This window comes from Microbacterium oleivorans, from assembly GCF_013389665.1.
Classification (GTDB): domain Bacteria; phylum Actinomycetota; class Actinomycetes; order Actinomycetales; family Microbacteriaceae; genus Microbacterium; species Microbacterium oleivorans_C.
Genome location: NZ_CP058316.1, coordinates 285012 through 397089, shown reverse-complemented (window position 1 = coordinate 397089; position 112078 = coordinate 285012). Strand labels below are relative to the sequence as shown.

Genomic DNA, 112078 nt, shown 5'->3' with positions numbered 1-112078 from the left:
CGGGAACGATGCGGTGCTGAGCGAGCAGGTCGACGACGGCGGCCACGGCAATCTCCTCGGGGTGTCCTTTTCCAGCCGAATGATCATATCATTGGGGTGGCGAGGCGGCTGCCCGCCGGACACCCGACGATGGGCCCGACATGAAGATCCTTGCGCTCGAAGCCAGCACGACCTCGGCGAAGACGATGCTCTTCGATTCCGACACCGGCGCGATGGCGGTCCGCAGCCGCCGTTTCGAGATCGACGGTCCGGATGCCGCGGTCCGCGACGCCGACGCGGTGTACGTGCAGCTGATGGCGCTCGGGCGCGAGGCGGCGGCCGGAGAGCACGTCGATCTGATCGTGCTCAGCGGCACCTGGCACGGACTCACGCTGCGTCGTCCCGATCTGTCCGCCGTGACGCCGGTCATGGAGTGGCCCTATACGGGAGCACAGGATCTCAGCGCCGCGCTCCGGGCCGACGACGACCTCACGTGGTGGTTCTACGAGCGAACCGGCTGCATGGTCAACGCCATCTACCCGGTGTTCAAGCTGCAGCATCTGCGCGCCCAGGGGCTCGCCATCGACGGCCTGGTCGCGCTCGACCAGGCGAGCCTCATCTTCGCGCGCATGACCGGTGAGATCTGGACCAACCCGTCGCTCGCCTCGGGCAGCGGTCTCCTGTCCGCCTCGACCGCGGCGTGGGACGATGACGTCATCAGCCGGTTCGACCTCGACGGGGTCGTGCTTCCGGAGCTGCACGAAACGACCGCCACCGCACCGCTCTCGGCCGAGGCGGCCGTTCTGCTGGGGCTGCGGTCCGGCATCCCGGTACTCACGCCCGGCCCCGACGGGGGCCTGAACCAGGTCGGCGACCTGGCGACCGAGCCGGGTGAGATGACCTTCTCCATGGGCACCAGCGGTGCTCTGCGGGTCGCCTCGCGTCATCCGGCGTTCTCGCCGACCTTGAGCACGTGGTCGTACCGGTCGCCGTTGGGCGCCCTCAGCGGCGCTGCGACCTCGGGATGCGGGAACTGCGTCGACTGGGCGCGAGAGCGTCTCTTCGGTGCGGCGACCGACTACCTCGACATCGAGCCGTCGCTGTCGACGGCGCGCTCGGATCTGCCGGTGTTCATGCCCTTCCTCTTCGGCGAGCGCAGCCCTGGTTGGCAGGATCAGCGCCGGGGCGGATTCCTCGACCTCGCTCCCGCGCATTCCCGGGTGGACATGTACCAGTCGGTGCTGGAGGGCATCGTCTACTCGCTGTTCCACTGCTACAAGGAGCTGACCGCGCTGGGGGGAACCCCGCGCCGCATCGTGCTGTCGGGGGGAGTGCTGTCGTCGCCGTTCTGGACGCAGCTGACCGCCGACGTCTTCGGTGCGGAGATGGAGGTGTCGCCGCAGCAGCACACCTCGATCGTCGGCGCCGTTCGCATGGGCATGCTCGCCAGCGGCGGGGCGCTCCGCCACCCGGCCTTCGATGACGTCGAGATCAGGACGATCACGCCGCGCACCGAGCTTCGCGCGCACTACGACGAGGGTTTCGCCCGCTACCTGGACCACTATTCGCGGACCGTTCCCGGTTCGGGAGGAGCCGCCCGATGAAGATCCTCGTCACGCCCACCTCGTTGTGCAGCGACCCCGACGGCGCCGGCATCCGTCGCCTTCGCGAGGTCGCCGACGAGGTCGTCCTCAACCCCCACGGCCGCCCGCTGACGTCGGCGGAGCTCATCCCGCTCGTCGCCGATGTCGACGGCATCGTCGCGGGGCTCGATGACTACGACGAGGCGGTGTTCGACGCCGCACCGCGCCTCCGCGCCCTCGCCCGCTACGGCGTCGGAGTCGATCGGGTCGATCTGGCGGCGGCAGCCGCCCACGACGTGACGGTGACACGGACGCCCGGCGCGAACTCGCTGGCGGTGGCCGAGCTCACCATCGGGCTCGTCTTCGCCGCCGCGCGGGGCATCGCCCAGCTCGACTCCGCCGTGCGCTCGGGACAGTGGCCGCGGCGCCACGGCAAGGAGCTCACCGGCAGCACCGCAGGCGTCGTCGGTTTCGGCGCGATCGGCCGGCTCGTCACCGAGCGCCTCCGCGGTCTGGGCATGCATCCGATCGCCTACGACCCGATGCTCCCCGATGCGGCGTTCTCGGATGCGGGCGTCGAACGCGTCGACATCGACGAGCTGTGCCGGCGGAGCGACCTCGTCACGCTGCACGTGCCACTGCTTCCCGAGACGCGCCACATCATCGACACCCGACGACTGGCGCTGCTCCCGCCTGGAGCGATCGTGGTCAACACCGCCCGCGGGGGCCTCCTCGACGAAGCGGCCGCGCGCCGTGCCCTCGACGACGGCGCACTCCACGGCGTCGCTATCGACGTGTACGAGACGGAGCCGCCCTCGCGGTCTCCGCTGGTCGGCCATCCCCGGGTCGTCGCGACGCCACATGCGGGCGGCCACACGACGGCGGCCGTGGAGCGGATGACCGATCAGTCCATCGACGCGCTGCTGGCCGTCCTCGGGGGCGACAGCGTCGCGGAACAGGTCACACCAGCGCCCGCACCTCGCTGAGGACGGCGTCCACGTAGCGGCGCGTGTGGTGCTCGGCCGCATCGGCGTCGCCGCGGGCGATCGCGGCCGCGGTCTGCACGTGATTGTGCAGCGCCTCCTCGTAGGGGACCGCGGGGGTGAGGCCGACGTCGGACCTGCCGGCGATCACCGCGGCGATCGCCGATTTGTTCGCGGCGAGCATGAGGTTGCCGCTCATGTCGAGGATGAGGTCGTGGAACAGGATGTCGACCGCGAGGTAGTCGGGGGAGGCCCCCCGGCCACTGTGACCGAGCTCCTCCAGTCGTGCAGCGAGCCGGAGAAGCTCCGCTCGCTGCACATCGCTCCCGCGTTGCGCGGCCAGTCGGGCGGCGATCGGCTCGACGGCGGAACGCAGTTCGTTGACGACGATGATCTGGTGGTCGCGGCGCGGTGAGGCCAGCTGCCACCCGATCAGTCGGGTGTCCAGCGCGCTCCACTCCTGCACCGGGGTGACCGTGAGTCCCACACGTCGGCGCGACGAGAGCATCCCCATCGCCTCGAGGACGCGCACGGCCTCGCGGACCACGGTGCGCGACACGCCGTACTCGGCCTCGAGGTCCGCCAGCGTGCAGACGGCGCCCGGGGCAAGCTCACCGGAGGCGATCCGCAGGCCGAGCGCATCCAGCACGGAGCCGTGGGATGCCTGGGCCATGGCGCCTCCGATTAATACGATCAGTGGTTGAGAATAATACGATCATTGTGCGAGGATCGCTCTGCTCCGGCGCCGTGGCGACGGGCAGCTCGAATCCTAACGCGTGACGATCACGCGGGCCTCGCCCCCCGATCGAACGCTTCCCGACATCAACGGAGATACCGATGGAAGACTGGACCCAGACGCTGGGCGCCGGACCGCTCCTGCTCATCGCAGCCGGAGCGATCGCCCTCATCCTGTTCCTGATCATCGTGTGCAAGGTGCATGCCTTCCTCACGCTGATCATCGTTTCGCTGCTCACCGCGTTCGTCGCGCAGGTGCCGGTGTCGGCGATCGCGGCGACGCTGACCGATGGTTTCGGAGGAACCCTCGCCGGAGTCGCCCTGCTGGTGGCCCTCGGTGCCATGCTCGGCAGGCTCATCGAGCACTCCGGCGGCGCGAAGGCGCTGGCCGACAAGTTCGTCGAGGTCTTCGGCGAGAAGCGGGCGCCCTTCGCCCTGGGCATCGCCTCGCTCATTCTCGGCTTCCCGATGTTCTTCGATGCCGGGCTGGTGATGATGCTCCCGATCATCTTCGCCATCGCGCGCCGCGTCTCGAAGGCGAACGTGTTGCTGTTCGGCATCCCCGCGGCCGCGGCGTTCTCGGTCATGCACGTCTTCCTCCCCCCGCACCCGGGTCCGGTCACCGCGACCGAGGCGTACGGCGCCAACTTGGGGCTCGTGCTCCTGGTCGGACTCGTCGTCGTGTTCCCGGTCTGGTACGTATCGGGCTACCTGTGGGGAAAGTTCATCGCCGCGCGCATCCCGCTGCCCGTGCCGACGCTCTTCGGTGAGGTCGACCACGACCAGCCCTCGAACCCGCCGCGTCCCCGCACCATCGTGCTGCTGCTCCTCCTGCCGATGCTGCTCATCTTCATGAACACCGGGCTGACGACGCTCGCCTCCGCCGGCGCGGTATCGACGGACGACCTCTGGGTCCAGGTGCTCGTCCTGCTGGGCAACTCGTTCGTCGCGCTGCTCATCACCGTGCTCGTCGCGATCTTCGTGCTCGGCACGCGCCGCGGCGAGAAGGGCACCGCGCTGGAGAAGATCGTCGACTCGGCCCTCGGGCCGGTCGCCTCGGTCATCCTCATCACCGGAGCCGGCGGCATGTTCGGCGGCGTGCTGCGGGCCTCCGGCATCGGCGACGCCCTCGCCGACACGCTGTCGGATCTCGGCCTGCCCATCATCGTGGCGGCGTACGTCATCGCCGTGATCATCCGCCTCGCGCAGGGTTCCGCCACGGTCGCCCTCGTGACGGCCGCGGGCCTTGCCGCCCCCGCGGTGGTCGCGGGCGACTTCAACCCGCTGCAGGTCGCGGCGATCGTGCTGGCCACCGCGGCCGGCTCTGTCTTCGCCGGCCACGTCAACGACTCCGGCTTCTGGCTGGTGGGTCGCCTGATGGGCATGGATGTGAAGACAACGCTGAAGACCTGGACGGTCCAGCAGGCGATCGAGTCCGTCGTGGCCTTCGTTCTCGTCCTCGGCGTCTTCGGGCTCGCCTCGCTGCTGTGATCCGGTGGGGAGGGCGGCCCGGTCGCCCTCCGCACCCGGAATGGTCCGCTCGCTCCCTCACCCCCTCAGGAGGATGGATGTCCGCTCTGTTCGATGTCTCCGACCGCATCGCCCTCGTCACCGGATCGTCGCGAGGTCTGGGGCGCTCCCTCGCCCTCGCGCTCGCCCGCGCCGGTGCTCGCGTCGTCGTGCACGGGCGGGACGAGGCCGCTGTCGAGGAGACACGGGTCGAGGCCGAACGGGTGAGCGGACGCCCCGCTCACGCGGCGGTCTTCGACGTCACCGACGCCGACGCCGTCGAGGCCGGCGTCGCGCGCATCACCGACGAGGTCGGCGTGCCGGACATCCTCGTCAACAATGCCGGCATCCAGCGGCGCGCACCGTTCACGCAGTTCTCGGTCACCGACTGGAACGACCTGGTCGCCGCCAACCTGAGCGGCGTCTTCTACGTCGCTCGATTCGTCGCACCCGGCATGGCCTCGCGCGGCTCCGGCAAGATCGTGAACATCGCCTCCGTGCAGTCGGCACTCGCGCGCCAGACCATCGCGCCGTACTCGGCGACCAAGGGCGCGGTGGCGCAACTGACCAAGGGAATGGCCGCAGATCTGGCGCGCCACAACGTCCAGGTCAACGCGCTGTCGCCGGGGTACTTCGCCACAGAGATGAACAAGGCCCTCGTCGAGGACGCCGAGTTCACGGCGTGGCTCACCCAACGGACCCCGGCGCAGCGCTGGGGAGACTTCGCCGAGCTCGACGGCGCCCTGCTGTTCCTCTGCTCCGACGCGTCGAGCTTCGTGTCCGGACAGAACATCTTCGTCGACGGCGGAATGACCGCGGTCGTCTGAACGACCCGAGGAGACCCGATGCGCGCTGCATACATCGAATCAGCCCAGACCATCTCGGTGCGCGAGACGAGCGCTCCCGAACCCGGTGCCGACCAGGTGCGGGTCCGGGTCGACTACGTCGGCATCTGCGGATCGGACCTGCACTACTACCACGAGGGAGCCAACGGTGCGTTCGTCGTGCGCGAGCCGCTCATTCCCGGGCACGAGGTGTCGGGGCGTGTGGACCGGGACCCGTCGGGCACCCTGTCGGCGGGAACCCCGGTCACGGTGCACCCGGCGACGTTCGGGACGCCCGACCCCCGCATTCCCGACGACCCGCACCTGTGGGGCGGGGGCTCGTATCTCGGCAGCGCCTCGACCTGGCCGCACACGCAGGGGGGGCTCGCCGAGTACATCATCGTGGATCGCCGGATGATCCGTCCCCTGCCCGCCGAGCTGCCGATCCGTCGGGCCGCACTCGCCGAGCCGCTGGCGGTGGCGCTTCACGGGCTGGGCAAGGCCGGCGACGTCTCGGGGCGGAGTGTGCTCGTGACCGGTTCGGGACCGATCGGCCTCCTGTCGATCGCGGCAGCCGTCGCTGCCGGCGCGGCCCACGTGCATGCCACGGACGTCCTGCCCGGACCCCTGCGTCGCGCGCGCCTTCTGGGCGCGGACGACGTGTTCGACGTCACATCCGACGAGGTCCCCGACGGCGGCTACGACGTCGTGCTCGAATGTTCCGGCGTAGCGGCATCCGTCTCGACGGCGCTTCGCGCCGCTCGGGTCGGCGGGACGGTCGTGCAGGTCGGGATGGTCCCCAACGAGCCGCGACCGATCAACATCGCACCCTTCATCGCGAAGGAGATCCGCTGGTACGGCACGTTCCGCTTCAGGGACGAGATCGACCGAGCCGTTGAGCTGCTCGCGGCCGCGCCGCACATCGAGGATGTCGTGACACACGTCTTCGACGCCGACGATCTGGACGACGCCTTCGCGACCGCACGCGACTCCGAGGTCTCCGGCAAGGTTCTCGTAGCCGTCTGGCCCGATGCCTCGCGCTGAGCCGAGCCGACGGCGGTCGGTCAGCTCTTGCGGTAGCCCTGGCGGCCCATCGAGAACAGGGCCAGCGAGACCGAGACGATGGAGCCGAGGGTCATGAGTCCGATGACCCAGACGAGCACGTGCGAGAACCAGCCGTATTCCATGTTTCCTCCGGGCGTGAGACGACGTCTCGTCCACCCTACCCAGCGCTGGTAGAGTGGACGCGTACTTCGGCGAGGGATGCCGCGTGCCTCCGCTTCGGCGAGGACCGGAATCCGTGATCGACGAGGGTGTGTGCAGGTCGTTTCCTCTCCACGCGCTCACGATCGCGTCGAACCCGCATACCGCTACGGGGCCCGAGGCCCACAAGGAGAGACGCATGTCCACCGAGACCGACACCCAGGTCGTTGCAGAGACGCGCACCAACTTCGGCAAGGGCTTCGCCCGCCGTCTGCGCGCCGCCGGCAAGATCCCCGCCGTCATCTACGGCCACGGCACCGAGCCCGTGCACGTCGCACTACCCGGCCACCAGATGCTGCTGCTCGTCCGCCGCGCGAACGCCGTCATCGAGCTCTCCGTCGACGGCAAGGGCCAGCTCGTCCTCGTCAAGGACGTCCAGCGCGACCCGGTGCGCCAGATCATCGAGCACATCGACCTCCTCGTGGTCAAGAAGGGTGAGAAGGTCCAGGTCGACGTCCCGATCGTCGTCGTCGGCGAGCCCTTCGCGGGCACGATGGCCACGCAGGGCGCCTCCTCGGTGTCGCTCGAGGTCGAGGCGACCCACATCCCCGAGACCGTCGAGGTCGACGTGGAGGGCCTCGAGGACGGCGCGCAGATCACCGCCGCCGACCTGACCCTCCCGCGTGGCGCCTCGCTCGTCACCGAGCCCGAGACGCTGATCGTCGGCGTGTCGGTCCCCGCCGCGACGATCGCGGCCGCCGACGAGATCGAGGCGGCCGACGAGGCCACCGCCGCCGAGCAGTCGGACGAGGTCGAGGCCGAGGGCGACGAGAAGTCCGAGTAAGGCAACGATCCCCGGAGCCCGTTCTCACCGCGGTGAGGACGGGCTCCGTCGTTCGAGAGGCAACGATGGCAGACACCTGGTTGATCATCGGGCTGGGCAACCCCGGACCCCGTTACGAGGCGACCCGCCACAACATCGGGCAGATGGTCGTCGACGAGCTCGCCCGCCGGCGCAGCGAGACGCTGCGCTCGCACAAGGCCAACGCCTGGGCGGCCGAGTCCTGGCTGCGCCCGGGGGGCCCGAAGATGGTCCTGGCCAAGCCCAAGACCTTCATGAACGTCTCGGGAGGGCCCGCCGCCGCACTCGCCGGGTTCTACGGGGTCGATCCGGGGCGGGTCGTCGTGGTGCACGACGAGCTCGACATCCCCTTCGACACGATCAAGCTCAAGACCGGCGGTGGCCACGGCGGTCACAACGGCGTCCGTGACGTCGCCAAGGCGCTGGGCACTCCCGACTTCGCCCGCGTGCGGGTCGGGATCGGACGCCCCACCGGCACGCAGGATCCAGCGGACTGGGTCCTCGATCCCTTCTCTGCGGCCGAGCGCAAGACACTCGGCATCCTGATCTCGGATGCCGCCGAGGCGGTCGAGACGGTGGTCGGCGACGGCCTGCTGGTCGCACAGCAGCGTTTCCACGCGCCTCGCTGACGCAGGGCCGAGCGGGGACGGCGCTGCGACCGTCCGTGCTGCGAGCGGTGCTCAGGCGGTGACGAACAGTGTCGCCGCGCCGATGCCGAACGCCGCGAGCGGCGCGACGATCGCTGTCGTGACGGCCGCGATGGCGAGCGCTCGAGCGGAACGGCGGGCGATCGCGGCCGCGCCCACCGCGATCGACGCGATGCCGAGTGCGGTGCAGGCCCAGAAGGAGACCTCGCCGACCAGAATCCAGGCGCGCACCGGAGCGAGCGCGCGGGGATCACCGTCGGTGTCGAGCCACGCCACGGCGGCGCCGCTGCCGCCGAGCCGGGCGGCGACGACGACGGCGACGGCGATGGCGGCTCCCGCCGCGACGGCGGCGAGCACGAGCGCGAGCACGCCCAGAGCTCGACGGCGTGGCGCCGACGGCGGGGTGGGAAGCCGGCCGGGAGCGGCGACGACGTAGGGCGCGGCGAAGCGGGGCTCGCCGCGAGGCGGAGGCGTACTCACGCGCTCATCCTACGAAGGCGGCGATCCCGGGCGCACCGATGGCGGTCACGGTGTCGGCGGGCGGCGCTAGGCTTCTGTGGTGACAGTTCCCGGGATCGTTCGCGCCCTTTCGCAGGCTGACTCCTTCCGGGAGGCGGTGACATCCGGCGCCGTCGGCAGCATCGACTACGCCCTCGCCGACGGTCTCGATGCGCCGCTTCTGGCGGCGCTGCTCGAGCAGCGCCGGAGCGCCGGTCGGACCGCGGTGCTGCTCGCGATCGCGCCGACGGGACGCCGTGCCGAGACGCTGGGCGGCGCCATCCAGTGCCTCGTGCCCGACGCCGAAGTGCTCCACTTCCCGGCGTGGGAGACGCTGCCTCACGAGCGACTGAGTCCGAGCCCCGAGACGGTAGGGCGGAGGCTCGACGTCCTGCGCCGTGCATCGTCGCACGAGGGCACCCGGCCGCTGGTGGTCACCGCCTCCGTGCGCGCCGCCCTGCAGCCGCTCGCCGCCGGGCTCACCGACGCCGATCCGGTGGAGATCGCCGTCGGCAGCCGCGGCCTCGACCTCGAGCGGGTCGTGCGCCGTCTCGTCGAGCTCGCCTACCACCGCGTCGACATGGTCTCGCGTCGCGGCGAGTTCGCCGTGCGCGGCGGCATCCTCGATGTCTTCCCCGCCGCGGCGGACCACCCGCTCCGCGTGGACTTCTTCGGCGACGAGGTCGACCAGATCCGCGCATTCTCGATCGCCGACCAGCGGTCGCTGCCGGGTGAGTTCCGCGAGGCGGTGCTGCTGCCGGCGCGCGAGCTGCTGCTGACCGCCGACGTGCGCGAGCGCGCAGCGGGCATGGCGACGAAGTTCCCGAGCCTCACCGGCATGCTCGAGAAGATGTCGCAGGGCATCCCCGTGGAGGGCATGGAGTCGCTGCTGCCGGCGCTGGCCGACGGGGTCGTGCCTCTGGTGCACTACCTCCCTCGCGGCGCAGGAGTGGCACTGGTCGACCCGGAGCGTTCCCGCACCCGGGCACAGACGCTCGGCGAGACCAACCGCGAGTTCCTGGAAGCGGCATGGAGTGCGGCCACGGCCGGAGCCGACAGCCCCGTGGACCTCGGTGCCGGTGACTTCCTGACGCTTCCCGCCCTGCGCGACGCGGCGCGCGAGCGCGACGGTGTCTGGTGGGCCCTGAGCGCTTTCGACTCCGGCGCCGCCGATGCCGACGCCGAGGGGCTCACGACACCCGACGGCTCGGAGTTGCGAGTACGGGGCACTGCCGTCCCCTCGTTCCAGGGCAACGTCGACGGCGCGACGGCTCACATCGGCCGGCGTCTGGCGGAGGGGTGGCGCGTGATCGTGTGCGCATCCGGCGCGGGCCTGGTCGACCGCGCTCGCGACGTGCTGGCCGAGCGCGGCATAGCGGCCCGTACGGCGCAGGACGTGGCCGAGATCGACGAGGACCCCGTCGCGGTGTGCGTCGTGGCATCGCTCGAGCGGGGATTCGAGTCGGACGAGGCACGGCTGGCAGTGCTCACGGAGAGCGAGTTCTACGGTCGCACGATCGGCGGCGACGGGCGGGTGGTGAAGAAGCTGGCGTCCCGGCGACGCAACGTCGTCGACCCGCTCCAGCTGAAGCCGGGCGACGTCGTCGTGCACGCGACGCACGGCATCGGCAAGTTCGTCGAGCTCGTGCAGCGCGAGGTGTCCAGCGGCGGCCGCAACGCGGTGAAGACGCAGCGCGAGTACCTCGTCCTCGAGTACGCCCCCGCCAAGCGCGGATACCCCGGCGACAAGCTCTTCGTGCCGACCGATCAGCTCGACCAGCTGTCGCGCTACGTCGGCGGCGAGGCTCCCGTGCTCTCCAAGATGGGCGGCAGCGATTGGGCCGCGGCGAAGGGCAAGGCGCGCAAGGCCGTTCGCGACATCGCCGTGGAGCTCGTGAAGCTCTACTCGGCCCGGATGGCCTCCAAAGGCCATGCGTTCGGCCCCGACACGCCGTGGCAGCGCGAGCTCGAGGAGGCGTTCCCGTTCGCGGAGACCCCCGATCAGCTGCAGACGATCGACGAGATCAAGGCCGACATGGAGAAGCCCATCCCGATGGACCGGCTCCTCTCGGGCGATGTCGGCTTCGGGAAGACCGAGGTCGCCGTGCGTGCCGCCTTCAAGGCGATTCAGGAGGGCAAGCAGGTCGCGATGCTCGTGCCGACCACGCTGCTGGCGAAGCAGCATCTCGAGACCTTCACCGAACGTTTCGCGGGCTTCCCGGTGCAGGTGCGACCGCTGTCGCGTTTCCAGACGCAGAAGCAGGCGCGCGAGACCGTGGCCGGGCTCGCCGACGGCACCGTCGACATGGTGATCGGCACGCACCGCATCCTCACCGAGAAGGTCGCCTTCAAAGACCTCGGACTGCTGATCGTCGACGAGGAGCAGCGGTTCGGCGTCGAGCACAAGGACTCGTTGAAGAAGCTCAAGACGGGCGTCGACATCCTCGCGATGAGCGCCACGCCCATCCCGCGCACGCTCGAGATGGCCGTCACCGGCATCCGCGAGATGTCGACGCTTGCCACTCCGCCCGAGGAACGGCATCCGATCCTCACCTACGTGGGTCCGCGCAGCGACAAGCAGATCGCCGCGGCCATCCGTCGTGAGCTGCTCCGCGAGGGACAGGTCTTCTTCGTGCACAACCGCGTGCAGTCCATCCAGCGGGTCGCGGCCCAGCTCGGCGAGCTCGTGCCCGAGGCGCGCATCGCGGTCGCCCATGGACAGATGGGGGAGCAGCAACTCGAACAGGTCGTCGACGACTTCTGGGAGCGCCGCGCCGACGTGCTGGTTTCGACCACGATCGTCGAGACCGGGCTCGACATCTCGAACGCGAACACCATCATCATCGACCGCGCCGACAAGTACGGTCTCAGCCAGCTCCACCAGCTGCGCGGACGCGTGGGCCGTGCGCGCGAGCGCGCCTATGCGTACTTCCTGTACGACGAGAACAAGCCGCTCAGCGAGACCGCCGCCGATCGGCTGGAGACGATCGCTGTGAACAACGATCTCGGGTCCGGCATGCAGGTGGCGCTGAAGGACCTCGAGCTGCGCGGGGCGGGCAACCTCCTCGGAGCCGAGCAGGCCGGACACATCGCCGGGGTCGGGTTCGACCTGTACCTGCGGATGATCGGCGAGGCCGTCTCGACTTTCCGAGGCGAGGAGGTCGACGGCCCCGCGGAGCTGCGGCTCGAGCTGCCCGTGGCCGCGCGGATTCCCGACGACTACATCGACAGCGAGCGACTCCGGCTCGAGGCGTACCAGAAGCTCTCTGCGGCGGCCACCGTGAGCGCCAAGGACGACGCGCTCGATCTCGTGGTCGAGGAGCTCACCGATCGGTACGGCCGGCCGCCGGCCGAGGTCGAGGGACTCCTCGCGGTGGCGCGGCTGCGGCGTCGTGCGGCGCAGGCGGGACTGACCGACGTCGTGGCCATGGGCCCGAACCTGCGCATCGCGCCGGCGCGACTCCCGGAGTCGATGCGCATCCGGCTGCAGCGACTGTTCCCCAAGGCCAAACTCCTCGCCGGCGGCGAGGCGCTCGTCGTCCCGCTGCCCACGGCGGGTGGCGGTCCGCTCGGCGATGCCGATCTCATCGCCTGGACGGGACAGCTGCTCGATCAGCTGTTCCCCGTCGCGGCACCGGTCACGACGCCGGCGTCCTGATCAGAGGACGATGCCCCCGGTGAGCAGCAGGAGCACGGCGGCGATTGCGCCGAGCACGGCCAGAGCGAACACCGCCCGCTCGGCCCCGGTGAACACCCGGGCGCCGGCCCGGCGTCGTGCGGCGGCGAAGAGGGCGGTGCCCGGCACGATGATCAGCAGCGACAGCAGCAGGTAGTCCGTGCCCGCCGCGACCAGCAGGAACGCGGTGTAGCCGGTGGCGAGGGCGGCGACGACCAGGTCGCGCACACGGTGCGGATCACCCGGGGCGTAGGTCTCGCGCGTGACGGCGAGCTTGAGCGCGTACCCGGCCGAGAGGACGAAGGGGATGAGGACGAGGACGCTCGTGAGGTCGAGCGCGACGGAGAAGGCGTTCTCGGCGAACAGCACCACCACCAGCAGCACCTGGACGAGGACGGTCGACAGGGTGAGGGCCCCGACCGGGGTGTCGTCGGCGTTCGTCCGCGCGAGGAACCGCGGGAGATCGCCCGACCGGGCGGCCTCGAGGAGCACCTCGGCAGCCATGAGGGTCCACGTGAGATAGGCCCCGAGCACCGCGACGATCAGGGAGACGCCGATGAGCACGGCGCCCGCAGGCCCGACGATCGCCTCGAGCACGCCGCCGAGCGACGGCTCGGGCAGGGTCGCGATCTGCTCGCGCGGCATCACCCCGTAGGACACGATCGTGACCGATGCGAAGACGGCGAGGACGCTCAGGAACCCGAGCAGGGTGGCCCGGCCCACGTCGCGCCGGGAACGCGCATGGCGGGAGTTCACGCTCGCGCCCTCGAGTCCGATGAACACGAAGACGGTGACGAGCATCGTGGCGCGGACTTGATCCCACAGGGCCGTTCCGCTGGGTCCCGACCAGTTCGCCGCGAACACCTGGGGGTCGAAGACCGTTGCGCACAGAACGACGAAGACGACGATGGGCACGGTCTTGGCGATGCTCACGACGCGGTTGACCGCGGCGGCGGCGCGCACTCCCCGACGGATGAGGAGGAAGAACAGCCAGAGCCCCACGGACGAGACCGCGACCGCGGCGATCGTGTCACCGGCTCCGAGTGCGGGGAACACCGCGCCGAGCGTCGAGGTGATGAAGACCCAGTAGAAGACGTTGCCGGCGCACGCGCTCGCCCAGTAGCCGAAGGCCGAGAAGTATCCGAGGTACCGGCCGAATCCGGCGCGCGCATAGCTGTAGACCCCGGCGTCGAGCTCGGGGCGGCGGTTCGCCAGCATCTGGAACGCGAAGGCGAGGGTGAGCATCCCGCCACCCGCGATCGCCCACGCGATCAGGGTGCCCGCCACGCCGGTCTCGGCGGCGAACCCGGCCGGCAGGGAGAACACGCCGGCGCCCACCATCGAGCCGACCACGAAGGTGGAGAGGGTGAGCATCGACACGGTCGACGGACGCGCACCCGCGCGGCCGTCGAGCGGGCCGGAGGTGGGCGGAGCATCGGAAGGCACGGGGAGAAAGCCTAGTCGCGGTGCGCCCCGTGCTCTCGTCCCCGGCCGGATGCCCGTGTCACCCGGTGTTCTGCAGACCCGCAGCGACCCCGTTGACCGTGAGCAGGAGCAGGCGCTGCCACTCCGGCGGCGTCTGCGCCTCGGGCTCGGTCGAGCGCAGCACGCGGAGGGCGCGCAGCTGCAGCAACGACAGTGCGTCGACGTAGGGGCTGCGCATCTTCACCGCGCGCTGCAGGACCGGCTTGTTCGCCAGGAGTCCGTCGCCGCCGGCGATCCGCACGACCCAGTCGCGGGTCAGCAGCATCTCGTCGAGCACGAGGTCGGCGAGGTCCGAGCGATCGGCGAGGGCGAGGTGGCGGCGGGCCATGCGCGGGTCGGCCTTGGCGAGACTCATCGCGACGTTGTCGACCACGGTACGCAGCAGCGGCCACTGTTCGTAGGCCTCGCGCAGCAGGGCCTCGTCGCCGACGGCCTCCAGGGCGGTGCCCAGACCGAACCACCCCGCGAGGTTGATGCGCGCCTGCGTCCACGCGAACACCCAGGGGATCGCCCGCAGGTCCTCGAGGGATTCGACCGAGAGCCCGCGCCGTGCCGGCCGCGAGCCGAGGGCGAGCAGACCGATCTCCTCCATGGGCGTCACAGCCGCGAACCACGGTGCGAATCCTGGGGCTTTCACGAGAGAGAAGAACCGCTCGCGCGAGGCGGTGTCCATCGTCGCCGCGACCGAGGCATAGCGCTCGGCCGCGCGGCTGTTGCGCTCCTCGATCGAGGGTGCCGAGGCGAGGAGGACCGCCGCGGCGACCTGATCGATGTGGCGCAGCGCGATGTCGGGGTCGCCGTAGCGAGCGAAGATGACCTCGCCCTGCTCGGTCAGCTTGAACCGCCCATCGACGGAGTGCGGCGGCTGCGCGAGGATGGCGGAGTTCGCCGGGCCGCCGCCACGTCCGAGGGCGCCGCCGCGGCCGTGGAACAGTGTGAGCTCGATGCGCTCGTCCTGCGCCCAGGCCGAGATCCGCGCCTGCGCTTCGTAGAGGGCGAGGTTGGCCGCGACCGGGCCGACGTCCTTCGACGAGTCGGAGTATCCGAGCATCACCTCGAGCCGCCGCCCGGTGGCGTCGAGCCGGTCGGCGAACGCCGGGTGACCGATGATCTCGGCGAGGATGCCCGGCGCTGCCTGCAGGTCGGCGAACGTCTCGAACAGGGGGATGACGTCGAGGACGGGGGGTATGCCGTCCGGGCCGACGGCGTGGCGCGCGAGCGCGTGCACGGCGGCGAGGTCGTCCGCCGACTGTGTGAACGAGACGATGTAGCGGCCGGCGGCACGGGGACCGAACCGCTTCTGCACCTGCGAGATGGTGCGGAAGACCTCGAGCACCTCGGTGGCCAGCTCGCTGGGCTCATCGCCGGCCTCGCACTCGGCGAGCACCTTGGCGTGGACGGCGGAGTGCTGGCGCACCTCGAGCTCGGCGAGGTGGAAGCCGAAGGTCTCGACGGCCCAGATCAGCTGCTGCAGCGCTCCGAAGGCCTGTCGCGCGGCACCCGCCTGATCGAGCGAGTCCTGCACGACCCGCAGATCGGCCAGGAACTCCTCGGGGTCGTCGTAGGCGAGGTCGGCGTCGCGCAGCCGGGTGGCGCGGATGCGACGGGCCAGCAGCATCATCACGCGCTTGTGGTGCTCGCCGGGGGCGCGTTTGACGGCGTTGGCGGCGCCGTCCTCATCGGAGGCCGCCAAGCGGTCCCAGAGCGAGCGCAGGGGGGCGCTCGGCGGCGTGGTGTCGCCCGACATGGTCAGCCCGCGGCCGACGCGTTCGGTGCTGCGCTCGAGCCCGAGGAGGACGTGCTCTGCGGCGATGCCGGCCGCCTTCTTCGTCACCGACGCGGTGACGAACGGGTTGCCGTCGCGGTCTCCGCCGACCCAGGTGCCCAGGCGCACGAACGGCGCCACGACGGGGGCGCGGGTGCCGGCGGCGTCGCCCAGCAGCGCGTCGTCGAGGCGGCGGTAGACGAGCGGGATGGTCGTGTACAGCGTGTCGTCGAAGACGGCCATGACGGCCCGGACCTCGTCGGTGGGCGTCGGCTTCTCAGCCCGCAGCGGCGACGTGCGCCAGAGAGTGTCGATCTCCTCGAGCATCCGCCGCCGGGCGCGCCGGTGCTCCGCCCCGCCGGCGGCGGAGTTCTCCAGGGTCTCCAACAGCGTCACCAGGCGGCGGATGCTCTCCGAGACGGCGCGACGTCGCGCCTCGGTGGGGTGAGCGGTGAACACCGGGTGGAAGCGCAGATCCCGCAGTCGTCGTTCGGCCTCGTCGGCCCCCACCTCGGACGCCAGCTGCGCGAAGGCGGCCGGGATCGAGTCTCCGGCGCTGTCCTGGTCCGAGATGCCGGCTCGTTCGCGCAGCAGTCGCACGCGCTGGTGCTCCTCGGCGAGGTTGACGAGATGGAAGTACACGGTGAAAGCGCGGGCTACTTCGTCCGCGCGCGAGACCGTGAAGGATTCCGCGATGGCCGCGGCGCGCTCGAAGGCCTCGGGGGAGTCGTCGGTGTACGCCTGGATCGTCGCGCCGCGCAGGCGCTCGACATCCTCGAAGAGGCCGGACGAGCCGCTCTCGCGCAGGACTTGTCCCAGCATGGAGCCGAGCATCCGCACGTCGGCGCGCATCGCCTCGGGGATCTCCTGCTCCGCCTCGTAACGGCCGACGAGGTCGATGGCTTCTGTTCGGGTCAGCTCGCGCATGCCTCCAAAGTAATGGCACCGGCGGTGCGGTTCCGACACAAGCGTCACAGACCGACCGCGACCCGTCGACGCGGGCGCCCCGTTAGCCTGAGAGCGCCCGATCGAAGGAGCCCGCATGTCAGACCCGCTCCGGGATGCCGCCGACACGATGCGCGCCGTACGCGACCGCTGCGTCTGGACGGCCGCGATGACCCACCGCGAGCTCGTGCCGTACCTCGTCGAGGAATCGGCCGAGGTGGTCGACGCCGTCGAAGCCGGCACACCGGCCGATCTGCGCGAGGAGCTCGGCGACCTGCTCTGGCAGGTGCTGTTCCACGCCGAGATCGCGTCCCGAGCCGAGGTCGACGCGTTCGACATCGACGACGTGGCCCGCGGTCTGACCGAGAAGATGGTGCGTCGGCATCCGCACGTCTTCGCCGGGGAGTCGGCGCGCACGTCCGAAGAGGTGTTGGTGCTGTGGAACGCCGCGAAGGCGGCCGAGAAGCGCGAGCGGCGTAGCGTCCTCGACGGCGTCTCCCCGCACATGCCGGCCCTCGCACACGCCCAGAAGATGCTCGGTCGCGCCGGACGGGTCGGCGTCTCCGGACCACCGGCCGAGCCGATCGGCGTGGCGTCGGAGGCCGAGCTCGGCGACGCGCTGCTCGCTCTCGTGGCGCACGGCCGCGAGCACGGCTGGGACGCCGAACGGGCGCTCCGCGAGCGGTTGCGTGCGCTGGCGGCCGAGGTCACCCGTGCCGAGACCGGTCCCGTCGACCTGGAAGGATAGGACGGTGCCCACCGTGAACCCGCCGCGCGGCATGCGCGACTTCCTCCCCGCCGACAAGAGCCGTCGCGAGCGCGTGCTCGCCGTCGTCCGTGAGCGTTACCGCGCGCACGGCTTCGACGAGATCGAGACGCCCGTCATGGAGGAGTACGGGCGGCTGCATGCGGGCATCGGCGGCGACAACGAGAAGCTCGCGTACAACGTGCTGTCCCGCGGGCTGGACGCCGAGGCGATCCGCGCCGCCGCCGATGATCCGGCCGCCCTGACCGATCTGGGGCTGCGCTACGACCTCACCGTCCCGCTCGCTCGCTTCTACGCGTCTCACCGCGCCGAGCTGCCCACGGTCTTCCGCGCCATCCAGATCGCACCGGTGTGGCGGGCCGAGCGCCCGCAGAAGGGGCGTTATCGGCAGTTCGTGCAGTGCGACATCGACATCATCGGAGACCCCACCGCGCGGGCGGAGGCCGAACTGATCGCTGCGAGCCTCGACGCCCTCGACGCCCTGGGTCTCCGAGGCGGCTCCGTGCGGATCAACGATCGCCGGGTGCTCGACGCGATGCTCTCGGCGTTCGGCTTCGCCGAGGCCGAACGCCCCGGCATCCTGATCACGATCGACAAGCTCGACAAGCTCGGCCCCGCCGGTGTGGTGGCCGAGCTGCGCGAGCGCGGTGCCTCCGCCGAGGCGGTCGACGCGTTCGCGACGTTCCTGGAGCGGCCGCAGGTCGGCGACCTGCCGTTCGGGGAGCGCCAGATCCGCGAGGGTCTGCCCGCCGGGGTGCCCGAGGACGTGGTGGCTCACCTCGTCGGCATCGGCGCCGCCGTCCGGGCCGCCCGCGGTGACGCGGACCTCCCGCTGGTGTTCGATCCCTTCCTCGTGCGCGGCATGGGGTACTACACCGGAACGATCTTCGAGCTCGCGCACCCCTCGGTGAGCTACTCGCTGGGCGGGGGAGGACGGTACGACGGGATGATCGGACGGTTCCTCGGCACCGACGTGCCGGCCGTCGGCTTCTCGTTGGGCTTCGAGCGACTGGTCGATCTGCTCGGGGATGCGGACGCGCGCGAGCAACCGGCGATCGTCCTGGTCCACGAGCGCGACGTCCCGCTCGCGGAACTGCTCGCCGCGAAGGCGCAGCTGGTCGCGGGCGGATCGCGCGTGCGGGTCGAGGCGCGCCCGAAGAATCTCAAGGCGGTACTGGATCGGGCGGCCCTCGACGGCTACGCATCGTTCGTGTCGCTGCGCGCCGGCGATGACGCCGCATCGCTCGAGGTGCGCCCTCTGGGCTGAACCCGTCAAGGCATCGTTGACACACGACGCGTGTCAACAGATGATTGACGTATGTCCTCGTCATCGCGTGTCACCCGTTCGTTCTCACGAGTTCGTCTCGGCGCCGTCGTGTCCGGCTTCGTAGGAGCGGTGCTGCTGCTCACGGCGGTCGTGCTCGATTGGTCGGGCTTCTGGGGCGGGTTCGCCCAGGGAGCCGGCGTCGTCTTGCTCCTCACCGCCGCCTACCTCCTCGGCCTCCTGACGGGCATGCGACGCAGCGCCGTGTCGCCGACGTGGCTTCCGGCCGGCGGGGGCGAGGCCGCGTGAGGCTCGAGCCGTTCGCCGAGGACGGCGATCTCGGCGAGGTCATCGGGCGTGCGGTGCTCGACGCCGCAGACGTCGGCTCCGCCGAATCCCTGGGGGTGGAGGGTCACCTCCGCGTCGTCGAGGCGAGCGCGCGGGCGGAGAGCGACGTCCGGGCGCTTCTCCAACGCTCGGTCGAGGCGGCGCGCGCGGGCGGGGCCAGCTGGGCCCGCATCGGCGCCGCCCTCGGGATGTCGCGCCAGGCTGCGCAGCAACGCTTCGGCGGGCCCGCCCGCGACGACGACGTCTCGGCCGAAGAACGCTGGCTCGGCCCGGTCACCGCCTTCGACGAGCTCCCGGAGCTCGAGGAGGCGGGACGTCAGGGGTGGCGCACGGTCGAGGCGGGCATGCTCGCCCATCGGATGGTGCGGACCGACACACAGTGGGAGCACCGCCGCATCCTCTGGCGCGGCTCCCTCGAGCGCGAGCGTCGGGACGGCTGGGTCGTCGGATGTCGGGCGTTCCCCTGGATCTATCTCGTGCGCGACCTCGGCGTACCCCCGGTCGCGCGCTGATCGGTCGGGGCCGTTCGCCCACAGGTCGGTCGCCGGTCCGCTGCCGTTCACCGGCGGGTGCTCTGCTGGGCTCATGACCACGCCCCCGGCCCGCATCGCGGCGGCCCTCGGGGGAGCTGCGCTGTCGCTCGGAGCCGTCGCGGTCGCCTCGCGGGCGGTCCTCGCGCACCAGGCCGGGCTCGCCCGCGAGCGGATCGGGAAGCCCCTCGGCGAGCTGGCCGTCGACGCCGACCGGCTGTGGCGGCGCTCGTACGCCGGCGAACCGGTGCGCCTGGTGATGCTGGGTGACTCGCTGGCGGCGGGGCTGGGCGCGGACCGACGCAAGGACACGCTGGGTGGGCGCCTCGCCCGCGGACTCGCACACCGCGCGCACCGCCCGGTCCGGCTGAGGACGGGCGCCGTCGTCGGAGCCGAGTCGGCGACGCTCGACGGACAGATCGACGCGCTCGGCCCCGACGCGCGCGCCGACGTCGCCGTCATCGTGGTCGGCGGCAACGACGTCACCCATCGCGTGCCCGTCGACCAGGCGGCTCGGAGCCTCGCCGAGGCGGTCGAGCGCCTGCGGGCGATGGGGTGCGCGGTGGTGGTGGGGACGTGCCCGGACCTCGGCGCGCTGCGGCCGGTGCCGCAGCCGCTGCGCAGCCTCGCCTCCCGTGCCTCGCGCTCGCTCGCCGCCGCGCAGGACGCTTCGGCCCGCGCCGCGGGAGCACGAGTCGTCTCGCTGCGGCGCACCGTGGGCCCGGTGTTCGTGGAGCGGCCCGACGAGATGTTCAGCCTCGACCGGTTCCACCCCAGCGCCCTCGGCTATCGGCGGACGGCGGACGCGCTTCTCCCTGCCCTCGCCGCCGCGCTCGACGAGTCCCTGGCGTCGCGGATGCTGGCGCGCGTGGACGCCGTGCGGTTGGCTGAGGGCATGACCGACCCCACGCCCGACGCTTGGCGTCGCACGGACGCCTACCTCGCCGGCATCCTCGTCGAGCGGGACGACGCTCTCGAGGACGCGGTCGAGGCCCAGAACGCCTCCGGTCTGCCGCCGATCGAGGTCTCGCCGCTCAGCGCCAAGCTCCTGCAGCTGCTGGTGAGGATCAGCGGCGCCCGGCGCGTGCTCGAGGTGGGCACGCTCGGCGGCTACTCGGCGATCGCGATGGCCCGCGCGCTTCCGCCGGACGGCTACCTGCTGTCGATCGAGGCGGAGCCGCACAACGCCGAGGTCGCACGCGCGAGCATCGCGCGCGCCGGAGTCGACGACCGCGTCGAGGTGAAGGTCGGGCGTGCCGCCGAGGTGCTGCCGGACGTCGACGGACCGTTCGATCTCGTCTTCATCGACGCCGACAAGGAATCCAACACGCTCTACCTCGACCACGCCGCCCGAGTGGGGCGCCCCGGAGCCGTCGTGGTCGTCGACAACGTCGTGCGAGCGGGGCGCATCGCCGACCCGGGCACCGAGGACGAGCAGGTCGCGGGCGCTCAGCGCGGGCTCGAGATGCTGGCCCGTGACAGCCGGTTCGACGCCACCGCACTGCAGACCCTCGACGCCAAGGGATGGGATGGCCTCGCCATCGCGGTGCTGGTCGATCCGGGCGATAGTCCCGGTGGGGCCGCTGGCGGCTCGCGCGGGCATCACTAGACTCAGAGTGGACCGACGACGCTCCACGACTCACCCTCCACAAGCAAGGAGTACCCCTGTGGCACTGATCGAGGCTGTAGGCGCACGCGAGATTCTGGATTCGCGTGGCAACCCGACCGTCGAAGTGGAGGTGCTCCTCGACGACGGAATCGTCCAGCGCGCAGCCGTCCCCTCCGGCGCATCCACCGGCGCCTTCGAGGCGTACGAGCTTCGCGACGGCGACAAGAGCCGCTACAGCGGCAAGGGCGTCCTGAAGGCCGTGAACGCCGTCATCGACGAGCTGGGCCCGGCGATCGAGGGCATCGACGCGAGCGAGCAGCGCATCATCGACGAGATCCTCATCGCGACCGACGGCACCGAGAACAAGTCGCGCACCGGCGCCAACGCGATCCTGGGCGTCTCGCTCGCCGTCGCCAAGGCCGCCGCCGATTCGGCCGACCTGCCCCTGTTCCGCTACCTCGGCGGGCCGAACGCCCACCTGCTGCCCGTCCCGCTGTTCAACGTCATCAACGGCGGCGAGCACGCCGACAACGGCATCGACATGCAGGAGTTCTTCCTCGCGCCGATCGGCGCCGAGAGCTTCTCGGAGTCGCTGCGCTGGGGCACCGAGGTCTACCACGTCCTCAAGGGCGAGCTCAAGGCCGCCGGTTACGCGACCGGCCTCGGCGACGAAGGCGGCTTCGCGCCGGACCTCCCGAGCAACCGCGAGGGCCTCGAGTTCCTCGTCAAGGCGATCGAGAAGGCCGGCTTCACGCCCGGCTCCGAGATCGCCCTCGGCCTGGACGTCGCGGCGACGGAGTTCTTCAACGACGGCGTGTACCGCCTCGACAACAAGGACTGGAACGCCGAGCAGCTGACCGACTACTACGTCCAGCTGGTGAACGACTTCCCGATCGTCACGATCGAGGATGCCCTCGCCGAGGACGACTGGGACAACTGGACCGCGCTGACCGAGAAGCTCGGCGACAAGGTGCAGCTCGTCGGCGACGACCTGTTCGTCACCAACCCGGCGCGCCTGGCGGACGGCATCCGTCGCAAGGCTGCGAACTCGCTGCTGGTGAAGGTCAACCAGATCGGCACGCTGTCGGAGACGCTCGACGCCATCTCGGTGGCGCACCGCGCCGGCTACACGACGATGCTCTCGCACCGTTCGGGCGAGACCGAAGACACCACGATCGCCGACCTGGCCGTCGCGGTCAACGCCGGTCAGATCAAGAGCGGCGCGCCCGCTCGCTCCGAGCGAGTGGCGAAGTACAATCAGCTTCTGCGCATCGAGGAGGAGCTGGGCGACGCGGCGGAGTTCATCGGCCGCGCGGCGTTCCCGCGATTCCAGGGCTGATCTGCGCCGAAACGTGACGAGAGGGGGAGCCGTGGTCAAGACGACGGCTCCCTCTCCTCGTGTTCGGCCTCGTGTCCGGCGGGTGGACGTCCGCGCCTGGCTCGGCGGCATCCGCCTCTCGGGATTCGCGTTCATCATGCTCGGGCTGGTCGTCCTCGCCGCCTGTGTGCTCGTGCCGTCCGTGGGCACCTATCTCGATCAGCGAGCTCAGATCGCCGCGCTCGAGGAGTCGGTCCGGGTGGAACAGGACGAGGTGGTGGCGCTCGAGGCGGAGCGCGAGCAATGGCGGGACCCGGCGTTCATCACGACGCAGGCGCGCGAGCGCCTCTACTACGTCCGCCCCGGCGAGGTCGTCTATCTCATCGACGACGACCTGCCCGCCTCATCCCTGCCCGACGACCCGGCGGCGGTCTCGGGAGACGTCGAGCGCACCCGCACCGACTGGATGTCGCAGTTCGTGCGCTCCATCGTCACGAGCGGCAATGCGCGAACGGCGACGCCGGGGCCGTAACCAGGTGCTCGTCAGTCATGGACGCTAGCCTGGGGGAGTGACTGCTGCCGCCCTGACGCCTGCGACCGACGCCGATCTCGCGGCCATGCGCGAGCAGCTCGGGCGCCCGATGCGCGGCGTCATCGGGATCGCGGCGCGGTGTGTGTGCGGCAACCCGACGGTCGTGGCCACCGAACCCCGGCTCCCGGACGGAACGCCCTTCCCGACCTTCTACTACCTCACCCACCCGGGCGCCACGGCGGCGATGTCCGCGCTCGAGGCCACGCAGGTCATGCGCGAGCTCAGCGATCTGCTCGTCGCCGACGAGGACGTCGCGGCCGCGTACCGCTCGGCGCACGCGAGCTACCTCGCCGACCGTGCGGCCTACGGCGACGTCGAGGAGATCGCGGGGATCTCCGCCGGTGGGATGCCGACGCGGGTGAAGTGCCTGCATGCGGTTGCGGCGCATTCGCTCGCCGCCGGACCCGGCGTCAACCCCATCGGGGACATCGCGCTCGAGCAGTCGTCCTGGTCGCCGCTCCGTTGCTCGTGCGCGCACCCGCGGGTGGCCGAGTGACGCGGTGGGGACGGCGGTCGCTCCGCGTCGTCGCCCTCGGCGTCCTGGTGGTCGTCACCGCGACGGCCGGCGCCGTCGTGCCGCCGACGGATCCCGCGCGACAGGCGGAGTACTGGCTCGACGACTACGGCATCCGGACCGCCTGGGAGACCACGCGGGGCGCGGGCACCACGATCGCCGTCATCGACACGGGTATCGGCCGCGGGCCCGCGGAGTTCGACGGCGCCGTCGCGGCGGGTGCCGACTTCTCCGGCGCGGGCAGCGCGGACGGACGCGCCCCGGTGGGTGGCGAGACGGACCGCGACCACGGCAGCTGGGTGGGGTCGCTCGCGGCCAGCCGCGGCACCGGGCCCGACACCGGGATGATCGGGGTGGCGCCGGAGGCCGAGCTGCTGTCGCTCTCGATCGGTTTCGGCGGCAACTCCGAGATCCCGTTCGCCGATCAGGTCGCCGATGCCATGGTGTGGGCCGTCGACCAGGGCGCCGACGTCATCAACCTCTCGTTCACGACGAACCTGCTCGAGTGGGACCCCTCGTGGGACGACGCCTTCTTGTACGCCTACGACCACGACGTCGTCGTCGTCGTGGCCGCGGGCAACCGCGGGACCGGCACCGACCGGGTCGGAGCGCCCGCGACGATCCCGGGCGTCCTCACCGTCGGCGGGGTCGACCGGCAGGGCGTCGCGAGCCAGGAGGCGTCGACGCAGGGCATCACGATCGGCATCTCCGCCCCCAGCGAAGAGCTGCTGGGTGTCTCGGCGGACGGACGGGTGGTGGTGTGGAACGGCACCAGCGGTGCGGCGCCGATCGTGGCCGGTGTCGCGGCCCTGGTGCGTTCGGCGCATCCGGGCCTCGACGCCAACAACGTCATCAACCGCATCGTGAAGACGGCCCGCGCCGTGCCCGGCGTCGCGGCTCAGCCGGACCCGCTGTACGGCTACGGCCTGCTGGACGCAGCCGCGGCGGTCAGCGCTGCGGTGCCGGCGGTGTCGACGAACCCGATGGGCGACCTGTCGGAATGGATCCGCATCTATCGTCGCGCCGAGCAGGAGCCGGTCCCCGTCCCCACCACCACCGCCGTCGCGCTCCCGGAGCTGCCCGCTGCAGACGCGCCTACGGAACCGTCGCCGCCCTTCCTCCCGAGCATCGACACGCTCGTCTACGGCACGGTGCCGCTCCTGGGGGCGTCCGTGGCGGCTATACTGATGGCGCTCGGCGTCACCGCAGCTGTCCGGCGCATCCGATCGGCCCGCGCGTCGCGCTAGCCGAGCCCCCGATCAAGGAGTTCTTCCGAACGTGTCCACTTCCGTGCCCCAAATCCTCGTCGTCGGCGGCGGCTACGCCGGCTTCTACACCGCGTGGAAGCTCGAGAAGCACCTCCGCAAGGGCGAGGCCGAAGTGACGATCGTCGACCCGCTGCCCTACATGACGTACCAGCCGTTCCTGCCCGAGGTCGCGGCAGGCGAGATCGAGGGGCGCCACGTCGTCGTCGGTCTGCGCCGCCACCTCAAGCGCACGAAGGTCGTCAGCGCGAAGGTCACCAAGATCGATCACGCCAACAAGGTCGCGACCCTCACGCCCGCCGAGGGCGAGCCGTGGGAGCACCGCTACGACCAGATCGTCGTGACGGCCGGTGCGGTCTCGCGCACCTTCCCGATCCCGGGCATCGCCGACAACGCGATCGGCCTGAAGACGGTCGAAGAGGCGATGGCGATCCGTGACCGCATCCTCACCAATTTCGACCGCGCGGCGAACCTGCCGGCCGGCCCAGCGCGCGATCGCCTGCTGACCGTCGTCGTCGTCGGCGGCGGCTTCGCCGGCATCGAGGTGTTCGCCGAGCTGCGCGCCATGGCGTCGTCGCTGCTCAAGAGCTACCCGCAGCTCCGCTTCGAGGACACCCACTTCCACCTCATCGAGGCCATGGGTCGCATCATGCCGGAGGTCTCGCTCGAGACCAGCCAGTGGGTGCTCAAGGACCTCGCCAAGCGCGGCGCGAACGTGCACCTCGACACGCAGGTGACGGGCGCCGAGGGCGGCAACGTCGCCCTGTCGACCGGCGAGGTCATCCCGACCGATGTGATCATCTGGACCGCGGGTGTCATGGCGAACCCGACGGTCGTCCGCGGCAGCGATCTGCCCGTCGAAGAGCGCGGCCGGATCCGCACCCGCGCCGACCTGCGCGTCGGCACCCCCGAGGAGATCGTCGAGGGCGCCTGGGCGGCCGGCGACATCTCCGCCGTTCCCGACCTCACCGGCGGTGGCGTGGGCGGGTACTGCGTCCCCAACGCGCAGCACGCGGTGCGCCAGGCCAAGCTCCTCGCGAAGAACCTCGTGGCAGTGCTGCGCGGCGAGACGCCCCGTGAGTACATCCACAAGAACCTCGGAGCGGTCGCCGGGCTCGGGCTCGGCAACGGCGTGTTCCAGTCGGGCAAGATCGCGATCAAGGGCTTCTTCGCCTGGGTCGCCCACCGTGGCTACCACGGGCTGGCGATGCCGTCGTGGGAGCGCAAGTGGCGCGTCGTCGGCGACTGGTGGATGAACTTCTGGCTCGGTCGCGACAATGTCGCGCTGCAGGCGACGCTGACTCCCCGTGCCACGTTCGAGGAGTTCGCCTCGCGCCCGCGCCCGGCTCAGCCCGAGGCCGAGAAGCAGGCGCCCCCGATCGACCCGAAGAGCGTTGCGCAGGATTCCGGTGCCGCCGCCGTCGCGCCCGCCGAGAAGGACAACAAGGTCTCGGCGAGCTGACGCTCCCTCATCCTCGCGAAGCCCCCGCACCTATCGGTGTCGGGGGCTTCGTCGTCCCCACCGTGGTGTCGGACAGCGCCGGGCGCGTCGGCGGGAACACGGCTTCGGGGGCGCGCGCGGCGCCGGTAACGTGGGAGCGGGCCCCCGTAGCCCAATGGCAGAGGCAGGCGACTTAAAATCGCTTCAGTCTGGGTTCGAGTCCCAGCGGGGGCACCGTCGTCGTCGCCGCGTCGAGCCTGCGGCCACGGCGAGCACCGAGCCGATCACGAGGACGATGCCCGCGGTCTGCGGGGGAGTCAGGCTCTCGCCCACGGCGAGGATGCCGATCAGGACCGCGACGACCGGGCTGAGGAGTCCGAGGAACGCCGGGACCCGCGCGGGCAGCGCCGCGAGCCCGCGGAACCAGACCACGTAGGCGAAGGCCGTGCCCACGATCGAGAGGTAGGCGTAGCCGGCGAGTGTCGGCGCTGTCGGTGCTGTCGACGGCAGCGGCTCGATCACGGCGGTCAGGACGGCGAGCAGGATGCCGCCGGCGATGAGCTGCCAGGCGGTCGTGGCCAGCGGCGGTAGGCCCGGACTCCACCGCTTGGCGAGGACCGTGCCGACGGCCATCGCGGACGCGCCGCCGATCGCTGCTGCGATGCCGACTCCGTCCAGTCCCGCGCTGCTCTGCAGGACGATGAGCCCCACGCCGACGACGCCCGCGAGACCCGCTCCGAGGATGACCGCGTTCATCCGCTCGCTCAGCACGACCCAGCCGAGCACCGCGACCAGCAGGGGCTGAATGCCGCCCACGACGGCCGCGACTCCACCCGGCAACCGTTCGGCGGCGATGAACAGACAGGCGAAGAACGTCGTGATGTTGAGCGCTCCCAGCACCCATGCGCGCCACCACCACGCTCCGACCGGCAGCCGGCGCGCGATGGCGAGCAGGATGAGTCCAGCCGGGAGCGCGCGGACGGTCCCGGTGAGCAGCGGGTGCCCGCCGGCGACGAACGTCGTGGCGGTCACGTAGGTGGTGCCCCAGATCGCGGGGGCGAGGGCGGTCGTGACGACCGCCGAACGATAGCTAAGCACTTAGCGAGTATAGCTAAGCGCTAAGCGACTACGGTGGATGCATGGACCAGGTCGACCGCATCCTCGAGCAATGGCGGGCGGCGCGTCCCGATCTGGACGCACGCCCCATGGCCGTCATCGGACGGCTCAGCCGCGCCGCCGCCGCCGTCGATGCCCGGCTCGCCGAGACCTTCGCGCGGCACGGCATCGATGCCGCCACCTTCGACGTCCTCGCGACCCTCGTCCGCCAGGGTGCACCCCATGAGCTCGCGCCCGCCGATCTCGCCGCCGACGCGATGATCAGCTCGAGCGCGGTCGCGCAGCGTCTCAATCGGCTGGAGTCGCTCGGTCTCATCACGCGGCATCCGGATCCCCGCGACGGGAGGGGGAAGCTCGTGCGCCTGAGCGCGGCCGGCCGCGAGGTGATCGACCGCGCGCTGCCCGACCACCTCGCCACCGAGGAGGCGGTTCTGGAGGTGTTCACCGACGAGGAGCGGACCGTCCTCGCGGGCCTGCTTCGCCGGTTCGTCGGTACCGGCACATCACCGGGACGGCCCATCGGCGCGCGCCCGCCGCGTGGGTAACCCCTGCGAGTTCGCCCGCGCGTCCTCAGTCGTTCCTGAGGCGCCGACTAGGATGGTCATGGAGAAGGGGGACTTTGCTATGGAGTGGCTCATCCCGGTCGTCATCATCGTGGGCGTGGTCGCCGTCATCGGCATCTACCTGTGGGCGACGTACAACTCGCTCGTCGCGCTGAACGTGCGCGTCGACGAGGCATGGAGCGACATCACGGTGCAGCTCAAGCGACGAGCCGATCTTCTCCCGAACCTCATCGACACCGTTCGCGGCTATGCGGCACACGAGAAGGCGGTCTTCGAGAACGTCACGCGTGCGCGTGCCGAGACGCTCTCCGCGACCGGCCCCGCCGAAGCTGGGGTAGCGGAAGGGCACCTGCAGCAGGCGCTCAAGTCGCTGTTCGCCGTCGCCGAGGCGTATCCGCAGCTCCAGGCGAGCCAGAACTTCCTCCAGCTGCAGCAGTCCATCGTCGACACCGAGGACAAGATCCAGGCGTCCCGCCGCTTCTACAACGGCGGCGTCCGCGAGCTCAACACGAAGATCAAGGTCTTCCCCAACAACCTGTTCTCGCGCAGTCTCGGATTCACCGAGCGCGAGTTCTTCGAGGTCGAGGGCGGGGCCGCGATCGCCGAGCCGCCCCGCGTGCAGTTCTGACCGCGTCCGCGAGAACGAGACGCGAAGCTCGGAGTTCTAGACTGGCGGGATGAGCGACGACAAGCCGGGGCGATCCTTCTTCGACGCGCTCCGTACCCGAACCGTTGCAACCGAGACCTCATCGGGCATTCCCCGGGGGCTGCGACTGGCGACGGCCTACGCCTGGCGGTTGCTCGTCGTGGCCGCCGCGCTCGGCGTCGCGATCTGGATCGTCATCCAGCTCAAGCTCCTGGTCATCCCGCTCCTGGTCGCGATCCTGCTGGCCGCCCTGCTCTGGCCGGGCTTCCTGTGGCTGATCGAGCACCGCGTGCCGCGGTGGGCCGCTATCGTGCTCAGCGTGCTCGCGACCCTCGCCGTCATCTCGGGCCTGCTCTCACTCGCCATCTGGCAGATCAGCCAGCAGTGGGGATCGGTGCAGTCACGCACGGTCGAAGCCGTGCAGCAGCTGCGGGCGTACCTCATCGACGGACCGTTGCACCTCACCTCCGATCAGATCGACGATCTTCTGGTGCAGGGCTGGTCGTTCCTCGAGCAGCAGGCCTCGCTGCTGCTGTCGGGAGCGCTCGCGATCGGCTCCACGGTCGGTCACGTCGCAGCCGGCGCGCTGCTCGTGCTCTTCATCCTGCTGTGCCTCCTCGCCGACGGCGGACGCATCTGGAGCTGGGTCGTGCGGCTGTTCCCGCGGCAGGCGCGCCCCGCCGTCGACGGTGCGGGCCGGACCGGCTGGCGCACCGTGGTGACCTATGCGCGTACGCAGCTGCTGGTCGCGACGATCGACGCCACGGGCATCGGTCTCGGCGCCCTGCTGCTCGGGGTGCCCCTGGCCGCGCCGATCGCCGTCCTGGTGTTCCTCGGCGCGTTCATCCCGTTCGTCGGCGCGGTCGTGACGGGAGCCCTGGCGGTCTTCCTCGCCCTGGTCTACAACGGTCCGTGGATCGCGCTGTGGATGCTGGTCGTGGTCCTGGGCGTGCAGCAGCTGGAGGGGCACGTCCTGCAGCCGCTCCTCATGGGGTCGGCGGTCAAGGTCCATCCCCTGGCCGTCGTGATCGTGGTCGCCGGTGGTGCGATGATCGCCGGCATCCCCGGCGCGCTGTTCGCCGTGCCGCTGGCCGCCTTCGTGAACGTCGTCGTGCTCTACATCTCGAGACGCTCGTGGGAGACCGGGCTGGCGCCGCGGCCCGACGAGATGATCTGGAGCACGGTGCCCCGAGACCGAAAGAGGAACGCATGATCGGACCGAGTCCGGCCGACCTCGAGGATGCCGCCGAGGTGCTGAACGGCGTCGTCACCTGTACGCCGATGGAGTACTCCGAGCACCTCTCGGACGTGCTGGGCGTCCCCGTGCACCTCAAGCTCGAGAACCTGCAGCGCACCGGCTCGTTCAAGATCCGCGGCGCCACGTACAGACTCTCGCGGCTGACCGCCGAGGAACGGGCGCGCGGCGTCGTGGCGGCATCGGCCGGCAACCACGCGCAGGGGGTGGCCCTGGCCGCTCAGAAGCTCGGGATCGCCGCGACGATCTTCATGCCGCTCGGTGTGCCGGTGCCCAAGCTGCTCGCGACCCGCGGCTACGGCGCCGACGTGGTGCTCGAGGGTGCCACGGTCGAGACGCCGCTGCGCCTGGCGGCGGAGTTCGCCGAGCGCACGGGAGCGGTGCTCATCCATCCGTTCGACCATCCCGATGTCATCACCGGTCAGGGGACGTTGGGCCTCGAGGTGTACGACCAGGTCCCCGACATCGAGACGCTCATCATCCCCATCGGGGGCGGCGGGCTGATCGCCGGTGTGGCTGCGGCGGTGAAGGGTCGCGCCGAGGCCGAGGGTCGCGTCGTCCGGGTGGTCGGCGTTCAGGCCGAGAACGCCGCTGCCTACCCGTCGTCACTGCGAGCCGGCGAGCCGCTCGCCATCGAGACCTCACCGACGATCGCGGACGGCATCGCGGTGGGCCGTCCCGGAGACGAGCCGTTCAAGGTCATCCGCGCCCTTGTCGACGAGGTGGTCACGGTGTCGGACGACGACATCGCCCGAGCACTCCTGGTACTGCTCGAGCGCGCGAAACAGGTCGTCGAACCCGCCGGCGCCGCCGGGGTGGCCGCGATCCTCGCCGGCAAGGTGCGGGCGACGGGACCCACCGTCGCCGTGCTGTCGGGAGGCAACATCGACCCGCTGCTGCTGCAGCGGGTGGTGGCGCACGGACTGGCGGCGTCGGGCCGCTACATGACCCTGCAGATCCCGCTGCCCGATCGCCCGGGTCAGCTGGCACGCGTCTCGGACCTGCTGTCCGTCGCCGGCGCGAACGTCATCGAAGTGCTGCACACACGGCACGGTCAGGGTCTGCAGATCAGCGAGGTGATCCTGCAGCTGAGCGTCGAGACGCGGGGCGCGGAGCACCGCGCACAGGTCATCACGATCCTCGAGGATGCGGGGTTCGCGCCGACGGTCGTCTCCGATTGACGACCGTCGGCGCGAACCGCGAGGTCACTGGCCGGAGTAGGTCTCGACTTTGACGATCTCGACGGGGATCTCGCGTCCGTTGGGCGCGGTGTAGGAGGTCTTCTCGCCCTCCTTCAGGCCGAGGATGGCGGCGCCCAGCGGCGATGCCTCGCTGTAGACATCGAGTTCGGAGCCTGCTGCGATCTCGCGGCTGCCGAGGAGGAAGACCTCCTCGCCGCCGGCGACGATCGCGGTGACGACGGTACCCGAGAGCACCGTTCCGTCCGATTCGGGCGCCTCGCCGACGGTCGCGTCCTTGAGGAGCTGCTGCAGTGTGCGGATGCGCGCCTCCTGCTTGCCCTGCTCGTCCTTCGCAGCGTGGTAGCCGCCGTTCTCCTTGAGGTCGCCCTCCTCGCGGGCGATCTCGATGCGCTTCGCGATCTCCTCGCGGCCGGTCGTCGACAGGTGCTCGAGCTCCGCGACCAGACGATCGTAGGCGTCCTGGGTGAGGAAGGTGACGGGAGCGTCGTTCGACATATGATCTCCTTGCACTGGCGCGGCCACCGGCCGCCTATGGCGAACGCCCCGGCATCCGACCGGGGCGCACAAGAAACAGCTAGCCTACGGGATCCAGCAGGAGGTGACCAAACCGTTGGTCGCGAGCGCGACGGTCGGGATGGTCTCGGTGAAAGCCCGGCTCACCCCGTCTGCTGCGGGATACTCCACGACCTGCCATCCCACGACGCCGTGCTCGGTGTCCTGGGCTTCGAGGGTGCAGGCCAGCGGCTTGCCCGCGGCGCCGCTGACCTGGAACGACACCACGACCGCGTGGTCGTCGACGACCTCGAAGCCGGTCGCGTCGGTGTCGACCGAGTCGATGGCGCCGGCGACGGTCGTCCAGGCGACCATTCCCAGGACGCCGGCGCCGAGCACACCTGCCACGGTGATCACGAGACGCCGTGAGCGCTTCTCGCGCGTTCGACCGTAGCGGTGGTCGAGCTTGAGCTGCGTGGTCATGGCGAGGTCTCCGGGTCGGTTGCGGCGGGATTAGGCTGGTGGTTCCAGGCTAAGCGCTCCGCGCGCAGATCGAGGAACCGATGCACTCCCTACTGTGGCTCACGACGGCGGCGACCCCGATCCCCGAGATCACGGTGGATCCGACGTCGGTCACTCCCGGGCCGTGGGGATTCGGCGCGATCGTGGTGCTCACCATCGCCGTCGTGCTGCTGCTGCTCGACATGCTGCGACGCGTGCGGCGCGGCCGGTACCGAGCCGAGGTGCGCGAGCAGCTCGACGAAGAGGAGCTCGCCGCACGCGGCGACGACTCCGAGACCCGCTGAGTCGGAGCCTGCGGTCCCGCGTCGGAGAGCCGGTCAGCCCGCGTGGTACGCCGGGGCCAGCGCGATCAGCAGGCTCGCCGTCCAGTGGCAGAGGAACGCGAGCACCGTGCACACGTGGAAGATCTCGTGGAAGCCGAAGTGACCGGGCCACGGATTGGGCTTCTTCAGCGCGTAGACGACGGCGCCGCCGCTGTAGAGCAGGCCGCCGATGACGACGAGGATCATCATCGCGGCGTTGGCCTGGAACAACGGGACGATGTACATCACCGCACCCCACCCGAGCACGAGGTACAGGGCGACGTAGAGCCAGCGGGGCGCGTGGATCCAGAACACGCGGAAGATGATGCCGGCGATCGTCCCGCCCCAGACGAGGGAGAGCAGCAGCACCGACTGGTCGGTGGGCAGCGCGAGGACGGCCAGTGGAGTGTAGGTGCCGGCGATCAGCAGCAGGATGTTCGCATGATCGATGCGCTTGAGGATGGCTTTGGTGCGCGGCTTCCAGTCGAAGCGGTGGTACAGCGCCGAGTTGCCGAACAACAGCAGCGACGTCACCATGAACACCGCGCTCGCCCACTTCGCCGGGGCGCCCTGCGCGAGGGAGATGAGTACGATGCCGGCGGCGATGGCGACCGGGAACGTCGCGGCATGGATCCAGCCTCGCCACGTCGGGCGGAGCTCGACCTGTGCGCTCGCGGCGGCGGCGTCGAGGAGTGGCAGCTGGGGCATCTCGGCGCCCTCGTCGGGTGCGGGTCGGGTCACCTTTGAAGAGTACGCCGAGCCGTATGCCACCGCTCACATGGGGGAGCGATAGCGTAGGACCGTGGCTGAGAATCCGGGGAGAGGCCCCCTCTACCGACTGTATGCGTCCCGGCTCCGCCGGCACCTGACGCCCGAGGTCGTTCCCCACCACGTCGCGATGATGATCGACGGCAATCGTCGCTGGGCCCGGCAGGCGGGCTATCCGACCCCCGCCGACGGGCACCGGGCGGGCGCCGCGAAGATGCACGAGTTCCTGCGCTGGTGCGATGAACTGGGCATTCGAGTGGTGTCGCTGTACCTGCTCTCGCACGACAACCTCGCCAAGCGGGATTCCCGCGAACTGGCCGACCTGCTCGAGATCATCGCCGAGCTCGCCGAGAAGCTGGCGCGCGAGCCGGGGTGGCGGGTCCAGCACGTCGGACGCGCGGCTCAACTGCCCCAGGATCTCGCGCGCGTGCTTTCCAAAGCACAGGAAAGCACGCGCGAGAACACCGGCCTGCACGTCAACCTCGCGGTGGGATACGGGGGCCGTGGCGAGATCGTCGACGCGGTGCGCAGCATCATCGCGGCCCACAACGAGCGGGGCGGGTCGCTCGAGGAGCTGGCCGCGAGCCTGACACCGGAGCAGATCGGCGAACACCTCTACACGGGTGGACAGGCCGACCCCGACCTCGTGATCCGCACCTCGGGCGAGCAGCGGCTCAGCGACTTCCTGCTGTGGCAGTCGGCGCACAGCGAGTTCTACTTCGTCGAGGCGCTCGGCCCCGATCTGCGCGAGGTGGACTTCCTGCGCGCGATCCGCGACTTCGCCACGCGCGATCGTCGCTACGGCGGTTAGTGCCGCGAAGAGTTCATCCGCCCGAAACGTTGCGGGGTGTGTCGCGGCGCTGCGGCGTCATCCGCCGGTCGTACTGTCATCGCAACGGGCACGGTGCCCGTTCGAGTCGGCCGATCACGACTCGTGACCCACGGTCGACTCGGGAAATCGGGTGAGACACCCGAAGCGGGGAGTGGGTTGTGGCCGCACGAGCAACTGACCAGCAGCGTCGCGTCATCCTCAGCGGAGGTGACATCTCCGATCAGGAGCTGCGCACCTACGTCCTGGACACATCGGTGCTGCTGAGCGATCCGCGGGCTCTGTTCCGCTTCGCCGAGCATTCGGTCGTCGTGCCCGTCGTCGTCGTCACCGAGCTCGAGGGCAAACGTCACGACCCCGAGATCGGGTACTTCGCCCGTCAGGCGCTGCGTCACCTCGACGACCTCCGCGTGGAACACGGTCGTCTGGACTTCCCGGTGCCGGTGGGCGAGGGCGGAACCCTCCGCGTAGAACTCACGAACACCGACCCCTCGGTGCTGCCGGCGGGGATGCGGTTGGGCGACAACGACACGCGCATCCTCGCCGTCGCGATGCACCTGGCCCAGGAGGGGCAGCCGGTGACCGTCGTGTCGAAGGACCTGCCGATGCGGGTCAAGGCGGCCTCTCTCGGCATCACGGCCGAGGAGTACCTGGCCGAGCAGGCGATCGACTCGGGGTGGACCGGCATCGCCGGCGTCGATCTCTCGGGCGACGAGATGAGCGACCTCTACGAGAGCGAGGTCGCCACGAGCGAGCAGGTGCGCGGGGTGCCGGTGAACACCGGCCTCGTCATCCACTCCGAGCGCGGCTCGGCGCTCGGACGGGTCACCGGCGACGGGTCGTTCCGACTCGTGCGGGGCGACCGCGACGTGTTCGGGCTGCACGGGCGGTCCGCCGAGCAGCGCATCGCGATCGACCTGCTGCTCGACCCCGACGTGGGCATCGTCTCGCTCGGCGGCCGCGCCGGCACGGGCAAGTCGGCGCTCGCGCTCTGCGCCGCCCTGGAGGCCGTGCTCGAGCGTCAGCAGCAGAAGAAGATCATCGTGTTCCGACCGCTCTTCGCCGTCGGCGGGCAGGATCTCGGATACCTCCCCGGAGACGCGCAGGAGAAGATGAACCCCTGGGGGCAGGCGATCTTCGACACGCTCGGGTCGGTCGTCTCGGGCAACGTCGTCGAGGAGATCATCGCCCGCGGTCTGCTGGAGGTGCTTCCGCTCACCCACATCCGCGGCCGGTCGCTGCACGATGCGTTCGTGATCGTCGATGAGGCGCAGTCGCTCGAGCGCAACGTGCTGCTGACGGTGCTGAGCCGGGTCGGGCAGAACTCGCGTGTCGTCCTCACCCATGACGTCGGTCAGCGCGACAACCTCCGGGTCGGACGCCACGACGGCATCGCCTCGGTCATCGAGACGCTGAAAGGCCACGATCTGTTCGCGCACGTGACCCTCACGCGCTCCGAGCGCTCCGCGATCGCCGCCCTCGTGACCGATCTGCTCGAGGCCGGTGAGCTGAGCTGATCGTCACCCGGCCGGGCGCCGTGTCCGCGGCGTCCGGCCGTCAGGCCTCCCAGCGATATCCCTCGCCCCGGACCGTGGCGATGCGGCTCGCGCCGACCTTGCCGCGGAGGTATCGCACGTACACGTCGACGACGTTCGAGCCCGGATCGAAATCGAGCTCCCAGACCTGCTTGAGCAGCGTCTCGCGCGTGAGCACCTCACCCGGGTGGCGGAGGAACTGCTCGGCCAGGGCGAACTCGCGGGCGGACAGATCGATGTCGTGCCCCTCGACGGTGGCCCGTCGCGCCAGCATGTCGAGGGTGACCCCGTCGTAGGTGAGCACCGTCGAGGCCCCGGCGCTCTCGCGCAGCCGCGATCGGATGCGGGCCAGCAGCTCGGCGACGACGAACGGCTTCGGGACGTAGTCGCTCGCACCGGCGTCGAGCGCCTCGACGGTGTCGGCGGTGCCGCTGCGCGCCGTCAGCATGATGACGGGCACGGTCGACCCGCCGGCGCGGATACGGCGCAGGACGTCGAAGCCGTCGATACCCGGGAGGCCGACATCGAGCACTACGAGAGCGATGTCGCGCTCGTCGAGCAGCTGCAGCGCACTCTCGCCGTCCTCGGCGGAGACCGGCTCGAGACCGTCCGCGCGCAGCGCGCGCTCGAGGAGCCCGATGATGTGCGGCTCGTCGTCGACGAGGAGGATGTGCGTCATCCGATCTCCTTGCGCTGGAGGACGACCTCGTCGGCACGGACCGGCGCCGGAAGGCGGCGGACTGCGCGGAGAGGGATCTCGATGGTGAACGTGGCGCCGCCGCCCGGGGTGTCGGCGACCGTGCACGATCCGCCGTGGCCCTTGGCGATCGCGTCGACGATGGCGAGACCGAGGCCGGACCCGCCCGCCGAGCGCCGTCGGCCGCCGCGGTCGAAGCGGCGGAAGATGCGGTGGCGGGCCGCCGGCGCGATGCCCGGCCCGTGATCGCGCACCCACAGATGCGCCGACCCCGCGTACACCCCGCTGCCGAGCTCGATCGCCGTGCCCGGGGCCGTGTGCTTGGCCGCGTTGTCGGCGAGCTGCAACCAGGCCTGCAGGAGCCGGTCGGGATCGCCGTGGAGCACGGCGCGTTGCGTGGCCTCGACGGTCCAGCGATGTCCGGGGATCACCGTCACGAGGTCGACGACGCGCTGTGTCAGGCCCTCCAGGTCGACGTCGTCCATCGCGAAGCGGTCTCCTTCGACGGAGGCGAGCAGGTCGATGTCGCCGATCAGGCGCGTCATACGGTCGAGCTCGGCGGTGGCGATCTCGCGTACGGCCTCGACGTCGGCGGCATCCGCGGAGTCCATGAGCTCGAGGTGACCCCGCACGATGGCGATCGGCGTCTTGAGCTCGTGTCGGACGTCGTCGAGGAGGCGGCGTTGCGCCTCCACCGCTGCATCGGAGGCATCCTGTGCGGCCGCGTCACGAGGTGCCGGAACCAGCAGCGGCCAGCCCACCGTCCCGACGGTGACGAGCGTACCGATCCCGATGATCGAGAACACGGCCGCTGCCGCCCACGGGAGCGCCCTCCCCGCGGCGAGGAGGACCAGGAGAACGCCGATGGCGGCGACGACGAAGCCGGCGCACACGATCGCCAGGAGGATCCCCAGGATGCGTGCGCGCCGAACCTTCGACCGCGATGGGCTCACCCTCTGATTATCAACCAGGGTGGGTCATCGACAGCAGATCGAGCTTCTCGTCGAGCTGGGCCTCGGTCAGGTCGCCCCGTTCGACGTATCCGAGCGCGATGACGGCCTCGCGGACAGTGATGCCCTCGGCCACGGCGTGCTTGGCGATCTTCGCCGCCGCCTCGTAGCCGATGAGCTTGTTCAGCGGCGTGACGATCGAGGGTGACATGCCGGCGAAGGCGGCGGCACGCTCGACGTTGGCTTCGAGGCCGGCGACGGTCTTGTCGGCCAGGACGCGCACGGCGTTCGAGAGGAGTCGGATGGACTCCAGCAGCGCCGTTCCCATGACCGGGATCGCGACGTTGAGCTCGAAGGAACCGGACGCGCCGGCCCACGCGACGGTCGCATCGTTGCCGATGACCCGCGCCGAGACCATCAGGACGGCCTCGGGGACGACCGGGTTGACCTTGCCCGGCATGATGGACGAGCCGGGCTGGAGGTCGGGGATGTGAAGCTCGCCCAGGCCGGTGTTGGGGCCGGACCCCATCCAGCGGATGTCGTTGTTGATCTTGGTGAGCGAGACCGCGATCGTGCGCAGCGCGCCCGAGGTCTCGACGAGCCCATCGCGGTTGGCCTGTGCCTCGAAGTGATCCTTCGCCTCGGTGATGGGCAGCTCGGTCTCGGCCGCGAGCAGCTCGATGACCTTCTGGGGGAATCCGAGCGGCGTGTTGATGCCGGTACCGACCGCGGTGCCGCCCAACGGCACCTCGCCGACGCGGGGGAGCACGGCCTGGACCCGGTCGATGCCCAGCCGCATCTGGCGTGCGTAGCCGCCGAACTCCTGGCCGAGGGTCACGGGTGTGGCATCCATGAGGTGCGTGCGGCCGGACTTCACGACGTCCTTCCACCGTTGCGCCTTGTCCTCGAAGGCCACGGCGAGGTGGTCGAGCGCGGGGATGAGGTCGTCGATGAGCGCCTGGGTCACGGCGATGTGCACCGAGGTGGGGAAGACGTCGTTGGACGACTGCGACGCGTTGACGTGATCGTTGGGGTGCACCGTCGCGCCGAGCGAGCGCGTGGCGAGGGTGGCCAGCACCTCGTTCATGTTCATGTTCGACGAGGTGCCCGAACCGGTCTGATACGTGTCGACCGGGAACTGCGCATCGTGGCGACCGGTGACGACCTCGTCCGCTGCCGCGGCGATCGCGTCGGCGATGGCCGGGTCGAGGGTGCCGAGCTCCTTGTTCGCCAGCGCCGCGGCCTTCTTGATGCGGGCGAGGGCGGCGATCTGGGTCGCCTCGAGGCCCGAGCCCGAGATCGGGAAGTTCTCGACCGCCCGCTGGGTCTGTGCCGCGTAGAGAGCGTCCTTGGGGACGCGGACCTCTCCCATGGTGTCGTGCTCGATGCGGTACTCGATGTCGGTCACGTCGTCGTTCCTTCTCTCGGTGTTCGTCGTCAGGAGGTGGCGTCGTCGTGGACGTCGCCGAGGATGATGTCGGGTACGGCCGTGCCCTCGCCCAAGCGGTAGTTCGCGCCGATGATGGCGAGCCGGCCCTCGGCCACGGCCGTGCTGATGAGCTCGGAGGCGTGCAGCAGCTGCCCGACGGTGTCGCGCAGGTGCTCGCGACCGACCGTCTCGGCGTCGACGCTCTCGGCCGTCACGCCCTCGGCGGCGCCCGCGCGGAGCACACGGCGCACGGCCGGAACGATCGGCGCGATCTGGCGCCAGATGAGCGGGGGGAGCGGCGGAGCGTCGACGCCGGTGCTGTCGATCGCCGCGCGGACGGCGCCGCAGGCGTCGTGGCCGAGCACCACGATGAGCGGGACGTTCAGAACCTCGACGGCGTACTCGAGACTTCCCACGACGGAGTCCGAGATCACCTGGCCCGCGTTGCGGATGACGAACAGGTCGCCGAGACCCTCGTCGAAGATGATCTCCGCGGCGAGTCGCGAGTCGGAGCAGCCGAACAGTGCCGCACGCGGTGTCTGAAGCCCGGCGATCTCGTGCCGTCGCTCCACGTCCTGTCGCGGGTGGCGAGGGGTGCCCTCGACGAAGCGCAGATTGCCCGCGCGCATGTCGTCCCACGCGTCCTGCGGGGTGAGGGGACCCGGTGCCGATCCGGTGGCGCTCATGGCGTCTCCTTCTGCTGCTCGACGATCTGCGATGAAAGCCCCCGGGCGGCGATGCGGACGGTCTCGGCGTCGACGGCGCCGCCGCCGTACACCAGGATCGTGTCGGGCCCGAGAGCCGTGGTGAGGGCGTAGGAGATGTTGCCGGCGCGAGCCGGGTCGGGGATCTCGAAGACCTGCCAGTCGACGGCGTCGATGCGTTCGACCCTCGTGCCCCGCGCTCCGCCGACCTGCCGGGAGGCCCAGCCCGGGTCGGCGTCGAAGGCCTGCTGGACGTTGACGTAGCCGTCAGCGGGCGCGTAGACGATCTCCCACGTGCGGACGTCGTCGCCGGCCAGCTCGGCCTTGTTCACCCGCCACGATCCCGGTACCTCGGGAACGACGAGCTCGCGGTCGATCGCGGGGCCGACATCGGCGGCGACGGCGGCCGGGTCGATGGCGTCCCGTTCGGGCACGGAGCCGCGCGGGACCCCGAACACGATCACCGCCACCACGGCGACGGTGACGATCAGCGCGGCGATCAGATTGCGGGCGGTCTGGCTGGACCGGTAGACACGCGAGGACGCCGCCTTGCGGGCGGCGGTCTCGTCGGGGGTCTCGGGCCGGCCGAGCTCGGCGACGACCCGGGGGCCTTTCGCCATCACTCGTCGCCCGCGCGTGCGGCGCGTGCCTCGTCGAGGCGGCGCTTGGCGCCGAGCAGCCACTCTTCGCAGCGCGCGGCGAGCTGTTCGCCGCGCGTCCACAGCGCGAGGGACTGCTCGAGGGTCGGCGCCCCCTGCTCGAGCTCGGCGACGACGCGCACGAGCTCGTCTCGAGCCTGTTCGAAGCTCAGGGTCGCGACGTCGGCGGGAAGCTCATCGGCCGGCGAGGTCATGGCATCCATCCTAGGACGGCTGCCCGGTCGATCCGTCGTCGCCGTCGCCGCGTGCCGGAGCGTCGGAGGTCTCGGCGAGTTCGCCCTGCGACCGCGCGCCGAACGACCCTCTGCTCACCATGACGACGAGGTCGGCACCGGCGGGTGCCTGTCCGGCATCTCGCACGATCACGCCTTCGGCGAGGTGGGCGATCGCGTAGCCGCGGTCGAGGGTCGCCCCGGGCGAGAGTGCGCGCAGCGACGCCTGCAGACGAGCGGTGTCATGGCCGGCGGCGTCGAGGCGCCGGGTGGCGATGTCGCGTCCGCGCGCCGAGAGCAGGTGCACCTCGTGCGCGCGGGTGGTCATCAGCGACTCCGGGTCTCGCAGCACAGGCCGCGAGCGCAGCTGCTCGAGTTGGGCGAGGTCGTGCGCGACACGCTGAGTGACGCGCGTGCGAGACCTGCTGCGTAGCTGCTCGACGAGCGCACGCTGTTCGACGACGTCGGGCACCACGCGTTTGGCCGCGTCGGTGGGCGTCGACGCGCGCAGATCGGCGACGTCGTCGAGGAGCGGGTGGTCGTTCTCGTGGCCGATGGCCGAGACGACCGGGGTCGTCGCGTCGGCGACGGCGCGGAGCAGCCGCTCGTCGCTGAACCCGAGCAGCGTCTGCGGGTCGCCGCCGCCGCGCGCGATGACGATGACGTCCACGTCGGGATCGGCGTCGAGCGTGCGCAGCGCCGCGATCGTCTCGGGAACGCATCGGTCGCCCTGCACGGCGGCGTGAACGGTCCGGAACTCCACATGCGGCCACCGCAGTTCCGCGTTGCGGTGCACGTCGCGTTCGGCGTCGCTGCGCTCACCGGTGATCAGGCCGATGGTGTGGGGGAGGAACGGGATCGGCTTCTTGCGCGCGGGGTCGAACAGACCCTCAGAGCGCAGCTGCGCGCGCAGTCTCTCGAGCTGCACGAGCTGATCGCCCAGTCCCGTCGGCCGCATCGCCGAGACGGTGAAGGAGAAGTCGCCGGTCTTGACGAAGTAGTCGCTCTTCACGCAGGCGACGACGCGGTCGCCCACCTGCGGGCTCGACCCCAGCCGCTGCAGTGTGCTCGACCACAGGCGGAACGACAGGGCGGCATCCGCTTCGGAATCCTTGAGGCGGCCGAAGACGTGCCCGCCGCGCACGTTCCAGGACGTGATCTCGCCCTCGACCCAGACGGCGTTCCAGCGCTGGACGAAGTCCCGGATCGTCTCGTTGAGCCGCGAGATCGAGGTCGGGGTCTGCGGCGAGGAGTCGCGGGGGTGCACCGCGTCGGGTGGGGGCGCCTGGTCGGGTGCGGACTCGAACGACGGCATGGGGCTCCTCACGGCCGGTTCCGAGCAGCGGGCGGGATGCGCCTCGTAGAATCGACGGGTGAGCACTCCCGCCGTCCGGCTGCCCGTTCCCCGCGTGCCGGGGCGTCACGGCCGTCTCCAGGATATCCCCGTCGGCGCCGCCAAGCGGGTCCTGCTGGCGGCGCCGCGGGGGTACTGCGCCGGCGTCGACCGGGCCGTCGTGGCGGTCGAGAAGGCGCTCGAGCGCTTCGGCTCGCCGGTGTACGTGCGCAAGCAGATCGTTCACAACATCCACGTCGTCCGCGAGCTCGAGGAGCGCGGAGCGGTCTTCGTCGACGAGGTCGACGCCGTCCCCGAGGGCGCCCACGTCGTCTTCAGCGCGCACGGCGTGTCGCCGGCTGTCGTCTCGGCGGCGTCCGACCGCGGCCTCCAGGCCATCGACGCGACGTGCCCGCTGGTGACGAAGGTGCACCGCGAGGCGGTGCGCTTCGCGCGCGACGACCGGGAGATCCTCCTGATCGGCCATGAGGGACACGAGGAGGTCGAGGGGACGGCAGGCGAGGCACCCGAGCACGTCACGGTGGTGACCTCGCCCGAGCACGCCGACACCGTCGAGGTGCGCGACCCCTCGCGCGTGGTCTGGCTCTCGCAGACGACGCTCTCGGTCGACGAGACGATGGAGACGGTGCGCCGGCTCCGGGTGCGATTCCCGCAGCTGCAGGATCCGCCCTCGGACGACATCTGCTATGCCACGCAGAACCGCCAGGTCGCGATCAAGAAGATCGCGGGAGAGACCGACCTGGTGATCGTCGTGGGCTCGGCGAACTCGTCGAACAGCGTGCGTCTCGTCGAGGTCGCGCTCGAGTACGGCGCTCGCGCCGCCTATCGCGTCGACTACGCCGACGAGATCCGGCAGGAATGGCTCGAGGGCGTCCGTACCGTCGGCGTGACGAGCGGCGCCTCCGTTCCCGAGGTCCTGGTCCAGCAGGTGCTCGCCTCGCTGGCGGACGCCGGTTACGGCGACGTCGACGAGGTCCGCACCGCTGAGGAGGACCTGCTGTTCTCGCTGCCGAAGGAGCTGCGGACGGATGCCGCGGGCAAGCAGGATGCTCGCGCACGCGGCGGACGGGGCCGCGCATGAGCGAGTCCGAGCGCCCCCGGCCGCAGTACGGCGAGTACGCCACACCGGAGGAGCAGCGCGCTCGCATCGCCGCACTCGGCGGGGATGCGCCGCATCCGGACGTCGCCGACACCGCTGTCGTGGCCGGCGGGTCGCAGCATCCCCGCCCGGATGCCGCGGGGTCGCGCACGCCGTCTCATCCCGCGTCGCACCTGCCCTCGCCGCGGCCGACCACCAGCGCGGCCCGTCCGACGCGGACGGCCGACCGGGTGATCACCATCGCCCTCCTGGCCTACGGGCTCGTGACCGTTCTCGGCGCGATCCCGCAGTTGGTGGACTTCGTCGGCTTCGCCGAGACCTGGATGGAGATGGCCGGCATCGACGGGTCGTTGGCCGACCCTGCTGCCGGGCGCGCGTGGGGCATCGCCGCAGCCATCGTCTACAGCGCGGGGTGGCTCGCGACGGCGATGCTGTCGTGGTGGTCGCTGTCGCGTCGCCGGATCTCGTGGTGGATCCCGCTCGTCGGAGCGATCGTGACGTTCGTGATGGTCAGCTTGCTGCTGGCCGCGCCGCTGCTGTCGGACCCCGGGGTGATGCAGGGCTTCTCCTCCGCGTCCTGACGGCGGCAAAGGGCGCCCGCCCGGAGTATCTGCTCCGGACGGGCGCCCTTCTCACACGGTTCGGGTCGGCTGCGCGAGATGCCGTCGGTCAGCTCTGCGACTGGCCGAAGGAGCCGAGCTGCCTCGTCGCCTCGACGACGCGAGCGGCCATGGCCGTCTCGGCCTTCTTGCCCCAGGCGCGCGGGTCGTAGGCCTTCTTGTTGCCCACCTCACCGTCGACCTTCAGGACGCCGGCGTAGTTCTCGAACATGAAACCGGCGACCGAGCGGGTGAACGCGTACTGCGTGTCGGTGTCGATGTTCATCTTCACGACGCCGTTGGCCACCGCGAGGGCGATCTCCTCGTCGGTGGAGCCGCTGCCGCCGTGGAAGACGAGGTCGAGCGGCTTCTCGCCGGTGCCGAACTTCTCGGCGATGCCGGCCTGGATCTCGCCGAGCAGCTCGGGGCGGAGCTTGACGTTGCCGGGCTTGTAGACACCGTGCACGTTGCCGAAGGTGAGCGCCGCGATCCAGCGTCCCTGGTCGCCCAGGCCGAGCGCCTCGACGACCTGCGCCACATCACCGGTGGTGGTGTAGAGGGCATCGTTCGAGCCCTCGTGCTGGACGCCGTCCTCTTCGCCGCCGACGACGCCGATCTCGACCTCGAGGATCGAGCGGATCGCCTTGATGCGGGGCAGCAGCTGCTGCGCGATCTCGATGTTCTCGGCCAGGGGCACGGCCGAACCGTCCCACATGTGCGACTGGAAGATCGGCTGGCCGCCGTCGGCGACCGCCTCCTCGGACGCGGAGATGAGCGGCAGCAGGAAGTCGTCGAGCGCCGGCTTCGGGCAGTGGTCCGTGTGCAGGGCCACCGTGACGGGGTAGTTCTTGGCGACCTCGTGGGCGAACTTGGCGAAGGCGAGCGCGCCGGTGGCGCGGCCCTTGACCGTGTGGCCGGCGAAGTAGTCCGCGCCTCCGGTCGTGACCTGGATGATGCCGTCGGAGCCGGCCTCGGTCAGGCCCTGGAGGACGGCGTTGATCGACTGCGAGCTGGCGGCGTTGATCGCGGGGTAGGCGAACCCACCGGCCTTCGCACGATCCAGCATCTCTGCGTACTGTTCGGGGGTGGCGATGGGCATGGAAGCTCCTCAGATCGGCGGTAATACCGAGCCCACTTTATCGAAGGGTGCGCTCGACGTCCGCGGGACGAGGCCGGAGAAAGCGCGAGCCGGTCGAGCTGCCGTGTCGGCGGAGCCGCCGTGCGGTTTCGATAAGAATCACGATTCCTTCACTCCGACAGGCCGGAAATCGGGCAGTCCGTGACGCCCGCGCACCTATGCTGTGGCCCATGGTGAGTTTGACCGCCGACATGAGTCCGCTGCATCCCGATCGAAACCTCGCACTCGAGCTGGTGCGCGCCACCGAGGCCGCGGCGATCCGCTCGGTGCCGTTCATCGGCCGGGGGAAGAAGGAGCTCGCCGACGGCGCGGCCGTCGACGCGATGCGCGCCTTCCTCACCACGGTGAACTTCGACGGGGTCATCGTCATCGGCGAGGGCGAGAAGGATGCCGCCCCGATGCTTTTCAACGGTGAGAAGGTCGGGACCGGACGCGGCCCCCAGGCGGACATCGCCGTCGACCCGATCGACGGCACGACTCTGACGGCCGAGGGGCGGAACAACGCGCTCTCGGTGATCGCGGTCGCCGATCGCGGGGCCATGCTCGACGCGTCCTCGGTGTTCTACATGGACAAGCTGGTGACCGGTCCGGCAGGTGTCGGCGTCGTCGACATCCGACTCCCGATCGCCGAGAACATCCGGCTGCTCGCGAAGGCGCTGGGCAAGCCGATCGACGAGCTCGTGGTGTCGGTGCTGAACCGACCGCGTCACGCCCGGCTCATCGAGGAGATCCGCGAGGCCGGTGCCGGCACGCGCCTGATGAGCGATGGCGACGTCGCCGGCGGGATCAACGCCGCCCGGCACAATGCCCGGACGGACATGTGCGTGGGGATCGGCGGGAGCCCGGAGGGGATCGTCACCGCGTGCGCCATCAAGGCGCTCGGTGGACACATCCAGGGCCGACTGTGGGCCCGTGACGACGACGAGAAGCAGCGCGGCATCGACGCGGGGTTGAACCTCGACGGACACGTCTACGAGGCCGATGACCTGGTGCGCGGCAAGAACACGATCTTCGTGGCCACGGGTGTGACCAACGGCGAACTCGTCGGTGGCGTGCGGCGCGAGGGTGACTTCGTCTACACCGAGAGCGTCGTGCTGCGAGGGGCGTCGGGAACGCTCCGGCGCATCACGTCGGAGCACCTCACCTCGAAGTGGCTGTGACGTCGGTTGTAACTATCGCGACACGGTGGCGTGTCAACCACTGATCCTCACAGGCAGGCTCTGTCAGAATGGCCTCGGTATCAACGGCGATGACCACCCTCACGTCAGCACCCGGGAGAACCATGTCGACGACAGCGAACAGCCCGCAGACCGGACAGGTCGCGGTGGCGATGGACCCCGCACGCCGCCCGGACGTCCTGCTGCGCCGTCGGCATCCCGAGGGCTACCAGGTGAGTGCGTGGTGGATGATCGGCGCCTTCGTCGCGGTCTCGGTCTCCGTCGTCGCGCTCGTCAACATGTTCCCCGGCTGATCGCTGTTCCCGCGCAGCTGATCACACGGCACCCTCGCTCGACCCGGCGTCGGACCCCAGGCGCTGCCGCAGGTCGCCGACGTCTGCGCTGAGCAGCTCGGGCGCTGTGGTTATGCGCGTCGCGGACTCGATCGGCGCGGGTGACGCGGTCGCGTCGAGGCGCGTCTCGTCGATTCCTGGGAACTTTCGTGCCGTGACCAGCACGCGGGTCTCGAGAGTCCCCACGAACTTGTTGTACGACTCGACGGTGCGTTCGATCGCGCGACGCAGGTCGCTCGCGTGGGAGGCGAGTCCGCCGAGACGCTGATAGAGCTCGTTGCCCAGGTCGAACAGGCGGCGCGCCTCGTCGGACACGTCCTGCTGCGTCCAGGTGTAGGCGACCGTCTTGAGCACGGCCCACAGGTTGACCGGGGATGCGAGGGCGACGCGGCGGCTGAACGCGTAGTCGAGCAGCGCTGGATCTTCGTCCAGCGCGGCCGCGAGGAGCGACTCGCTCGGGATGAAGCAGACGACGAACTCGGGACTGGAGCTCAGACCCTGCCAGTACGCCTTCTTGGCGAGAGCGTCGATGTGGGAGCGGACGGCTTTGACGTGAGCGGTCAGGAGGGCCTTGCGGCGTCGGGCGTCGTCGCCCTGGGCGGTGACGGGGATGGAGCTGGCCTCGAGGTAGGAGTCGAGGGGCACCTTCGCGTCGACTGCGAGAGCCTTGTCACCCGGCAGTCGGACGATCAGGTCGGGCCGCCCCGCGCCGCTGTCAGACGAGATGCTCGATTGCAGTTCGAAGTCGACGTATCGCGTGAGCCCCGCGGACTCGACGATGCGTCGGAGCTGCGTCTCGCCCCACACTCCGCGCGCGGCGCTCGATCGCAGCGCGCCGGCAAGCGACTCGGTCGTCGACCGGAGAGCCTCGTCGGTCTCGCGCCCGAGTCGGAGCTGTTCCGCGACGGAGCCGAACTGCTCGCTGCGCTCTCGTTCGAGAAGTTCGACCTTCGCCTGCATCGCCTGCAGCGACTCCTGCACGGGAGCGAGGGCGCGCAGCACCGCTTGCTCTCGGCGGTCGCGTTCGTCGCGCGCCGCCTGGTCGAGTCGTGCCTGGGCTCCCATCTCGCGCTGCACCTCGCGCTGTCGTTCGAGATGCTCGGCATGGGCGTCGCGCTCGGCCTCCGCGACCGCCGCGCGAGCCTCGAGCCGGGCGCGGTCGGCGCCTCCGGTGCGCGAAGCGCGAGCGGAGCCCGCGAACCACCCGCCCGCGGCTGCGATCGCGGCGACGATGATGAGAAGGAAGACGAAAGAGGCGTCCATGTGTCCAGGATGCCGGGTGCCTCCGACATCGCTCGGAGGCGGGGCGTGCGGCGCGGCACGCTCCGTGCCGGAAGCGGCCCGGTGCCTGCCGCGCCGACCTCGTGCCCGGCGTCTCCCGGTTGCTGGAGATGTGTGGTCGGCTCAGAATGGCGGCTGCTCGCTCGGTGGGGCGCCCGGATCGGGTGGGTCTGCTGTGGCGAAGGCGACGAGGGGTGGTGGTGCGTCCTCGCGGTAGATGCGTCCGGTGGGTGACGTCCACACCAGCGTTCCGCCCGCGAGTTGCCTGACCCGCCATCGGGTGTGGTGTTTGACGTCGTGGTGTCTCTTGCAGAGGTGGGCGAGGTTGCGCACGCGGGTTGGCCCGCCGTGGGCGGCGGCGATGGTGTGGTCGAGTTCGCAGCGGATGGCGGGTTGTCGACATCCGGGGAAGCGGCAGTGCCGGTCTCGCGCCCGAAGCAGTCGGACCATCGCGCTCGTGGGCCGGTAGGAGTCGCACTCGAGCACGGTGCCGGTGACGGGGTGGGTGAGGAGCCGGTCCCAGGAGGTGGAGTTGCCGGCGAGTTCGCGTGCGGTGGCGGCGTCGATGGGGGAGCGGCCCGCGAGGTCGGCCGGGCCTTCGTCCCGACCCATGAGAGTCAGCGCCGAAACGGCGACCTGCACGTGCGCCCGAATCGCCCCGAGGCTTCCGTTCCCGTCGCCGGTTGCCGTCGGATCGAGCGCGGGCGTTCCGGCGAGGAGGAGGTCGGAGAACACGTCGGCGCGAACCTGATCGATCGTGCGGGCATCGTCGACGAAGGCTGACCCGTCGGCGTCGGGTGAACCGGCCCGCCCGTCCAGGGTCGCCGCGCCGCCGGTGGCATCGTTGCCGAGCAGCGTGCCGACGCCGCCAGCGGCCGGCGTGCCCGTGCCCGCAGCCTCGGTGCCCCCGCTCTCTGCCCCCGCAGCATCGGCCTGCGCCCGCGCGTTGATGATCTCGCGCGCTTGCCGGGTCAGCCGGTCGACGATCCCGTCCGCGATGACGGTCGGCAGGGTCGCAATCAGCTCCGACATCCCGTCCGCCCCGGGCCGTACCCACACGCACCGCCCCGCCGCGGCCTCCTCGTGTCGTTCGGTGAAGGATCGCGGGTGCATCCGCTCCGCGATCATCCGCAACGCCTCCAGCACGCGATTGGGCCTCTCGCCCTCGCACCGTTCGACCGCAATCCGTTCGAACTCCGCCCGCTCCGTCACGGGCACGATGCATCCGACCTCCTGAATCACCCGCACATGCCCTCGGACGATGCGTCCGCCCTCCCAAGCGGCCATCGTCACCGGGTAGTTCTCGACCAGATCCCGGGCTTCATCGATCCGCCGCTGTAACGTCCGGTCGGTTGCGACGAACACTCCGGCGAGTTCCGCCGCGATGCCGCGCAAAGCCATCTCTCGCGCCTTGACCTTCTCTGACGCGCCCGCCGACTGCGACTCGGCCAACCGACCGGCGGCAGCGAGGAGATGAACCTCGCGGACCTGCGCCGCCCGTGCGGCATCCGCTACGCCCTCGGCATCCGCGACCAGCTGAGCGAGGACGTCGACGTCGTCGTCGCTGCCGATCCCGCTATTCGAATGCATGTTCGAATCATGCCACGGGCCTCCGACATCGCTCCGGAACCGTCCCCAGGCCGGAGATGGGCGGGAGGTTCGGTCAGGCCGGGCTGAGGAGCGAAGCGCCGATCGGCTCGTACTCGGGAACGCGCACGCCGAGCAGCATCGCGAGCTCGACGATGTCGTGCGCTCCGGCACGGGAAGCGGCGTCGATCGCGATGTGCGCGCAGGCGAGCGCATCCGCCAACGCGTCGTGATGCGCGAAGTCGAGGAAGCCGACCGCGGCGGCCACGAGCGGCAGACGGTAGGAATCGAGCTGGTAGGTCTTGCGGGCGAGCTGCACGCTGCACACCGAGCGGAACGCGGGAAGCACGGCATCCGTGGCCTCGCACGCTCGACGGAGCACAGCCATGTCGAAGCCGGCGTTGTGCGCCACGAGCACGTCGTCGCCGACGAAGTCGAGCAGGCGGGGCAGCTGCGTCGTCCAGCCCGGCGCCGCGGACACGGCCTCCGGAGTGATGCCGTGGATGGACACGTTGATGTCGAAGAATCGGTCGTGGCCCGCCGGGGGACGGATCAGCCAGCCGTCGGATGCAACGACCTGGCCGTCGCGGACGCGCACCAGGCCGACGGAGCATGCCGACGCGCTCGAAGAGTTCGCCGTCTCGAAGTCGATGGCGGTGAAGTCCAGGGGCACGCTCTCAGCGTCGCCCGGCGTGCACCCCCGTCGGCGGAGGCGCGCCGCAGTTGCCGGAGCCGGGGCCGGAGCGGAACGCTGTCCGTCGGAGCGCTCCGTCGCCGCCACGTAGACTCGATGCCCGTGGCTCTCACCATCGGAATCGTAGGACTGCCCAATGTCGGCAAGTCGACCCTCTTCAACGCCCTGACCAAGAACCAGGTTCTCGCAGCGAACTACCCGTTCGCGACGATCGAGCCGAACGTCGGCGTGGTGAACCTCCCCGATCCTCGGCTGAAGGTGCTGGCCGACATCTTCCACTCGGAGCGGATCCTGCCTGCAGCGGTGTCGTTCGTCGACATCGCGGGCATCGTCCGCGGTGCGTCGGAGGGTGAAGGGCTCGGCAACCAGTTCCTCGCCAACATCCGCGAGGCCGATGCGATCGCGCAGGTCGTCCGCGGCTTCGCCGACGACGACGTCGTGCACGTCGAGGGCGCCGTCAACCCGCAGAACGACATGGAGACGATCAACGCCGAGCTCCAGCTCGCCGACCTCCAGACGCTCGAGAAGGCGATCGTGCGCTACGAGAAGGAAGTGCGCGGCAAGAAGCTCGACCCGTCGGTGCTCGAGGCGGCGCAGGCCGCTCAGGACGCGCTGCAGCGAGGCGAACTGCTGTCGGGTTCGTCGTTCGACATCGCGCCCATCAGGGAGCTCGGGCTGCTGACGGCCAAGCCGTTCATCTTCGTCTTCAACGTCGACGAGGCCGTACTGACCGATGCATCGCGCAAGGCGGAGCTCGCGGCTCTGGTCGCGCCGGCGCAGGCCGTCTTCCTCGACGCGAAGATCGAGTCGGAGCTCATCGACCTCGACCCCGAGGAAGCCGCGGAGCTTCTCGCCTCGACCGGTCAGGACGAGTCGGGCCTCGACCAGCTCGCTCGCATCGGTTTCGACACGCTCGGCCTGCAGACCTACCTCACCGCGGGTCCGAAGGAAGCGCGTGCCTGGACCATCGGCAAGGGGTGGAAGGCCCCGCAGGCCGCCGGTGTGATCCACACCGACTTCGAGAAGGGCTTCATCAAAGCCGAGGTCATCTCCTTCGACGACCTCGTCGCCACCGGCTCGGTCGCCGAGGCCCGCTCGAAGGGCAAGGCTCGCCTCGAGGGCAAGGACTACGTCATGCAGGACGGCGACGTGGTGGAGTTCCGCTTCAACAACTGAGTCGCAGCCTCACCCGATACCAGCCATCGCCGCATCCGACAAGCGGGCGGCATCGGCGGCGACCGCTGTCTACCGTGGAGTCATCTCGATTCGAGGAGGCACCATCATGGCCACGAACACCACCACCACGCGCAACAAGCGCCGCGCCGCCGGCGCCGGCCTGACCGACGAGCAGAACGCCGAGAGCGGCTTCCGGGCGTCGAAGAAGCTGAGCGAGAACACGCAGAAGGTCCTGGTCGATCTGATCGAGCTGTCGCTGCAGGGCAAGCAGGCCCACTGGAACGTCGTCGGACGCAACTTCCGCGACACGCACCTTCAGCTCGACGAGATCATCGAGGCTGCCCGCGAGTTCGCCGACACCGTCGCCGAGCGCATGCGTGCTCTACACGCGCTGCCCGACGGGCGCAGCGACACGGTCGCCGAGACCACCACGCTGCCCGAGTTCCCGCAGGGCGAGATCGACACGGCCGAGGTCATCGACCTCATCACGGCCCGACTCGAGGCCACGATCGGCACCTGCCGCGAGGTTCACGACGAGGTCGACGATGAAGACCCGACGACCGCCGACATCCTGCACTCCATCCTCGAGCGCCTCGAGCAGCTCGCCTGGATGGTCAGCGCCGAGAACCGCAAGCCCCAGGGCTGACCACACGCGCCCGACAGCCCCGGGTGGCAGCCGCTCGGCCGCCGCTCGGGGCTTCGTCGTGCGTCCGGCGGGTCCGATCCGGCCCGCGATGGTGCTCCCGCGCGACCGGGGCACCATCGTCCGCGGGTCGCGACGCCTCGGCGCACCGCCCCGAACGAGGATCAGGTTCGCCGCGGGTCGATCATGGTCATCCCGGCGGCCGATGCCTCGTTCAGCCTGGGGAGGAGCCCAGCCGCTTCGTCCAGCCCGACCACGCGGTGGATCAGCTCCTGCGGGCGCAGCGCTCCGGCCGCGATGAGGGCCAGCATCCGGGGATAGTCCGCGGCGGGCATGCCGTGACTGCCGAGCAGATCGAGCTCCCACGCGATCACCCGCGCGAGCGGCGCGGACGAGCGACCGGATGCCGTCGGCAGCAGGCCGATCTGCACGTGCCGGCCGCGCCGTCGGAGGCTGAGGATCGCATCGGACGCCGTCTGCTCGCTGCCCACGGCATCCACTGAGACGTGACTGCCGCCATCGGTGAGGTCGGCTATGGCTGCGGGGATGTCGCGCCCGTCGGCGATTACGACATGGTCGGCGCCGAGCTCGGCGGCCGTCGTCAGAGCCGCGGCCGAGCGGTCGACCGCAACCACTCGGGCGCCGATCGCCCGGGCGATCATGACGACGCTGAGACCCACGCCGCCGGCCCCGACGACGGTGATCCACTCGTCGGGCAACAACCGTGCCCGCGCCGTGATCGCGCGGTAGGCGGTGGCGAAGCGGCATCCGAGGGCTGCGGCAGCCTCGAACGAGACCGCGTCGGGGACGCGCACGAGGTTCGTCTCGGCGGCGGGGACGACGACGCGCTCGGCGAATGATCCAGCGTAGGTGAATCCCGGCTGCCGCTGATGGGGACAGACCTGCGCGTCGCCGGAGCGACACCATGCACAGCGCCCGCATCCCACGACGAACGGCGTCGTGACACGGTCTCCCACCCGCCACCCCGAGACCTCGGCGCCCACGGAGGCGAGGACGCCGGAGAACTCATGCCCGGGAACATGGGGGAGCTCGATGTCGTCGTGGCCGGCCCACGCATGCCAGTCGCTCCGGCACAGGCCGGTCGCACGCACGGAGACGACGACGCCGTCAGCCGGCGCAGAGGGATCAGGGATCTCCCGCACCGAGAGGGGGCCGCCGATACGGTCCAGAACCATCGCTCGCACGATGCCCCACGCTACGGCATCCCCGGATCAGCGCTGCGGCCGTGATGCGATCGCGGCCGGCGTCAGGCGTCAGGCGTCGCGGAAGCCTTCGAGGTCGGGATCCCATTGCGTGGCCTGGTCCTCGACCGCATACAGGTGCGGGGACTCGGCCGAGCGCTGCGGGTAGCTGGCGTGCTCGCGAAGCTCCTGCGCTCCCGAGGTGAAGTCGGGTTCGTCAGCGCTCCAGTCGACGGGCGCCGACAGGACGTCGTTCCCGACGCCGATAACGAGCTCCGCCTCATCGATGCGGCCGTCGTTCTCGAGGACGATCGGAATCCGCACGGCCTCGGCGCGGCCGTAGTTGGCCACCGCCGCCGTGAGCTCCACCAGCGCCGCCGCAACGTCGTCCGTCGTGATCACCGTGTCGCCCGCGTACGTGATTCGCCTCATCGCACCACTGTGTCGCGCGACCTCCCCCCGCGTCTCGTGCTTGCGTCGTCGGGAGACATGGGTTACGGGCTCGACCGGCGCGATCATCGCACGAGGCATGCGCGTGGTCAATCTGCCTTACTCCCCGTCGAGCCCGATCTAGCGTCGACCTCGGGTGGCGCGGTCCGCGCACACCCGGAAGCGAGGAGAGATCATGACGCATCAGGATCCCGCAGTCGAGCCGGAGCCGCTGAGCGAGCCCGAGGCCGTCCGCAAGGACACCCGCTACACCCCCGGCAGCGAGACGGAGACGCGCGAGAAGCAGGACGAGGCAGCCACGAGCCCGGACGCCGATGTCGACGACGACCTCGTTCGCGCACGTCCCGGTACGGGCGGGCCCGACGATGTGGGGGATGTGACCGTGGCCGATGAGGACCTGAACCTCCCATGGCGGGATGACGACGCGAAGGCGTGAACAGCAGATAGACGCGCCCGGAACGCCGCGGGCCGAACGTGGCCGTCGCGGCGTCAGTTCCAGCCGATGCTGTTGAACCACGCGGCGCGGTGTGCGGCGTCCGCGGCGTCGTCCGGGTCGCGGAAGGCGTCGTGGTTCACCAAGACGCCTCGCTCGACCCGAACGAACCCGGTGCACTCGGGGCACAGCGCACAGCCGTCCGGGAATCCGTCGGCGAGCCGTGGCGCGGGCTCCGCCGAAGTGCCCGACCCCGGGCACCTCGGCGGATCGGCCTGTGCGTCGGACCACATCTGCGAGGTGCCCAGACGGTTGTGGAGACCGGCGTGACCGCGCGGCCGAGTGCACAGCGCCGACCCGCGCCGCGACCGGCACCAGCTCGCCGTGGGGTAGCTCATCGCGTCAGACGCGGGTACCGCAGATCCCGCATTCGCCGGCTGCCGAGACCTCGATGAAGCACTGGGGGCACATGGCGCGCACCACGTCCGACGGCGCGGGCGCCTTCGGTGCGCGGGTGGCTGCGGCGCCGCGCGGAGCCCGTCGCGTCGGCGTCGCGCGCGCAGCGGCGGCCACGACCGGCTCCTCGCGCGCCGGCAGGTGCAGGTCGCAGTAGAACCGCACGAAGCCGCCGTGGTTCGTGGGGTGCCGATGCTTCACGACCCAGAGGATCGCACGGTCGTGCGCCGGCGTCGCCGGGGGACACGCCGCGCAACGCGCCGGGTCACCGGGGATGACGTCCGCGACGCGGTAGGGCGTCTCGTAGGTGAGGCGATCGCGCCAGTCGGCGGAGTCGACGATTCTCATGGGTGTCCTCTCCGACGCTGACGCGCCGGATTCCAGCGTACCCGCGGCCCCCGGGCGACGGCGCGCGCTCCGTTCGGTGAACATCTCCGGAACGGCGCGCGCCACCGGCTCCGACGTGCTCCGCCTTTGCCACAGTGGACCCGTCACCACCGGCGAGAGGGTGCGAATGGCAATGGCGACCCGGGCACCGCTGGACGTGCTGCTGAGACCCGCCGCGCTCGCGCGAGCCTGGATGGGAGCCGGGCGCGTCCAAGAGACGATCGCCGTCCCGGGCGTGGTCCTCGCCCCTGGTGAGGCGCTCGTGCGCGTCGAGCTGGCGACGATCGCCGACGAGGACCTCGCCGTCGCCGACGGGCATGACGACTGCCCGGTGCCGACGGTGCTCGGCCGCGAGTTCGTCGGACGCATCGCGGCGCTCGGCGGCGCGGTGCCCGCGACCGACGGGAGCAGCCTCGACCTCGGCGAGCGGATCGTGTGCGCTGCGGGGGCGCGGGAGCGGATCGCACCGCACCGGGAGCTGGTCGGCGGGTTCGCGACCCACGTCCATCTGCGCGCGGCGACTCCGATCGTGCGGGTGGGGGAGACCCTCCCGGCATGCATCCTCGCACCGCTCCCCGGTGCGTTCGCGCGCGCAGCGGCGGTGCTGCGCTCCATCGCCCAGGCGATCGACCTCGAAGAGGCGGTGGTCCGCGTCACCGGTTCCGGTGCGGACCCGCTCGTGATCGCGGCGATGGCGACCGAGGCCGGAGCGGCGGTGGAGATCGCGTCGGCGGATCCGCGCGTGCGCGCGCGAGCTCATCGGTTCGGTGCGTCGCTGGCCGGCGGCCGACCGCCCGCGCACGGACCCCGCCTCGGCGTGACGTCCTCCGACGGCGAATCGATCGAGGTCGCGGCCGGCGCGCCCGAGCCCGTGGCGGCCGACCTCGAGGCGGCGGTCGCCTTCATACGGAACCCCGGCACGCGCCGCTATCCGTTCGCAGACCTGGTATCGGTGCCGATGCCGCTCGACCGGCTCGACGAGGCCATCGAGCTGGCCCGCGCCGGCGGACACCTCCGAATGGCGATCGCCCCCGGAGGCTGAGCTGCCGGGGGCGATCGGTGGGTCGGGATGTCAGGCCGTCTGGCCCGCGTGCTTGCCTTCTTCGATCTCCTCGATGACCTTCGCGTTGAACGCGGGCAGATCATCGGGGGTGCGGCTCGACACCAGACCCTGGTCGACGACGACCTCCTCGTCGACCCAGGTGGCCCCGGCGTTGACGAGGTCGGTGCGCAGGCTCGGGTAGCTCGTCAGGGTGCGGCCCGAGAGCACGTCGGCCTCCGTGAGGATCCAGGCCGCGTGGCAGATGGCGGCCACGGGCTTGTGCTGCGCGAAGAATGCGCGCGTGAAGTCCACCGCGGCGGTGTCGACGCGCAGATCGTCCGCGTTCACGACACCTCCGGGCAGGACCAGCGCGTCGTAGTCGTCGGCCGACGCGTCGGCGGTGACGAGATCGACGCCCTGGGTGTGCCCGTTCTTGCCGGTGATCTCGCCGGACTGCGGAGCGACCAGCACGACCGTCGCACCGGCGTCGGCGACGGCCTGCCACGGCGAGGTCAACTCGCTGTCTTCGAACCCGTCTGTTGCGAGGAATGCGATCTTCTTGCCATCGAGAGTGCTCATGCGGCCGACGCTACGCGCCGGCGCCGCCGGACTCGACCTGCTTGACAGTCCGATCGGCTGATGGTCTCGGAGGCCCGGACGGGGTTACGATTGCCGAATGTCCACCGCATCCACGCCCCAGCCCCAGACCTTGCAGCCGGTTCCCGACGAGAAGAACCTGCTGTCGAACACCAACGACGAGGCCGCCTCGTGCTGCGGTGGGGGATGCTGCTCGACGTCGTGACGCGGGCCCGAGTGGGCCGATGACGAAGCCGCCGGTGCGAGAGCACACGGCGGCTTCGTCGTTCGCAGAGACGGACGCGGATGTCAGTGCGGTGCAGGAGCCCCGTCCGGTGCGTCCGCGGGCTTGCGAATCAGCACGGCTCCGATGATCAGCGGCGACGCGATGATCGCCGCGACGAGGAAGGCCGCGCGAGCACCCGCCGCGCCGGCCGCCGTCGAGCCGGGATCGAGGGCCCCGGACTCGGCCGCGGCCATGACCGTGATGAGCAGAGCGATCCCCGCGGCACCGGCCACCTGCTGCATCGTCGAGACGATGGCGCTGCCGTACGAGTAGAAGCGCGGCTGGAGCGAGCCGAGCGACGCCGTGAACAGCGGCGTGAACGACATGGCGAGCCCGAGCGACAGTGCCGTCTGCAGCGCCAGGAGCAGCCACACCGACGTGTCCTCGGTGAGCGTCGTGAAGGTCCACAGGATGCCCGTGACGACGACCGCGCCGGGGACGAGCAGCACGCGCGTTCCCCATCGGTCGTAGATCCGGCCGATGAAGGGGCCGGCGATACCCATGGCGAGGGAACCGGGGAGGACGACGAGACCCGACTCGAGGGCCGACAGCCCCAGGACGTTCTGCATGTACAACGGCAGCAGCGTGATCGTGCCGAAGAATGCCATGGACATCACGGTCAACTGGGCGACGGAGAGGGAGAAGTTCGCCGAGCGGAACACGCGCAGGTCCAGCAGAGCCTCATCGTCGCGCTGCAGGCGCAGCTGGCGCCAGACGAATCCCGCCAGCGCGAGCACGCCGACCGTCAGGGCGACGATGAGGGGCAGGTTGGATGACGGGGCCGCCGCCGCGGCGTCACCGCCCCCGTGCCCGCCGGCGCCGATCTGACTGAGCCCGTAGACCAGCCCGCCGAAACCGAATGCCGAGAGCACGACCGACAGCACGTCCAGCGGCGCACGGCGCGTGTCGCCGAGATTGTGGATCCACTTCACCCCGATGGCGAGCGAGACGAGGGCGATCGGGAGGACGACACCGAAGATCCAGCGCCAGCTCAGCGTGTCGAGCAGGAATCCCGACAGCGTCGGTCCGATCGCCGGGGCGAGCGACATGACGATGCTGACGCGTCCCATCATGCGGCCGCGCGCGTGGGGCGGGACCACGGTCATCAACGTGGTCATGAGGAGCGGCATCATGATCGCGGTGCCCGACGCCTGCACCACGCGCGCCACGAGGAGCACCTCGAATCCGGGCGCCAGAAGCGCGATGAGCGTGCCGGTGGAGAACAAGCTCATCGCGGTGGCGAAGACGGCCCGGGTCGTGAAGCGCTGCAGCAGGAAGCCGGTGATCGGGATGACGATCGCCATGGTGAGCATGAACGCCGTGGTGAGCCACTGGGCTGCCACCGCGGTGATGCCGAAGTCGACGATCAGGTGCGGGATGGCCACGCCCATCGTGGTCTCGTTCAAGATGGCGACGAACGCCGCGACCAGCAGCAGCCAGATGACGCGGTTCGCCTCGGGAGAGACGACGACGGGAACCGATCCGGACGCTGCGGGAACGGTCTCGGACGTTGATGACGGCGCGACGGCCATGGAGAAGCTCCTCGGTACGGAAAGGTCGGTCGTCACCCGAGGGCGGACACCGCAGGAGGAACGCCCCCGCGTTCCGATTATTCCCCGCCGCGGGCCCGCCCACCAGCGAGCGCGGCACCGGGACCCGCCGTCTCGGCGAAGCGAGTCACCACAGACGGGCGGCGCGCCACAGCTCGGCGATGCCGGGGTCGACGGCAGGGAGGACCGTGGCGCGGTCGAGGAAGTCGCGGACGAGACCGCCGACGCGGCGTCGGTACTCGGGATCCGGATGCGTCTGCGCGATGCGCACGAGCGGCGGCACATCCATCTCGAGCACCAGGCGCACGCGCGCGTGCGCGGCATCCCTCGCGTCGGCGGCGTCGAGCACGGCGAGACCGCCGCGGAGCGCCTCGATGTAGTCCACGAGCACGCTCAACTGCGCGCGGTGCTGGGTGATGGACGACCCGTCGGCTCGTTCCCGCCACTGCACGACGACGTCGGGGATGACGTCGAACGCGCGCGCCCGGGTGTACATCTGCTGCGCGACGAGCTGATCCTCGTACAGCCGGCCCTCCGGGAAGCGAAGCCGGTGGCGGCGCCAGAACTCGATGCGGCTCGCCTTCGACCAGGCGACGATGTTCCCGGATGCGGCGGGGTGATCGGCCAGGGTCGTCCCGAGGCGGGCGGGGTCGGTGGCCGCGGACACCCAGGGCTGCACCGCGCCGGGGACGTACCCCTCGTCCGTGGGCCGCAGACGCACGTACGCGCCCACGACGAAGTCCGAACCCGTGGCGTCGAGGGTGCTCACCAGACGCTCCAGCGCCGACGGGGTGAGGACGTCGTCGCCGTCGAGGAACGCCACGAAGGGCGTGTCGACGAGATCGAGCGCCGCGTTGCGGGCGGCGCCGAGACCCCGGGGCCGGTCGTGTGTCACGACCTGGAAGCGGCCGTCACCGGCAGCCGCACGCGCGAAGATCGAACCGGTGTCGTCGCGCGAGCCGTCGTCGACGAGCAGTGCCCGCCACCGCGGCAGGGTCTGGGCCTGCAACGACGCGAGCGCGTCCGCAGCGTAGGGGGCGATGTCGCGACCGGGGACGATGACGGTGACGACGGGCGTGCTCACGACCCCGATCGTACCGCCGCCACTGCGTCGGTCACCGCGTCGGCGAGCGCGACAGGGTGGGGCGGGACGGCACGGTCGAAGCTGAAGCGCACGGCGGTTCGGCCGGCGTCGGCGTCGAGGCCGAGGGCGGTGAGGACGTGCGAGGGCTCGTCGCTGCCGGCGGCGCACGCCGACCCGCTGCTCGTGACGATCCCGCGCCGTTCGAGCTCGAGCAGGACCGCTTCGCCCGATGTGCCGGCGAACACGAACGAGGCGAGACCGGGCAGCCGGTCGACGGGGTCGCCCGTCAGCTCGGCGCCCGGGATCTCCGCCAGCACGAGCGCCGTGAACGTGTCGCGTGCCCGGACGGCGCGTGCGGCGGCATCCGTCCGCTCCCGCTCGGCGAGCTCGAGGGCCAGCGCGAAGCCGACGGCGGCGGCGACGTTCTGGGTTCCCGACCGGCGGCCCCGCTCCTGGCCGCCGCCGTGGATGACCGGCTCGAGGGGGAGGCGCCCGCGCACTGCGAGGACGCCGATGCCCTGCGGTGCGCCGATCTTGTGTCCGGCGATCGACAGAGCCGCGGCGCCCGTTCCCGCCAGCGGCAGCCATCCGGCAGCCTGCACCGCGTCGACGTGGACGGGCACCGATCCGGCCGCACGGACGACACCGGCGACGTCCTGCACGGTGCCGATCTCGTTGTTGGCGTAGCCGACGCTGACCACCGCGGTGTGCTCGCGCAGGGCGTCGGCGATGCGTCCCGGGTCGACCCGGCCGGCCGCATCGACGGGGACGACGTCGAGCTCGTAGTCGTGCATGCGCACGAGATACCGGCAGACCGCGAGGACGGAGTCGTGCTCGATCGCCGTGGTCACGATATGCCCGGGCCGGCGCCCGCGTGCGCCGAGGGCGATGCCGGCGATCGCGAGGTTGTTGGCCTCGGTGCCGCCGGAGGTGAACACCACGTCCCCGGCGCGCACGCCCAGCACGGCGCCCACCCGTCGGCGCGCGTCCTCGAGCGCCGACGCGATGTCCTCGCCGACGGTGTGGACGCTCGAGGGATTGCCGAACCGCCCGGTGAGGAAGGGGGCCATGGCCTCGAGCACCTCGCGCCGGACCGGGCCGCCCGCGGCATGGTCGAGGTAGAGCATCAGGTCGCGCCGATCACGAGATCCAGCCCCAGGTCGAGGGCGGGAGCGGAGTGGGTCAGCGCTCCGACCGAGATGACGTCGACCCCCGTCTCGGCGATCGCCCGGACGGTGTCGAGGCTGACGCCGCCGGATGCCTCGACCGTCGCACGCCCGGCGACGAGCGCGACGCCTCGGCGGAGATCGTCGAGGGCGAAGTTGTCGAGCATGATCGTGTCGATCCCCGCCGCGAGCACCGGCTCGATCTGATCGATGCGATCGACCTCGACCTCGACGTGCATGGTGTGCGGGAGCGTCGACATCGCGCGCCGCAGCCCCTCGGTGATCGAGACCCCATCCGCCGTGATGACGCCGAGGTGGTTGTCTTTGAGCATCACGGCATCCGACAGGGAGAACCGGTGGTTCGCTCCACCGCCGTCGCGCACCGCCGCGCGCTCCACCGCGCGGAGTCCGGGCGTGGTCTTGCGCGTGTCGACGATACGTACGCCCGTGCCCGAGACCGCGTCGACGTAGCGCCGGGTCAGCGTCGCGATGCCGGACATGCGCTGGGCGAAGTTGAGTCCGACCCGTTCGGCGGTCAGAACGGCTCGCGCCGGTCCTCGGACGGTCGCCAGCACGTCGCCGGGCCGGATCGCCGCGCCGGACGGCGCGAGATCGTCGACCGTGCAGCCCGGGTCGGTCAACGCGAAGGCGGCCTCGAAAAGCGCGCCACCGCTGAAGACACCCGCGGCCCGGGTGACGAGTCGGGCCTCGGCGATGGCCTCGGCGGGCACGAACGCCCCGCTCGTGGCATCGCCCCACGGAGCGTCCTCGTCGAGAGCCGACTGCACCAGGCGCGCGAGTGCGGGGGGAACGAACATCAGGCGACCCTCTCGCTCGGCATGGCGGCCGCGATGCCGGCGTCGGCGGCGCCGGCATCGTCGACGCGGTGATGCGACCCCAGCGACCCGCGCCGATCGAACGCCGCCGCGGTCATCGCGCGTGCGACGAGCAGCAGCGATGCGTCCTCGCTCCCACGCACGGTCCGCGTCTCGCGCGGCGTCTGCGACCACTCCTCGAGCACGGCCCGAGCGTGGGCGAGCCCGGTCCCGTCGCGACGGAGGCCGACGTGCTCCCACATGAGCTGCTGCAGCGCGAGGCGGGAGAAGGGCGGCGCGGGACGTGCGGACGGTGCGTCGGCCGGACGTCGCACCGCGGGCGGGGCCGGCGGTGCGACGTCCGGCCAGGTGCCGCGGGCGTCGGCCGCGACGGCCTCGCCCGCCCGTGCTCCGAAGACGGCCGCCTCCAGGAGCGAGTTCGAGGCGAGGCGATTCGCCCCGTGGACCCCGGTGCGCGCGACCTCGCCGGCCGCGTAGAGTCCGGCGACGCTGGTGCGCCCGTGGAGGTCGGTGACCACCCCGCCCATCAGATAGTGCGCCGCCGGGGTGACCGGGATCGGCTCCCGTGCCCAGTCCCAGCCTCGCTCGCGCACGGCCCGGTCGATCGTGGGGAAGCGGCCGGCGAGGAACGCCGCCGTCGCCGCGGGCGTCGCGCGCAGGCGCGTCGCATCCAGGCGCACCGGACGTCCGCCCTGACGTGACATCGCCGCCGCCATGGCCCGCGCCACGACGTCCCGGGGAGCGAGCTCTCCCGCCGGGTGCTCGTCGAGGCAGAACCTCCGGCCGACGTCATCGACGAGGACGGCCCCTTCGCCGCGCACGGCCTCCGAGACGAGCGTGCCGTCCGCGAGGGCGGTGGGGTGGAACTGCGTGAACTCCAGATCGGTCACCGCGGCGCCCGCCCGGAGCGCGAGCGCGATGCCGTCCCCGGTGGCCACCGCGGGGTTGGTGGTGTGGGCGAACAGCTGCCCGGCCCCTCCGGCGGCGAGGATCACCGCGTCGGCGGGCACGAGCGACGTCTCGCCGTCTCGCGCGACGGCGAGGCCGCGGACGCGGCCCCGCTCGATGATCAGCTCGATCGCGAGGGTGTGCGTGCGCACCTCGACGCCTCGGTCGCGGAGCGCTCGGTCGAGCGCGTGCTGGATGACCGCGCCTGTCGCGTCGCCGCCCGCGTGGAGGATGCGGGGGCGGCTGTGTGCGCCCTCGAGCCCGAGCGACAGTCCGCCGTCACCGTCGACGTCGAAGACGACCCCCAGCCGGGCGAGCTCGGCGACCGCCGCCGGTCCGGCAGACACGAGCGTCCGGACCGCCTCCGGGTCGACGGTGTCCGCCCCGGCCCGCACGGTGTCGGCGAGGTGCCGATCGAGGGAGTCGTCGGCCCCGACGGCGGCGGCGATCCCACCCTGTGCGTAGGCGGTGTTGCCCTCGCCGAGTCCGGCCTTGGTCATGACCACGACGCGGCAACCGGAGCGCGCGGGCACGCAGAGCGCTCAGCGCGCCGGCGAGTCCGGACCCGACGACCACGACGCGAGCGGTCACGGTCGCGCCGCCAGCATCCGCTCCAGCGCGACGCGCGCCGGATCGGCGACGTCGGCGGGAACCCGGATGCGGTTGGGCGTCCGCCCCGCGACGAGCTCCTCGAGCACCCAGGCGAGGTAGCCGGGATGGATGCGGTACATCGTGGAGCACGGGCACACGACGGGGTCGAGACAGAAGATCTCGTGCTGCGGGTACTGGGCCGCGAGTCGCTGCACGAGGTTGATCTCGGTGCCGATGGCGAAGGTCGTCGGCTCGGTGGCGGCGTCGATCGCCTTGCGGATGTAGTCGGTCGATCCCGCTTCGTCTGCCGCGTCCACCACGGCCATGGGGCACTCGGGGTGCACGATGACCCGGACGTCCGGGTGGTCGGCGCGCGCCTTCGCGATCTGCTCGACGGTGAAGCGCCGGTGCACCGAGCAGAACCCGTGCCACAGGATGACCCGCGCGTCCGGCAGAGCGTCCGCGGCCCCTCCGAAGGGTCGGCGGGGGTTCCACAGCGGCATCTGCTCCAGCGGCACACCCATGGCCTTGGCCGTGTTGCGTCCGAGGTGCTGGTCGGGGAAGAACAGCACCCGACGGCCGCGCGCGAACGCCCACTCCAGCACGGTGCGGGCGTTGGAGGAGGTGCACACGATGCCGCCGTGCCGCCCGACGAAGCCTTTGATCGCGGCGGACGAGTTCATGTACGTGACCGGGATGACCGGCAGCAGCCCGTCGTCGTCGGGGGTGTCGAGATCGCCGTAGACCTCGGCGAGCTGCTCCCAGCACTCCTCGACCTCGTCGATCGAGGCCATATCGGCCATCGAGCAGCCCGCCGCGAGATTCGGCAGGATGACGGCCTGCTCGGGCCGAGAGAGCAGATCCGCGGTCTCGGCCATGAAGTGGACGCCGCAGAAGACGATCGCCTCGGCCTCGGGGTGCGCCTTCGCAGCCCCGGCCAACTGGAAGGAGTCCCCGACGTAGTCGGCGTGGACGACCACCTCCTCGCGCTGGTAGAAGTGTCCGAGCACGACGACCCGGTCGCCGAGCGTCGCCTTGGCGGCACGGATGCGCTCGTGGAGGTCAGCCTCGGATGCGGCGCGGTAGCTCTCGGGGAGTGCGCCCTGGCGGGGCGCGCCGGTGGGGATGACGTCGCCCATGGACGATCCCGGTCCGTAGCCGGGCCGGGCATCGAAGTCCCACGGCCCGGCGGCCAGGTCGGTGTTGCAGGTCTCGGCGGTCGACGCGCCGGAGACGATCGCGCGGATGCCGTGGTCGACACTCGGATCGACCGGGCGGGGTTCGAGGGTGAGCGGCGAGGAAGTCATGGCTGTTCCTTCATCGGGGGAGCGGGCCGCGGTCGGCGAGCTCGACATCGTGGTTGTAGCGGTACAGGCGGGCCGGGCGGTGGCTGCCGGTGCGGAAGCCGTCCGTCGGGATGAGCGTTCCCGATCCCTCCACCTGACGGCGGAAGTTCGCGGGATCCAGACGTCGTCCGCCGATGGCCTCGTAGACCTCCCGGAGGTCGGCGAGGGTGAACAGGTCGGGGAGGAGCCCGTGGGCGATCCGGCTGTAGCCGACCTTGTTCCGCAGCCGCCACAGGGCGTACTCGACGATCTGCGCGTGATCGAACGCGAGCGGGGGAAGTTCGGCGGCGTCGAACCACGCCACGTTCTCGTCGGCGGGCAGCGGCGTGGAGGCGATGTCCTCGCGCACGAGCGCCCAGTAGACGATCGACACCACGCGCGACGGCGAGCGCCCGACATCGCCGAACGCGTAGAGCTGCTCGAGATAGCTCGGCGCCAGGGCGGTGGTCTCGGCGAGCGTGCGGGAGGCGGCGGCCTCCAGGTTCTCGGTGGCATCCAGCCAGCCGCCGGGGAGGGCCCAGTGACCCGCGTGCGGGTCGCGGGTGCGCCGGACGAGCGGGAGCACCACCGAGGGTAGCTCCGCACCACCCGGGCGGAGGTCATGACGCAGGCTGAAGATCACGGTGGACACCGCGACGCGGATGTCGTCGGACCCCGAGGCCCGTGCTGTTCGTGTCATAGTGACCATAACTCCCGGAGTCGATCTTAGGGTCAGTATGACCAGAACGCCAAACCGGGTGTCTCCCAGCGGAGCGCCGTACGCTGGAGGAGTCCCGAGGAGGTTCCGTGCTGCTGGTCGACGTCATCGTCGTGATCCTCCTCGTGGCCGCCTTCGCGATCGGCGTGACCCGCGGTCTGGTGGCGATCGCGGGATCGCTTGCGGGCCTCGTGGTCGGAGCGCTCCTGGCGGTCTGGGCAGTGCCGCTGATCGCCCCGGGGGTGGCCGACTGGGAGTACCGCTCGCTCGTGCTCACCGTCTGCGCCATCGCGATCGTCGGCCTCTGCACCGCCCTGGGCACCGCCGTCGGTGCTGCGCTGCGCCGCGGTGTCGACCGCGCGAAGCTCCGCGTCCTGGACCGCATCCTCGGCGCCGGCGGGGCTGCGGTCGCGGGCGGGCTGGTCCTGCTGCTCGGGGCCGGCGCCGTCACGGCGAGCGGGATGCCGGTGGTGTCGACGGCGGTGGCGTCATCGCGGGTGCTCACCTTCCTCGACGGGCTGACCCCCGACCCCGTCGACAGCGCCCTCGCCGAGGTGCGGGGCTTCGTCGTCGACGAGGGCATCCCGCGCATCGGCGAGCTGCTTCAGCCCGAGGTCTCGCCCACCGCACCGGCGATCTCGCTCGAGGATCCCGAGCTGCAGCGCGCCGCGGCATCCGTCGCCCGCATCAGCGGCACGGCGTACGCCTGCGGCGTCTCGATGACCGGTTCGGGGTTCGTCGCCGCCGCCGACCTCATCGTGACCAATGCGCACGTCGTCGCGGGCGTGGACACCCCCGTCGTCGAGCTGCCGGGGCTCGACGCCCGGGAGGGCCGGGTGGTCTATTTCGACGAGGTCGACGACCTCGCCGTCATCGCGGTCGACGGACTCGAGGCTCCGCCGCTCCCGGTCGTGCCCCCGGTGACCGCGGGCACACCGGTCGCCGTGCAGGGCTATCCGCTGGGCGGCCCCTTCACCAGCGGGGCGGCGTTCGTGCTGTCGGTGGGGACCGCTCCCGTTCCCGACATCTATGACGAGAACAGCGCACCGCGCGAGATCTACGCCCTCGAGGCCGACGTGCGCCCCGGCAATTCGGGAGGCCCGCTGCTGACCGACGCGGGCGAGGTGACCGGCGTCGTCTTCGCGCGGGGCGCCGACGACGAGCGCCGCGGGTATGCGATGACGACGACCGAGCTGCTGCCGGCACTGGCCGGTGCGAGCGCGGACGCACCGGCGGTGGCATCCGGAGCCTGCACGCGTTGACGCGGCGGACCGCCGAGGGGCGGGCGCGGCGCGCGTCCCCGCGGGTGCGCGGGGATCGCGCGGCGTGCCGCTATGCTGATCGCGCAACTGAAGACAGGCCGCATGACGCACGCGGGAGAGCCCGGATCGCTCCGGGCACCGAAGGAGCAAGCCTCCCCGCCAATCTCTCAGGTCCTCGTACCGCGCACGTCCGGCCGCTCTGGAAAGCGATCTCGCTCGAGATCCGCCGACGGTGAAAGCCGGGTCCGCCCGGTGAAACTCTCAGGCCCAAGACAGAGGGGGAGTTCCCGGATGCCGCAGCCGTGGCCTCCGCCCGCCCGCAACGGGAGAACTCATGTCAGATCCCCGCTCCACAGCTCTGCACCACCGGCACGCCGCGCTCGGCGCGTCGTTCACCGACTTCGGCGGTTGGCTGATGCCGGTTCGGTACACCTCGGACCTCGCTGAGCATCACGCCGTCCGCACGGCCGCCGGTCTGTTCGACATCTCGCACATGGCCGAGTTCGACGTCTCCGGGACCGTCGCGGGCGAGTTCCTCGATGCCGCTCTCGCGGGTGCGATCTCGGCGATGGCGGTCGGCAAGGCCAAGTACTCCCTCGTGCTCGCGGCCGACGGCGGGATCATCGACGATGTCATCGTCTACCGGCTGAGCCAGGAGAAGTTCCTCGTCATCGCCAACGCGGGCAACCGTGCTGCGGTCGCGGTGGCCCTGCAGGAGCGGGCCGAGGGATGGGACGCGGCGGTGCGCGACGTCACGGACGACTACGCCCTGCTGGCCGTCCAGGGCCCGGCCGCGCTGGCGATCCTCGAGGCGACACGCGGTCTCGCCGAATCCGGTACCGCGCTTCGCGACACCCGCTACTACGCCTGGGCGGACGCCTTCTTCGACGGCGTCCCCGTGCTCGTGGCCCGCACCGGATACACGGGTGAGGACGGCTTCGAGCTGCTCATCCCCGTGGCCGCCGCCGAGGCGCTGTGGGACGCGCTGCTGGCGGCGGGGCAGGGCCACGGCCTCGTGCCCGCCGGCCTCGCCTCGCGCGACACGCTGCGGCTCGAGGCCGGCATGCCCCTCTACGGCCACGAGCTGACGCTCGAGGTCACGCCGGCTCAGGCAGGTCTCGGCCGCGTCGTCGCCGCCGAGAAGCGGGACTTCGTCGGCAGGGAGGGCCTCGCCGCTCGGGAGACCACCGCGCTCCCGGTCCTCGTCGGCCTGACCGCCGAGGGTCGCCGTGCCGGCCGCGCGGGCTACGCGGTCGTCGACGCCGCCGGCCGCACGGTGGGCGAGATCACCAGCGGCGCCCTGAGTCCCACCCTCGGCCATCCGATCGCGATGGCCTACGTCACCCCCGATCTCGCCGTTCCCGGCACCGAGCTCGCGCTCGATGTCCGCGGCACGCGCGTTCCTGCAACCGTCACCACGCTGCCGTTCTACCGGAGGAAGAAATGACCGATCTCGCCGCCCTCAAGTACACCGCCGAGCACGAGTGGGTCGCCGTCTCGGGCACCACGGCCACCGTCGGCATCACCGATTACGCCGCGGAGAAGCTCGGTGACGTCGTCTACGTCGACCTCCCCGCCGTCGGCACCGCCGTCGTGGCCGACGAGGTCTGCGGTGAGATCGAGTCGACGAAGTCGGTCGGCGAGCTGTACGCGCCGCTCAGCGGCGAGGTGGTCGAGGTCAACGACGCCGTCGTGGATGATCCCTCGCTGGTGAACGCCGGCCCGTTCGGGGACGGCTGGCTGATCCGGATCGAGATCGACCCGGCCACCGCCGACGCGCTGCTGGATCGTGACGCGTACCTCGCCCTCACCGGCGGTGACCAGTGAGCTCCGCCTTCGCCGCGCGCCACATCGGCACCGACGCCGCAGCGCAGCGCCGCATGCTCGACGCGCTCGGATACGACGACATCGACGCGTTGGTGGGCAGGGCCGTCCCGGCATCCATCCAGGTCGGCCCCCTCGCCGACAGCGTCATCCCGAGCGCGGCGAGCGAGGCCGAAGCCCTCGCCGAGCTGCGAGAGATCGCCGCGCGCAATCGGGTCGCCCGCTCGATGATCGGGCTCGGCTACTACGACACGCTCACCCCCGCGGTCATCCAGCGCAACGTGCTCGAGAACCCGTCGTGGTACACCGCCTACACCCCTTATCAGCCCGAGATCTCGCAGGGCCGACTCGAAGCCCTGATCAACTTCCAGACGATGGTGACCGACCTGTCCGGGCTCGCGACGGCCAACGCGTCGATGCTCGACGAGTCGACGGCCGTCGTGGAGGGGATGCTCGTGGCCCGACGGGCCTCGAAGAGCCGCTCGAACGTGTTCCTCGTCGACGCCGATGCGATGCCGCAGACCAAGGCCGTTCTCGGTCACCGCGCCGAGGCGCTCGGCATCGAGCTGCGCGAGGTCGACCTGGCCGCGGGCGCCGTCTCCTCGGACGAGGAGGTCTTCGGGGCGTTCGTGCAGTACCCGGGCGCGTCGGGACGGGTCTGGGACCCGGCAGCGGTCATCGCCGACGTGCAGAGCCGCGGCGGCCTCGTCGTCGTCGCGGCGGACCTGCTCGCGCTGACCCTGTTGCGCTCGCCCGGATCGCTCGGCGCCGACGTCGCGGTCGGCACCACGCAGCGCTTCGGTGTGCCGATGGGCTTCGGCGGGCCTCACGCCGGCTACATGGCGGTGCGGTCCGGTCTCGAGCGCCAGCTCCCCGGTCGCCTCGTCGGCGTCTCGGTCGACGCCGCGGGCAACCCCGCCTACCGGCTGTCGCTGCAGACCCGCGAGCAGCACATCCGTCGCGAGAAGGCGACCTCCAACATCTGCACCGCACAGGTGCTCCTGGCCGTCATGGCCTCGATGTACGCGGTCTACCACGGCCCTGAGGGGCTGCGCGCGATCGCGTCCGGTGTCACGGGCCACGCCGCGCTCCTGGCGCAGTGGCTGCACGAGGCCGGGGTCGAGCTCCGGCATGAGACCTTCTTCGACACCGTGAGCGCGCGGGTGCCCGGCCGCGCGGCGGAGGTCGTCGCTCGGGCGCGCGAGCTGGGCGTCCAGCTGTGGCGGCACGACGACGATACCGTGGGGATCTCGGTCGACGAGACGACGACGACGACCGATCTCCACCGCGTGGTCCAGGCGTTCGGCGGCCCCCAGCAGCGGGCGTTCGCGTTCGTCGCCGGCTCGGCATGGGACGAGCGCCACGCCGTGCCCTCGCTCCGGCGCGAGGACGAGTACCTCACGCATCCGGTGTTCAACACCCATCGGTCCGAGACCGCGATGATGCGTTACCTCAAGCAGCTCGCCGATCGCGACTACGCGCTCGATCGCGGCATGATCCCGCTCGGGTCGTGCACGATGAAGCTGAACGCGGCGACCGAGATGGCCGCCGTCACGTGGCCCGAGTTCGCCCGTGTGCACCCGTTCGCTCCCGCCGACGACGTCGCGGGCTACCTCGCGCTCGTCGACCAGCTGGAATCCTGGCTGGCCGAGGTGACCGGCTACGACGCGGTGTCGCTGCAGCCGAACGCCGGCTCGCAGGGCGAGCTCGCCGGGCTGCTGGCGATCCGCGGCTACCACCATGCGCGCGGCGACCGGCACCGCGACGTGTGCCTGATCCCGTCGTCGGCGCACGGCACCAACGCGGCCTCCGCGGTCCTGGCGGGCATGCGGGTCGTGGTCGTCGCCTGCGACGAGGCGGGCAACGTCGATCTGGACGACCTGCGCGCGAAGGTCGCGACTCACGCCGACGCCCTGTCGGCGCTGATGATCACCTACCCCTCCACCCACGGGGTGTACGAGCACGAGGTGCTCGCGATCACCGGCGCCGTCCACGACGCGGGCGGCCAGGTCTACGTCGACGGGGCCAACCTCAACGCGCTGCTGGGGTTCGCCCGCTTCGGCGACCTGGGCGGAGACGTGTCGCACCTGAACCTCCACAAGACCTTCGCCATCCCGCACGGCGGTGGCGGCCCGGGGGTCGGGCCGGTGGCCGCGAAGGCGCATCTGGCGCCCTTCTTGCCGTCCCACCCCCTCGCTCAGCGCGCGGAACACGCGGGCGGCTTCACCTTCGACGGCGGTGCGGTGTCGGCCGCGCCCTACGGGTCGGCCTCGATCCTGCCGATCTCGTGGGCCTACGTCCGGATGATGGGCGCCCGGGGCCTCCGGGATGCAACGGGGGCGGCGGTGCTCGCGGCCAACTACGTGGCCGTGCGCCTGCGCGAGCACTACCCCGTGCTCTACGCGGGGGAAGGCGGATTGGTCGCCCACGAGTGCATCCTCGACCTGCGCCCGCTGCGCGAGCGTACCGGGGTCACTGTCGACGACGTCGCCAAGCGCCTCATCGACTACGGCTTCCACGCGCCGACGATGTCGTTCCCGGTGGCCGGAACCCTCATGGTCGAGCCGACGGAGTCGGAGGACCTCGACGAGATCGACCGCTTCGTCGAGGCGATGATCGCCATCCGCGCCGAGGCCGACAAGGTGGCCTCGGGGGAGTGGCCCGGTGCGGACAACCCGCTCGTCGCGGCACCCCACACGGCCGAATTTGTCATCGGCGCCGAGTGGTCGCATCCCTACTCGCGTGAGGACGCCGTCTATCCCGTCCGGTCGCTGGTTCGCACGAAGTACTGGCCCCCGGTGCGCCGTATCGACCAGGCCTACGGCGACCGCAATCTCGTATGCGCCTGCCCGCCGATCGAGGCCTTCGCCTGACCCGCTCGCCGCGACGGCTGTGAGAACGCACCGTCCCGCCGAGCACGCACCCTGGAGGGTGCCACCTCGGCGGGACGGTGCGTTCTCGGCTCAGAATCAGAACAGGGCAGGCCACCAGGCGGCGGCGAGCGGGTAGCCGATGAACGCGACGAGGTCGATCACGACGTGCGCGACGACGAGCGGCATGACCCGACCCCAGCGGTGGTACACCCATCCGAAGACCACGCCCATCGCGAGGTTGCCTAAGATCGGACCGATGCCCTGGTAGGCGTGGTACAGCCCGCGCAGGCCCGCCGTCGACAGGATGATCGTCCAGGTGCTCCAGCCGAGTCGACGCAGGCGGTCGAAGAGGTACCCGATGAAGATGACCTCCTCGGTGAGACCGGCCCGCAGCGCGGCGAGGGTGAGCAGCATCACCGCGGTCCACCCGCCGTCGAGCGGCGCCGCACCGACCTGCACGGTGATGCCGAGGGCGCGGCCCAGCGCGTAGAGCCCCAGCCCCGGCACCCCGATCACCAGGACGAGCAGGATGCCGCTGCCGGCATCCCTTCCGAACATCCGGAAGTCCAGCCCGATCCGGCGCAGGGCCGAGCGACCCGGCTCCCAGAGGAAGTAGATCGCCAGCGCGACCGGCGCGAGGTTGAACACGTGAGACGCGGCCTGCGAGACGACGGACCACGGATCCACGGTCGCCGCGCCCGGATTCAGCGAGGTCGACTGGTCGCCGAGCGCGACCTCCCTGGTGACGGCCTGGACGAAGGAGAGCACCGAGAAGAAGGCGGAACGACCGACCGACAGGGCCAGTACGAGGACGATCTCCCACGTCAGCCGGGTTCGCGATATCGACGTCACGGTTCGATGGTAGATCGCGCCGCGACCGCTCAGCTGCGGCGTCGTTTGCGTGCCGGCAGCTCGGTCGCGAGAACGTGCTGGAGCGGCTCGGGATCGGCGAGGCGCCCGATCGAGAGCATCGTCTCGACGCGGTCGATCCCGGCGATCGGCCAGATCTGCTCGACGAGGAGGCGTTGCAGGTCCGCGTGATCGCGCACGCGGAACCGCGCCATGAGGTCGTAGTCCGCCGCGAGCACGATCACCTCGGTCATCGCGTCGATCGCCTTCAGCGCTGTCAGGACCGCTGCCACGTCGGCGTCGCCGGTCAGACGCATCGGCATGACCACGAGCATCGGGTATCCCAGCGCGGCCCAGTCCAGTTCGATCGTGTGACGGCGGATGACGTGCGCGCGTTCCATCCGCGCGACGCGCTCCGCGACGGCGGGCGCCGACATTCCGACGCCGACGGCGATGCTGCGCATGGACGCGCGCGCGTCCTCGTGCAGGCGGTGCAGGATCTGACGGTCGACGTCGTCGAGCTCGAGGACGTCGCGCTCGGGCTCGAGGAGGGAACGCAGCGCGGCGGGGTCGGTCTTCACGCCCGCCCCCGGCCGGAGTCCGCGAAGCCGCTGCGCTCGAGCTCGCGGAACACGTCGAGAGTGAACTGCACGTGGTCGAGGAAGTCCTCCACATAGCCGTGCTCGTCGTACCCGTGCATGTTCCCGGCGGGTCGCAGCGTGCCGGTGGGCGAGATGATCGGCGCTCCGAGGTGCTCGAGGAAGAGCGCTCCGGGACCGGCGCCGGTCATGATGTCGTAGGCGACGGGCTCGGCGCCGTACGCGTGCCCGGCCGCCCGCAGCACGGCCTCGCCGAACGGCGACTCCACGGGGGAGTAGGCCGGCGCGATCGCGCGGAGGACCGACACCGAGATGTCGGGATGCCGGAGGGCGAGGTGAGCCCGCACGGCGTCGACCACCCGATCGGGCTGCATGCCCGGGACGAGCCCGAACCGCACGCGCGCCGAGGCCGAGGCCGGGATGCTCTGACGCACGCCGTCGTCGAGATCGAAGCCGGACAGGCTCATCGACGGCTCGAAGACGAAACGGGTCGTCAGGTCCGAGGTCGTCCCTGTGAGGTACGGAGTCACGCCCTCGCGAGCGATCGACGGCCCCGGCAGGGTGATGTCCGCGGTCCGCCGTCGTGCGCGCTCGTCCGGCACGATCGCGTCGTCGCGCACCCCGGCGACGGCGATGCGGCCGTCCTCCGTCCGCATCGACGAGATCGCGGCCATGAGTTCGAGCGGCGCGGATCGCAGGATGGACGAGTACGAGGGATGCTGCGCGGCCGCGAGGATGTCGAGCCCGAGCTCGATCTCCACCGACCCGCGGCATCCGAACCCGACCGCCGGCCGGCCGTCCTCCTCGCGGAGGTAGCTCTCCCACAGGCAAGCGTCGGCGCGGAGCTCGTCCGCGTGCGCCGCGATGACCTCGTCGAGGCCGGGGCTCCCGATCTCCTCGCACGGGTCTGCGAGGTAGATGAGGCTGTAGGGCACACGGCCGTCGTTCTCGTCGATCCACAGGCGTAGCGACGCCAGGCGCCCCGCCACGTCGGCCTTGTCGTCGCAGGCGCCGCGCGCGTACATGGCACCGTCGCGGATCTCGGCGGCGTACGGGGCGGAGGTCCAGCGTTCCGGGTCGCCCTCCGGCTGGACGTCGTAGTGGTTGTACAGCAGCAGCGAGGTCTCGCTGTCGCCGGCGCGGAACCCGACGACGACGGGTCCGTAGCCGGGGATGTCATAGCGTTCGACGCGGTCCATCAGCGGCGCGAGGCGCGACTCGATCCACGTCGCCGCCTGCTCGATCGCGTCGAGACGGCCGGCCACGGTCGGGAACCGGCACAGCTCCTGCCAGCTCGCGACGATCTCGTCCGAGGCGGCGTCGATGCGGGGATCGCGGGTCATCGTCACTTGCCTCGGGGGAGCGAGACGGGGACGAGCTCGTAGGGGTAGTCCGAGATGAGCTCGTAGCCGTCCTCCGTCACCAGCACGATGTCCTCGAGCCGGACCCCGCCGAATCCCTGTCGGTAGCAGCCGGGCTCGATCGCGATGACGTCTCCGGCCACCAGCACGGCATCGTTCTGGTTCAGGCTCGGGGGCTCGTGCACCTCGAGGCCGACGCCGTGGCCGAGGGAGTGGAAGTAGCCCTCGTCGAGCACCTCGCCGGGCTTCTTCGTCAGCTGCGTCGGCTGTCCCGCGGCCTCGATCGGCTCGCAGGAGATCCGGTGCAGCTCGGCGACGGGCAGCCCGGGGCGGATGGCCGCGAGCGTCGCATCGAAGGACTTCTTGACGATGTCGTAGTAGAACGCCAGCTCGTCGTCGATGTCGCCCTTGACGAAGGTGCGCGTCATGTCGGAGTTGCCGCCGGATGCGATGTCGCGGGGACAGATGTCGACCGTGACCGGCTCGCCCTCGAAGATCTGGCCCGAGCCGGCATGGTGCCCGATGCAGGTCTGCGCGCCGTGCGCGACGATCATCCCGGCGTCCTCGCAGCCGTTGCGCAGGAACACCGACCGGATGCGGTCCTTGAGGTCCTCGCACGTGAGCGGGACGCCCTCGAGGAGCAGCCCGCCGTCGGGGCCGACGGTGGCGCGGTCGATGGCGTCGGCGACCAGGGACACGCCCGCTTCGGCGGCGACCTGCGCGCGACGGATGCCGGCGAGCTCGTGGGGCGTCTTCACCCGGCGACGCTGGACGAAGAGCTCGCGGTCGACGCGGACGTCGACGTCGTGGGCCCGGAGATGGTCGGCGACTTCGAGAGGGAAGGTCGGCGGCACGGCCGCGGCGGTCACGCCCAGCCGCCGGCAGGCGGCGACGAGCGTCGACAGCTCCGCGAGATCGGGGTCCTGTCCGGCCGCACGGAAGTCGTCGAAGCCGAGCTCGTCCAGCGGGAACACCGTCATCCCGGGGACGTCGCGCATACGGGCGGCCTCGAGCGACTTGATGGCCACATGGGGCGCGCCGTCCAGTTCGAGGTAGAGGAACGGGTCGTGCACGTCGTGGGGGATCACATGGCGCATGTCCGCGGCAAGCGTGCTCGCGTAGATGAGGATGGCTTCGTTCGCCACGGCGGCTCTCTTCCGGTCTGACCGTCCGCGATCTGCGGGTCGGGTCGACCTTACCTCAAGCGGTTGTCCGGGCTTGGAACCTTCGTATCGAAGGTCTGGGAGCGACGCGGCCTCGCTATCGAAGGGCACTCGAGGGTGGGGTCGGCGCTGCCCGGCACGCCGCGCGGTCGCACCGCCCAGCGAGCGGGCGCATCGCCGAGCAAGTTGCCAACCCGCGCTCGGCGATTGTTGCCGACATGTAACGGTTTCTGCCTGGATGCGGTCACAGGGGTGGACCGCGCCTATCGTCGGGGGTATATCCCGTGCTCCCGACACCGGCGTGTCTTCACCGCCGTCGATCGTGAGCGCGTACCCGTCACCCAGGAGGAAACATGTCGAGACGACGTTGGGGAGTCGGCGCGATCGCGCTGGTATCCGCCGTCACGCTCACGCTTGCCGGTTGCTCGGCCGGCGGCGACAGCGACACGGGCGGGGGCTCCAACGCCTCCGCGATCATCACAACGAACGGCACCGAGCCGCAGAACCCGCTGGTCACGTTCGGCACCACCGAGACCGGTGGTGGCCGCATCCTCACCTCGATCTACGCAGGTCTCGTGAGCTACCAGGCCGACGGCACCATCCAGAACGAGGTCGCCTCCTCGATCGAGAGCGATGACAACGTCGTCTGGACGATCACCGTCGCCGATGGCTGGACGTTCAGCAACGGCGAAGAGATCACGGCGCAGACCTTCGTCGACACCTGGACCGCCGGTGCGCAGGACGTCGACGGCGCGTACTGGTTCTACACGATCGAGGGCGCGTCGGACGACGGAAGCACGGCGCCCACGGGCCTCGCCGTCGTCGACGACATGACGTTCACCGTCACGCTCAAGGCACCCGACGCCGACTTCCCGCTGCGTCTGGGCTACACGGCCTACATGCCGCTTCCGTCGGTGGCGTTCGACGACCTCGCCGCGTTCGGGGAGAGCCCCATCGGCAACGGCCCCTACATGCTCGAGGACGAGAGCGCCTGGCGCCACAACGAGGGCATCAACCTCGTTCCGAACCCGGACTACAACGGTGTGCGCGAGGTCGCGAACGACGGCCTGAACATCGTGTTCTACACCTCGCTGGAGTCCGCGTACGCGGACGCGCAGGGTGGCAACCTCGATGTGCTCGACACGGTGCCCGACACCGCGTTCGCGACGTACGAGACCGACTTCCCGGAGCGCTCGGTCAACCAGCCCGCCGCGATCTACCAGGGCTTCAACGTCCCCTTCTACCTGCCGGGCTTCGGCAACGACGAAGAGGGACAGCTGCGTCGCGCGGCGATCTCGATGGCGATCAACCGCGAGGAGATCACCGACACGATCTTCCAGGGCACCCGCACGCCGGCCACGGACTTCACGTCGCCGGTCGTCGAGGGCTGGAGCGACAGCCTGCCCGGCGCGGAGGTCCTCGAGTACAACCCCGAGGAGGCGCAGGCCAAGTGGGCCGAGGCCGAGGCGATCAACGCCTACACCGGTCCGTTCACGCTCGCCTACAACTCCGACGGTGGCCACCAGGCCTGGGTCGACGCGGTCGCGAACAGCATCTCGAACACCCTCGGCATCGAGGCGAGCGGTCTTCCGTTCCCGACGTTCGCCGCGGCGCTCGACCTGCGTACCACCGGCACCCTCACCGGCGCCACGCGTGCCGGATGGCAGGCGGACTACCCGTCGCAGGGCAACTTCCTGTCGGCGCAGTACAGCACCGGCGGCAGCTCGAACTACGAGGGGTACACCAACCCCGAGTTCGACGCGCTGCTCACCGAGGCCGCATCCGCTCCGTCCGTCGAGGACGCGGCCGGTCTCTACGAGCAGGCCCAGGAGATCCTGATGCGTGACCTGCCCAGCGTTCCGCTGTGGTACCAGAACGCGGTGGGCGTCTGGGGCGAGGGCGTCGACAACGTCGTCTTCGGCTGGGACTCGGTGCCGCTGTACAACCAGGTGACCAAGGGCTGAGTTCGGCTTCCGACGATCATCGAGTACGGTGTCCGGGGCGCGTTGCGTCCCGGACACCGTGCTGATCGGCGCCCCCGCCCCACCGCCACCCGTACCCATTTAGGAACTATTCGTCGATGCTCTGGTTCATCGGTCGACGGCTGCTGCAGCTGATCCCCGTCTTCTTCGGGGCGACCCTTCTCATCTACGCCCTCGTCTTCCTCCTGCCGGGAGACCCGATCGCCGCCCTCTACGGCGATCGCCAGCCCTCGCCCGCGGTGATCGAGTCGGTTCGCGCGCAGTACAACCTCGACAAGCCCTTCATCGTCCAGTACTTCCTCTACATCGGAGCGCTGCTGCAGGGTGACTGGGGCACGACCTTCTCCGGTCGCCCGGTCATCGACGTCATGGCGCAGGCATTCCCGATCACACTCCGCCTCGCAGTTCTCGCGCTCGCGATCGAGGCCGTGTTCGGCATCGTCATCGGCCTCATCGCCGGCCTGCGCAAGGGCAAGCTCTTCGACGCCAGCGCCCTCGTCGTGAGTCTGCTGCTGATCTCGGTGCCCACCTTCGTCATCGGCTTCGTGCTCCAATACCTCCTGGGCATCAGACTGGGCTGGTTCCGCACGACCGTGAGCGCGGGGGCGCCGTGGGACGAGCTGCTCCTGCCGGCCATCGTGCTTGCGACGGTCTCCTTCGCCTACATCGTCCGGCTCACCCGCTCGTCGGTCGCCGAGAACCTCTCCGCGGACTTCGTGCGCACCGCCACCGCGAAGGGTCTCAGCCGCCCCCGCGTCGTCACCGTCCACGTGCTCCGCAACTCGCTCGTCCCCGTCGTGACGTACCTGGGTGTCGACCTCGGTTCGCTCATGGTGGGTGCGATCGTCACCGAGAGCATCTTCAACATCAACGGTGTCGGCGGCACGATCTATCGCGCCATCACGATCGGAGAGGGACCCACGGTCGTGTCCTTCGTCGCCATCATGGTGATCATCATCATGCTGGCGAACCTGCTCGTCGACCTTCTCTACGCCTGGCTCGACCCGAGGATCCGCTATGCCAAGTAATCTCCGCCGGAATCAGGACCACTTCGTCGCTCCCGAAGAGGAGACGCCCCTCCAGGCGATCGACGCCGTCGCCACCGACGACAAGCCCCGGACGGTCTGGAGCGACGCGTGGCAGTCGATGCGCCGGCGGCCCATGTTCTGGGTCTCGGCCGTCCTCATCGTGCTCATCCTCGTCGTCGCGATGTTCCCCGGGTTGTTCTCGCCCGTCTCGCCGACCGCCAACTGCCTGCTCGCCAACAGCAACGGCGGTCCGGCCGCAGGACACCCGTTCGGCTTCACCCGTCAGGGATGCGACGTCTACGCGCGTGTGATCTACGGGACGCAGTCGTCGATCCTGGTCGGTGTCGTGGCGACGGTCATGGTCGCGATCTTCGGATCGATCGTCGGAGCCCTCGCCGGCTACTACGGCGGCATCCTCGACGCGATCCTCTCGCGCGTGGCGGACATCTTCTTCGCCATCCCCACCGTTCTCGGCGCGATCGTCTTCATGTCGGTGGTGCCCGAGCGGACCCCCCTGGTGGTGGCCCTCGTGATCGCCGTCTTCGCCTGGCCCCAGATCGCCCGCATCATGCGCGGCGCGGTGCTGTCGGCCAAGCAGGCAGACTACGTCGTGGCGTCCATCGCACTCGGGGTTTCGCGCTGGCGCGTCCTGCTGCGTCATGTCCTGCCGAACGCGATCGCGCCGGTGATCGCCGTCGCGACCGTCTCGCTCGGAACCTTCATCGTCGCCGAGGCGACCCTGTCGTTCCTGGGCATCGGGCTGCCGCCGACGGTGATGAGCTGGGGCAACGACATCAACGCCGCCCGACAGTCGCTGACCACCAGCCCGATGGTCCTGATCTACCCCGCCGCCGCGCTGTCGGTGACGGTCCTGTCCTTCCTCATGCTGGGCGACGTCGTGCGCGACGCCCTCGACCCGAAGGAGCGTGCGCGCCGATGAGCGACACCACGTCCTCCGAAGCCACGCCGCTCCTGGACATCCGCAACCTCCACGTCGGCTTCCAGACGAAGGCGGGACTCGTTCCGGCGGTGCGGGGCGTCGACCTGACGATCTACCCGCGACAGTCGGTCGCGATCGTCGGGGAGTCGGGTTCGGGCAAGTCGACCACTGCTCAGGCGATCATCCGGCTGCTGCCGGGAACGGGACGCGTGACGGACGGCCAGATCATGTTCGAGGGCCGCGACCTGGCCGCCCTCTCGAACCGCGAGTTGCAGGCCGTGCGCGGCGCGCAGATCGGGTACGTGCCGCAGGACCCGATGTCGAACCTCAACCCCGTGCTGACCGTCGGCTTCCAGGTGCGCGAGGCGGTGCGCTCCAACCGCAGCGCGACGGGTCGTGCCGGCGTCCGCGACCGTGCGGTCGAGGTGCTCACCGAGGCCGGTCTGCCCGACGCCGAGGATCGGATGCGGCAGTATCCGCATCAGTTCTCCGGCGGGATGCGGCAGCGTGCGCTGATCGGCATCGGCCTGTCGGCCCGTCCGAAGCTCCTCATCGCCGACGAGCCGACCTCGGCTCTCGACGTGACCGTGCAGCGTCAGATCCTCGATCACCTCGGCACCCTCACCTCGGACTTCGGCACCTCGGTGCTCTTCATCACCCACGACCTCGGGCTCGCCGCGGAGCGGGCCGAGCACCTGGTCGTGATGTACCGCGGTCGGGTGGTCGAGTCCGGCCCGTCGCAGGAGATCCTCGCCGACCCGAAGCACCCCTACACGAAGCGTCTCGTCTCGGCGGCGCCGAGCCTCGCTTCGCGGCGCATCCAGGCGGTGCGTCACCACGAGGACGCCGACGTCTTCGGTGCGGGCGAGAAGTTCCTCGCCCGCGCCGAGGAGCGCGAGGCGGAGGCCGAGGTCGTCGCCGCTCAGCCCGACTTCATCGACATCCGCAACGCGCGTCGCGTCTACAAGGTGCGCACCGGCGGACTGTCGTCGAAGGAGATCGTCGCGGTCGACGATGTCAGCATCCAGGTCGCGAAGGGCACGACCACGGCGATCGTGGGCGAGTCGGGATCGGGCAAGTCGACGCTGGCCAAGCTCTTCCTGCAGCTCGAGCAGCTGACGTCGGGGGAGATCCGATTCGACGGCAAGAAGCTCGGCGGTCTCAATCGAGCCGAAGAGCTCGCGTTCCGGCGCCGTGTGCAGCCCGTGTTCCAGGATCCCTACGGCACGCTCGACCCGCAGTACAGCGTCGGCGACACCATCTCCGAGCCCATGCGCGTGCACAAGTTCGGCAGCCAGAAGGAGCGCTCTGCACGCGTGCGCGAGCTGCTCGATCAGGTCTCGCTGCCCGCCGCCGCCAAGGACCGGTATCCCAGCGAGCTCTCCGGCGGTCAGCGTCAGCGCGTCGCCATCGCCCGGGCCCTCGCGCTCAAGCCGGATGTTCTCGTGCTCGACGAAGCCGTGTCGGCGCTCGACGTGCTCGTGCAGGGGCAGATCCTCACACTCCTCACCGAGCTGCAGACCGAACTGGATCTGACGTACCTGTTCATCACGCACGACCTCGCGGTCGTGCGTCTGGTGGCCGACAACGTGTCGGTCATGCGACGGGGCCGGCTGGTCGAGTCGGCGACGACCGACGAGGTCTTCGATCACTCCACCGAGGACTACACCCGCGAGTTGCTCGCGGCGATCCCCGGCGCGGGCTTCCAGTTCGGCGTCTGACCCGCGTGCCGGGATGAGGAAGACCTACCGTCCGGCATCGGCGGTCGTCGCGGTCGCCGGCTTCGGCATCCTCGGCGTGTTCCTGCTCGTCGACGTCTTCGTCCGGGGCGGGGCGCTCCAGGGCTTCTTGATCGCGCCCTGGGTGCTCCTCGCCCTGTGGGTCATGTACGCGCTCCTGTATGCGCCCTTCGTCTCCATCGACGATCGGGCCATCGTGATCGCGAATCCGTTCCGCGTGACGCGGGTGCCCTGGTCGGCGGTGTCGGACGTGAGGCTGCGCTGGCAGGTCACCGTCGACACGACGGAGGGGCGTTCGTTCTCCGCCTTCGGGGGTCCCTCACCGGGCCGACCGGCGCGCGTGCCCCGTGGCGCCCGCACGATCGAGGCCCACGACGCGCCGCGCGGGCCGGCAGCGGTGCGCGAGGTGGACGAGATCCGCGAGCGCTGGCGCGAGAACGCCGACCGGCCCGGGGAGAGCCGGGTCACGACGATCTGGAACCGCGCCGTCCTGATCCCGCTCGCGGTCATCGCCGTGTACGCCGTCGTGGCGGTCGTCGTCGGCGGGTGACCCTCCGCGCACCGGCCCCTGACGAAGTGCTCACCCATCGCGTCCGACGGTGAGCAGGCCGTGCGCCGGGGGCGGCACGGGGAGGACACATTTTGCTAACGAACTCGTTTCACGCAACACGATCGAAACGAACGCACGCAAGGGTAGTTCTCATCTGAGCCCGGCGACCAGGTCGGCGGGCGGGGAACGGAAAGGTCTTCCGTCACCCGGATCATCAAGAGAACAGGAGTGGGAATGCGTTTCACACGTATCTCCATGGCGGCCGCGAGCGCCGCAGCACTGGCGCTCGTCGTCGCCGGCTGCGCGCCGGCGGACGGCGGCGACCAGGAGGAGACCTCGACGAGCCAGTCGATCTCGGTTTCGGTCGGCCCGAACGACTTCATCAGCTACAACGGGTTCACCCCCGAGACGTACTCGACGTACAACTCGGCGATCGTGGACCGGCTCCTCGCGGGCTTCAGCTACTTCGACGAGGTCGGCGCCATCCAGCCGAACGCCGACCTGGGCTCGTACGAGCTGATCTCGGAAGACCCCATGGTCGTCGAGTACACCATCGCCGATGACGCCGAGTGGTCCGACGGCACCCCCATCACGGTCGCCGACGCCGTCCTCGCGTGGGGCGTGCAGAACGCGAACCTGACCAGCGGCGAAGGCCCGCTGTTCAACTCCGTCTCGCAGGATCTGGGCGACACCGTCCCCGAGGGCCCGCAGGGCGACGCCGAGGGCAAGTCGTTCACGGTCGAGTTCGCCGCGCCCGATCCCGACTGGCAGATCCAGACCTGGATGCTCAGCCCGGCGCACGTGGTCGCCGAGCAGGGCGGCATGTCGACCGAGGAGCTCGTCGACGCGATCCGCGGCGGCGACGCCGAGGCGCTCGCCACGGCCGCCGAGTTCTGGAACACGGGGTGGAACACCGCTCCCGGCACCTTGCCGGACGAGGCGCTGATCCCCAGCTCCGGCCCGTACGTGCTCTCCTCGTGGGAGGCCGGCCAGTCGGTGACCCTCAAGCGCAACGAGAGCTACTACGGTGAGCCGGCCGCCAACGACGAGCTCGTCATCCGCTTCGTGGAGCAGGACGCGATGGTCCAGGCCCTGCAGAACGGTGACCTCGATGTCATCGCCCCGCAGCCGACGGTCGACACGGTCTCGCAGATCGAAGAGCTCGGTGACGCAGCTCAGCTGCTGACCGGCCAGACCCTCACGTGGGAGCACCTCGACTTCAACTTCACGGGCAACGCGTCGCTCGCGAACAGCCTCGAGCTGCGCCAGGCGTTCGCGATGTGCGTCCCGCGCCAGCAGATCGTCGACAACCTCATCAAGCCCGTGAGCTCGGACGCCGAGGTCATGAACGCGCGTGAGGTGTTCCCCTTCCAGGAGAACTACGACGAGGTCGTCTCGGCGGCCTACGACGGCCGGTACGACGAGGTCGACGTCGAGGGCGCCAAGGCTCTCGTCGACGCGGCCGGTGCAGCCGGCACCGTCGTGCGCATCGGATACTCCGCCCCGAACCCCCGCCGCGCTGACGAGGTCGCACTGATCAAGTCCTCGTGCGACCAGGCCGGTTTCGAGATCCAGGACGTCGGCAACGCCGACTTCTTCCAGCCCGGCGGTACGCAGGAGCGCGGCGACTACGACGTCGCACTCTTCGCCTGGGCCGGTTCCGGCCAGATCACCTCCGGCCAGAACATCTACGCCACCGACAAGCCGCAGAACTACGGCGGATACTCCAACCCGGTCGTCGACCAGGCTTGGGAGACCCTCGCCACGAGCCTCGACGAGTCGGTGCACCTCGAGCAGACGAAGATCATCGAGAAGCAGCTCTGGGACGATCTGTTCGGCATCCCGGTGTTCGCTCACCCCGGTGTCGACGCCGCCGCTGCCGCCATTGAGAACGCTCAGCACTCCGTGGGCCAGAGCGGCATCATGTGGAACGCCGAGAAGTGGTCGCGCGCAGAATAAACGTATTCTGTCTCTGACACGACCAGAGTGTGGGCCGTCGCTGCGGTGACGGCCCACACTCCCGTGAGGGGCACACGTGTGCCCCGCGTACGACCAAGGGACCTCGACTTCCGTGCTGAAATTCATCATCCGCCGTCTGGCGGCCGCGGTGGGCATCATGCTCGCCGCATCCCTCCTGATGTACGTCCTCACGATCAATTCCGGCGACCCGCTCGCGGACCTGCGCGAGAGCAATGCGGATAACCGCGAGCAGCTGATCGCCCGACGTACCGAATACATGAACCTGGACCAGCCGTGGTTCCAGCGCTACCTCGGCTGGCTCCTCGGGGCGAGCAAGTGCCTCATCGGCCAGTGCGATCTCGGACTCACCCGCCAGGGCGTCGAGGTCACCACGCTGGTCGGGCAGGCTGCGGCCTCGACGCTCAGGCTCGTTCTGCTGGCCACGATCCTCGCGCTGATCATCGGCATCGCGATCGGCATCATCACCGCGATCCGTCAGTACTCCGGCCTGGACTACGCGGTCACGTTCCTCACGTTCCTCTTCTTCTCCCTGCCGGTCTTCTGGGCCGCGGTGCTGTTCAAGGAGTACCTCGCGATCGGATACAACGACTGGATCCGTGATCCCCAGCTGACACCGGCGCAGATCATCGTGATCGCCGTCGTGCTCGGCGTGGTGGTCCAGGTGCTGGGGGGCGGTTCGCTCAAGCGGCGCGTCATCACCTTCGCCGTCGCGGCCGGCTTCGTGGGGGCAGCGCTGCCCCTCATGCTGGCGACCGATGCGTTCCGCGAGCCGCGTCTGACGATCGTTGGCGTCGCGGTGCTCACGGTCCTGCTCGCGCTGAGCGGCACGGTGGCCTCCGTCGGACTCCACAACCGCCGTGTCCTCGTGATCGGTCTGGCCTCGGCCGGGCTCGTCGTGGTGATGCACCTGGCGTTGACCAACGTGTTCATCTACTACATGAACTGGGGTGTCCTCGCCGCCGGCGCGGTGCTGGCCATCGTCGTACCGTTCCTCATCGGCCGGTTCTTCGGCGGGCGCTTCAAGGGGCCGGCGACGGTCGTGGCATTCGTGACGATCTTCGGCGGCGCTCTGCTGACCGTCGTCGACGCGCTCTTCCGGGTCTGGCCGTCGTTCCTGGATCGCAAGCCGCGTCCGATCTCCACCATCGGTGCGCAGACGCCGAACTTCGACGGGACGTTCTGGCAGACCTTCCTCGACATCGGCACGCAGATGCTGCTTCCGACGCTGCTGCTCACGGTGATCTCGCTGGCGTCCTACAGCCGGTACACCCGGACCTCCATGCTGGAGGTCGGCAACCAGGACTTCATCCGCACCGCGCGGGCCAAGGGCGTCCCCGAGCGCCTGGTGATCTTCCGTCACGCCTTCCGCAACGCCCTCATCCCCATCGCGACGATCGCCGCGTTCGACTTCGCCGGCCTCATCGGCGGCGCCGTCATCACCGAGCGCGTCTTCGGCTGGAAGGGTATGGGCGAGCTGTTCGCGAGCGGACTCAGCCAGGTCGACCCGAACCCCGTGATGGCCTTCTTCCTCGTGACCGGCCTCGCCGCGATCGTCTTCAACATGTTGGCGGACATCTTCTACGCCGTCATCGACCCGAGGATCCGAGTATGACGAACCCGAACGACAACGTTCCGACGACCACGTCGGTCCTCTCGGTCGCCGAGGCCGAGGACGCGGCACTGGCCAAGAGCACGGCCGCGCCGCGGTCGCAGGCCCGTATCGTCTGGGGACGCTTCTTGCGGCACCGGGCGGCGACGGTCTCGGCGGTGATCCTGATCTTCCTCACGCTGCTGAGCTTCACCTCGGTCGGCTTCTTCGGCATCCCCGGCTGGTGGCCGCACGACTATCGCGCGGCGGGAGACGTCGTCGACGGCGGCATCCCGACCCTGAGTCTCATCCCGGAGTGGCTCGGGGGAGACGGCATCCGGATCGGCGAGCACCCCTTCGGACAGGAGAACACCGGAAAGGACTACTTCGCGCTCACGATGATGGGGACGCAGCGCTCGATCCTCCTGGGTCTCGTGCTGGGCATCTCGTCCACCGCGATCGGCAGCATCATCGGCGCGGTCGCGGGCTACTACCGCGGCTGGGTCGACTCGGTGCTCATGCGTCTGACCGATCTGTTCATCGTCATCCCGCTGCTCGCCCTGGCCGCCGTCGTCGGACAGATCGCGGGCAACATCGGAAAGAACCCGATCATCCTGGCGTTCCTGCTTTCGTTGCTGACCTGGACCGGACTCGCACGTCTGGTCCGCGGCGAGGTCCTCTCGCTCCGCGAGCGCGACTTCGTCCTCGCCGCCCGCGCCTCGGGCGCCGGGGGTGCTCGCATCATCTTCCGGCACCTGATGCCGAACGTGGTCGGAGTCATCGCCGTTAACGCGACGTTCGCCATCGCGGGCGCCATCCTGCTCGAGAGCTCGCTGTCGTTTCTCGGGTTCGGCGTTCAGCCGCCCGAGACGTCCCTCGGTCTGCTCATCAGCCAGTACCAGGGCAGCTTCACCAGCAGGCCGTGGCTGTTCTGGTGGCCGGGCATGATGATCCTCGCGATCGCGCTCTCCATCAACTTCCTGGGCGACGGCATCCGCGACGCGTACGACCCGCGTCAGTCCCGGAGCGTCCGTCGCGAGATCAAGAGGAGGAACCGCGCATGAGCGTCACTGCCACGCGTACCGCATTGAAGTTCACCGACCTCGCTGTCACCTTCCTCACCGGCTCGGGGGACGTGAACGCGGTGAAGGGGATCTCGCTCGAGGTCCGTCCCGGCGAGGTCGTGGCCGTCGTGGGTGAATCGGGGTCCGGCAAGTCGGTGACCTCGCTCGCCGCGATGGGGCTCCTCGCCGAGAACGCGATCACCAGCGGTTCCATCACGGTCGGTGAGACCGAGGTGATCGGGCTGCCGAACGAGCGCATGCGCAAACTCCGCGCCAGCGAGATCGCGATGATCTTCCAGGAGCCGATGACGGCGCTGAACCCGGTCCTCACGATCGAACGCCAGCTGACCGAGATCTTCGAGCTCCACGACGTCGCGTACGGCGACGATGCGCGCGAACGGTCCGTCGAGCTCCTCCGGGTGGTCGGCATCCCCGAGCCGGAACGGCGGATCAAGCAGTACCCGCACCAGTTCTCGGGCGGCCAGCGCCAGCGCATCGTCATCGCGATGGCGATCGCGCTCGACCCGAAGGTGATCATCGCCGACGAGCCGACCACAGCCCTCGACGTGACCGTCCAGGCCGAGATCCTCGACCTCCTCCGTCGCCTGAAGGATCACCGCGACGCCGGCATCCTCCTGATCACCCACAACATGGGGGTCGTGGCCGACATCGCCGACCGGGTGGCGGTGATGTACCGTGGCGACCTCGTCGAGGTCGGGACCGTCGACGACGTCCTCACGCGCCCGCAGCACCCGTACACGAAGAAGCTCCTCGCGGCGGTGCCCCGGCTCGACCCGGAGTTCACCTCGCGAGCCGCGGGCGGCACCTCGCGCGACATCGTGCTCGAGGCGCAGGGGCTCGTGCTCGAATACGCCGGGCGGGGCAAGACCTTCCGCGCGGTCGAGGACGTGTCGTTCGATCTCGCCGCGGGTGAGGTCCTCGGCATCGTGGGCGAGTCCGGCTCGGGTAAGTCGACGATCGCGCGTTCCGTCCTCGGCCTGATGCCGGTGGCGGGTGGGACGCTCACCCTCGGTGGACAGGACCTCGCCAAGCTCCGGGGGCGCAAGGCCAAGAACGTGCGTCGCGACATCGGCGTCGTCTTCCAGGACCCCGCCGCATCTCTCGATCCGCGGTTCCCGATCGGCGATTGCATCATCGAGCCGATGGCCATCCACCGGGTCGGCACGAAGGCGGAGCGGCTCGACCGTGCGCGGGAGCTGCTCGACGCGGTCCGGCTGCCGCGCGATGTGCTCGAGCGCTATCCGCACGAGCTCTCGGGCGGTCAGCGTCAGCGCGTCTCGATCGCCCGCGCGCTCACCCTGCGCCCGAAGCTCTTCGTCGCCGATGAACCCACCTCCGCACTCGACGTGTCGGTCCAGGCGGCCGTCCTCGACATGCTGCGTGAGCTCCAGCAGACGTACGCGTTCGCGTGCATCCTGGTCAGCCACGATCTCGCCGTCGTCGATCAGCTCTCGGACCACGTGCTCGTCCTCAAGTCCGGGCGCACCGTCGAGCAGGGACCGACATCGCAGGTCCTGCTGCAGCCGCGCGAGGCGTACACCCGCGAGTTGCTCGCGGCGTCGCCGGTGCCCGATCCCGTCGAACAGCGTCGCCGCCGCGAGGAGCGTCGAGCGGCTCTCGACGCCTCCTGAGGCCCCGCTCGGCCTGCTCCGCAGGCGCCCCGCAACCGTGCAGGGCGCCTGCGGTAAACTGGACTGCCGGCATCCCGGCGTTTCCCCTTCATCCTGAGGACCCCCTTCATGGCGCACGCCCTTCGTCCTGACCTCCGCAACGTCGCGATCGTCGCGCACGTCGACCACGGCAAGACGACGCTCGTCGACGCCATGCTCCGCCAGACCGGCTCCTTCGGCTCTCACGAGCACATGGAGGAGCGCGCGATGGACTCGAACGATCTCGAGCGCGAGAAGGGCATCACGATCCTCGCGAAGAACACCGCGATCACCTACAACGGACTGCACTCCGACGTTCCGGTCACCATCAACGTCATCGACACCCCCGGTCACGCCGACTTCGGCGGCGAGGTCGAGCGCGGCCTGTCGATGGTCGACGGCGTGGTGCTCCTCGTCGACGCCTCCGAGGGCCCGCTGCCGCAGACGCGCTTCGTCCTGCGCAAGGCGCTCGAGGCGAAGCTGCCCGTCATCCTCCTGGTGAACAAGACCGACCGTCCGGACGCCCGTATCGCCGAGGTCGAGGAGGAGGCGCACGACCTGCTGCTGGGTCTCGCCTCCGACCTCGTCGACGACGTGCCCGACCTGGATGTCGACGCGCTTCTCGACGTTCCCGTCGTGTACGCGTCCGGTCGCGCCGGCGCGGCGTCGCTGAACCGCCCCGGCAACGGCTCCCTCCCCGACAACGACGACCTCGAGCCGCTCTTCGGCGCGATCCTCGAGCACGTCCCGGCCCCCTCCTACGACGACGAGGCACCGCTGCAGGCCTGGGTCACCAACCTCGACTCCTCGCCGTTCCTCGGCCGCCTCGCCCTCCTGCGGGTGTTCAACGGCACGCTGAAGAAGGGGCAGACGGTGGCGTGGGTGCGCGCCGACGGAACCACCAGCAACGCCCGGGTGACCGAGCTCCTCAAGACCCGCGCGCTCGAGCGCTACCCCGCTGAGGACGCCGGCCCCGGCGACATCGTCGCCATCGCCGGCTTCGCCGACATCACCATCGGTGAGACGATCGCCGACCCCGAGGACGTGCGGCCGCTGCCGGCGATCACGGTCGACGATCCCGCCATCTCGATGACGATCGGCACCAACACCTCGCCGCTCATGGGCAAGGTCAAGGGCCACAAGCTCACCGCACGCATGGTCAAGGACCGCCTCGACCGAGAGCTCATCGGCAACGTCTCGCTCAAGGTCGTCGACATCGGGCGCCCGGACGCGTGGGAGGTGCAGGGCCGCGGTGAGCTGGCGCTGGCGATCCTCGTCGAGAACATGCGCCGCGAGGGCTTCGAGCTCACCGTCGGCAAGCCCCAGGTGGTCACCCGCCGCGGCGAGGACGGCAAGCTGAAGGAGCCGTTCGAGCACCTGACGATCGACTCGCCGGAAGAGCATCTCGGCGCGATCACTCAGCTGATGGCCGCCCGAAAGGGCCGGATGGACAACATGACCAACCACGGCACCGGCTGGGTTCGCATGGAGTTCGTCGTCCCCTCGCGCGGCCTGATCGGCTTCCGCAGCGAGTTCCTCACGATCACGCGCGGAACCGGTATCGCCAACGCGATCTCCCACGGCTACGACGACTGGGCGGGCTCGATCACGACCCGCCAGAACGGCTCGATCGTCGCCGACCGCACCGGGGTCGTGACGCCGTTCGCGATGATCGCCCTGCAGGAGCGCATGAGCTTCTTCGTCCAGCCCACCGAAGAGGTCTACGAGGGCATGGTCATCGGCGAGAACTCGCGAGCCGACGACATGGACGTCAACATCACCAAGGAGAAGAAGCTGACGAACATGCGCTCGTCGACCTCGGACTCCTTCGAGTCGATGACGCCGCCGCGCGTGCTCACCCTCGAGGAGTCGCTCGAGTTCGCTCGCGACGACGAATGCGTCGAGGTCACCCCCGAGAAGGTGCGCATCCGCAAGGTCGTGCTCGACGCGACCGAGCGCGGCCGCGCGACGGCTCGCGCCAAGCGCCAGGACGCAAGCGTCTGACCCCACCCTCCCGCGACGACCCCGGACCGCCCCGCGGCACCGGGGTCGTCGCCGTCTGCGCCCGTGTCAGCCGCGCAGGATCCGCGACATCTGCGTGCCGCGGGCGACCTCGTCGACGAGCTTGTCGAGATAGCGGATGCGCTGCATCAGCGGATCGTCGATCTCCTCGACGCGGATCCCGCAGATGACGCCCGTGATCTGCGTCGCGGCCGGGTTGAGGCGCGCGGCGGCGAAGAAGTCCTCGAACGTCGTCCCGGCCGCGAGGTGCGCGTCGAGCTCGGCCTGGGTGTATCCGGTCAGCCAGCGTGTCACCTCGTCGACGTCTGCACGCGTGCGCCCCTTCCGCTCCGCCTTCGCGACGTAGTGGACGTACACCGAGGCGACACTCGCCGTGAACACGCGACTCATGCGGCCAGGGTATCGGCGGAGCCCGCTGCGGATCGATAGCATCGGAGCGATGGACCAGGATGCCGCGGCGCGGCGCGCGTGGCGTGACGGCGTGGGCGTCGCCGTCGCCACCAGCGCCTACGGCGTCTCGTTCGGCGCCCTCGGGGTCGCCGCGGGTCTCGACGTGTGGCAGACCTGCGTGCTGAGTCTGCTGATGTTCACCGGCGGGTCGCAGTTCGCGTTCGTCGGCGTCATCGCGACCGGCGGATGGGGTGCGTTGCCCGCGGCGGTCGCGTCGGCCGCGCTGCTGGGCGTGAGGAACGTCGCCTACGGCCTGCGCATGGCGCCGGTGGTGGGGGGCAGCATCCGGCGTCGCCTCGCCGCGATCCCGTTCACGATCGACGAGTCCACCGCGGTGGCGCTCGCACAGTCCGAGCCGCGCGCCCGCCGTGTCGGGTTCTGGGTGACCGGTGTGGGGATCTACCTCGGCTGGAACCTGTTCACCCTGGTGGGGGCGCTCCTCGGCGACGTGCTGGGTGACCCGCGGGCCTGGGGTCTGGATGCCGCAGCGGCCGCAGCCTTCCTCGCGTTGCTGTGGCCCCGGCTCCGGCGCGGCGAGGCGGTCGTCGTCGGTGTCGCGGCCGGGGCGGTGGCGGCCGTCGCCACACCCGTCACGATGCCGGGGATCCCGGTGCTGATCGCCGCGGTCGTCGCCATCGCCGTGGCCGCGGCGACGCCTGTTCGTGGGACGCGCGACGGAAGCGACGCCCCGCAAGCGGGGGAGACGACGCGGTGACGCCCTGGAGCGGCATCCTGCTCGCGGCGATCCTGTGCGTCGCGCTCAAGGCCGTCGGATACCTCCTTCCACCGAGCTGGTTCGACGGGCCGCGCGCGCAGCGCATCATCGATCAGCTGACGGTGGCGCTGCTGTCGGCGCTCGTGGTCGTGCAGACCCTCGGCGCCGGCGCCGCGGTCGTCCTCGACGCGCGCGTGCCTGCGGTCGTCGCGGCCGCGGTGCTGCTCGCGCTGCGGGCCCCCTTCCTCGTGGTGGTGGCTGTGGCGGCGCTCGTGGCCGCGCTGCTCCGGGCCTGGGGATGGGCCGCCTAGACTGTTGCGGTGATCCAGACCTGGCCCCGCATCGCAGGGTGGGCGGTGGCCGCGGTCGCGGGCGTCGTCTACGGAGTGGCCGGCACGATCGGGCAGGCGTACTCGTGGGGTGCGGTGCCGGTCGGGCTCATCGTCGCGGTCCTCGGCATCACCGGACTCGTGGCCGGCCTGCGGCTGCTGACCGGCGATCGGTGGACCGCGCTGGCCTGCGGACTGGGTGCGCTCGTCGCGACGATCGTCTTCTCAGGGCGCGGTCCCGGCGGATCGGTGGTCGTCCCGGCGCCTCCCGAGGGCGAGCTCAGCACCGGTCTCATCTGGACCTTCGCCCTCCCGATCGTCGTTGCGATCGTGGTCGGCTGGCCCGCGTTGCCGACGGCCCGCCGCCCCGACACGAACTAGACTCGACGCGTGACTTATGTGATCGCTCTCCCGTGCGTGGACGTGAAGGACCGCGCGTGCATCGACGAGTGCCCCGTGGACTGCATCTACGAGGGCGAGCGCTCGCTCTACATCCACCCCGACGAGTGCGTCGACTGCGGTGCGTGCGAACCGGTCTGCCCGGTCGAGGCGATCTACTACGAAGACGACCTGCCCGATGAGTGGCAGGACTACTACACGGCCAACGTCGAGTTCTTCGATGACCTGGGCTCACCCGGGGGCGCCGCGAAGATCGGTGTCATCGCGAAGGATCACCCTGTCGTGGCCGCCCTGCCGCCGCAGGGGGAGGGGCATTGAGCGTCCGCGACCTCGCGGACTACCCCTGGGACGCGGTCGCGCCCTGTGCGGCCACTGCTCGGCGGCACATCGACGGCATCGTCGATCTGTCGATCGGTTCACCGGTCGACCCGACCCCGGAGGTCGTCGCGCAGGCGCTGCGCGAGTCGACGGACGCGCATGCCTATCCCCAGACGGTGGGCACCCCGCTGCTGCGCGAGGCGATCGTGGCCTGGTACGCGCGGCGACGCGGGGTGGAGGGCCTCGGCCCCGATAATGTGCTCCCGACGATCGGCTCGAAGGAGCTCGTCGCGCTGCTGCCGCTCCTGCTCGGACTCGGCCCCGGCGACATCGTCGTGCACCCGCGCGCGGCGTACCCCACCTACGAGGTCGGCGCGCGTCTGGTGGGTGCCGACGCCATCGCGGCCGACGACCCGGAGCAGTTCCCTGACGGCACACGCCTCATCTGGGTCAACTCGCCCGGCAACCCCGACGGTCGTGTGCTCGATGTCGCGGCGCTCCGCGCCGTCGTCGCCCGCGGCCGCGAGCTCGGCGCCGTCGTCGTCTCGGACGAGTGCTACGCGGAGCTGGGCTGGGACGGACCGTGGGCGCGGGAGCCGGTGCCGAGCGTGCTCGATCCTCGCGTGTGCGACGGCGATCTGGAGGGGCTCCTGTCGGTGTACTCGCTGAGCAAGCAGTCGAACCTCGCCGGCTATCGCGCTGCGTTCCTCGCCGGCGACCCCGCGATCGTCGCGCGGCTGCTGACCGCGCGCAAGCACCTCGGCCTCATGCTGCCTCTGCCCGTGCAGCACGCCATGGTCGCAGCGCTCGGCGACGATGACCATGTCACGCGCCAGAAGGAGTTGTACCGACGGCGGCGCGACGTGCTCCTCCCCGCCCTGCGCGGCGCGGGCTTTCGCGTCGACCACAGCGAGGCGGGCCTGTACCTGTGGGCGACGACCGGTCGCGACGCGTGGGAGACGATGGGCTGGTTGGCCGAGCGCGGCATCCTCGCCGGTCCCGGTCATTTCTACGGGGATCACTTCCCGCAGCACGTCCGGTTCTCGTTGACGGCGCCGTTCGAGCGCATCGAAGCCGCCGCGGCTCGGCTCGCCGCTTCGTAGGTTTCCCCCTACCGATCCGGCGATCCTTTGGCGTCGTCCGGAGTAGGCCCGGATGCCCGATAGGCTGTAATGACCGCACCGGACGATCGCAAGGAGGCTTCGTGAACGACACGGGCACCCCGCAGAAGGCCACCGTCACCGTCGGTGACCGCACCGCGGAACTGCCGGTGCTGACAGGGACCGCTGGAGTTCCGAGCGTCGATTTCTCGACGTTCACCAAGCAGACGGGGCACACGAGCCTCGACTACGGCTTCGTGAACACCGCAGCAACGCGCTCCGCCATCACCTACATCGATGGCGACCAGGGCATCCTGCGGTACCGCGGTTACCCCATCGAGCAGATCGCGAAGCACTCCACCTACCTCGAGGTCGCGTGGCTCCTGCTGTACGGCGACCTGCCGACCGCCGACGAGCTCGCCGACTTCGACGACCGCATCCGGCGTCACACGCTCCTGCACGAGGACCTCAAGCGCTTCTTCTCGTCGCTGCCGCACACCGCCCACCCGATGTCGGTGCTCTCGGCGGCCACCGCGGCTCTGTCGACGTATTACGAGGACCAGTCCGACCCGAACAACCCCGAGCACGTGGAGCTGAACACGATCCGGCTGCTGGCGAAGCTTCCGGTCATCGCGGCCTACGCCCACAAGAAGAGCGTCGGCCAGGCCTTCCTGTACCCCGACAATTCGCTGAGCTTCGTCGACAACTTCCTGCGGCTCAACTTCGGTGTGCACGCCGAGGACTATCAGGTGAACCCGGTGGTCTCGCGCGCGCTCGAGCGGCTGCTCATCCTCCACGAGGATCACGAGCAGAACGCGTCCACCTCCACGGTCCGCCTGGTCGGCTCGACCGGGGCGAACCAGTTCTCATCGATCTCCGCGGGCATCAACGCGCTCTACGGCCCGCTCCACGGCGGTGCGAACGAGGCCGTGCTCGACATGTTGGCGCGCATCCGTGATTCCGGCGAGAGCGTCGAGCGGTTCGTCGAGCGGGTCAAGAACAAGGAGGACGGTGTCAAGCTCATGGGCTTCGGACACCGCGTCTACAAGAACTACGACCCGCGCGCCAAGCTGGTCAAGGAGTCGGCCGACGAGGTGCTCACCGAGCTCGGTGTCGTCGATCCGCTGCTCGACCTCGCGAAGGAGCTCGAGGAGATCGCTCTGAGCGACGACTACTTCCGCGAGCGACGCCTGTATCCCAATGTCGACTTCTACACCGGCGTGATCTACAAGGCGATGGGCTTCCCCACGCGGATGTTCACGCCGCTGTTCGCAATCGGTCGCCTTCCCGGGTGGCTCGCGCACTGGCGTGAGATGCAGAACGACCCGCAGACGAAGATCGGTCGTCCGCAGCAGCTGTACGTGGGCTCGCCCGAACGCGACTACCCGGTCTCCTGATCCGGCCGGTCCTGAGCGGGCCGGTCTGCTGATCGGGCGTCAGCCGTCGCCGAGCGTGGCGGCGTGGTCGGGGACGTATCCGTCCGGACGCTGCGGCGGGCGGTCGTAGCCGCCCGACTCGGGACGTGAGGGGATCTCGATCTCGGGACGCTCGACGACCTCGTAGGGGATCTGCTGCAGCAGATGGTGGATCATGTTGATACGCCCGCGGCGCTTGTCCTCGTTGTCGACCTCGTGCCAGCGCGCCTCGGGGATGTCGGTGTGGACGAACATGGTGTCCTTCGCCCGGGAGTAGTCCTCCCACTTCGTGATCGACAGCACGTCGTTCGGCGAGAGCTTCCATCGGCGCATCGGATCTTCGTTGCGCGAGCGGAAGCGCTCCTCCTGCTCGACGTCCGAGACGCTGAACCAGTACTTCAGCAACAGGATGCCGTCCTCCACCAGCATCCGCTCGAAGATCGGCGCCTGGTGGAGGAAGCGGTGGTATTCGTCGTTCGTGCAGTAGCCCATGACCCGCTCCACGCCGGCGCGGTTGTACCACGAGCGGTCCATCAGCACGATCTCGCCGGCGGCGGGCAGATGCGCCACGTACCGCTGGAAGTACCATTGCGAGCGCTCGCGCTCCGTCGGGGCGGGCAGCGCGACGATCCGTGCGACGCGGGGGTTGAGGTACTCGGTGACGCGCTTGATCGTCGAGCCCTTGCCGGCCGCGTCGCGCCCTTCGAAGATGACGACGATGCGCGCACCGGTGCTCTGCACCCAGGCCTGCATGTCGACCAGCTGCGCCTGCAGGCGCTTCAGCTCGGCTCGGTACAGCTTCTTCGGCACGCGTTCGGCCATCGGGCCACCTCCTGCGGGCGAGCTTACGCCTCTCGTGCGAGGCGGCATCTGCGCAGTAGTGTGAGGGCGACAGGCCGTTGACCCCGGGGAGTCCCACCATGTGGATGCAGACGACCGACCCGCTCGGATCGCTCGTCGTCTCGGCGCTGGTGGCCGCGATCCCGATCGTCGTCTTCCTCGTCGCTCTCGTCGGCCTCCGCCTGAGCGGCATCCGTGCTGGCCTGATCGCACTCGTCGCGCAGATCGCTGTCGCGGCCCTCGGTTTCGGCATGCCCGTGTCGGCGATGGCGGGGGCGGGGCTGCTCGGCCTGCTCACGGCGCTCTGGCCCATCGCCTACATCATCGTCATGGCCGTGTGGCTCTACAAGCTCGCCGTCGCGAGCGGACGCTTCGATGTGATCCGCTCGTCCATCGGCGGCATCTCACGCGACCAGCGCATCCAGGTGCTGTTGATCAGCTTCTCGTTCGGTGCGTTCCTCGAGGGGGCCGCCGGGTTCGGCGTGCCGATCGCGATCTGCGCAGCGCTTCTGGTGCAGTTGGGCTTCCGCCCGGTCAAGGCGGCCATGATCTCCCTCGTGGCCAATGCGGGAGCGGGGGCCTACGGGGCGATCGGCATCCCCGTGATCGTCGGCGCGCAGGTGAGCGGGCTCGAGGTGCACGAACTGTCGCGCGCGCTGGTGCTCGTGCTGCAGCCGTTGACGCTGCTGATCCCCTTCTTGCTGGTGGTGATCCTCGACGGTCTGCGGGGCCTGCGCGAGACCTGGCCGGCGACACTGCTGCTGACGGTCGTCTTCAGCGGGGTGCAGGCGGGGGTGTTGTGGTTCCTCGGGCCGGAGCTCGCCGACCTCAGCTCAGGGCTGGCGGGAATGGTCGCCCTGTTCCTTCTCGGACGCATCTGGCAGCCGCGTCGTATCCACCGCGAACCGGGAGCCCCCGAGCCGGAGGAGCGCCGGATCGGCCTCGGCGAGGTCGTGGCGGCGTGGAGTCCGTTCTACATCCTCACGGCGGTGATCCTGGTCTGGAGCCTGCCGCCGTTCAAAGCGCTGTTCGCCGCCGGTGGTCCGCTCGCCGCGCTGGCACCCGTGCTGCCGATGCCCGGTCTGACCGGCAGCATCCTGACTCCGTCCGGCGACGTCGTCACCGCGGCCTGGAGCTTCACCCCGATCAACGCCACGGGGACGGCCATCCTGCTGGCGGTGCTGGTGTCGTTCTGGACGACGCCGCAGCTGCGCGCCGCCGATCTCGTGGGCACGCTGCGCGCGACGATCCGCGAGCTCTGGCCCGCGCTCGTCCTGATCGCGATCATCCTCGTTCTCGCGAACATCGCGAACCACTCGGGCGGGTCCGCGTCGATGGGTGCCGCGCTGGCTGCGGTCGGTCCGCTCTTCCCGGTGCTCGCTCCGATCATCGGCTGGATCGGGGTGTTCCTCACGGGGTCGGTGGTCAACAACAACACGCTGTTCGCGCCGCTCCAGGTCGCCACGGCCGAGCGCCTCGCGGTGGATCCCGCCCTGCTCGTCGGCGCGAACACCGCCGGCGGCACCGCGGCCAAGGTCATCTCGCCGCAGTCGATAGCGATCGCGGCGGGGGCGGTCGGCTTGGCCGGTCGCGAGTCCGAGATCCTCCGAGCCTCGATCTGGTACAGCGTCGGGATACTGGCCTTCCTCTGCGCGTGGAGCGGCTTGCTCTCGATCGTGCTCGCCGCGTGAGCGGCCCCGCGCTCAGGCGTGCAGCGCCTCGTTCAGCGTCACGCCCGCACCCGCGCGACGGACGGCCTCGACCGCGCCCGTGAGGGAGTTGCGGCGGAACAGTATGCCGTCGCGGCCGGAGAGCTCTGCCCCCTTGACGGTCGGGCGTGCTCCGGACGCAGTCGGCGCTTCGTCGGCGAGCACGATCTTCGATCCCGCGGTCACGTACAAGCCCGCCTCGACGACGCAGTCGTCGCCGAGGGAGATGCCGATGCCGGCGTTCGCTCCCAGCAGGGTGCGGCGTCCGATCGAGACGCGGTGGCTGCCGCCACCCGAGAGCGTGCCCATGATCGATGCGCCGCCGCCGATGTCGCTGCCGTCCCCGACCACGACCCCCTGCGAGATGCGGCCCTCGACCATGGAAGCCCCCAGCGTGCCGGCATTGAAGTTGACGAAGCCTTCGTGCATGACGGTGGTGCCGGATGCGAGGTGTGCGCCCAAGCGCACCCGCGAGGCGTCGGCGATGCGGACGCCCGACGGGGTGACGTAGTCGAGGAGTCGCGGGAACTTGTCGAGACCGTGCACCTGGACGCCCTCGCGCTGCAGCAGCGGACGCCGGCGCGTTGCCTCGTCGGGGTGCATGGGGCCGGCGGTCGTCCAGGCGACGATGGGCAGGTGTCCGAAGACGCCGTCGAGATTGATGGTGTTCGGTGCCGCGAGACGGTGCGACAGCAGGTGCAGACGCAGGTACGCGTCCGAGGTGGAGGCGGGGGCGGTGTCGAGATCGATCGTCACCGAGACGGCCTCGACCGACACGCCGCGTCGCTCGTCGTCCGCCGCGAGCGGCGCCCACGTGGCCATCGCAGCGGCGATGTCGCCCGCCGTGGGCGTTCCCGGCGCAGGCTCCGGGAACCAGGTGTCGAGTGTCGTGCCGTCGCTGCTGGAGGTCGCGAGTCCCACGCCCCATGCCCACCGTTCGCTCATGCCCTCCAGGCTATCGGTGCGCCGCCCGTCGATAGACTCGCGGCATGCCCGAGCTCGATCTCTCCGTCTCCAGTGCCGATCTGACCCGAGCGATCTGCGACATCCCGAGCGTGTCGGACGACGAGACGACTCTCGCCGACGCGATCTTCGGCGCGGTCTCGGCACTGCCCCACCTCGAGGTGTTCCGCGACGGCGACACGATCGTCGCGCGCACGCGCCTGGGCCGGGCGCAGCGCGTCGTCATCGCCGGACACATCGACACCGTTCCGGTCAACGCGAATCTGCCCGTCCGCGAGATCGTCGAAGACGGCGACACACTGCTCTGGGGGAGGGGCACCGTCGACATGAAGGCGGGTGTCGCGGTGCAGCTGAAGCTCGCGGGCGAGCTGGTCGACCCCCGGGTCGACATCACCTGGATGTGGTACGACCACGAAGAGGTCGCCGCCGAGCTGAACGGTCTGACACGGTTGGCGGCGACCCGACCCGACCTCTTCGACGGGGACTTCGCCATCCTGGGTGAGCCCTCGAACGGTGCGGTCGAGGGCGGGTGCAACGGCAATCTGCGCGTGCTCGTGCGCACCCGCGGTGTCCGGGCGCACAGCGCACGCGCGTGGATCGGCGAGAACGCCATCCACGGCGCCGCGGCGATCCTGCAGCGGCTCGCCGAGCACACGCCCGCCGACGTCGAGGTGGAGGGGCTGGTCTACCGCGAGGGTCTCAACGCCGTACGGATCTCGGGCGGCGTCGCCGGCAACGTCATCCCGGACCTGTGCGAGGTGGAGGTGAACTACCGTTTCGCCCCCAGCCGCAGCACGGATGAGGCCGTCGCGATCGTCACACGGTTCTTCGAGGGATTCGAGGTCGAGGTCGTCGATCTGGCCGGGGGAGCGCGTCCCGGTCTCGATGCACCTCTGGCGCGGGAGTTCGTCGCCGCGGTGGGCGCGGAGCCGCGTCCGAAGTACGGCTGGACCGATGTCGCCCGTTTCTCGGCCCTCGGCGTGCCGGCCGTCAACTACGGGCCGGGCGACCCGTCACTCGCGCACCACGACGAGGAGCGCGTCCCGGTGGCGCAGATCGAGGCGGTCGAACGCGGCCTGCGGGCATGGCTCTCCGCCCCGTGACCGGCGCGCTGAGCACGGCGGGATGAGGCGCCTGCGCCGCATCGCGATGCGGATCCCCACCGCGGCCGCGATCGCGCTGATCTACCTCGCCTCGCGCGCGCTGACCACCGGATGCCTCGTGGTCGCCGCCGCCCTCAGCGGCCCGCAGTCGCGGTTCGGAGCCGGCGCGACACTCGGATCGCTCACCATGGGGTGGGATGCGCAGTGGTATTGGCTCATCGCCTACAGCGGGTACCCCGCCCAGCTCCCGCTGGATGCGACGGGCCGGGTGGCCGAGAACGCCTGGGCGTTCATGCCGGTGTACCCGTGGATCTCCGACGCACTCGGACGCCTCGTCGGCGGGTACCCGGTGGCCGCGCCCGTCGTGTCGATCGTCGCGGGCTATCTCGCCTGCCTCGCGTTGAACGCCCTCCTGCGCGGCCGGATCGGCCGAGTGGCGGCTCTGTGGGCGGTCGTGTTCTTCGCCGCCGGGCCGATGGGCGCCCTCTTCCAGCTCGGCTACGCCGAGGCGCTCTTCCTCCTCTGGCTGATGCTCGGTCTCCTCGCCGTCGAACGACGGCGGTGGGGGTGGCTCTATCCGGTGATCCCGCTGATGGCCTTCACCCGCCCCGGTGTGCTGGCCTTCTCGCTGCTCCTGGCCCTCTACGGGATCTGGCGGTGGATGCGGCGCCGGCACGACCCGCTGCCGGCGCGGGAGATCGTCCACATCATCGTGAACGGTCTGCTCGCGGCGGTCTGCGGGCTCGCGTGGCCCGTGATCACGGCCCTGGTGACGGGTCGCACCGACGCGTATCTGCAGACCGAGCTCGCGTGGCGCCGATCGTGGCTCGGCGACCACGGCGGTTTCGTCCCGTTCGACGGATCGGTGCGCGCGGCGGCGATGTGGTTCGAGCTGTGGGGGTTGCCGGTCTGGCTCGGCCCGGTGGCCCTCGTCGCGGTCGTCGTCGGCGCGGCCCTCATGCTCGTCGTCGATCGCCGCGTCCGGCGGCTCGGCGTGCCCATCCGGCTCTGGGCGGCGAGCTATCTGCTGTACCTGGTCGCGGTGTTCTTCCCGCAGTCGAGTACGTTCCGGCTGCTGGTTCCGCTCTCGCCGCTGTGGGGCGCGGCCGCCGTCGCCCGTTCGCTGTGGTGGCGTCTCACGGTGCTGCTCCTCGGCGCCGGGGCGCAGTGGTGGTGGATCTACAACATGTATGCACTCGGGAACACCTTCGCTCAGGTTCCCTGAGGCGCGTGTCCGCGTTGTGCCCGCTGCGCACGATAAACTCTTCAGGTAGTCCTCATGACGAAAGGGAGCCGCGATGGCAGCCATGAAGCCGCGAACCGGAGACGGACCGATGGAGGCCGTGAAGGAGGGGCGCCTGATCATCGTGCGTGTCCCCCTCGAAGGCGGAGGGCGTCTGGTCGTCTCGGTCAATGATGAAGAGGCCAAGGAACTCCACAGCGTGCTGAGCGGGGTCGTGGGCGCCGCCTGACGAACCGCAGATGAGAACAGCCGGCCCCGCGGGGCCGGCTGTTCTCATCTGCGCGAGTGGTTCACGGCGCCGCGACGGTCGTCAGCTGCAGCAGTCCCTCGCCGACGATGGAGAGGGCTCCGAGCACGGCCGGCGAGGACTGCGTCTCGTGGATGAGTGATCGGTAGGCGCGCGTGACGTCGTCGCGCCGCACGGGGTCGGCCACCGCGCCGCCCGCCAGCACCCGTGGGACGAGCACCATGCCGCCGGGGCGCACCAGCCGGAGACCGTGCTCGACGTAATCGATCACGTTGTCGGCATCGGCGTCCACGAGGACGATGTCGTAGGACGCCTCGTTCATGCGGGGGAGCACGTCCGCGGCGCGGCCGGTGATGAATCGCGCACGTGCGGGCGGCACCTTCGCCTCGGCGAACGACTGGCGGGCCACCGCGAGGTGCTCGGGCTCGATGTCGATCGTCGTGAGCGTCGCGCGGGGCGAACCGTGGAGCAGCCACAGACCCGACACGCCGCCTCCGGTGCCGATCTCGACGATGTTCAGCGCGCCGGTGGCGGCCGCGAGCACCGCGCACTGCGCGCCGACGGGCGGGCTCACCGGCGCCGCGCCGATCTCGAGGGCGTGTGCACGAGCGCGAGCGATGTGCTCCGGTTCGACCGTCGCCTCCATCGCGAACCTGCGGATGGCTTCCTGATCGCCCATGTGCATTCCTCCTCTCGTCAGCGTACGCGTCACCACGGCCGCGGCCGTTGAGGCGCACGGGTAATCTGGGGTCATGTTCTTCGGCCTAGACGGCGACAAGCTGATCCTGATCGGCGTCGCCGCCGTGCTGCTGCTCGGGCCCGAGCGTCTCCCCAAGCTCGCCGAGATGCTCGCGCGGTTCACCGTGCGCGCTCGCGATTGGGTGAACGGTGCGAAGGACCGCGTCAAGGACGAGATGGGCGACGATTTCTCCGACGTCGAATGGCGCAAGCTCGACCCGCGGCAGTACGACCCGCGTCGCATCATCCGCGACGCCCTCCTCGAGGACGCGCCCGTGCCGACCGTCCGCGCCGCCGCGGCCGGCGCCGCATTGACGACGGCCGCCGCCGTCGGTATGGATGCCGCCGGCCAGCAGCACCTGCGCTTCGAGCGCGGCGCCGACGTGCCGTTCGACGAGGAAGCGACCTGATCAGCCGACGCGCAGCGGCAGGGCACGTCCGCTGAGGCCGCGGCCGTCGCGCACGAGGGCGTCGGCGATCTCGAGGACGGCCCGTGCCGCCGGGTCCTCGGGATGCGCCAGGACGACCGGGACACCCGCGTCGGCATCGGCCCGGAGAGCGGGGCTGAGCGGTACCGAGCCCAGCAGCGGCACCTCCTGACCGTCGGTCGAGAGGGCGGCGGCGACACGGCGTCCGCCGCCGCTGCCGAAGAGGTCGAGCTCGGTGCCGTCGGCGAGCACCATCGCCGACATGTTCTCCACCACGCCCGCCACGCGTTGTCCGGTCTGACGGGCCACGAGACCGCTGCGCACGGCGATGTCGGCGGCGGCATCCTGCGGCGTCGTGACGACGACCACATCGGCGCCCGGCAGAAGCTGACCGACCGAGATCGCGACGTCGCCGGTGCCCGGCGGCATGTCGATGAGGAGCACGTCGATGTCACCGAAGTAGACGTCGGTGAGGAACTGCGACACCGTCCGGTGCAGCATGGGGCCCCGCCACGCCACCGCGCCCGGGGTCTGCGAGCCGCGCGGGAGGAACATGCCGATCGAGATGGTCCGCACGTCGTGGGCGATGGGCGGGATCATGAGGCCGTCGATGCGCGTGGGCTGCGGTGGCAAGCCGTCCGCGTCGACGAGGCCCAGGAGGGCGGGGATGGAGAACCCGTGCACGTCGGCGTCGATGAGCCCCACGGCCAACCCGCGCCGCGCGAGCGCGACGGCGAGGTTGGCGGTGAGCGTGGATTTGCCCACGCCGCCCTTCCCGCTGGTGATGGCGATGACGCGGGTGAGGGATTCGGGCCCGAAGGGGTTTTCCCGCGACGCCCGTCCGCCGCGCAGACGTTGGGTCAGCGCCGCTCGCTCGGCCGCCGTCATGACGCCCACGGCGATCTCGACGTCGTCGATCCCGGGGGCCGACAGCGCCGCCGCGCGGACGTCGCTCTCGATGCGCGCGGCGGCGGGGCATCCCACGATCGTCAGCGCGATGCCCACGTGCGCCCGCCCGTCGACGACCGTGACGTCGCGGACCATGTCGAGCTCGCCCAGCGGGCGTCGCAGCTCAGGATCGCGGACCGCGGAGACGGCCGCGCGGACCGCCTCGGCAGTCATCGGGGGTCCGGCCGGTCGTCGGTGTCGAGGCGCTCGAGCGCGGTCTTCAGCTCGGTACGGAGCGTCTCCTTGGTCACCAGTCCGTCGGTGAGGTCGGAGATGGCCATGCGCAGCGCCACCACCTCGCGGGCGAGGTACTCCGTGTCGGCGAGGTTGCGCTCGGCGCGCTGCCGGTCCTGCTCGATCTGCACGCGGTCGCGGTCGTCCTGACGGTTCTGCGCGAGCAGGATGAGCGGTGCGGCGTAGGAGGCCTGGAGCGACAGCACGAGCGTCAGGGCGGTGAACCCGAGGTCCGCGGAGTCGAACTGGAACCGCTCGGGGGCCAGGGTGTTCCACGCGATCCAGACGACGCAGAACAGCGAGAGCATCGCGAGGAACTGGGGGGTGCCCATGGCGCGTGCGACCCATTCGGTGAACCGCCCGAAACGATCCCGCGAGGGCTGGGGGTTGCGCGCGCCGAGCACACCCGAACGACGCCCGCGAGGTGCCTCGAGCGAGACCTTCTTGGGGGAGCGGGCCATCATCGGCGCCCCCTCAGCGCGGCGGCCTGTTGCGGTTCGACGTCTTGGGAGCGCCAGTCGTCGGGCAGCAGGTGGTCGAGGACGTCGTCGACGCTCACCACGCCGACCAGTCGATGCGCCTGGTCGATGACGGGCACCGAGACGAGGTTGTAGCTGGCCAGCATGCGCGCGACCTCGGCCGCCGAAGAGGACGCGGCGACCGGCTCGACCGTGTCGTCGATGATCGCTCCGAGCCGCTCGTGCGGGGGGTAGCGGAGCATCCGCTGGAAGTGGACCGTTCCGAGCAGGCGACCGGTGGGCGTCTCGTACGGGGGCAGCGTCACGAAGACGGACGCGGCGAGTGCGGGGTGGAGCTCGTGGCGGCGGATCAGCGCCAGCGCCTCGGCCACGGTCGCCTCCGCCGACAGGACGATCGGGTCGCTCGTCATCAGACCGCCCGCGGTGTCGGGCCCGTACTCGAGGAGGGCACGGACGTCCTCCGCCTCCTCGGGTTCCATCAGCTCCAGCAGCTGCTCGATCCGGCGCTCGGGGAGCTGCCCGAGCAGATCGGCGGCGTCGTCGGGCTCCATCGCATCGAGGATGTCGGCGGCGCGCTCATCGCCGAGTCGCTCGAGGATGTGGACCTGCTCGTCCTCGGGCATCTCCTCGAGGGCGTCGGCGAGGCGCTCGTCCGGGAGCTCCTCAGCGACCTCGAGAAGCCGTTCGGCCGGGAGGTCGAGCAGGGTGTTCGCGAGATCGGCGGGCTTGAGCTCGGAGTACGTCGCGACCAGCTGTTCCGCGGACTGCGCCGCACCGGCGGTCTGATCCTCGCGGACGTCGCTCCACGCCGCGAACGTCGTGGGTCCCTTCGCGAAGGGCGACGCGCTGGTCTTGGGACGGCGCAGGAACAGCTGCCCGATGTCCCAGTCGCCGAGACGATTGCGCTCGATCGCGACGTCCTCGATGACCGCGGCGCCCGATCCGTCGCGCAGGTAGACGCGACGGCCCAGGAGCTCCGCCATGACACGGACCTCGCCGCCGCGCTGCTCGAACCGCCGGACGTTGATGAGGCCCGTCGTGATGACCTGTCCGGTCGCGATCGAGGTGACGCGGCCGATGGAGAGGAAGACGTGACGACGGCCGGGGATCTCCACCACCAGGCCGATCACGCGCGGCGGGTCGGACTTGCGGAAGATCACGACGACATCCCGCACCTTGCCCAGTCGGTCGCCAGCGGGATCGAAGACGACGCAGCCCACCAGGCGCGCCACGAAAACCCTCTGCGTACTCACCGCTCCAGCGTAGTCCGCGACCGGCGTGGTCGCCCGTGACAAGATGGGGGGATGAGCATGATGGGCGGAACACCCCCGGTCACGGGCGAGAAGGTCGCCGAGTTCGCATCCTACGAAGCCGCGCAGAAGGCGGTGTCGACGCTCATCTCCGCCGACATCCCGGCCCGCGAGATCGCCATCGTGGGTTTCGGACTGCGATCGGTCGAGACGGTGACGGGTCGGCTGGGATACGCCACCGCCGCACGGACCGGAGCGATCAACGGCATCCTGCTCGGGCTGATCTTCTCGCTGATCTTCGTCTTCGGCACCCCGGATGCCGCCATCCAGCTGTTCCTCGGCGTCATGCTCGTCGGCGTCGCCATCGGCATGATGATGAGCCTCGTCATGTTCGCGCTCGTCCGCCGGCGACGTGACTTCGCATCGGTCACTCAGGTGGTCGCCGACCACTACGAGGTGACCGTCCAGGCCGGCAGCATCCATCGGGCGCGCAGTGCGCTCGACGTCGCGCCCGCCCGGCCTGCCACGGCGCCTGCCGTTCCCGACGGACCGCCCCGGTACGGCGAGCGGATCGACCCGTCACCGGCGCCCTCGGCGGATCGTCCCGCGCCGGGCCCCGCCACCCCCGACACCGCACCCCTTCCGCCCGCGACCACCCCCGGCGCCGCGCAGCCGCCCGCCACGGGACCCGTCCCGGGGGGCGAGGCGCCGGGCCCGGAAGCCCCTGCCTCGAACGGCCCGCTGCCGGGGGCCGACGCCGGGCGATGATCGAGACGGTCGCCGTCGAGCTGGCCTCGGGGCCCGTGGCGGTGCGCCTGATCTGGGATCGATCCCCGCGACCGGATGCCGTCGTGATCCTCGCCCACGGTGCGGGAGCCGGCCCGGAGCATCCGTTCCTCGCGGGGTTCGCCGCGTCGGCTGCCCGCGGCGGCGTCGATGTCGTCCGATTCCCCTTCCCCTACGTCGTCGCCGGTCGGCGGATGCCAGGACCGGCAGCTCATGCCGTCGCCACCTGGGCCGCGGTCACGCAGGCGGTGGCGGCGGCGATGCCGGGGGTGCCGCTGGTGGCGGCGGGGAAGTCGTACGGTGGCCGGATGGCCTCGATGGCCGCGGCCGAAGGCGTCATCGAGCCCGCCGCGCTGGTCTACCTCGGTTACCCGCTGCACCCCCCGGGCCGCCCCGACCGGCCGCGGGCCGAGCACCTCCCGCGTATCGTCGCGCCGCAGCTGTTCGTCTCGGGCACGCTCGACCCGTTCGTCGATCCGCTGGTCGACCTCGACGCCGCCGTCAGCTCGTGCCGCGACGGTTCGCAGCTGCGGATCGAGGGAGCGCGACACTCGTTCGAGGTGGCGGGACCCCGCCTCGAGCCGGCGGTGATCGGGGCCGAGCTCGCGCCGGGAGTGCTGGCCTGGATTCGCGCGAGATCGATCGACTGATCAGCGCCCGGCGGCGTATCCCTGCAGGCCACGCGGGTTCGCAGCCGCCCACAGCGTGCCGCGTTCCCGATCGATCCCGACCGCCGAGAGGCGCCCGAGGCTCCAATCGCCCGCTCGGACGACGTCGTGTCCGCGGGCGGCGAGGTGCTCGATGACGTCGTCGCCGATGCGGCCCTCGACGACGACCCCTGCCGGGGTCCACGTGCGCGGCCAGAAGGAGTCGATCATGGCGATGGTGTGCAGCGTCGGCGCGTCGATGGCGGTCTGCGCATCCCAGCCGCCGACCAGCATGCGCAGCAGCATCGGCAGCTGCCACTGGTCCTGCTGGTCGCCGCCCGGGGTTCCGAGGGCGATGTCGGCGCGGTCCCCGGACATCACGAGCGTCGGCGACAGGGTCGTTCGCGGACGCGCGCCCGGACGCAGCGCTGCGGGCGAGGCCGGGTCCAGCCAGCACATCTGCAGGCGCGTGCCGAGCGCGAACCCGAGCTCGGGGATCGTGGGGGAGGACTGCAGCCATCCGCCCGACGGCGTGACCGCGACGATGTTGCCCCAACGATCCACGACGTCGATGTGGCACGTGTCGCCCCGGGTCCTGCCCGTGGGTGCGACGGTCGGCTCCCCGGTTCCCGCCGCCACCGTGCCGTCCGGCTCGCGCCGCGGCGGATGGTGCGCTGCCCGCCCACCGGGAGAGCCGGGCCGCCAGGTCCGCGATGCGCGCTCCTCGATCAGCGCGCGTCGGCTGGCGATGTAGTCGGGGGCGAGGAGATCGGCGATGTCCGCGCCGTCGCCGAAATGCCCGTCGCGGTCTGCCAGCGCGAGCTTCAGCGCCTCGAGGAGGGTATGGGCGCCGTCGCCCGTCCCGGGGTCGAGCATCTCGTCGGGCAGCGGATCGAGCATCGAGAGGGTCTGCAACAGCAGGGGGCCCTGCGTCCACGCGCCGGCCTTGACGATCGTCCTGCCACGGAAGCTGCAGGTGAGCGGTTCCTCGTAACCCGCCGAGAAGCCGGCGAAGTCGGCCTCGGCGATGATGCCGGCATGGTCGCCGCCGGTCGCGTGGCGATGCGGGCGAGCCGCGAACGCCGACGCGGCGCGCGCGACGAGGCCGGTCTTCCACTCCCGCCGAGCGGCCTCGATGCGGGAGGAGCGATCGGGCTGGTCCGCGCCCGCCGCGACGAGACCCTCGTAGATGCCTGCCAATGCCGGGTTGCGGTGCAGGTCGCCGGCGCGGGGCGGTGCCCCGTCTCGCAGCCACAGATCGGCGGAGGTCGGCCAAGACTGCGAGAAGAGGGAGGCGACCCGAGCGACCGTCGCCGCGGCGGCGGCCAGGAGCGGGTGCCCGTCGCGCGCGTAGCCGATGGCGTAGGCGAGCACCTCGGAGAGCTCCCACGTCCCGTAATCCCGCAGAAGCACGAGCCAGGCGTCGACGGCGCCCGGCACGGCGGCCGCGAGGGCGCCCGCGCCCGGCACGAGGTCGAGTCCCTCCGCGCGGAAGTGCTCGATGCTCGCGCCCGCCGGCGCGGGACCCTGCCCCATGAGGACACGGGGGTGCGCGTCTCGTGTGCCCTGGAACAGGCCGACGAGATCGCCACCCGGACCGTTGAGATGGGGTTCGACCACCTGCAGCACGAAGCCTCCGGCCACCACGGCGTCGAAGGCGTTGCCGCCGCGCTCGAGCACGGCCTGCGCCGAGGCCGTCGCGAGCCAGTGGGTCGAGGCGGCCATCCCGAACGTTCCGGTCAGCAGCGGTCGCGTGGCCGTGCCGGACGGCACCGGGAACGCGCCGGTCATGCGGTCGCGCGCGCGATCCACGCCTCGATCTCGTCGGCGGTGCGGGGGATGTCAGCCGACAGGTTCACCGGTCCGCTGTCGGTCATGAGGATGTCGTCCTCGATGCGCACGCCGATCCCGCGGTACTCCTCGGGAACGGTGAGGTCATCGATCTGGAAGTACAGGCCCGGTTCGATGGTGAAGACCATGCCCGGCTCCAGCAGCCCGTCGTAGTACATCTCGCGGCGGGCCTGAGCGCAGTCGTGCACGTCGATGCCGAGGTGGTGGCTCGTGCCGTGCACCATGTAGCGCCGGTGCTGTCCGCCCTGGTCGGCATCGAGCGCCTCCTCGGCCGACACCGGCAGCAGACCCCAGTCCGCGACGCGACGAGCGATGACACCCATCGCCGCTTCGTGGATGGAGCGGAAGGTCACGCCGGGGCGCGCGGCGGCGAACGCCGTATCGGCCGCCTCGCGGACCGTCTCGTAGATGCGCCGCTGGATGTCGGTGAACCGGCCCGAGACGGGGAGGGTGCGCGTGATGTCGGCGGTGTACAGGCTGTCGACCTCCACGCCGGCGTCGATGAGGATCAGATCGCCGGGCACGACGGGGCCGTCGTTGCGCGTCCAGTGAAGGTAGCAGGCGTGGGGCCCGGAGGCGGCGATGGTGTCGTATCCCACGCCGTTGCCGTCCGTTCGGGCGCGGAGGTGGAACACGCCTTCGACGGCGCGCTCTCCGCGGGGCGTGGCGATGATGGCGGGCATGTCGGCGACGATGTCGTCGAACCCACGGCCGGTGGCCGCGACGGCCAGATGCATCTGCTCGACCTCGTACGCGTCCTTCGTCAGGCGGAGCTCCGACACCGCGCGGGTCAGCTCGGCGTCGCTGTCGACGACGAGGTCGTCGGGTCGCAACTCCACGTCGGCCAGGTGGGCCGTGGCGATGCCGAGATCGGTCGCCACGGCCGCCAGGGCGGGCCGCGGGCCGATCCAGAACTCGCCCACGGCGGCATCGGCGTAGAACTCGGGCGTCGTGCGGTCGGCGCGATCCCGGAGGTAGAGGGTGACGTCATGTCCGTTCGATGTCGGTTCGAACACCAGCACCGAGTCGGGGACCGCGTCGCTTCCCCAGCCGGTGAGGTGGGAGAAGGCCGAATGGGCGCGGAAGGGGTAATCGGTGTCGTTGGAGCGCTGCTTCTGCGATCCGGCCGGGATCACCAGACGGCGGCCCGGGAACTCCGCCGAGAGGCGCGACCGCCGCGCCGCTGCGAAGGGTGCCTGGGCTCGAGGCTGCGGGACGGCCTCCTCGCGATCGGCCCACCCGTCGGAGATCGTCTCGAGGAAGCCGCGGGGGAACGGCTGCCGACGGTTGGTGTTCTCGGCCGGGGCATCGGCCACGGTCGCTTCGGCTCCGGACGTGTCGGTCTCGTTCGCGCTCATGGTTCCAGTCTCGCATCCACGACGCGCGGCGCGGCGGCGCTCAGCGGCGCGTGTACTGCACGACCAGCGGGCGGTGGTCGCTGCCGGACGCGTCGAGGGACGAGATCACGACCGATCCCGTCGGTTCCCAGCCGTCGGTGGCCATCACATGATCGATGGGTGCGCCCAGGGGTGCGGGAAGATCGGTCGGCCAGGTGCCGATGCCCCCGTTTCCGGTCAGCCGCGCCGCGTCGTGGCAGCGTCCCAGGTCGCCGCCGTCGACGCCGAGACGGGCCATGTGGTCGAGGGTGGCGTTGAAGTCCCCGGCCATGATGACGTCGTCGGCAGCGCACTGGTCGGCGAGCCACTGGAGATCGTTCCGCCAGCTGTCGGTCTCATCGGGCCGGGGAGCCACCGCGTGCACGGCGACCACGATCGGGCCGATGCCGTCCACGGGCATGGCGACGGCACTCGGCACGATCGTGGTGTTGCTGGTGCCGGCGGCTTCGGACTCGATCACGGCGTAGTCACCGAGCTCCGGCGAGATGAGCAGCGCCGTCGAGTTCGCGTCCCACGTGTCGGGGCCCTCGTAGCGGTCGACGTGCGCCCACATCGGGTGCCCCCGCTCTCCCATCGCCACCGCCACGGCGCGACCGGTCTCCATCGTGGTCTCGGGCAGCGCGACGATGTCGGCCTGCATGGCCACCGCCGTCTCGGCGATGGTGTCGGCATCGGTCGCGGGGCCGGCGGTGTTCCAGGTCATGACGCGGATGCTGTCGGCGCTCTTGTCGGGCAGGGTCTCGGTGCCGAGGCCGCGCACCGCCAGGATGCCCGCGCCCGCCCCGGCCGCGGCCAGCGAGAAGAGCGCGATCCACAGGCAGAATCCGCGGATGCGGCGACCCAGCGAGAAGAGGAGGGCGACGATCGCGATCGCGACGAAGCCGCCCACCACCAAGGGGCGCAGCGACACCAACTGGGCGAAGGGGAGCTCGCGCTCGAGGCGAAGCAGCTGCGGCCACGTGACGACGGCCGCCGCGGCCGCGAAGAGTGCGGCGACGAGGGCTCCGATCACGCGCATCACGCCACGACTCTAAGAGACCGAGCCTGGACGATCGCCGGGCGCGGCTACGCTGTCGTGAATGGGAACGTCCACCGGTCAGCGCACCTTCAGCGGGCCGAGCGACCTCCACCTGCATTCGCTGCGCTCCGACGGCACCGAGCCGCCCTCGGCGGTCGTCCAGGCCGCCCATCGGCACGGGTTGCGCACCATCGCGCTCACCGATCACGACACGACGTCCGGGTGGGCCGAGGCCGCCGAGGCGTCGGTCTCACTGGGGATGACGCTGATCCCCGGCATGGAGCTGAGCGCCCGCCACGAGTGGCGCACGGTGCACCTCCTGGCCTATCTTTTCGACCCGGAGCACCCACGGCTGCGGGCCGAGATGGAGCGCATCCGGGAGGACCGGGTGGGGCGCGCCGAACGGATCGTGCGCAGCATCGCCCGCCAGCACGATCTGACCTGGGACGACGTCGTGGCGCAGACCGGCACCGGTGCCACCGTCGGGCGCCCGCACATCGCCGACGCGCTGGTGGCGCGTGGACTGGCGGCCGATCGGGCGGAGGCGTTCGCAGGCATCCTGCATCCGAGCCAGGGGCACTTCTCGCCCCACTACGCACCCGATCCGTTCACGGCCGTCTCGCTCGTCGTCGCGGCCGGTGGCGTGCCCGTGCTCGCCCACCCCTCGCCGAGCGGGCGGGAGCGGATGATGGCCCCCGCCGTGCTGCGGGAGCTGGTCGCCAATGGCCTCGCCGGGTTCGAGATCGGACACCGGGAGAACACCGAGGACGGAAAGCGGGTTCTGCGCGCGTTGGCGGCCGATCTCGATCTCATCGTCACCGGCTCGAGCGACTACCACGGGCTCGGCAAGCCCAATCAGCCGGGAGAGAACACGACCACCGACGAGATGGTCGCACGCATCATCGCCCGTGGGACCGGAACGGCGCCCGTCTACGCGTAGACGGACGCCGTTGGCGGATACGGCGGATCAGCCGACCGTCGGCGCGGCACCGCTGCCCGAAGCGGGACGACGGCGTCGACGTCGACGCGGCGAGGTCTTCCCGTCGCGGTGCTCGGCGCCCCCGCCGTCATGGGTGCCGCGGCCCTCGGCCGCGCTCTCGGCGGGGGTCGCGGCGTCCGTGGTCGTGGACCCGCCCGCGGTGGTCTCGTCGCCGGCACCGCCGCGCGAGCGGCGCCGGCGCGGGCGCTTGGCGTCGGCGTCAGCGGCGTCCGGGGAGACCGTCTTGACGCTCTGGGTCGTCGGGAGCTTGCGCAACCGGCCCTTGGTGCCGGCCGGGATGTCGAGGTCCTCGAAGAGGTGGGGGCTCGAGGAGTAGGTCTCGACGGGCTCGGGCTGCCCGAACTCCAGCGCCCGGTTGATGAGCGCCCACTTGTGCAGGTCGTCCCAGTCCACGAAGGTGACGGCGATGCCGGTGCGACCCGCTCGGCCGGTGCGGCCGGCGCGGTGCAGGTACGCCTTGTCGTCGTCGGGGATCGTGTGGTTGATGACATGGGTCACATCGTCGACGTCGATGCCGCGGGCGGCGACGTCGGTGGCGATGAGGACGTCCTTCTTGCCGGCCTTGAACCCGGCCATCGAACGCTCGCGTGCCTCCTGGCTCATGTCGCCGTGCACGGCGCCGGCGTTGAAGCCGCGGTCGCTGAGCTCGTCGACGAGCTTCTGGGCGGCGCGCTTGGTGCGCGTGAAGATGACGGTCTTGCCGCGTCCCTCGGCCTGCAGGATGCGGGCGATGATCTCGTCCTTGTCGAGCGAGTGGGCCCGGTAGACGAGGTGCTTGATGTTCGCCTGCGTCAGACCCTCATCGGGGTCGGTGGCGCGGATGTGGATGGGGTTCGACATGAACCGGCGTGCGAGGGCGACGATCGGTCCGGGCATCGTCGCCGAGTAGAGCATCGTGTGGCGCACCGGAGCGACCTTCTGGAAGATCTTCTCGATGTCGGGCAGGAAGCCCAGGTCGAGCATCTTGTCGGCCTCGTCGAGCACGACCTCGGTCGCGTTGGAGAGGTCGAGCAGGCGCTGGCCGGCCAGGTCGATGAGGCGACCGGGGGTTCCCACCACGATCTGCGCGCCTGCTTTGAGCTGGTCGATCTGGCCTTCGTACGCCTTGCCGCCGTAGATCGCGACGACGCTCGTGGAGCGGTTGCGGGTGAGCATGTCCATGTCCTCGAAGACCTGGACGGCGAGCTCGCGCGTGGGCACGACGATGAGGGCCTTCACCCCGGGGCTCGGATCGAGGCCGAGACGCTGGACGACGGGGATGCCGAAGCCGAAGGTCTTGCCGGTGCCGGTCTTCGCCTGGCCGATGATGTCCTGGCCGGGGAGGCCGAGGGGGATGGTCTGCTCCTGGATGGGGAACGCGTCGACGATGCCTTTGGCGGCGAGAGCGTCGATGATGTCCTGATCGACCCCGAGGTCTGCGAATGTGGTCATGGATGACATGCCTGTCTGGCGGTGAGAAGCCGCCGGGTGTACGGGTCCACGCCCTTCACTCAGCCACAGGCGCGGGGCCCCGGTCCGATGCCGGGGCGCATCCAGCCTAGCGCGACCCTAGGCTGGACCCGTGGTGACCTGGTTCTTCAAGCGCAAGCGCCCCGTCGGTCGCACTCTGCGGCTGCGCTCCCGG

General features: G+C 70.6%; 110 protein-coding genes, 1 tRNA gene and 2 riboswitches (2 of these 113 only partly in view). Of the genes, 64 read left to right on the top strand and 47 right to left on the bottom strand.

Annotated features, from left to right (window positions below; genetic code table 11):
* Positions 1–46 carry the 5' end (the start) of a bifunctional 4-hydroxy-2-oxoglutarate aldolase/2-dehydro-3-deoxy-phosphogluconate aldolase gene (gene eda, locus HW566_RS01975; protein WP_178009938.1) on the bottom strand. The gene continues 584 nt to the left of window position 1, outside the view, so only the first 46 of its 630 coding nucleotides appear in the window; it begins with the start codon at positions 44–46; the stop codon falls past the left edge of the window.
* 94 nt (positions 47–140) lie between these two features.
* On the opposite strand from eda, the gene HW566_RS01970 reads away from it, so the two are divergent.
* Both HW566_RS01970 and HW566_RS01965 read left to right on the top strand, forming a co-directional pair.
* On the top strand, positions 141–1583 hold the full coding sequence (locus tag HW566_RS01970; protein WP_178009936.1) for a gluconokinase: 1443 nt from the start codon (positions 141–143) through the stop codon (positions 1581–1583).
* Positions 1580–2548: a phosphoglycerate dehydrogenase gene (locus HW566_RS01965; RefSeq protein WP_178009934.1), complete on the top strand. Its 969-nt coding sequence runs from the start codon at positions 1580–1582 to the stop codon at positions 2546–2548. The genes HW566_RS01970 and HW566_RS01965 overlap by 4 nt, the downstream gene beginning before the upstream one ends.
* Here HW566_RS01965 and HW566_RS01960 read toward each other — a convergent pair.
* Entirely contained in the window at positions 2523–3218 is a 696-nt protein-coding gene (locus HW566_RS01960) for a FadR/GntR family transcriptional regulator (protein WP_178009932.1), read from the bottom strand. The genes HW566_RS01965 and HW566_RS01960 overlap by 26 nt on opposite strands.
* A gap of 164 nt (positions 3219–3382) precedes the next feature.
* On the opposite strand from HW566_RS01960, the gene HW566_RS01955 reads away from it, so the two are divergent.
* The 3 genes from HW566_RS01955 (at position 3383) to HW566_RS01945 (ending at position 6657) form a co-directional block, all read left to right on the top strand.
* Entirely contained in the window at positions 3383–4771 is a 1389-nt protein-coding gene (locus tag HW566_RS01955) for a GntP family permease (RefSeq protein ID WP_178009930.1), read from the top strand.
* A gap of 77 nt (positions 4772–4848) precedes the next feature.
* The gene (locus tag HW566_RS01950; RefSeq protein ID WP_178009928.1) at positions 4849–5616 is read left to right on the top strand and encodes an SDR family oxidoreductase; all 768 of its coding nucleotides are present in this window, start codon (positions 4849–4851) and stop codon (positions 5614–5616) included.
* A gap of 18 nt (positions 5617–5634) precedes the next feature.
* Positions 5635–6657 (top strand): zinc-binding dehydrogenase, encoded by a 1023-nt coding sequence (locus tag HW566_RS01945; RefSeq protein WP_178009927.1) that lies wholly within the window; start codon positions 5635–5637, stop codon positions 6655–6657.
* 20 nt (positions 6658–6677) lie between these two features.
* Here HW566_RS01945 and HW566_RS15975 read toward each other — a convergent pair whose 3' ends face one another.
* Positions 6678–6800 carry a hypothetical protein gene (locus HW566_RS15975; RefSeq protein ID WP_256728823.1) on the bottom strand — a complete coding sequence of 41 codons (123 nt, stop codon included), beginning with the start codon at positions 6798–6800 and terminating at the stop codon, positions 6678–6680.
* A 215-nt stretch (positions 6801–7015) separates the two neighbouring features.
* On the opposite strand from HW566_RS15975, the gene HW566_RS01940 reads away from it, so the two are divergent.
* Complete coding sequence (locus HW566_RS01940; RefSeq protein ID WP_178009925.1) at positions 7016–7660, top strand: 50S ribosomal protein L25/general stress protein Ctc; 645 nt, start codon at positions 7016–7018, stop codon at positions 7658–7660.
* 65 nt (positions 7661–7725) lie between these two features.
* A complete protein-coding gene (gene pth / locus HW566_RS01935) occupies positions 7726–8307 on the top strand; it encodes an aminoacyl-tRNA hydrolase (RefSeq protein ID WP_178009923.1) in 582 nt (193 codons plus the stop codon).
* Between the two features lie 51 nt (positions 8308–8358).
* On the opposite strand, the gene HW566_RS01930 is transcribed toward pth, so the two are convergent.
* A complete protein-coding gene (locus HW566_RS01930) occupies positions 8359–8805 on the bottom strand; it encodes a hypothetical protein (protein ID WP_178009922.1) in 447 nt (148 codons plus the stop codon).
* Positions 8806–8884: 79 nt separating this feature from the next.
* Between HW566_RS01930 and mfd the strand changes: the two genes are divergently transcribed.
* Complete coding sequence (gene mfd / locus HW566_RS01925; RefSeq protein ID WP_178009920.1) at positions 8885–12481, top strand: transcription-repair coupling factor; 3597 nt, start codon at positions 8885–8887, stop codon at positions 12479–12481.
* Here mfd and HW566_RS01920 read toward each other — a convergent pair whose 3' ends face one another.
* Positions 12482–13873 (bottom strand): basic amino acid/polyamine antiporter, encoded by a 1392-nt coding sequence (locus HW566_RS01920; protein WP_178014598.1) that lies wholly within the window; start codon positions 13871–13873, stop codon positions 12482–12484.
* A gap of 130 nt (positions 13874–14003) precedes the next feature.
* Entirely contained in the window at positions 14004–16676 is a 2673-nt protein-coding gene (locus HW566_RS01915; RefSeq protein ID WP_178009918.1) for a phosphoenolpyruvate carboxylase, read from the bottom strand.
* Between the two features lie 115 nt (positions 16677–16791).
* Between HW566_RS01915 and HW566_RS01910 the strand changes: the two genes are divergently transcribed.
* From HW566_RS01910 to HW566_RS01855, 11 genes are all read left to right on the top strand, one after another.
* Complete coding sequence (locus HW566_RS01910) at positions 16792–17442, top strand: MazG family protein (protein ID WP_178009916.1); 651 nt, start codon at positions 16792–16794, stop codon at positions 17440–17442.
* A 31-nt stretch (positions 17443–17473) separates the two neighbouring features.
* Positions 17474–18727: a histidine--tRNA ligase gene (gene hisS, locus HW566_RS01905; RefSeq protein ID WP_218621662.1), complete on the top strand. Its 1254-nt coding sequence runs from the start codon at positions 17474–17476 to the stop codon at positions 18725–18727.
* 51 nt (positions 18728–18778) lie between these two features.
* Positions 18779–19033 carry a hypothetical protein gene (locus HW566_RS01900; protein ID WP_178009913.1) on the top strand — a complete coding sequence of 85 codons (255 nt, stop codon included), beginning with the start codon at positions 18779–18781 and terminating at the stop codon, positions 19031–19033.
* A complete protein-coding gene (locus tag HW566_RS01895; RefSeq protein ID WP_178009911.1) occupies positions 19030–19584 on the top strand; it encodes a hypothetical protein in 555 nt (184 codons plus the stop codon). The genes HW566_RS01900 and HW566_RS01895 overlap by 4 nt, the downstream gene beginning before the upstream one ends.
* A gap of 73 nt (positions 19585–19657) precedes the next feature.
* Positions 19658–21211: a GDSL-type esterase/lipase family protein gene (locus HW566_RS16175; protein WP_306171783.1), complete on the top strand. Its 1554-nt coding sequence runs from the start codon at positions 19658–19660 to the stop codon at positions 21209–21211.
* A gap of 58 nt (positions 21212–21269) precedes the next feature.
* On the top strand, positions 21270–22550 hold the full coding sequence (gene eno / locus HW566_RS01880) for a phosphopyruvate hydratase (protein WP_178009908.1): 1281 nt from the start codon (positions 21270–21272) through the stop codon (positions 22548–22550).
* Between the two features lie 82 nt (positions 22551–22632).
* Positions 22633–23061 carry an FtsB family cell division protein gene (locus tag HW566_RS01875; protein WP_178009906.1) on the top strand — a complete coding sequence of 143 codons (429 nt, stop codon included), beginning with the start codon at positions 22633–22635 and terminating at the stop codon, positions 23059–23061.
* Between the two features lie 85 nt (positions 23062–23146).
* Positions 23147–23617 carry a DUF501 domain-containing protein gene (locus tag HW566_RS01870; RefSeq protein ID WP_178014595.1) on the top strand — a complete coding sequence of 157 codons (471 nt, stop codon included), beginning with the start codon at positions 23147–23149 and terminating at the stop codon, positions 23615–23617.
* Positions 23614–24882: a S8 family serine peptidase gene (locus HW566_RS01865; RefSeq protein WP_178009904.1), complete on the top strand. Its 1269-nt coding sequence runs from the start codon at positions 23614–23616 to the stop codon at positions 24880–24882. The genes HW566_RS01870 and HW566_RS01865 overlap by 4 nt, the downstream gene beginning before the upstream one ends.
* 43 nt (positions 24883–24925) lie before the next feature.
* Complete coding sequence (locus HW566_RS01860; RefSeq protein WP_178014593.1) at positions 24926–26362, top strand: NAD(P)/FAD-dependent oxidoreductase; 1437 nt, start codon at positions 24926–24928, stop codon at positions 26360–26362.
* Positions 26363–26502: 140 nt separating this feature from the next.
* Positions 26503–26575, top strand: a tRNA-Leu gene (locus HW566_RS01855).
* On the opposite strand, the gene HW566_RS01850 is transcribed toward HW566_RS01855, so the two are convergent.
* Positions 26546–27439 (bottom strand): EamA family transporter, encoded by an 894-nt coding sequence (locus HW566_RS01850; RefSeq protein WP_178009902.1) that lies wholly within the window; start codon positions 27437–27439, stop codon positions 26546–26548. The two genes, HW566_RS01855 and HW566_RS01850, sit on opposite strands and share 30 nt — an antisense overlap.
* A gap of 41 nt (positions 27440–27480) precedes the next feature.
* Between HW566_RS01850 and HW566_RS01845 the strand changes: the two genes are divergently transcribed.
* The 4 genes from HW566_RS01845 (at position 27481) to ilvA (ending at position 31102) form a co-directional block, all read left to right on the top strand.
* On the top strand, positions 27481–28002 hold the full coding sequence (locus HW566_RS01845) for a MarR family winged helix-turn-helix transcriptional regulator (protein WP_178009900.1): 522 nt from the start codon (positions 27481–27483) through the stop codon (positions 28000–28002).
* Between the two features lie 79 nt (positions 28003–28081).
* Positions 28082–28648, top strand: coding sequence for a LemA family protein (locus HW566_RS01840; protein WP_178014591.1), 567 nt, complete (start codon positions 28082–28084; stop codon positions 28646–28648).
* A 49-nt stretch (positions 28649–28697) separates the two neighbouring features.
* Complete coding sequence (locus tag HW566_RS01835; protein WP_178009898.1) at positions 28698–29879, top strand: AI-2E family transporter; 1182 nt, start codon at positions 28698–28700, stop codon at positions 29877–29879.
* Entirely contained in the window at positions 29876–31102 is a 1227-nt protein-coding gene (gene ilvA / locus HW566_RS01830; protein WP_178009896.1) for a threonine ammonia-lyase, read from the top strand. The genes HW566_RS01835 and ilvA overlap by 4 nt, the downstream gene beginning before the upstream one ends.
* A 24-nt stretch (positions 31103–31126) precedes the next feature.
* Here the strand turns inward: ilvA and greA are convergent, their stop codons facing one another.
* Both greA and HW566_RS01820 read right to left on the bottom strand, forming a co-directional pair.
* Positions 31127–31618, bottom strand: a complete 492-nt coding sequence (greA, locus tag HW566_RS01825) for a transcription elongation factor GreA (protein WP_178009895.1) — start codon at positions 31616–31618, stop codon at positions 31127–31129.
* An 84-nt stretch (positions 31619–31702) separates the two neighbouring features.
* Positions 31703–32098: a DUF4307 domain-containing protein gene (locus tag HW566_RS01820; RefSeq protein ID WP_178009893.1), complete on the bottom strand. Its 396-nt coding sequence runs from the start codon at positions 32096–32098 to the stop codon at positions 31703–31705.
* A gap of 80 nt (positions 32099–32178) precedes the next feature.
* Between HW566_RS01820 and HW566_RS01815 the strand changes: the two genes are divergently transcribed.
* Positions 32179–32421, top strand: a complete 243-nt coding sequence (locus HW566_RS01815) for a hypothetical protein (protein ID WP_178009891.1) — start codon at positions 32179–32181, stop codon at positions 32419–32421.
* Positions 32422–32454: 33 nt separating this feature from the next.
* Here HW566_RS01815 and trhA read toward each other — a convergent pair whose 3' ends face one another.
* On the bottom strand, positions 32455–33147 hold the full coding sequence (gene trhA / locus HW566_RS01810) for a PAQR family membrane homeostasis protein TrhA (RefSeq protein WP_178014589.1): 693 nt from the start codon (positions 33145–33147) through the stop codon (positions 32455–32457).
* A gap of 94 nt (positions 33148–33241) precedes the next feature.
* Between trhA and HW566_RS01805 the strand changes: the two genes are divergently transcribed.
* A complete protein-coding gene (locus HW566_RS01805; RefSeq protein WP_178009889.1) occupies positions 33242–34018 on the top strand; it encodes an isoprenyl transferase in 777 nt (258 codons plus the stop codon).
* A gap of 179 nt (positions 34019–34197) precedes the next feature.
* Entirely contained in the window at positions 34198–35553 is a 1356-nt protein-coding gene (locus HW566_RS01800) for a PhoH family protein (RefSeq protein WP_178009887.1), read from the top strand.
* A gap of 40 nt (positions 35554–35593) precedes the next feature.
* Here the strand turns inward: HW566_RS01800 and HW566_RS01795 are convergent, their stop codons facing one another.
* The 7 genes from HW566_RS01795 to xseA are packed head-to-tail and all read right to left on the bottom strand — an operon-like array spanning position 35594 to position 41537.
* Entirely contained in the window at positions 35594–36250 is a 657-nt protein-coding gene (locus HW566_RS01795; RefSeq protein WP_178009885.1) for a response regulator transcription factor, read from the bottom strand.
* The gene (locus tag HW566_RS01790) at positions 36247–37221 is read right to left on the bottom strand and encodes a sensor histidine kinase (protein ID WP_256728822.1); all 975 of its coding nucleotides are present in this window, start codon (positions 37219–37221) and stop codon (positions 36247–36249) included. The genes HW566_RS01795 and HW566_RS01790 overlap by 4 nt, the downstream gene beginning before the upstream one ends.
* Positions 37222–37231: 10 nt before the next feature.
* Complete coding sequence (locus HW566_RS01785; RefSeq protein ID WP_178009882.1) at positions 37232–38626, bottom strand: class II fumarate hydratase; 1395 nt, start codon at positions 38624–38626, stop codon at positions 37232–37234.
* A gap of 29 nt (positions 38627–38655) precedes the next feature.
* Entirely contained in the window at positions 38656–39333 is a 678-nt protein-coding gene (locus HW566_RS01780) for a carbonic anhydrase (RefSeq protein ID WP_178009880.1), read from the bottom strand.
* A complete protein-coding gene (locus tag HW566_RS01775) occupies positions 39330–39971 on the bottom strand; it encodes a DUF4245 family protein (RefSeq protein ID WP_178009878.1) in 642 nt (213 codons plus the stop codon). The genes HW566_RS01780 and HW566_RS01775 overlap by 4 nt, the downstream gene beginning before the upstream one ends.
* On the bottom strand, positions 39971–40204 hold the full coding sequence (locus HW566_RS01770; protein WP_372955785.1) for an exodeoxyribonuclease VII small subunit: 234 nt from the start codon (positions 40202–40204) through the stop codon (positions 39971–39973). The genes HW566_RS01775 and HW566_RS01770 overlap by 1 nt, the downstream gene beginning before the upstream one ends.
* A 10-nt stretch (positions 40205–40214) precedes the next feature.
* Positions 40215–41537 carry an exodeoxyribonuclease VII large subunit gene (gene xseA, locus HW566_RS01765; RefSeq protein ID WP_178009874.1) on the bottom strand — a complete coding sequence of 441 codons (1323 nt, stop codon included), beginning with the start codon at positions 41535–41537 and terminating at the stop codon, positions 40215–40217.
* A gap of 58 nt (positions 41538–41595) precedes the next feature.
* On the opposite strand from xseA, the gene HW566_RS01760 reads away from it, so the two are divergent.
* Together HW566_RS01760 and HW566_RS01755 are read left to right on the top strand one after the other, a co-directional pair.
* Positions 41596–42657: a 4-hydroxy-3-methylbut-2-enyl diphosphate reductase gene (locus HW566_RS01760; RefSeq protein WP_178009872.1), complete on the top strand. Its 1062-nt coding sequence runs from the start codon at positions 41596–41598 to the stop codon at positions 42655–42657.
* Positions 42654–43256 carry a DUF6264 family protein gene (locus HW566_RS01755; protein ID WP_178009870.1) on the top strand — a complete coding sequence of 201 codons (603 nt, stop codon included), beginning with the start codon at positions 42654–42656 and terminating at the stop codon, positions 43254–43256. The genes HW566_RS01760 and HW566_RS01755 overlap by 4 nt, the downstream gene beginning before the upstream one ends.
* A gap of 88 nt (positions 43257–43344) precedes the next feature.
* On the opposite strand, the gene fbaA is transcribed toward HW566_RS01755, so the two are convergent.
* Positions 43345–44373, bottom strand: coding sequence for a class II fructose-bisphosphate aldolase (gene fbaA, locus HW566_RS01750; RefSeq protein ID WP_178009869.1), 1029 nt, complete (start codon positions 44371–44373; stop codon positions 43345–43347).
* Between the two features lie 209 nt (positions 44374–44582).
* Between fbaA and glpX the strand changes: the two genes are divergently transcribed.
* Positions 44583–45572 carry a class II fructose-bisphosphatase gene (gene glpX, locus HW566_RS01745; protein WP_178009867.1) on the top strand — a complete coding sequence of 330 codons (990 nt, stop codon included), beginning with the start codon at positions 44583–44585 and terminating at the stop codon, positions 45570–45572.
* Positions 45573–45694: 122 nt separating this feature from the next.
* Positions 45695–45883, top strand: a complete 189-nt coding sequence (locus HW566_RS01740) for a UDP-N-acetylmuramyl pentapeptide phosphotransferase (RefSeq protein ID WP_178009866.1) — start codon at positions 45695–45697, stop codon at positions 45881–45883.
* 21 nt (positions 45884–45904) lie between these two features.
* On the opposite strand, the gene HW566_RS01735 is transcribed toward HW566_RS01740, so the two are convergent.
* The 3 genes from HW566_RS01735 to HW566_RS01725 all read right to left on the bottom strand — a co-directional run bounded on the left by HW566_RS01735 (position 45905) and on the right by HW566_RS01725 (position 49463).
* A complete protein-coding gene (locus HW566_RS01735) occupies positions 45905–47185 on the bottom strand; it encodes a DNA recombination protein RmuC (protein ID WP_178009864.1) in 1281 nt (426 codons plus the stop codon).
* Positions 47186–47326: 141 nt separating this feature from the next.
* Positions 47327–48793: an HNH endonuclease signature motif containing protein gene (locus tag HW566_RS01730; protein ID WP_178009862.1), complete on the bottom strand. Its 1467-nt coding sequence runs from the start codon at positions 48791–48793 to the stop codon at positions 47327–47329.
* A 73-nt stretch (positions 48794–48866) separates the two neighbouring features.
* Positions 48867–49463 (bottom strand): exonuclease domain-containing protein, encoded by a 597-nt coding sequence (locus HW566_RS01725; RefSeq protein ID WP_178009860.1) that lies wholly within the window; start codon positions 49461–49463, stop codon positions 48867–48869.
* A 123-nt stretch (positions 49464–49586) separates the two neighbouring features.
* On the opposite strand from HW566_RS01725, the gene ychF reads away from it, so the two are divergent.
* Together ychF and HW566_RS01715 are read left to right on the top strand one after the other, a co-directional pair.
* Entirely contained in the window at positions 49587–50660 is a 1074-nt protein-coding gene (gene ychF, locus HW566_RS01720) for a redox-regulated ATPase YchF (RefSeq protein WP_178009858.1), read from the top strand.
* Between the two features lie 106 nt (positions 50661–50766).
* Positions 50767–51306, top strand: a complete 540-nt coding sequence (locus HW566_RS01715; protein WP_178009856.1) for a Dps family protein — start codon at positions 50767–50769, stop codon at positions 51304–51306.
* A gap of 161 nt (positions 51307–51467) precedes the next feature.
* Here HW566_RS01715 and HW566_RS01710 read toward each other — a convergent pair whose 3' ends face one another.
* A complete protein-coding gene (locus HW566_RS01710) occupies positions 51468–52508 on the bottom strand; it encodes a zinc-binding dehydrogenase (protein WP_178009854.1) in 1041 nt (346 codons plus the stop codon).
* Positions 52509–52577: 69 nt separating this feature from the next.
* Positions 52578–52937, bottom strand: a complete 360-nt coding sequence (locus HW566_RS01705; protein ID WP_178009852.1) for a hypothetical protein — start codon at positions 52935–52937, stop codon at positions 52578–52580.
* Positions 52938–53130: 193 nt separating this feature from the next.
* On the opposite strand from HW566_RS01705, the gene HW566_RS01700 reads away from it, so the two are divergent.
* Positions 53131–53391 carry a hypothetical protein gene (locus tag HW566_RS01700; protein WP_178009850.1) on the top strand — a complete coding sequence of 87 codons (261 nt, stop codon included), beginning with the start codon at positions 53131–53133 and terminating at the stop codon, positions 53389–53391.
* A 399-nt stretch (positions 53392–53790) separates the two neighbouring features.
* Here HW566_RS01700 and HW566_RS01690 read toward each other — a convergent pair whose 3' ends face one another.
* Entirely contained in the window at positions 53791–54192 is a 402-nt protein-coding gene (locus HW566_RS01690) for a glucose-6-phosphate dehydrogenase (protein ID WP_178009848.1), read from the bottom strand.
* Here HW566_RS01690 and HW566_RS01685 point away from each other — a divergent pair.
* The gene (locus tag HW566_RS01685; protein ID WP_178009846.1) at positions 54191–55273 is read left to right on the top strand and encodes an alcohol dehydrogenase catalytic domain-containing protein; all 1083 of its coding nucleotides are present in this window, start codon (positions 54191–54193) and stop codon (positions 55271–55273) included. The two genes, HW566_RS01690 and HW566_RS01685, sit on opposite strands and share 2 nt — an antisense overlap.
* Positions 55274–55303: 30 nt before the next feature.
* Here the strand turns inward: HW566_RS01685 and HW566_RS01680 are convergent, their stop codons facing one another.
* The gene (locus HW566_RS01680) at positions 55304–55852 is read right to left on the bottom strand and encodes a type 1 glutamine amidotransferase domain-containing protein (RefSeq protein ID WP_178009844.1); all 549 of its coding nucleotides are present in this window, start codon (positions 55850–55852) and stop codon (positions 55304–55306) included.
* A 97-nt stretch (positions 55853–55949) separates the two neighbouring features.
* Here HW566_RS01680 and HW566_RS15965 point away from each other — a divergent pair, with 97 nt between their 5' ends.
* A complete protein-coding gene (locus HW566_RS15965; protein WP_256728820.1) occupies positions 55950–56075 on the top strand; it encodes a hypothetical protein in 126 nt (41 codons plus the stop codon).
* Positions 56076–56158: 83 nt separating this feature from the next.
* Here HW566_RS15965 and HW566_RS01675 read toward each other — a convergent pair whose 3' ends face one another.
* From HW566_RS01675 to HW566_RS01645, 7 genes are all read right to left on the bottom strand, one after another.
* The gene (locus HW566_RS01675) at positions 56159–57667 is read right to left on the bottom strand and encodes a DHA2 family efflux MFS transporter permease subunit (RefSeq protein WP_178009843.1); all 1509 of its coding nucleotides are present in this window, start codon (positions 57665–57667) and stop codon (positions 56159–56161) included.
* A 145-nt stretch (positions 57668–57812) separates the two neighbouring features.
* Positions 57813–58769, bottom strand: coding sequence for a glycosyltransferase family 2 protein (locus HW566_RS01670; protein WP_178009841.1), 957 nt, complete (start codon positions 58767–58769; stop codon positions 57813–57815).
* A complete protein-coding gene (locus HW566_RS01665) occupies positions 58766–59896 on the bottom strand; it encodes a cysteine desulfurase family protein (RefSeq protein WP_178009839.1) in 1131 nt (376 codons plus the stop codon). The genes HW566_RS01670 and HW566_RS01665 overlap by 4 nt, the downstream gene beginning before the upstream one ends.
* Positions 59896–60753 carry a carboxylating nicotinate-nucleotide diphosphorylase gene (nadC, locus tag HW566_RS01660; RefSeq protein ID WP_178009837.1) on the bottom strand — a complete coding sequence of 286 codons (858 nt, stop codon included), beginning with the start codon at positions 60751–60753 and terminating at the stop codon, positions 59896–59898. The genes HW566_RS01665 and nadC overlap by 1 nt, the downstream gene beginning before the upstream one ends.
* Entirely contained in the window at positions 60753–62219 is a 1467-nt protein-coding gene (gene nadB, locus HW566_RS01655; protein ID WP_178009835.1) for an L-aspartate oxidase, read from the bottom strand. The genes nadC and nadB overlap by 1 nt, the downstream gene beginning before the upstream one ends.
* An 87-nt stretch (positions 62220–62306) precedes the next feature.
* On the bottom strand, positions 62307–63617 hold the full coding sequence (gene nadA, locus HW566_RS01650) for a quinolinate synthase NadA (RefSeq protein WP_178009833.1): 1311 nt from the start codon (positions 63615–63617) through the stop codon (positions 62307–62309).
* Between the two features lie 10 nt (positions 63618–63627).
* Positions 63628–64335: an NUDIX hydrolase gene (locus HW566_RS01645; RefSeq protein ID WP_178009830.1), complete on the bottom strand. Its 708-nt coding sequence runs from the start codon at positions 64333–64335 to the stop codon at positions 63628–63630.
* A gap of 107 nt (positions 64336–64442) precedes the next feature.
* Here HW566_RS01645 and HW566_RS01640 point away from each other — a divergent pair, with 107 nt between their 5' ends.
* The 4 genes from HW566_RS01640 (at position 64443) to gcvP (ending at position 70312) form a co-directional block, all read left to right on the top strand.
* Positions 64443–65615 (top strand): MarP family serine protease, encoded by a 1173-nt coding sequence (locus tag HW566_RS01640; protein WP_178009828.1) that lies wholly within the window; start codon positions 64443–64445, stop codon positions 65613–65615.
* Positions 65616–65717: 102 nt separating this feature from the next.
* A riboswitch (glycine riboswitch) is annotated at positions 65718–65808 on the top strand.
* Between the two features lies 1 nt (position 65809).
* A riboswitch (glycine riboswitch) is annotated at positions 65810–65898 on the top strand.
* 51 nt (positions 65899–65949) lie between these two features.
* Positions 65950–67062, top strand: coding sequence for a glycine cleavage system aminomethyltransferase GcvT (gene gcvT / locus HW566_RS01635; protein WP_178009826.1), 1113 nt, complete (start codon positions 65950–65952; stop codon positions 67060–67062).
* Positions 67059–67442, top strand: a complete 384-nt coding sequence (gene gcvH, locus HW566_RS01630) for a glycine cleavage system protein GcvH (protein ID WP_178009824.1) — start codon at positions 67059–67061, stop codon at positions 67440–67442. Before gcvT ends, gcvH begins: the two co-directional genes overlap by 4 nt.
* Before the next feature lie 53 nt (positions 67443–67495).
* Positions 67496–70312, top strand: coding sequence for an aminomethyl-transferring glycine dehydrogenase (gcvP, locus tag HW566_RS01625; protein WP_256728982.1), 2817 nt, complete (start codon positions 67496–67498; stop codon positions 70310–70312).
* A 96-nt stretch (positions 70313–70408) separates the two neighbouring features.
* Here the strand turns inward: gcvP and HW566_RS01620 are convergent, their stop codons facing one another.
* From HW566_RS01620 to HW566_RS01605, 4 genes are read right to left on the bottom strand one after another with little or no spacing between them, the layout of a single operon-like run.
* The gene (locus HW566_RS01620; protein ID WP_256728818.1) at positions 70409–71164 is read right to left on the bottom strand and encodes a CPBP family intramembrane glutamic endopeptidase; all 756 of its coding nucleotides are present in this window, start codon (positions 71162–71164) and stop codon (positions 70409–70411) included.
* A gap of 29 nt (positions 71165–71193) precedes the next feature.
* On the bottom strand, positions 71194–71742 hold the full coding sequence (locus HW566_RS01615; protein ID WP_178009821.1) for an Lrp/AsnC family transcriptional regulator: 549 nt from the start codon (positions 71740–71742) through the stop codon (positions 71194–71196).
* Positions 71739–73103 carry a M20/M25/M40 family metallo-hydrolase gene (locus HW566_RS01610; protein ID WP_178009819.1) on the bottom strand — a complete coding sequence of 455 codons (1365 nt, stop codon included), beginning with the start codon at positions 73101–73103 and terminating at the stop codon, positions 71739–71741. The genes HW566_RS01615 and HW566_RS01610 overlap by 4 nt, the downstream gene beginning before the upstream one ends.
* Positions 73104–73105: 2 nt before the next feature.
* Positions 73106–74266 (bottom strand): M24 family metallopeptidase, encoded by a 1161-nt coding sequence (locus HW566_RS01605; protein ID WP_178009817.1) that lies wholly within the window; start codon positions 74264–74266, stop codon positions 73106–73108.
* A gap of 371 nt (positions 74267–74637) precedes the next feature.
* Here HW566_RS01605 and HW566_RS01600 point away from each other — a divergent pair, with 371 nt between their 5' ends.
* The 10 genes from HW566_RS01600 (at position 74638) to typA (ending at position 88829) form a co-directional block, all read left to right on the top strand.
* Positions 74638–76248, top strand: a complete 1611-nt coding sequence (locus HW566_RS01600) for a peptide ABC transporter substrate-binding protein (RefSeq protein ID WP_178009815.1) — start codon at positions 74638–74640, stop codon at positions 76246–76248.
* A 116-nt stretch (positions 76249–76364) separates the two neighbouring features.
* Positions 76365–77294, top strand: a complete 930-nt coding sequence (locus HW566_RS01595; RefSeq protein ID WP_178009814.1) for an ABC transporter permease — start codon at positions 76365–76367, stop codon at positions 77292–77294.
* On the top strand, positions 77284–78234 hold the full coding sequence (locus HW566_RS01590) for an ABC transporter permease (RefSeq protein ID WP_178009812.1): 951 nt from the start codon (positions 77284–77286) through the stop codon (positions 78232–78234). Before HW566_RS01595 ends, HW566_RS01590 begins: the two co-directional genes overlap by 11 nt.
* Positions 78231–79955 carry a dipeptide ABC transporter ATP-binding protein gene (locus tag HW566_RS01585; protein ID WP_178009810.1) on the top strand — a complete coding sequence of 575 codons (1725 nt, stop codon included), beginning with the start codon at positions 78231–78233 and terminating at the stop codon, positions 79953–79955. Before HW566_RS01590 ends, HW566_RS01585 begins: the two co-directional genes overlap by 4 nt.
* Positions 79956–79968: 13 nt before the next feature.
* Positions 79969–80523: a PH domain-containing protein gene (locus tag HW566_RS01580; RefSeq protein WP_178009809.1), complete on the top strand. Its 555-nt coding sequence runs from the start codon at positions 79969–79971 to the stop codon at positions 80521–80523.
* A 234-nt stretch (positions 80524–80757) separates the two neighbouring features.
* Entirely contained in the window at positions 80758–82482 is a 1725-nt protein-coding gene (locus HW566_RS01575; RefSeq protein WP_178009807.1) for an ABC transporter substrate-binding protein, read from the top strand.
* 112 nt (positions 82483–82594) lie between these two features.
* Entirely contained in the window at positions 82595–84115 is a 1521-nt protein-coding gene (locus HW566_RS01570) for an ABC transporter permease (RefSeq protein ID WP_178009805.1), read from the top strand.
* Complete coding sequence (locus tag HW566_RS01565) at positions 84112–85155, top strand: ABC transporter permease (RefSeq protein ID WP_178009803.1); 1044 nt, start codon at positions 84112–84114, stop codon at positions 85153–85155. The genes HW566_RS01570 and HW566_RS01565 overlap by 4 nt, the downstream gene beginning before the upstream one ends.
* Positions 85152–86807, top strand: coding sequence for an ABC transporter ATP-binding protein (locus HW566_RS01560; RefSeq protein ID WP_178009801.1), 1656 nt, complete (start codon positions 85152–85154; stop codon positions 86805–86807). Before HW566_RS01565 ends, HW566_RS01560 begins: the two co-directional genes overlap by 4 nt.
* Before the next feature lie 108 nt (positions 86808–86915).
* The gene (gene typA / locus HW566_RS01555) at positions 86916–88829 is read left to right on the top strand and encodes a translational GTPase TypA (RefSeq protein ID WP_178009799.1); all 1914 of its coding nucleotides are present in this window, start codon (positions 86916–86918) and stop codon (positions 88827–88829) included.
* 66 nt (positions 88830–88895) lie between these two features.
* Here typA and HW566_RS01550 read toward each other — a convergent pair whose 3' ends face one another.
* Positions 88896–89237 (bottom strand): DUF2200 domain-containing protein, encoded by a 342-nt coding sequence (locus HW566_RS01550; RefSeq protein WP_178009797.1) that lies wholly within the window; start codon positions 89235–89237, stop codon positions 88896–88898.
* A gap of 49 nt (positions 89238–89286) precedes the next feature.
* Here HW566_RS01550 and HW566_RS01545 point away from each other — a divergent pair, with 49 nt between their 5' ends.
* The 6 genes from HW566_RS01545 (at position 89287) to HW566_RS01520 (ending at position 93555) form a co-directional block, all read left to right on the top strand.
* Positions 89287–90012, top strand: coding sequence for an AzlC family ABC transporter permease (locus tag HW566_RS01545; RefSeq protein WP_178009795.1), 726 nt, complete (start codon positions 89287–89289; stop codon positions 90010–90012).
* Positions 90009–90323 (top strand): AzlD domain-containing protein, encoded by a 315-nt coding sequence (locus tag HW566_RS01540; protein WP_178009794.1) that lies wholly within the window; start codon positions 90009–90011, stop codon positions 90321–90323. Before HW566_RS01545 ends, HW566_RS01540 begins: the two co-directional genes overlap by 4 nt.
* 9 nt (positions 90324–90332) lie before the next feature.
* Positions 90333–90722 (top strand): DUF6113 family protein, encoded by a 390-nt coding sequence (locus HW566_RS01535; RefSeq protein WP_178009792.1) that lies wholly within the window; start codon positions 90333–90335, stop codon positions 90720–90722.
* Between the two features lie 9 nt (positions 90723–90731).
* Positions 90732–91058 carry a ferredoxin gene (fdxA, locus tag HW566_RS01530; protein WP_178009791.1) on the top strand — a complete coding sequence of 109 codons (327 nt, stop codon included), beginning with the start codon at positions 90732–90734 and terminating at the stop codon, positions 91056–91058.
* A complete protein-coding gene (gene dapC, locus HW566_RS01525) occupies positions 91055–92161 on the top strand; it encodes a succinyldiaminopimelate transaminase (RefSeq protein ID WP_178009789.1) in 1107 nt (368 codons plus the stop codon). Before fdxA ends, dapC begins: the two co-directional genes overlap by 4 nt.
* A 101-nt stretch (positions 92162–92262) precedes the next feature.
* Positions 92263–93555 carry a citrate synthase gene (locus HW566_RS01520; RefSeq protein WP_178009787.1) on the top strand — a complete coding sequence of 431 codons (1293 nt, stop codon included), beginning with the start codon at positions 92263–92265 and terminating at the stop codon, positions 93553–93555.
* 39 nt (positions 93556–93594) lie between these two features.
* On the opposite strand, the gene ppk2 is transcribed toward HW566_RS01520, so the two are convergent.
* Positions 93595–94395: a polyphosphate kinase 2 gene (gene ppk2 / locus HW566_RS01515; protein ID WP_178009785.1), complete on the bottom strand. Its 801-nt coding sequence runs from the start codon at positions 94393–94395 to the stop codon at positions 93595–93597.
* Between the two features lie 98 nt (positions 94396–94493).
* Between ppk2 and HW566_RS01510 the strand changes: the two genes are divergently transcribed.
* A complete protein-coding gene (locus tag HW566_RS01510; protein ID WP_178009783.1) occupies positions 94494–96104 on the top strand; it encodes an L-lactate permease in 1611 nt (536 codons plus the stop codon).
* 12 nt (positions 96105–96116) lie between these two features.
* Here HW566_RS01510 and dapD read toward each other — a convergent pair whose 3' ends face one another.
* Complete coding sequence (gene dapD, locus HW566_RS01505; protein WP_178009781.1) at positions 96117–97067, bottom strand: 2,3,4,5-tetrahydropyridine-2,6-dicarboxylate N-succinyltransferase; 951 nt, start codon at positions 97065–97067, stop codon at positions 96117–96119.
* A 44-nt stretch (positions 97068–97111) separates the two neighbouring features.
* On the opposite strand from dapD, the gene dapE reads away from it, so the two are divergent.
* From dapE to HW566_RS01490, 3 genes are all read left to right on the top strand, one after another.
* Positions 97112–98188 carry a succinyl-diaminopimelate desuccinylase gene (dapE, locus tag HW566_RS01500; RefSeq protein ID WP_178009779.1) on the top strand — a complete coding sequence of 359 codons (1077 nt, stop codon included), beginning with the start codon at positions 97112–97114 and terminating at the stop codon, positions 98186–98188.
* A 22-nt stretch (positions 98189–98210) separates the two neighbouring features.
* Positions 98211–99413 (top strand): hypothetical protein, encoded by a 1203-nt coding sequence (locus tag HW566_RS01495; RefSeq protein WP_178009777.1) that lies wholly within the window; start codon positions 98211–98213, stop codon positions 99411–99413.
* Between the two features lie 73 nt (positions 99414–99486).
* Positions 99487–99660 carry a DUF3117 domain-containing protein gene (locus HW566_RS01490; protein WP_023950528.1) on the top strand — a complete coding sequence of 58 codons (174 nt, stop codon included), beginning with the start codon at positions 99487–99489 and terminating at the stop codon, positions 99658–99660.
* Between the two features lie 61 nt (positions 99661–99721).
* Here the strand turns inward: HW566_RS01490 and HW566_RS01485 are convergent, their stop codons facing one another.
* Complete coding sequence (locus HW566_RS01485) at positions 99722–100357, bottom strand: O-methyltransferase (RefSeq protein ID WP_178009776.1); 636 nt, start codon at positions 100355–100357, stop codon at positions 99722–99724.
* Between the two features lie 73 nt (positions 100358–100430).
* On the opposite strand from HW566_RS01485, the gene HW566_RS01480 reads away from it, so the two are divergent.
* Positions 100431–100826 (top strand): Sec-independent protein translocase TatB, encoded by a 396-nt coding sequence (locus HW566_RS01480; RefSeq protein WP_256728812.1) that lies wholly within the window; start codon positions 100431–100433, stop codon positions 100824–100826.
* Here HW566_RS01480 and HW566_RS01475 read toward each other — a convergent pair whose 3' ends face one another.
* Genes HW566_RS01475 through HW566_RS01465 form a run of 3 tightly spaced genes read right to left on the bottom strand, consistent with a single transcriptional unit; the run spans position 100827 to position 103758 of the window.
* A complete protein-coding gene (locus HW566_RS01475; RefSeq protein WP_178009774.1) occupies positions 100827–101966 on the bottom strand; it encodes an Mrp/NBP35 family ATP-binding protein in 1140 nt (379 codons plus the stop codon).
* Positions 101963–102487 carry a DUF1003 domain-containing protein gene (locus HW566_RS01470; protein ID WP_178014581.1) on the bottom strand — a complete coding sequence of 175 codons (525 nt, stop codon included), beginning with the start codon at positions 102485–102487 and terminating at the stop codon, positions 101963–101965. The genes HW566_RS01475 and HW566_RS01470 overlap by 4 nt, the downstream gene beginning before the upstream one ends.
* Complete coding sequence (locus HW566_RS01465; RefSeq protein ID WP_178009772.1) at positions 102487–103758, bottom strand: magnesium transporter MgtE N-terminal domain-containing protein; 1272 nt, start codon at positions 103756–103758, stop codon at positions 102487–102489. Before HW566_RS01465 ends, HW566_RS01470 begins: the two co-directional genes overlap by 1 nt.
* Positions 103759–103809: 51 nt before the next feature.
* Between HW566_RS01465 and HW566_RS01460 the strand changes: the two genes are divergently transcribed.
* Positions 103810–104523, top strand: coding sequence for a general stress protein (locus HW566_RS01460; protein ID WP_178009770.1), 714 nt, complete (start codon positions 103810–103812; stop codon positions 104521–104523).
* Positions 104520–105191 carry an alpha/beta hydrolase family protein gene (locus tag HW566_RS01455; protein ID WP_178009768.1) on the top strand — a complete coding sequence of 224 codons (672 nt, stop codon included), beginning with the start codon at positions 104520–104522 and terminating at the stop codon, positions 105189–105191. Before HW566_RS01460 ends, HW566_RS01455 begins: the two co-directional genes overlap by 4 nt.
* Here HW566_RS01455 and HW566_RS01450 read toward each other — a convergent pair whose 3' ends face one another.
* From HW566_RS01450 to HW566_RS01440, 3 genes are read right to left on the bottom strand one after another with little or no spacing between them, the layout of a single operon-like run.
* Positions 105192–106979, bottom strand: coding sequence for a gamma-glutamyltransferase family protein (locus HW566_RS01450; protein WP_178014579.1), 1788 nt, complete (start codon positions 106977–106979; stop codon positions 105192–105194).
* Complete coding sequence (locus tag HW566_RS01445; RefSeq protein WP_178009767.1) at positions 106976–108397, bottom strand: aminopeptidase P family protein; 1422 nt, start codon at positions 108395–108397, stop codon at positions 106976–106978. Before HW566_RS01445 ends, HW566_RS01450 begins: the two co-directional genes overlap by 4 nt.
* A gap of 40 nt (positions 108398–108437) precedes the next feature.
* Positions 108438–109457, bottom strand: coding sequence for an endonuclease/exonuclease/phosphatase family protein (locus HW566_RS01440; RefSeq protein ID WP_178009765.1), 1020 nt, complete (start codon positions 109455–109457; stop codon positions 108438–108440).
* 58 nt (positions 109458–109515) lie between these two features.
* On the opposite strand from HW566_RS01440, the gene HW566_RS01435 reads away from it, so the two are divergent.
* Positions 109516–110394 carry a PHP domain-containing protein gene (locus HW566_RS01435; RefSeq protein ID WP_178009763.1) on the top strand — a complete coding sequence of 293 codons (879 nt, stop codon included), beginning with the start codon at positions 109516–109518 and terminating at the stop codon, positions 110392–110394.
* 27 nt (positions 110395–110421) lie between these two features.
* Here HW566_RS01435 and HW566_RS01430 read toward each other — a convergent pair whose 3' ends face one another.
* Positions 110422–111885 carry a DEAD/DEAH box helicase gene (locus HW566_RS01430; protein WP_178009761.1) on the bottom strand — a complete coding sequence of 488 codons (1464 nt, stop codon included), beginning with the start codon at positions 111883–111885 and terminating at the stop codon, positions 110422–110424.
* A 130-nt stretch (positions 111886–112015) separates the two neighbouring features.
* Between HW566_RS01430 and HW566_RS01425 the strand changes: the two genes are divergently transcribed.
* Positions 112016–112078: the 5' end (the start) of a ferritin-like fold-containing protein gene (locus HW566_RS01425; protein WP_178009759.1), read on the top strand. It continues 654 nt past the right edge of the window; 63 of the gene's 717 nt are visible here — the first part of the coding sequence; its start codon is at positions 112016–112018; the stop codon falls past the right edge of the window.

Bases quoted from the DNA above. Each gene is read 5' to 3' on its own strand.
- HW566_RS01970 (WP_178009936.1), top strand. From the start codon at position 141: ATGAAGATCCTTGCGCTCGAAGCCAGCACGACCTCGGCGAAGACGATG.
- HW566_RS01965 (WP_178009934.1), top strand. From the start codon at position 1,580: ATGAAGATCCTCGTCACGCCCACCTCGTTGTGCAGCGACCCCGACGGC.
- HW566_RS01960 (WP_178009932.1), bottom strand. From the start codon at position 3,218: ATGGCCCAGGCATCCCACGGCTCCGTGCTGGATGCGCTCGGCCTGCGG.
- HW566_RS01955 (WP_178009930.1), top strand. From the start codon at position 3,383: ATGGAAGACTGGACCCAGACGCTGGGCGCCGGACCGCTCCTGCTCATC.
- HW566_RS01950 (WP_178009928.1), top strand. From the start codon at position 4,849: ATGTCCGCTCTGTTCGATGTCTCCGACCGCATCGCCCTCGTCACCGGA.
- HW566_RS01945 (WP_178009927.1), top strand. From the start codon at position 5,635: ATGCGCGCTGCATACATCGAATCAGCCCAGACCATCTCGGTGCGCGAG.
- HW566_RS15975 (WP_256728823.1), bottom strand. From the start codon at position 6,800: ATGGAATACGGCTGGTTCTCGCACGTGCTCGTCTGGGTCATCGGACTC.
- HW566_RS01940 (WP_178009925.1), top strand. From the start codon at position 7,016: ATGTCCACCGAGACCGACACCCAGGTCGTTGCAGAGACGCGCACCAAC.
- pth (WP_178009923.1), top strand. From the start codon at position 7,726: ATGGCAGACACCTGGTTGATCATCGGGCTGGGCAACCCCGGACCCCGT.
- HW566_RS01920 (WP_178014598.1), bottom strand. From the start codon at position 13,873: ATGCTCACCCTCTCCACCTTCGTGGTCGGCTCGATGGTGGGCGCCGGC.
- HW566_RS01915 (WP_178009918.1), bottom strand. From the start codon at position 16,676: ATGCGCGAGCTGACCCGAACAGAAGCCATCGACCTCGTCGGCCGTTAC.
- HW566_RS01910 (WP_178009916.1), top strand. From the start codon at position 16,792: ATGTCAGACCCGCTCCGGGATGCCGCCGACACGATGCGCGCCGTACGC.
- hisS (WP_218621662.1), top strand. From the start codon at position 17,474: ATGCGCGACTTCCTCCCCGCCGACAAGAGCCGTCGCGAGCGCGTGCTC.
- HW566_RS01900 (WP_178009913.1), top strand. From the start codon at position 18,779: ATGTCCTCGTCATCGCGTGTCACCCGTTCGTTCTCACGAGTTCGTCTC.
- HW566_RS16175 (WP_306171783.1), top strand. From the start codon at position 19,658: ATGACCACGCCCCCGGCCCGCATCGCGGCGGCCCTCGGGGGAGCTGCG.
- HW566_RS01870 (WP_178014595.1), top strand. From the start codon at position 23,147: ATGCGCGAGCAGCTCGGGCGCCCGATGCGCGGCGTCATCGGGATCGCG.
- HW566_RS01845 (WP_178009900.1), top strand. From the start codon at position 27,481: ATGGACCAGGTCGACCGCATCCTCGAGCAATGGCGGGCGGCGCGTCCC.
- HW566_RS01840 (WP_178014591.1), top strand. From the start codon at position 28,082: ATGGAGTGGCTCATCCCGGTCGTCATCATCGTGGGCGTGGTCGCCGTC.
- HW566_RS01835 (WP_178009898.1), top strand. From the start codon at position 28,698: ATGAGCGACGACAAGCCGGGGCGATCCTTCTTCGACGCGCTCCGTACC.
- ilvA (WP_178009896.1), top strand. From the start codon at position 29,876: ATGATCGGACCGAGTCCGGCCGACCTCGAGGATGCCGCCGAGGTGCTG.
- greA (WP_178009895.1), bottom strand. From the start codon at position 31,618: ATGTCGAACGACGCTCCCGTCACCTTCCTCACCCAGGACGCCTACGAT.
- HW566_RS01820 (WP_178009893.1), bottom strand. From the start codon at position 32,098: ATGACCACGCAGCTCAAGCTCGACCACCGCTACGGTCGAACGCGCGAG.
- HW566_RS01815 (WP_178009891.1), top strand. From the start codon at position 32,179: ATGCACTCCCTACTGTGGCTCACGACGGCGGCGACCCCGATCCCCGAG.
- trhA (WP_178014589.1), bottom strand. From the start codon at position 33,147: ATGCCCCAGCTGCCACTCCTCGACGCCGCCGCCGCGAGCGCACAGGTC.
- HW566_RS01795 (WP_178009885.1), bottom strand. From the start codon at position 36,250: ATGACGCACATCCTCCTCGTCGACGACGAGCCGCACATCATCGGGCTC.
- HW566_RS01780 (WP_178009880.1), bottom strand. From the start codon at position 39,333: ATGAGCGCCACCGGATCGGCACCGGGTCCCCTCACCCCGCAGGACGCG.
- HW566_RS01775 (WP_178009878.1), bottom strand. From the start codon at position 39,971: ATGGCGAAAGGCCCCCGGGTCGTCGCCGAGCTCGGCCGGCCCGAGACC.
- HW566_RS01770 (WP_372955785.1), bottom strand. From the start codon at position 40,204: ATGACCTCGCCGGCCGATGAGCTTCCCGCCGACGTCGCGACCCTGAGC.
- xseA (WP_178009874.1), bottom strand. From the start codon at position 41,537: ATGCCGTCGTTCGAGTCCGCACCCGACCAGGCGCCCCCACCCGACGCG.
- HW566_RS01755 (WP_178009870.1), top strand. From the start codon at position 42,654: ATGAGCGAGTCCGAGCGCCCCCGGCCGCAGTACGGCGAGTACGCCACA.
- fbaA (WP_178009869.1), bottom strand. From the start codon at position 44,373: ATGCCCATCGCCACCCCCGAACAGTACGCAGAGATGCTGGATCGTGCG.
- glpX (WP_178009867.1), top strand. From the start codon at position 44,583: ATGGTGAGTTTGACCGCCGACATGAGTCCGCTGCATCCCGATCGAAAC.
- HW566_RS01740 (WP_178009866.1), top strand. From the start codon at position 45,695: ATGTCGACGACAGCGAACAGCCCGCAGACCGGACAGGTCGCGGTGGCG.
- HW566_RS01735 (WP_178009864.1), bottom strand. From the start codon at position 47,185: ATGGACGCCTCTTTCGTCTTCCTTCTCATCATCGTCGCCGCGATCGCA.
- HW566_RS01730 (WP_178009862.1), bottom strand. From the start codon at position 48,793: ATGCATTCGAATAGCGGGATCGGCAGCGACGACGACGTCGACGTCCTC.
- HW566_RS01715 (WP_178009856.1), top strand. From the start codon at position 50,767: ATGGCCACGAACACCACCACCACGCGCAACAAGCGCCGCGCCGCCGGC.
- HW566_RS01705 (WP_178009852.1), bottom strand. From the start codon at position 52,937: ATGAGGCGAATCACGTACGCGGGCGACACGGTGATCACGACGGACGAC.
- HW566_RS01700 (WP_178009850.1), top strand. From the start codon at position 53,131: ATGACGCATCAGGATCCCGCAGTCGAGCCGGAGCCGCTGAGCGAGCCC.
- HW566_RS01685 (WP_178009846.1), top strand. From the start codon at position 54,191: ATGGGTGTCCTCTCCGACGCTGACGCGCCGGATTCCAGCGTACCCGCG.
- HW566_RS01690 (WP_178009848.1), bottom strand. From the start codon at position 54,192: ATGAGAATCGTCGACTCCGCCGACTGGCGCGATCGCCTCACCTACGAG.
- HW566_RS01680 (WP_178009844.1), bottom strand. From the start codon at position 55,852: ATGAGCACTCTCGATGGCAAGAAGATCGCATTCCTCGCAACAGACGGG.
- HW566_RS15965 (WP_256728820.1), top strand. From the start codon at position 55,950: ATGTCCACCGCATCCACGCCCCAGCCCCAGACCTTGCAGCCGGTTCCC.
- HW566_RS01675 (WP_178009843.1), bottom strand. From the start codon at position 57,667: ATGGCCGTCGCGCCGTCATCAACGTCCGAGACCGTTCCCGCAGCGTCC.
- HW566_RS01665 (WP_178009839.1), bottom strand. From the start codon at position 59,896: ATGCTCTACCTCGACCATGCCGCGGGCGGCCCGGTCCGGCGCGAGGTG.
- nadC (WP_178009837.1), bottom strand. From the start codon at position 60,753: ATGTTCGTTCCCCCCGCACTCGCGCGCCTGGTGCAGTCGGCTCTCGAC.
- nadB (WP_178009835.1), bottom strand. From the start codon at position 62,219: ATGACCAAGGCCGGACTCGGCGAGGGCAACACCGCCTACGCACAGGGT.
- nadA (WP_178009833.1), bottom strand. From the start codon at position 63,617: ATGACTTCCTCGCCGCTCACCCTCGAACCCCGCCCGGTCGATCCGAGT.
- HW566_RS01645 (WP_178009830.1), bottom strand. From the start codon at position 64,335: ATGACACGAACAGCACGGGCCTCGGGGTCCGACGACATCCGCGTCGCG.
- gcvT (WP_178009826.1), top strand. From the start codon at position 65,950: ATGTCAGATCCCCGCTCCACAGCTCTGCACCACCGGCACGCCGCGCTC.
- gcvH (WP_178009824.1), top strand. From the start codon at position 67,059: ATGACCGATCTCGCCGCCCTCAAGTACACCGCCGAGCACGAGTGGGTC.
- gcvP (WP_256728982.1), top strand. From the start codon at position 67,496: ATGCTCGACGCGCTCGGATACGACGACATCGACGCGTTGGTGGGCAGG.
- HW566_RS01610 (WP_178009819.1), bottom strand. From the start codon at position 73,103: ATGACCCGCGATCCCCGCATCGACGCCGCCTCGGACGAGATCGTCGCG.
- HW566_RS01600 (WP_178009815.1), top strand. From the start codon at position 74,638: ATGTCGAGACGACGTTGGGGAGTCGGCGCGATCGCGCTGGTATCCGCC.
- HW566_RS01595 (WP_178009814.1), top strand. From the start codon at position 76,365: ATGCTCTGGTTCATCGGTCGACGGCTGCTGCAGCTGATCCCCGTCTTC.
- HW566_RS01590 (WP_178009812.1), top strand. From the start codon at position 77,284: ATGCCAAGTAATCTCCGCCGGAATCAGGACCACTTCGTCGCTCCCGAA.
- HW566_RS01585 (WP_178009810.1), top strand. From the start codon at position 78,231: ATGAGCGACACCACGTCCTCCGAAGCCACGCCGCTCCTGGACATCCGC.
- HW566_RS01580 (WP_178009809.1), top strand. From the start codon at position 79,969: ATGAGGAAGACCTACCGTCCGGCATCGGCGGTCGTCGCGGTCGCCGGC.
- HW566_RS01575 (WP_178009807.1), top strand. From the start codon at position 80,758: ATGCGTTTCACACGTATCTCCATGGCGGCCGCGAGCGCCGCAGCACTG.
- HW566_RS01565 (WP_178009803.1), top strand. From the start codon at position 84,112: ATGACGAACCCGAACGACAACGTTCCGACGACCACGTCGGTCCTCTCG.
- HW566_RS01560 (WP_178009801.1), top strand. From the start codon at position 85,152: ATGAGCGTCACTGCCACGCGTACCGCATTGAAGTTCACCGACCTCGCT.
- typA (WP_178009799.1), top strand. From the start codon at position 86,916: ATGGCGCACGCCCTTCGTCCTGACCTCCGCAACGTCGCGATCGTCGCG.
- HW566_RS01550 (WP_178009797.1), bottom strand. From the start codon at position 89,237: ATGAGTCGCGTGTTCACGGCGAGTGTCGCCTCGGTGTACGTCCACTAC.
- HW566_RS01545 (WP_178009795.1), top strand. From the start codon at position 89,287: ATGGACCAGGATGCCGCGGCGCGGCGCGCGTGGCGTGACGGCGTGGGC.
- ppk2 (WP_178009785.1), bottom strand. From the start codon at position 94,395: ATGGCCGAACGCGTGCCGAAGAAGCTGTACCGAGCCGAGCTGAAGCGC.
- HW566_RS01510 (WP_178009783.1), top strand. From the start codon at position 94,494: ATGTGGATGCAGACGACCGACCCGCTCGGATCGCTCGTCGTCTCGGCG.
- dapD (WP_178009781.1), bottom strand. From the start codon at position 97,067: ATGAGCGAACGGTGGGCATGGGGCGTGGGACTCGCGACCTCCAGCAGC.
- dapE (WP_178009779.1), top strand. From the start codon at position 97,112: ATGCCCGAGCTCGATCTCTCCGTCTCCAGTGCCGATCTGACCCGAGCG.
- HW566_RS01495 (WP_178009777.1), top strand. From the start codon at position 98,211: ATGAGGCGCCTGCGCCGCATCGCGATGCGGATCCCCACCGCGGCCGCG.
- HW566_RS01490 (WP_023950528.1), top strand. From the start codon at position 99,487: ATGGCAGCCATGAAGCCGCGAACCGGAGACGGACCGATGGAGGCCGTG.
- HW566_RS01485 (WP_178009776.1), bottom strand. From the start codon at position 100,357: ATGGGCGATCAGGAAGCCATCCGCAGGTTCGCGATGGAGGCGACGGTC.
- HW566_RS01480 (WP_256728812.1), top strand. From the start codon at position 100,431: ATGTTCTTCGGCCTAGACGGCGACAAGCTGATCCTGATCGGCGTCGCC.
- HW566_RS01475 (WP_178009774.1), bottom strand. From the start codon at position 101,966: ATGACTGCCGAGGCGGTCCGCGCGGCCGTCTCCGCGGTCCGCGATCCT.
- HW566_RS01470 (WP_178014581.1), bottom strand. From the start codon at position 102,487: ATGGCCCGCTCCCCCAAGAAGGTCTCGCTCGAGGCACCTCGCGGGCGT.
- HW566_RS01460 (WP_178009770.1), top strand. From the start codon at position 103,810: ATGAGCATGATGGGCGGAACACCCCCGGTCACGGGCGAGAAGGTCGCC.
- HW566_RS01455 (WP_178009768.1), top strand. From the start codon at position 104,520: ATGATCGAGACGGTCGCCGTCGAGCTGGCCTCGGGGCCCGTGGCGGTG.
- HW566_RS01450 (WP_178014579.1), bottom strand. From the start codon at position 106,979: ATGACCGGCGCGTTCCCGGTGCCGTCCGGCACGGCCACGCGACCGCTG.
- HW566_RS01445 (WP_178009767.1), bottom strand. From the start codon at position 108,397: ATGAGCGCGAACGAGACCGACACGTCCGGAGCCGAAGCGACCGTGGCC.
- HW566_RS01435 (WP_178009763.1), top strand. From the start codon at position 109,516: ATGGGAACGTCCACCGGTCAGCGCACCTTCAGCGGGCCGAGCGACCTC.
- HW566_RS01430 (WP_178009761.1), bottom strand. From the start codon at position 111,885: ATGACCACATTCGCAGACCTCGGGGTCGATCAGGACATCATCGACGCT.